Annotated in this window: 105 protein-coding genes (1 of these 105 running past the window's edge); 59 read left to right on the top strand and 46 right to left on the bottom strand. The window is 32.0% G+C overall.

The features are described 5' to 3' along the window. On the bottom strand, positions 1 to 391 hold a 391-nt coding region (locus tag B2217_RS13805), incomplete at its 3' end, for an HAD family hydrolase (RefSeq protein ID WP_291122903.1). Between the two features lie 51 nt (positions 392 to 442). On the opposite strand from B2217_RS13805, the gene B2217_RS13810 reads away from it, so the two are divergent. The 3 genes from B2217_RS13810 to B2217_RS13820 are packed head-to-tail and all read left to right on the top strand — an operon-like array spanning position 443 to position 4075. Next, entirely contained in the window at positions 443 to 1702 is a 1260-nt protein-coding gene (locus B2217_RS13810) for a lipopolysaccharide biosynthesis protein (protein WP_180905344.1), read from the top strand. After that, positions 1695 to 2831, top strand: a complete 1137-nt coding sequence (locus B2217_RS13815) for a glycosyltransferase family 4 protein (protein WP_180905343.1) — start codon at positions 1695 to 1697, stop codon at positions 2829 to 2831. The genes B2217_RS13810 and B2217_RS13815 overlap by 8 nt, the downstream gene beginning before the upstream one ends. Next, complete coding sequence (locus tag B2217_RS13820; protein ID WP_180905342.1) at positions 2828 to 4075, top strand: oligosaccharide flippase family protein; 1248 nt, start codon at positions 2828 to 2830, stop codon at positions 4073 to 4075. The genes B2217_RS13815 and B2217_RS13820 overlap by 4 nt, the downstream gene beginning before the upstream one ends. On the opposite strand, the gene B2217_RS13825 is transcribed toward B2217_RS13820, so the two are convergent. The 3 genes from B2217_RS13825 to B2217_RS13835 form a co-directional block, all read right to left on the bottom strand. After that, on the bottom strand, positions 4070 to 4291 hold the full coding sequence (locus B2217_RS13825; protein ID WP_180905341.1) for a hypothetical protein: 222 nt from the start codon (positions 4289 to 4291) through the stop codon (positions 4070 to 4072). The two genes, B2217_RS13820 and B2217_RS13825, sit on opposite strands and share 6 nt — an antisense overlap. Before the next feature lie 160 nt (positions 4292 to 4451). Next, positions 4452 to 5261, bottom strand: a complete 810-nt coding sequence (locus tag B2217_RS13830) for a protein O-mannosyl-transferase family (protein ID WP_180905340.1) — start codon at positions 5259 to 5261, stop codon at positions 4452 to 4454. Between the two features lie 10 nt (positions 5262 to 5271). Further along, complete coding sequence (locus B2217_RS13835) at positions 5272 to 6147, bottom strand: polysaccharide deacetylase family protein (protein ID WP_291122905.1); 876 nt, start codon at positions 6145 to 6147, stop codon at positions 5272 to 5274. A 106-nt stretch (positions 6148 to 6253) separates the two neighbouring features. Here B2217_RS13835 and B2217_RS13840 point away from each other — a divergent pair, with 106 nt between their 5' ends. Continuing rightward, positions 6254 to 6949 carry a class I SAM-dependent methyltransferase gene (locus B2217_RS13840; RefSeq protein ID WP_291073795.1) on the top strand — a complete coding sequence of 232 codons (696 nt, stop codon included), beginning with the start codon at positions 6254 to 6256 and terminating at the stop codon, positions 6947 to 6949. Here the strand turns inward: B2217_RS13840 and B2217_RS13845 are convergent. The 7 genes from B2217_RS13845 to B2217_RS13875 form a co-directional block, all read right to left on the bottom strand. Next, positions 6923 to 7810 carry a hypothetical protein gene (locus B2217_RS13845; RefSeq protein WP_219033877.1) on the bottom strand — a complete coding sequence of 296 codons (888 nt, stop codon included), beginning with the start codon at positions 7808 to 7810 and terminating at the stop codon, positions 6923 to 6925. The two genes, B2217_RS13840 and B2217_RS13845, sit on opposite strands and share 27 nt — an antisense overlap. Then, complete coding sequence (locus B2217_RS13850; RefSeq protein WP_291122907.1) at positions 7807 to 9048, bottom strand: polysaccharide deacetylase family protein; 1242 nt, start codon at positions 9046 to 9048, stop codon at positions 7807 to 7809. Before B2217_RS13850 ends, B2217_RS13845 begins: the two co-directional genes overlap by 4 nt. Before the next feature lie 15 nt (positions 9049 to 9063). Continuing rightward, positions 9064 to 9765 carry a RadC family protein gene (gene radC / locus B2217_RS13855; RefSeq protein WP_180905335.1) on the bottom strand — a complete coding sequence of 234 codons (702 nt, stop codon included), beginning with the start codon at positions 9763 to 9765 and terminating at the stop codon, positions 9064 to 9066. Then, complete coding sequence (locus tag B2217_RS13860) at positions 9743 to 10216, bottom strand: hypothetical protein (RefSeq protein WP_180905334.1); 474 nt, start codon at positions 10214 to 10216, stop codon at positions 9743 to 9745. Before B2217_RS13860 ends, radC begins: the two co-directional genes overlap by 23 nt. Before the next feature lie 78 nt (positions 10217 to 10294). Next, entirely contained in the window at positions 10295 to 11977 is a 1683-nt protein-coding gene (locus B2217_RS13865; protein ID WP_180905333.1) for a glutamine--tRNA ligase/YqeY domain fusion protein, read from the bottom strand. A gap of 129 nt (positions 11978 to 12106) precedes the next feature. Further along, a complete protein-coding gene (rimM, locus tag B2217_RS13870; RefSeq protein WP_125349534.1) occupies positions 12107 to 12631 on the bottom strand; it encodes a ribosome maturation factor RimM in 525 nt (174 codons plus the stop codon). A 24-nt stretch (positions 12632 to 12655) separates the two neighbouring features. Next, on the bottom strand, positions 12656 to 13183 hold the full coding sequence (locus tag B2217_RS13875; protein ID WP_180905332.1) for a 30S ribosomal protein S16: 528 nt from the start codon (positions 13181 to 13183) through the stop codon (positions 12656 to 12658). Between the two features lie 170 nt (positions 13184 to 13353). Here B2217_RS13875 and B2217_RS13880 point away from each other — a divergent pair, with 170 nt between their 5' ends. Both B2217_RS13880 and B2217_RS13885 read left to right on the top strand, forming a co-directional pair. After that, positions 13354 to 13953 (top strand): HD domain-containing protein, encoded by a 600-nt coding sequence (locus B2217_RS13880; protein WP_180905331.1) that lies wholly within the window; start codon positions 13354 to 13356, stop codon positions 13951 to 13953. 33 nt (positions 13954 to 13986) lie between these two features. Then, positions 13987 to 15579 (top strand): S41 family peptidase, encoded by a 1593-nt coding sequence (locus B2217_RS13885; RefSeq protein WP_180905330.1) that lies wholly within the window; start codon positions 13987 to 13989, stop codon positions 15577 to 15579. 106 nt (positions 15580 to 15685) lie between these two features. On the opposite strand, the gene B2217_RS13890 is transcribed toward B2217_RS13885, so the two are convergent. Both B2217_RS13890 and B2217_RS13895 read right to left on the bottom strand, forming a co-directional pair. Beyond that, positions 15686 to 16297 carry a class I SAM-dependent methyltransferase gene (locus tag B2217_RS13890; protein WP_180905329.1) on the bottom strand — a complete coding sequence of 204 codons (612 nt, stop codon included), beginning with the start codon at positions 16295 to 16297 and terminating at the stop codon, positions 15686 to 15688. Positions 16298 to 16491: 194 nt separating this feature from the next. Next, positions 16492 to 16860 (bottom strand): winged helix-turn-helix transcriptional regulator, encoded by a 369-nt coding sequence (locus B2217_RS13895; RefSeq protein WP_244957978.1) that lies wholly within the window; start codon positions 16858 to 16860, stop codon positions 16492 to 16494. A 114-nt stretch (positions 16861 to 16974) separates the two neighbouring features. On the opposite strand from B2217_RS13895, the gene B2217_RS13900 reads away from it, so the two are divergent. The 8 genes from B2217_RS13900 (at position 16975) to B2217_RS13935 (ending at position 25007) form a co-directional block, all read left to right on the top strand. Next, a complete protein-coding gene (locus B2217_RS13900) occupies positions 16975 to 17418 on the top strand; it encodes a nuclear transport factor 2 family protein (protein ID WP_180905328.1) in 444 nt (147 codons plus the stop codon). Between the two features lie 281 nt (positions 17419 to 17699). Beyond that, on the top strand, positions 17700 to 18044 hold the full coding sequence (locus B2217_RS13905) for a YciI family protein (RefSeq protein WP_180905327.1): 345 nt from the start codon (positions 17700 to 17702) through the stop codon (positions 18042 to 18044). A 193-nt stretch (positions 18045 to 18237) separates the two neighbouring features. Next, positions 18238 to 18426 carry a LapA family protein gene (locus tag B2217_RS13910; RefSeq protein ID WP_180905326.1) on the top strand — a complete coding sequence of 63 codons (189 nt, stop codon included), beginning with the start codon at positions 18238 to 18240 and terminating at the stop codon, positions 18424 to 18426. Positions 18427 to 18699: 273 nt separating this feature from the next. Further along, entirely contained in the window at positions 18700 to 20391 is a 1692-nt protein-coding gene (locus B2217_RS13915; RefSeq protein WP_180905325.1) for a hypothetical protein, read from the top strand. Positions 20392 to 20486: 95 nt separating this feature from the next. Next, positions 20487 to 22214: a hypothetical protein gene (locus B2217_RS13920; RefSeq protein ID WP_280045813.1), complete on the top strand. Its 1728-nt coding sequence runs from the start codon at positions 20487 to 20489 to the stop codon at positions 22212 to 22214. Positions 22215 to 22550: 336 nt separating this feature from the next. Beyond that, on the top strand, positions 22551 to 24143 hold the full coding sequence (locus B2217_RS13925) for a hypothetical protein (RefSeq protein WP_180905323.1): 1593 nt from the start codon (positions 22551 to 22553) through the stop codon (positions 24141 to 24143). Positions 24144 to 24196: 53 nt separating this feature from the next. After that, positions 24197 to 24625, top strand: a complete 429-nt coding sequence (locus B2217_RS13930) for a transposase (RefSeq protein WP_180905322.1) — start codon at positions 24197 to 24199, stop codon at positions 24623 to 24625. A gap of 61 nt (positions 24626 to 24686) precedes the next feature. Continuing rightward, positions 24687 to 25007, top strand: coding sequence for a helix-turn-helix domain-containing protein (locus B2217_RS13935; RefSeq protein ID WP_180905321.1), 321 nt, complete (start codon positions 24687 to 24689; stop codon positions 25005 to 25007). A gap of 46 nt (positions 25008 to 25053) precedes the next feature. Here the strand turns inward: B2217_RS13935 and B2217_RS13940 are convergent, their stop codons facing one another. The 14 genes from B2217_RS13940 to hisG all read right to left on the bottom strand — a co-directional run bounded on the left by B2217_RS13940 (position 25054) and on the right by hisG (position 41762). Further along, on the bottom strand, positions 25054 to 26061 hold the full coding sequence (locus tag B2217_RS13940) for an FAD:protein FMN transferase (protein WP_180905320.1): 1008 nt from the start codon (positions 26059 to 26061) through the stop codon (positions 25054 to 25056). Positions 26062 to 26531: 470 nt separating this feature from the next. Further along, a complete protein-coding gene (locus B2217_RS13945) occupies positions 26532 to 26819 on the bottom strand; it encodes a GIY-YIG nuclease family protein (RefSeq protein WP_180906875.1) in 288 nt (95 codons plus the stop codon). A 186-nt stretch (positions 26820 to 27005) separates the two neighbouring features. After that, positions 27006 to 29195 (bottom strand): PepSY domain-containing protein, encoded by a 2190-nt coding sequence (locus B2217_RS13950; protein ID WP_291122909.1) that lies wholly within the window; start codon positions 29193 to 29195, stop codon positions 27006 to 27008. Position 29196: 1 nt separating this feature from the next. After that, on the bottom strand, positions 29197 to 29688 hold the full coding sequence (locus tag B2217_RS13955) for a DUF2271 domain-containing protein (RefSeq protein WP_125349871.1): 492 nt from the start codon (positions 29686 to 29688) through the stop codon (positions 29197 to 29199). 8 nt (positions 29689 to 29696) lie between these two features. Further along, on the bottom strand, positions 29697 to 31160 hold the full coding sequence (locus tag B2217_RS13960; protein WP_291122911.1) for an ankyrin repeat domain-containing protein: 1464 nt from the start codon (positions 31158 to 31160) through the stop codon (positions 29697 to 29699). A gap of 178 nt (positions 31161 to 31338) precedes the next feature. Then, positions 31339 to 31950 (bottom strand): bifunctional phosphoribosyl-AMP cyclohydrolase/phosphoribosyl-ATP diphosphatase HisIE, encoded by a 612-nt coding sequence (gene hisIE, locus B2217_RS13965; RefSeq protein WP_291122913.1) that lies wholly within the window; start codon positions 31948 to 31950, stop codon positions 31339 to 31341. Further along, on the bottom strand, positions 31947 to 32699 hold the full coding sequence (gene hisF / locus B2217_RS13970; protein WP_291122915.1) for an imidazole glycerol phosphate synthase subunit HisF: 753 nt from the start codon (positions 32697 to 32699) through the stop codon (positions 31947 to 31949). Before hisF ends, hisIE begins: the two co-directional genes overlap by 4 nt. Before the next feature lies 1 nt (position 32700). Next, positions 32701 to 33414: a 1-(5-phosphoribosyl)-5-[(5-phosphoribosylamino)methylideneamino]imidazole-4-carboxamide isomerase gene (gene hisA / locus B2217_RS13975; RefSeq protein WP_291122917.1), complete on the bottom strand. Its 714-nt coding sequence runs from the start codon at positions 33412 to 33414 to the stop codon at positions 32701 to 32703. A 75-nt stretch (positions 33415 to 33489) separates the two neighbouring features. Next, positions 33490 to 36609 carry a S41 family peptidase gene (locus B2217_RS13980; protein WP_291122920.1) on the bottom strand — a complete coding sequence of 1040 codons (3120 nt, stop codon included), beginning with the start codon at positions 36607 to 36609 and terminating at the stop codon, positions 33490 to 33492. A 19-nt stretch (positions 36610 to 36628) separates the two neighbouring features. Next, positions 36629 to 37207 (bottom strand): imidazole glycerol phosphate synthase subunit HisH, encoded by a 579-nt coding sequence (hisH, locus tag B2217_RS13985; protein WP_180905311.1) that lies wholly within the window; start codon positions 37205 to 37207, stop codon positions 36629 to 36631. A gap of 78 nt (positions 37208 to 37285) precedes the next feature. Next, positions 37286 to 38419 (bottom strand): bifunctional histidinol-phosphatase/imidazoleglycerol-phosphate dehydratase HisB, encoded by a 1134-nt coding sequence (gene hisB / locus B2217_RS13990; RefSeq protein ID WP_180905310.1) that lies wholly within the window; start codon positions 38417 to 38419, stop codon positions 37286 to 37288. 2 nt (positions 38420 to 38421) lie between these two features. Then, the gene (gene hisC, locus B2217_RS13995; protein ID WP_180905309.1) at positions 38422 to 39468 is read right to left on the bottom strand and encodes a histidinol-phosphate transaminase; all 1047 of its coding nucleotides are present in this window, start codon (positions 39466 to 39468) and stop codon (positions 38422 to 38424) included. A 72-nt stretch (positions 39469 to 39540) separates the two neighbouring features. Further along, positions 39541 to 40833, bottom strand: coding sequence for a histidinol dehydrogenase (gene hisD / locus B2217_RS14000; protein WP_291122922.1), 1293 nt, complete (start codon positions 40831 to 40833; stop codon positions 39541 to 39543). A gap of 71 nt (positions 40834 to 40904) precedes the next feature. Further along, positions 40905 to 41762: an ATP phosphoribosyltransferase gene (gene hisG / locus B2217_RS14005; protein WP_125349882.1), complete on the bottom strand. Its 858-nt coding sequence runs from the start codon at positions 41760 to 41762 to the stop codon at positions 40905 to 40907. A 406-nt stretch (positions 41763 to 42168) separates the two neighbouring features. Between hisG and hflX the strand changes: the two genes are divergently transcribed. Continuing rightward, positions 42169 to 43392 (top strand): GTPase HflX, encoded by a 1224-nt coding sequence (gene hflX, locus B2217_RS14010; protein WP_221854272.1) that lies wholly within the window; start codon positions 42169 to 42171, stop codon positions 43390 to 43392. Positions 43393 to 43685: 293 nt separating this feature from the next. Further along, positions 43686 to 44393, top strand: coding sequence for a DNA alkylation repair protein (locus tag B2217_RS14015; RefSeq protein WP_291049709.1), 708 nt, complete (start codon positions 43686 to 43688; stop codon positions 44391 to 44393). 57 nt (positions 44394 to 44450) lie between these two features. Here B2217_RS14015 and B2217_RS14020 read toward each other — a convergent pair whose 3' ends face one another. Continuing rightward, positions 44451 to 45158, bottom strand: a complete 708-nt coding sequence (locus B2217_RS14020) for a Crp/Fnr family transcriptional regulator (protein ID WP_125349884.1) — start codon at positions 45156 to 45158, stop codon at positions 44451 to 44453. Between the two features lie 75 nt (positions 45159 to 45233). Here B2217_RS14020 and B2217_RS14025 point away from each other — a divergent pair, with 75 nt between their 5' ends. From B2217_RS14025 to B2217_RS14105, 17 genes are all read left to right on the top strand, one after another. Beyond that, complete coding sequence (locus B2217_RS14025) at positions 45234 to 47630, top strand: heavy metal translocating P-type ATPase (protein ID WP_180905303.1); 2397 nt, start codon at positions 45234 to 45236, stop codon at positions 47628 to 47630. A 79-nt stretch (positions 47631 to 47709) separates the two neighbouring features. Further along, positions 47710 to 47874, top strand: a complete 165-nt coding sequence (gene ccoS / locus B2217_RS14030; RefSeq protein WP_019974626.1) for a cbb3-type cytochrome oxidase assembly protein CcoS — start codon at positions 47710 to 47712, stop codon at positions 47872 to 47874. Then, positions 47874 to 50141, top strand: a complete 2268-nt coding sequence (gene ccoO, locus B2217_RS14035; RefSeq protein WP_180905302.1) for a cytochrome-c oxidase, cbb3-type subunit II — start codon at positions 47874 to 47876, stop codon at positions 50139 to 50141. The genes ccoS and ccoO overlap by 1 nt, the downstream gene beginning before the upstream one ends. A 196-nt stretch (positions 50142 to 50337) precedes the next feature. Next, the gene (locus tag B2217_RS14040; protein ID WP_280051210.1) at positions 50338 to 51285 is read left to right on the top strand and encodes a cbb3-type cytochrome c oxidase N-terminal domain-containing protein; all 948 of its coding nucleotides are present in this window, start codon (positions 50338 to 50340) and stop codon (positions 51283 to 51285) included. Between the two features lie 103 nt (positions 51286 to 51388). After that, positions 51389 to 52870, top strand: coding sequence for a cytochrome c oxidase accessory protein CcoG (gene ccoG / locus B2217_RS14045; RefSeq protein WP_114997966.1), 1482 nt, complete (start codon positions 51389 to 51391; stop codon positions 52868 to 52870). A 4-nt stretch (positions 52871 to 52874) separates the two neighbouring features. Further along, positions 52875 to 53318 carry a FixH family protein gene (locus B2217_RS14050; protein WP_114997963.1) on the top strand — a complete coding sequence of 148 codons (444 nt, stop codon included), beginning with the start codon at positions 52875 to 52877 and terminating at the stop codon, positions 53316 to 53318. After that, positions 53303 to 54019, top strand: coding sequence for a sulfite exporter TauE/SafE family protein (locus B2217_RS14055; RefSeq protein WP_291122924.1), 717 nt, complete (start codon positions 53303 to 53305; stop codon positions 54017 to 54019). Before B2217_RS14050 ends, B2217_RS14055 begins: the two co-directional genes overlap by 16 nt. A 72-nt stretch (positions 54020 to 54091) precedes the next feature. Continuing rightward, positions 54092 to 55228 (top strand): helix-turn-helix domain-containing protein, encoded by a 1137-nt coding sequence (locus tag B2217_RS14060; protein WP_180905297.1) that lies wholly within the window; start codon positions 54092 to 54094, stop codon positions 55226 to 55228. Positions 55229 to 55353: 125 nt separating this feature from the next. Beyond that, positions 55354 to 56859, top strand: coding sequence for a serine hydrolase domain-containing protein (locus B2217_RS14065; protein WP_180905296.1), 1506 nt, complete (start codon positions 55354 to 55356; stop codon positions 56857 to 56859). A 111-nt stretch (positions 56860 to 56970) separates the two neighbouring features. Continuing rightward, positions 56971 to 58263 (top strand): serine hydrolase, encoded by a 1293-nt coding sequence (locus B2217_RS14070; protein WP_280045804.1) that lies wholly within the window; start codon positions 56971 to 56973, stop codon positions 58261 to 58263. A gap of 143 nt (positions 58264 to 58406) precedes the next feature. After that, a complete protein-coding gene (locus B2217_RS14075; protein ID WP_280045803.1) occupies positions 58407 to 59324 on the top strand; it encodes a hypothetical protein in 918 nt (305 codons plus the stop codon). A gap of 92 nt (positions 59325 to 59416) precedes the next feature. Beyond that, positions 59417 to 59998: a Holliday junction branch migration protein RuvA gene (gene ruvA / locus B2217_RS14080; RefSeq protein WP_280045802.1), complete on the top strand. Its 582-nt coding sequence runs from the start codon at positions 59417 to 59419 to the stop codon at positions 59996 to 59998. Positions 59999 to 60090: 92 nt separating this feature from the next. Beyond that, complete coding sequence (sprA, locus tag B2217_RS14085; protein WP_422653378.1) at positions 60091 to 65274, top strand: cell surface protein SprA; 5184 nt, start codon at positions 60091 to 60093, stop codon at positions 65272 to 65274. Then, positions 65223 to 67178 carry a cell surface protein SprA gene (sprA, locus tag B2217_RS14090; protein ID WP_291122954.1) on the top strand — a complete coding sequence of 652 codons (1956 nt, stop codon included), beginning with the start codon at positions 65223 to 65225 and terminating at the stop codon, positions 67176 to 67178. The genes sprA (B2217_RS14085) and sprA (B2217_RS14090) overlap by 52 nt, the downstream gene beginning before the upstream one ends. Positions 67179 to 67199: 21 nt before the next feature. Further along, positions 67200 to 67580, top strand: coding sequence for a glycine cleavage system protein GcvH (gene gcvH / locus B2217_RS14095; RefSeq protein WP_219033849.1), 381 nt, complete (start codon positions 67200 to 67202; stop codon positions 67578 to 67580). Next, positions 67573 to 67953 carry a VanZ family protein gene (locus B2217_RS14100; RefSeq protein ID WP_291094136.1) on the top strand — a complete coding sequence of 127 codons (381 nt, stop codon included), beginning with the start codon at positions 67573 to 67575 and terminating at the stop codon, positions 67951 to 67953. The genes gcvH and B2217_RS14100 overlap by 8 nt, the downstream gene beginning before the upstream one ends. A 51-nt stretch (positions 67954 to 68004) precedes the next feature. Then, positions 68005 to 68415 (top strand): hypothetical protein, encoded by a 411-nt coding sequence (locus B2217_RS14105; RefSeq protein WP_180905292.1) that lies wholly within the window; start codon positions 68005 to 68007, stop codon positions 68413 to 68415. A 255-nt stretch (positions 68416 to 68670) separates the two neighbouring features. On the opposite strand, the gene nadE is transcribed toward B2217_RS14105, so the two are convergent. Further along, on the bottom strand, positions 68671 to 69465 hold the full coding sequence (gene nadE / locus B2217_RS14110) for an NAD(+) synthase (RefSeq protein WP_180905291.1): 795 nt from the start codon (positions 69463 to 69465) through the stop codon (positions 68671 to 68673). A gap of 100 nt (positions 69466 to 69565) precedes the next feature. Between nadE and B2217_RS14115 the strand changes: the two genes are divergently transcribed. The 7 genes from B2217_RS14115 (at position 69566) to B2217_RS14145 (ending at position 74761) form a co-directional block, all read left to right on the top strand. Then, positions 69566 to 70615, top strand: coding sequence for a gliding motility protein, GldB (locus B2217_RS14115; protein ID WP_180905290.1), 1050 nt, complete (start codon positions 69566 to 69568; stop codon positions 70613 to 70615). 17 nt (positions 70616 to 70632) lie between these two features. Next, positions 70633 to 70959, top strand: a complete 327-nt coding sequence (gene gldC, locus B2217_RS14120; protein WP_038335027.1) for a gliding motility protein GldC — start codon at positions 70633 to 70635, stop codon at positions 70957 to 70959. 96 nt (positions 70960 to 71055) lie between these two features. Then, complete coding sequence (locus tag B2217_RS14125) at positions 71056 to 72378, top strand: TolC family protein (RefSeq protein ID WP_114997947.1); 1323 nt, start codon at positions 71056 to 71058, stop codon at positions 72376 to 72378. A gap of 64 nt (positions 72379 to 72442) precedes the next feature. Beyond that, positions 72443 to 73048, top strand: a complete 606-nt coding sequence (locus B2217_RS14130; RefSeq protein WP_114997944.1) for a DapH/DapD/GlmU-related protein — start codon at positions 72443 to 72445, stop codon at positions 73046 to 73048. An 82-nt stretch (positions 73049 to 73130) separates the two neighbouring features. Next, the gene (gene tsaB, locus B2217_RS14135; protein ID WP_038335034.1) at positions 73131 to 73802 is read left to right on the top strand and encodes a tRNA (adenosine(37)-N6)-threonylcarbamoyltransferase complex dimerization subunit type 1 TsaB; all 672 of its coding nucleotides are present in this window, start codon (positions 73131 to 73133) and stop codon (positions 73800 to 73802) included. 18 nt (positions 73803 to 73820) lie between these two features. Continuing rightward, positions 73821 to 74204: a DUF423 domain-containing protein gene (locus B2217_RS14140; RefSeq protein WP_114997942.1), complete on the top strand. Its 384-nt coding sequence runs from the start codon at positions 73821 to 73823 to the stop codon at positions 74202 to 74204. Between the two features lie 35 nt (positions 74205 to 74239). Continuing rightward, positions 74240 to 74761 carry a hypothetical protein gene (locus tag B2217_RS14145; protein ID WP_180905289.1) on the top strand — a complete coding sequence of 174 codons (522 nt, stop codon included), beginning with the start codon at positions 74240 to 74242 and terminating at the stop codon, positions 74759 to 74761. A gap of 34 nt (positions 74762 to 74795) precedes the next feature. Here B2217_RS14145 and B2217_RS14150 read toward each other — a convergent pair whose 3' ends face one another. The 3 genes from B2217_RS14150 to B2217_RS14160 all read right to left on the bottom strand — a co-directional run bounded on the left by B2217_RS14150 (position 74796) and on the right by B2217_RS14160 (position 76760). Beyond that, entirely contained in the window at positions 74796 to 75356 is a 561-nt protein-coding gene (locus B2217_RS14150; protein WP_280045798.1) for a cytochrome b/b6 domain-containing protein, read from the bottom strand. A 55-nt stretch (positions 75357 to 75411) separates the two neighbouring features. Continuing rightward, positions 75412 to 75912 (bottom strand): hypothetical protein, encoded by a 501-nt coding sequence (locus tag B2217_RS14155; RefSeq protein WP_038335039.1) that lies wholly within the window; start codon positions 75910 to 75912, stop codon positions 75412 to 75414. A 161-nt stretch (positions 75913 to 76073) separates the two neighbouring features. Next, a complete protein-coding gene (locus B2217_RS14160; protein ID WP_280045797.1) occupies positions 76074 to 76760 on the bottom strand; it encodes a YceI family protein in 687 nt (228 codons plus the stop codon). A 100-nt stretch (positions 76761 to 76860) separates the two neighbouring features. On the opposite strand from B2217_RS14160, the gene B2217_RS14165 reads away from it, so the two are divergent. Together B2217_RS14165 and B2217_RS14170 are read left to right on the top strand one after the other, a co-directional pair. Next, the gene (locus B2217_RS14165; RefSeq protein ID WP_280045796.1) at positions 76861 to 77874 is read left to right on the top strand and encodes an ABC transporter ATP-binding protein; all 1014 of its coding nucleotides are present in this window, start codon (positions 76861 to 76863) and stop codon (positions 77872 to 77874) included. Beyond that, the gene (locus B2217_RS14170) at positions 77865 to 78404 is read left to right on the top strand and encodes a GNAT family N-acetyltransferase (protein WP_280045795.1); all 540 of its coding nucleotides are present in this window, start codon (positions 77865 to 77867) and stop codon (positions 78402 to 78404) included. The genes B2217_RS14165 and B2217_RS14170 overlap by 10 nt, the downstream gene beginning before the upstream one ends. Before the next feature lie 83 nt (positions 78405 to 78487). Here B2217_RS14170 and B2217_RS14175 read toward each other — a convergent pair whose 3' ends face one another. The 3 genes from B2217_RS14175 to B2217_RS14185 are packed head-to-tail and all read right to left on the bottom strand — an operon-like array spanning position 78488 to position 81262. After that, the gene (locus B2217_RS14175; RefSeq protein WP_280045794.1) at positions 78488 to 79264 is read right to left on the bottom strand and encodes an alpha/beta fold hydrolase; all 777 of its coding nucleotides are present in this window, start codon (positions 79262 to 79264) and stop codon (positions 78488 to 78490) included. Between the two features lie 3 nt (positions 79265 to 79267). Next, positions 79268 to 79993 (bottom strand): pyridoxine 5'-phosphate synthase, encoded by a 726-nt coding sequence (locus B2217_RS14180; protein WP_291122930.1) that lies wholly within the window; start codon positions 79991 to 79993, stop codon positions 79268 to 79270. Between the two features lie 9 nt (positions 79994 to 80002). Next, the gene (locus B2217_RS14185) at positions 80003 to 81262 is read right to left on the bottom strand and encodes a mechanosensitive ion channel family protein (protein ID WP_280051226.1); all 1260 of its coding nucleotides are present in this window, start codon (positions 81260 to 81262) and stop codon (positions 80003 to 80005) included. A 65-nt stretch (positions 81263 to 81327) separates the two neighbouring features. Between B2217_RS14185 and B2217_RS14190 the strand changes: the two genes are divergently transcribed. The 6 genes from B2217_RS14190 (at position 81328) to ggt (ending at position 91544) form a co-directional block, all read left to right on the top strand. Beyond that, entirely contained in the window at positions 81328 to 81813 is a 486-nt protein-coding gene (locus tag B2217_RS14190; RefSeq protein WP_125350498.1) for a DUF456 domain-containing protein, read from the top strand. A 110-nt stretch (positions 81814 to 81923) separates the two neighbouring features. Then, positions 81924 to 82385 (top strand): ribosome assembly cofactor RimP, encoded by a 462-nt coding sequence (gene rimP, locus B2217_RS14195; RefSeq protein ID WP_125350497.1) that lies wholly within the window; start codon positions 81924 to 81926, stop codon positions 82383 to 82385. A 15-nt stretch (positions 82386 to 82400) separates the two neighbouring features. After that, positions 82401 to 83636: a transcription termination factor NusA gene (nusA, locus tag B2217_RS14200; protein ID WP_280037281.1), complete on the top strand. Its 1236-nt coding sequence runs from the start codon at positions 82401 to 82403 to the stop codon at positions 83634 to 83636. A 63-nt stretch (positions 83637 to 83699) separates the two neighbouring features. Further along, on the top strand, positions 83700 to 86759 hold the full coding sequence (infB, locus tag B2217_RS14205) for a translation initiation factor IF-2 (protein WP_291122932.1): 3060 nt from the start codon (positions 83700 to 83702) through the stop codon (positions 86757 to 86759). A gap of 239 nt (positions 86760 to 86998) precedes the next feature. Beyond that, positions 86999 to 89800 (top strand): TonB-dependent receptor, encoded by a 2802-nt coding sequence (locus B2217_RS14210; protein WP_291099431.1) that lies wholly within the window; start codon positions 86999 to 87001, stop codon positions 89798 to 89800. A 76-nt stretch (positions 89801 to 89876) separates the two neighbouring features. Beyond that, entirely contained in the window at positions 89877 to 91544 is a 1668-nt protein-coding gene (gene ggt / locus B2217_RS14215; protein ID WP_291069170.1) for a gamma-glutamyltransferase, read from the top strand. Positions 91545 to 91608: 64 nt separating this feature from the next. Here the strand turns inward: ggt and metQ are convergent, their stop codons facing one another. The 5 genes from metQ to B2217_RS14240 all read right to left on the bottom strand — a co-directional run bounded on the left by metQ (position 91609) and on the right by B2217_RS14240 (position 95535). Continuing rightward, positions 91609 to 92418, bottom strand: coding sequence for a methionine ABC transporter substrate-binding lipoprotein MetQ (metQ, locus tag B2217_RS14220; RefSeq protein WP_280037274.1), 810 nt, complete (start codon positions 92416 to 92418; stop codon positions 91609 to 91611). A gap of 8 nt (positions 92419 to 92426) precedes the next feature. Next, positions 92427 to 93080 carry a methionine ABC transporter permease MetI gene (gene metI, locus B2217_RS14225; protein ID WP_280037273.1) on the bottom strand — a complete coding sequence of 218 codons (654 nt, stop codon included), beginning with the start codon at positions 93078 to 93080 and terminating at the stop codon, positions 92427 to 92429. Further along, a complete protein-coding gene (locus B2217_RS14230; RefSeq protein WP_280049069.1) occupies positions 93061 to 94098 on the bottom strand; it encodes a methionine ABC transporter ATP-binding protein in 1038 nt (345 codons plus the stop codon). The genes metI and B2217_RS14230 overlap by 20 nt, the downstream gene beginning before the upstream one ends. Before the next feature lie 258 nt (positions 94099 to 94356). After that, entirely contained in the window at positions 94357 to 94638 is a 282-nt protein-coding gene (locus B2217_RS14235; protein WP_280037269.1) for a GNAT family N-acetyltransferase, read from the bottom strand. Between the two features lie 24 nt (positions 94639 to 94662). Next, a complete protein-coding gene (locus B2217_RS14240; protein WP_280037268.1) occupies positions 94663 to 95535 on the bottom strand; it encodes a pirin family protein in 873 nt (290 codons plus the stop codon). A 223-nt stretch (positions 95536 to 95758) separates the two neighbouring features. Here B2217_RS14240 and B2217_RS14245 point away from each other — a divergent pair, with 223 nt between their 5' ends. Both B2217_RS14245 and B2217_RS14250 read left to right on the top strand, forming a co-directional pair. Beyond that, positions 95759 to 95917: a hypothetical protein gene (locus B2217_RS14245; RefSeq protein ID WP_185144212.1), complete on the top strand. Its 159-nt coding sequence runs from the start codon at positions 95759 to 95761 to the stop codon at positions 95915 to 95917. Between the two features lie 71 nt (positions 95918 to 95988). Continuing rightward, the gene (locus B2217_RS14250; protein WP_125350491.1) at positions 95989 to 96240 is read left to right on the top strand and encodes a hypothetical protein; all 252 of its coding nucleotides are present in this window, start codon (positions 95989 to 95991) and stop codon (positions 96238 to 96240) included. A gap of 251 nt (positions 96241 to 96491) precedes the next feature. Here the strand turns inward: B2217_RS14250 and B2217_RS14255 are convergent, their stop codons facing one another. The 4 genes from B2217_RS14255 to hutH all read right to left on the bottom strand — a co-directional run bounded on the left by B2217_RS14255 (position 96492) and on the right by hutH (position 102259). Continuing rightward, positions 96492 to 98156, bottom strand: coding sequence for a hypothetical protein (locus tag B2217_RS14255; RefSeq protein WP_125350490.1), 1665 nt, complete (start codon positions 98154 to 98156; stop codon positions 96492 to 96494). 6 nt (positions 98157 to 98162) lie between these two features. Next, entirely contained in the window at positions 98163 to 100142 is a 1980-nt protein-coding gene (locus B2217_RS14260) for a urocanate hydratase (protein WP_291122935.1), read from the bottom strand. Positions 100143 to 100213: 71 nt separating this feature from the next. After that, complete coding sequence (locus B2217_RS14265) at positions 100214 to 100591, bottom strand: DUF2809 domain-containing protein (RefSeq protein ID WP_291122937.1); 378 nt, start codon at positions 100589 to 100591, stop codon at positions 100214 to 100216. A gap of 159 nt (positions 100592 to 100750) precedes the next feature. Continuing rightward, the gene (gene hutH, locus B2217_RS14270; RefSeq protein ID WP_291122939.1) at positions 100751 to 102259 is read right to left on the bottom strand and encodes a histidine ammonia-lyase; all 1509 of its coding nucleotides are present in this window, start codon (positions 102257 to 102259) and stop codon (positions 100751 to 100753) included. Between the two features lie 139 nt (positions 102260 to 102398). On the opposite strand from hutH, the gene folE reads away from it, so the two are divergent. The 8 genes from folE to B2217_RS14310 all read left to right on the top strand — a co-directional run bounded on the left by folE (position 102399) and on the right by B2217_RS14310 (position 113859). Beyond that, complete coding sequence (folE, locus tag B2217_RS14275) at positions 102399 to 103076, top strand: GTP cyclohydrolase I FolE (RefSeq protein ID WP_114997904.1); 678 nt, start codon at positions 102399 to 102401, stop codon at positions 103074 to 103076. Between the two features lie 17 nt (positions 103077 to 103093). Then, positions 103094 to 104566, top strand: coding sequence for a cysteine--tRNA ligase (gene cysS / locus B2217_RS14280; protein ID WP_180905274.1), 1473 nt, complete (start codon positions 103094 to 103096; stop codon positions 104564 to 104566). Between the two features lie 149 nt (positions 104567 to 104715). Next, positions 104716 to 107778 carry a SusC/RagA family TonB-linked outer membrane protein gene (locus tag B2217_RS14285; RefSeq protein WP_052217781.1) on the top strand — a complete coding sequence of 1021 codons (3063 nt, stop codon included), beginning with the start codon at positions 104716 to 104718 and terminating at the stop codon, positions 107776 to 107778. 18 nt (positions 107779 to 107796) lie between these two features. Continuing rightward, the gene (locus B2217_RS14290) at positions 107797 to 109218 is read left to right on the top strand and encodes a RagB/SusD family nutrient uptake outer membrane protein (protein WP_038335072.1); all 1422 of its coding nucleotides are present in this window, start codon (positions 107797 to 107799) and stop codon (positions 109216 to 109218) included. 104 nt (positions 109219 to 109322) lie between these two features. Beyond that, a complete protein-coding gene (locus tag B2217_RS14295; protein WP_291122941.1) occupies positions 109323 to 111251 on the top strand; it encodes a putative porin in 1929 nt (642 codons plus the stop codon). Between the two features lie 109 nt (positions 111252 to 111360). After that, positions 111361 to 112395, top strand: a complete 1035-nt coding sequence (locus B2217_RS14300) for an alpha/beta hydrolase (protein WP_291122943.1) — start codon at positions 111361 to 111363, stop codon at positions 112393 to 112395. Positions 112396 to 112416: 21 nt separating this feature from the next. Continuing rightward, positions 112417 to 113478 carry a DUF2891 domain-containing protein gene (locus B2217_RS14305; RefSeq protein WP_291122945.1) on the top strand — a complete coding sequence of 354 codons (1062 nt, stop codon included), beginning with the start codon at positions 112417 to 112419 and terminating at the stop codon, positions 113476 to 113478. Between the two features lie 84 nt (positions 113479 to 113562). After that, entirely contained in the window at positions 113563 to 113859 is a 297-nt protein-coding gene (locus B2217_RS14310) for a hypothetical protein (protein ID WP_114997882.1), read from the top strand. A 58-nt stretch (positions 113860 to 113917) separates the two neighbouring features. Here the strand turns inward: B2217_RS14310 and B2217_RS14315 are convergent, their stop codons facing one another. Together B2217_RS14315 and B2217_RS14320 are read right to left on the bottom strand one after the other, a co-directional pair. Further along, positions 113918 to 114181, bottom strand: coding sequence for a hypothetical protein (locus tag B2217_RS14315; RefSeq protein ID WP_291122947.1), 264 nt, complete (start codon positions 114179 to 114181; stop codon positions 113918 to 113920). Then, positions 114181 to 114882: a hypothetical protein gene (locus B2217_RS14320; RefSeq protein ID WP_291122949.1), complete on the bottom strand. Its 702-nt coding sequence runs from the start codon at positions 114880 to 114882 to the stop codon at positions 114181 to 114183. Before B2217_RS14320 ends, B2217_RS14315 begins: the two co-directional genes overlap by 1 nt. 138 nt (positions 114883 to 115020) lie before the next feature. On the opposite strand from B2217_RS14320, the gene B2217_RS14325 reads away from it, so the two are divergent. Continuing rightward, positions 115021 to 115343: the 5' portion of a helix-turn-helix domain-containing protein gene (locus tag B2217_RS14325; protein WP_260541915.1), read on the top strand. 31 nt of this gene lie beyond the right edge of the window; 323 of the gene's 354 nt are visible here — the first part of the coding sequence; it begins with the start codon at positions 115021 to 115023; the stop codon falls past the right edge of the window.

Genomic DNA, 115343 nt, shown 5'->3' on the forward strand with positions numbered 1-115343 from the left:
AATTTGTGATAATGTGTAATTGATATTTTGGTTTCAAATAATCCAACAATTCCATCGCACCATCTACCACTTCATTATAATTGGTAATCGTTTCCATGTATTCTTCTTCAAAAATCTTTGCCAAAGCATCATTATCAATTCCAAGATTATCAAAAGCTTCTTTGAAACGACGTGCACGTAATTCTTCTTTTGTAATTTTTTTGTCACGAATCAAAGCCCAAAGACCTTCGTTGCTATCGTGATAAAATGGATGAAATTCCTCGAATGTAAAACCATATCTATTTTCTACATCATACTTTTTGTAAAGCTCATCTAGCGCGAATTTTGCATTTTTTCTGAAATCCCAAAGTGTGTTATCAAGATCGAAAAAAACGTGTTTTATTGTGTTCATAAATGCAAAGCTAAGGATTTTATGTAGATTTGCTGATGAAGAAAATATCAATTGAAAGCGAAGTTAGAAAAATTTAAAACGAAGAATGCCAAAGGTGTTTTGTCTTTGTTGGCAGGGAACACGATTGCGCAAGTGATTATGTTTATTGGCGGAATTATTTTGGCTCGAATTTATGGTCCAGAAGCGTCGGGAACTTACAATGCTTTTTCAGCTTTTGTGGCGATTCTAGCTATTTTGACAACGTTTCGTTTAGAGAATATTTTCGTGATTTCGAAATCATCAAAAGCGATTCGAAATTTGTTCACAACTTTATTATTAGTGAGTAGCATTGTAACGATTTTATTCTTTTTGGGCTATGCAGTTTTAGAAGGAATTTTCACATTCAAAACGTCTTTATTTATTGTTTTCTTAAGTTGTATTGCAGGATTATTTACAGCTTGGAATAATGTTCAAAATACATTGTTTACGAAGTATAAATTATTCAAAAGTATTTCGACTGGATTTGTGATTAATGCACTGTTTTCGGTTTTTTTTCAATTCATTTTTTATTGGATGGGCTACAAAGAAACAGGATTGATTTATGGAACAATTTTCGGAACAGTTTTGTCTTGTGCATATTATTTTTCAATTACAAAAGGACGATTTTCTTCTATTGATTTTGGTTTGGCTAAACGAACAATTTCTAAGAACAAAGAAATCATAAAATATACATTACCCTCAGAATCGTTGAATGCGATTGCAAACAATTTGCTCCCCATTATGATTGCGATTTATTTTATGAAAGAAGATGTAGCTTTTGTAGGAAATTCTGCTAAAGTTTTGGTTGTTCCTTTGACATTACTTTCCAATTCGATGTCGAAAGTTTTCTTTCAGAAATCTGCTGCAATGATTGATCATCGTTCGCATCAATTATATGATTTATCGAAAAAAGTGGTGCTGTATAACGTTGGAGCAATTGCTGTTTTTCTTTTGTTGATGAATTGTATCGGAATTTTTATTCTCGAGTGGATGCTTGGACCAGAATGGCGAGGTTTACATATTATGACGTGGATTCTTTCTTTCTGGATTTTGTGTCGTTCTGCAATGAATCCTATTCAGCAAATTGTCGTGGTTATCAAGAAAAATCATTACGCACTATACTTCAATATTTATTTAGTTTTCGTTACATTGATTACTTGTGTGATTGGCGGACTAAATAAAAATATACTTTTGACGTTATCCCTATATTCTTTCTTTGCGGGAATGGGCTATTTAGTTCAACTTTACTTTGTAATGAAAGAGCTGAAACGTTATAAAAAGTCAGGTGAATAATTCGAGAAAAAATATTTTAGCTTTAGCATCTTGGTATCCGAGTAGAATTTTTTTAGATAATGGAGATTTTATTCAGCGCCATTTACGTTCTATCTCTACTTTAAATAATGTGACGCTTGTTCATGCAGTAAAAGATGAAAATTTAAAATCTAATTTTGAAATAGATGATTCTATCAATCAAAATGTAAGAGAAATAATTGTTTATTTTAAACCATCTTTTTTTCGCCCGTTTAATTTAATCAAACAATTTATAGCTTTTCTAAAAGGAGTTTCTTTGGTTAATAATTTTGATATAATTCATCTCAATGTTATTTATCCAGCTGGTTTAGTTGCTTTATTTTTGAAAAGTAAATACAAAAAACCAATAGTTTTAACAGAGCATTGGACAGGGTTTTCTCCAGAACGTTTTATTTCATTTTCATTTTACAAGAAGTTCTTAATTAAGAAAATACTTAGAAAAGTAGATTTTTTAACGCCTGTTTCGAATGATTTAGCACAAAAAATACTTGAAATTTATCCTATAACAAATGTAAAAATTATTCCAAATGTTGTGGATGTAGAATTGTTTTCAGTAAAAGAAGAATGTAAAGTTGAAAAAATAATATTTTTACATCTTTCGCATTTAGGAAACGAGCATAAAAATGTTTTGGGAATGTTGAATGTTGCTAAAAAGTTAGTTGATAATGGTTATAATTTTGAATTTCAGATTGGAGGAAATGGAGATTTAACTTTGATTAATAATTTTATTGTAGAAAATAATTTACATGATTTTGTAAAATCTTTTGGGCGATTACAACATTTTGAAGTGAATCAAAAGATGAAGAACGCAAATTGTTTTGTACTTTTTAGTCACTACGAAAATCAACCTTGTGTTCAAATAGAAGCTTTTGCTTCAGGAATTCCTGTTATCGCAAGCGATGTAGGCGGAATTAAAGAATTTATGCCAAATAATTTTGGATTTATTGTGAATAAAAATGATGAATTAGCACTTTATAAAGCAATGGTTGAGGTGATAGAAGGTTATGAATTTGCAACGTCAAATGAATTAAATACGTATGCTTTGAATAATTTTTCTAAGGAAGAAATTGCTTACCAATTTGATGAAGTTTATGTGAAAATTTTACAATGAAAGATTTAATCAAATTCATACAATCTTTTTTACAAAACAATGGTTTTTACGTTTTTTTATCTTTTGTGGTAGAAAAATTAGTGATGCTGATTAATACCATTTTCATTGTAAAAATGATTCCGCAAGATGAATTTGGTCGTATAACACTTATCGCATCTATTATTGGGTTTGTTGCGCCATGGAATGGATTAGGTTCATTACAGGTTTTGATGAAGTTTGGTGCTGGCGAAGAAAATGAACAAACACGTAAAGACCTAAGTCGAAAATTATTTAGAAATGGCGTTATTAATCAGCTTATTTTATGTAGTATTTTTATTGTAATTGCTAATTTTTATGCCATAAAGTTTGATCATTTATTATGGATTATTCTCTTGTTTTCTGTTCGTCTTTTCGGGATGTTTTTTCAGTCTCATCTTACAATCGATTATCGAATAAATGGTTTCAATAAGAAGTTTGCTTCATTAAATATGTTGATTAATTGTTTGGGATTGATTTTTACATTTTTCTTAACCATCAATTTTGGAGCAATTGGTTATATGACTTCGTTGGCGATTACACCTTTTATTAGTTTATTTTTCTATTCTAAAACAATTTTACAACAATCAATAAATGATTTAAGTGAAATGAATTGGAAAATGATGTGGAAATATGGAAGAATGGAATCTTTGGCTTATTTCGCTTCAGAGTTATTGTTTTCGATTGATATTGCAATGATTGCGATTTTTATGACAGATAAAGATATTGCTTTGTATAAAGTTGCGATTCTTCTGCCTATGAATTTATTATTTATTCCGACTATATTATTTCAAACCGATTTTCCTCGAATTATTAAAAATAGTCAGAACAAGGATTTTCTAAAATTTTATATAAAAAATTATTATAAGCTATTCATTCTTATAGGAATTAGTATTCTTTTAGGAAGTTATTTTCTTAGAGATTTTATAATCGAGTTATTTTTCAATAAAAGTTATTTAGCTGGTGATACAGTTTTTTTTATTGCAACAATAGCAGTTGTTTTAGCAATGTTGTTTAGAGTTCTTTTTCTTAATTTATTTAGTGCAGTTGGTTTGTTTACATATAGTGTACGAGTTTCAATTGTTTCAATTATCACACTTATTATTGCAGATTCTATACTTATTCCTTTTTATCAACTAAATGGAGCAGCTTTCGGTTTTTTAATTATGTATATAGTTTCTGGATTATATGCTACTTTTATATTTAGAAATTATTTAAAAAAATTATAATTTTTTTATTTCTTCTTTTGTCATTGTTTTAGATTTAAGATCAATTAATTTTTGACCTGTTTCTTTCATCCATTCAATATCTTCATTTGTTTCTTCATTATTTAGAATAACTTCCAAAATACCTTTGTTGTTATTCATCCAAGGAAGCAAATAATAATTTAGTCCGTCTTTGTATGCTTTTTGTTGATGAAATTCTTTCCCTTTTGTTGTTTGCATAGCAAGTTGTTTGGCCGAATAATAATAAAGCGGTGTTGAGAAAATAAGGATAGAAATTAATGAAGTGTACTTCGGAAATTTTGTAATGAAATTGTTTAAACCAATACTTAAAATAATCAAATAAGCTAAATTAAAATTTAAGAAAAAGACATAATTATCGCTAACAGCATAAATAGTAGCAAAACAAAAAACAGGTAAACCAAAAATTATAAATAATATAACCTAATGCTTTCATTAAATCTTTTGAATAGCTTACTAAATCTTTCTTCAAAGAATCAGACACCCATGATTTTTCTGAAGATGATAAAACATTTTTCAGAGATTCGTTATTAATAATTGGATAAATATAGAGCAATGCCAAAAATAGAAAAGGAATGAAAAAATAGCTAAAAATCAATCTATTTTTAATATTATTTCTAAAAGCCAAGTAGCATAAATAAAAATAAGAAGGAATTAATAGAACGCCTTGTACATGAGAAAATAAGCTAATTCCAAGCATTATTCCTGCAAATAAAAGCGTTTTAGATTGTTTATTTTGAACAAATTTTATCGCAAATAAAACGTAAAGTGAAATCCAAATTAAACAAAAAGTGTAAACTTCTATATTTTCGGTATTTTTCCAAAAAGTAAAACTAAATCCAAACGCAACTGTACCTAAAAGAGAAATCCAAAGTTTTTTATTTAAGAGTTGAAGAATAGAAAATAAAATATTCAAAACTATTACAGCAGAAATAATATTTACCCAACGTCCAATCTCAATGGTATCTATAAAAGGAAATAATTTGTGAATTAGAATATTGAAGTTGAAATACAAAAAATGAGTTAATGAGTAGGTTTCAAACGTAAATTGATTTGCTTCAATATCCAAAATTTTTCCAGCAGAATCACCAAAAGTTATTTTACTAAAACTTCCTAAACGATAAATGATTAAGAAAAATAAGGTAATAAATAAATGATAAAATTTTTTCACTCTTTTTGTATTAATGAGATACAATATGCTTTTGTAGTAACTTTTGAATATAAAATTTATAACGATTTTTTTTGATAAAAATTGCAGGATCAGTAATACAATTATCCATCGGAAGTCGCTGAATATTTGTTGAAATCTCATCGTTTTTTATTCCTGCCGTACCAAATGTAAAATCGGATTTTATAGTATTAAAAAAGTTTATAGAAACTCCATCATCTGTAAAAGGAAAAGAAAAAACTCGATAATCCAAATTAAACTTTTGTTGGATAAAATCTAAACTTTCATTTGTCTCTATAAGTTGTTGTTCAAAAGAAATATCGCGATAATAAGGATGATTCATTGAATGTGCGCCAATTGTAAAGCCTTGATGAATTAATGCTTTAATTTCATTTTCATTCAAATAAATTTCAACATCATTTAGTTTTATTTCTTGTTTTAAAATTAATGAATTAATTTTTTTAAGATCATGAATAGAATAATTTAAAAGTTCTTTTTTAAGGTTATTGTCTGTAATGTTTTCTAAAATGAAAGCAACTTTATACCGATAAAAAACTTCTTGATTGTCAATAAAATTTGGATTGATAAAAAAAGTTGCATCTAAATTTCGTTCTTTTAATATTGGAGCAATTATAGAGTAACATTGTTTCAAACCATCATCAAAACTAAGATGAAAGTAATTTTCTTGAGGAATAGAACCATTTTTTTCGTATAAATCAATTAATTCAATCATAGAAATATTGACATAATTTTTCTGAAAAAAATCTAATTCACGTTGAAATTGATCAATAGATTTTAATGGATATAATTGATCGATATGAATTAATCTTTTATCTGAAACTGTATGGTAAAAAGGAAATATATTTTTTTTGAATAAATTTAATATCATAAAATAGCAGTCTTAACGTTTGTAAGTAATGAATGCAATTAAAACATTTTATAAAAAAATATTTTCCGAAAAGATAAGAATTAATAATAGAAAAAATTTAAAGAAATTGAATGGATTATTTCTGAAAGGAAATAATTTTTATTGTAATTGTTGCGAACAATCTTTTTCTAAGTTTTTGGATAAATCAAACGGTATAGATAACCGAGAAAATGCTGAATGTCCAAATTGTGGTTCATTAGAAAGGACAAGAGTTTTGTTAGAGTTTATAAAAAATGAAACAGATTTATTGGTTAAACCGAATAAATTATTGCATATTGCTCCAGAAGACGCATTGAAAAATATTTTTAAACAGACCGATAATTTACGTTATATCAATGCTGATATTAACATTAATCTTGCTGATGAAGAAATGGATATTACTTCAATAAATTATCCTGATAAAACATTTGATTATATAATTTGTTGTCATGTTTTAGGGCATATTCCAAACGAAAAAAAGGCAATTGATGAATTGTTTCGCGTTCTAAAAAAAGGAGGAAAAGCTTTGATTCAAACTCCTATTCATCCAATAAATAATACGTTTGAAAATGCTGAATTTAAGACAGAAGAAGAACGATTAAAAAATTATGGCGAAAAAGATTTATTGAGATTGCATGGACAGGACTTTCAAGAAAGATTAAAACGTGAAAATATAATTGTCGAAAAAATAGATTATCGAAATAAAATTGATCATAATTTAGCAAAGAAACTTTCTGTTGGAAATGGCTATCGTGAATTAATTTTTCTTTGTCAAAAAGTCTAAATTAGAATAGTTTGTATAATGATTTTTTATAGCACCAAAACCTTGCATAAATTTAGCTATAGAAGGAATCATAGAACCTTCGAAATCAAGTGTTAATTCTGAATTAGAAAAGTTTTTGATAATGTAATCTATTATGTAAGCTGATCCAAAATTACTTTTTGAATTCTTATTTCTTGCAAAAGCAAAATTATAAACTCGATTTTTAGAAATCATGATTAGTTGACAACCAATTAAATTTTCTTCTTGATCAAAAATTTCATAAATATTAATAATTTTTTGATTAAATAAACTTTGAATTTTTTCTTGCGAATAGTTTATTAAATTATTTGCGATCAAATATTCATAAGATGAATTTATTTTGAAAAATCGATTTAATTGAGTAACTTTTTCAATGTTATAATTGGATTTTTCTACTTTACGAATTTCATTTTTTCTATTTCTACTGTAATTTGAAAATAAAATTTCATAATCTTGATTCAAATCTAAAATATAATTAACCTTTTTCTGTCCCTTCGGTTCAAACATCTCTGTATTTTCCTCATTAAAAGCATAAGCTCTCACTAAATTTCGATGTAGTTTTTTCTCAAAAAGTTGAAAAGTTTCTTTTGAGAAATTTTCTTGATGAAAAACTCCTAATTGTTGACAATAAATTGGTTGTGTAATAAATTTTATACCAATTTTTTTTGTATATGGCAAAGGCATTATGGCTTCATAATCGTTCAAAACATAACAATCCCAATTGTTTTCAACTAAAGCATCCAAATAAAAAACTTCGGCATAAATGCGGTAATTCACCGATTTGTTGAGACATTCGGTATATTTATTAACATCTAATTTTTTTCGAGAAACTCTTTTTATCATTTAAAAATACTTTCGTAAACTTTTCGCCATTCAGTCCAATCTTCGTTCAAGTTTGATTGGTGGAATAATGTTATAAACGTTCCGTTTGTGGCTTTAATTGTTTGTTTCAATCGTTTTATTTCCTCTAAAGCTTGTTGCGGTGTTAATTTTAAATAATTTTTCAATGTAACATCCATTGCGACAAAAGGATATATTTTTAACAATGTTTGTTGATTTCTTGATAAGTCAAACCATTTGAATGGAGTAGATGTTCCAGCTCTAAAGCCTAATTGATGTGGGAATCCCATGGTGTAATCTTCCAAAATTTCATTTATTAACAATTGTTGATAAGTGTAAGGGAAATTCAATTTAATGAAATGTTGACGTGATTTTTTTATCGGTTGATTGCTAATTTTTTCTAATCGATTAATTTCAATTGTTAATTTATTTTCATCAAAATTAGATTGATAAGAAGGGTGAATTCCAATTTTTGCCCAAGTTGAAATGTTATTTATTAAATTTTTTTGAGCATTATTTTTCCAATGATGATTTTTATCGAAAGTAGAATAATCGCCCAATAACCAAAAGAAAACTGTTTCGATTTGATGTTTTTCAGCTAAAACTTTCAAATAATCAAATGTATCGTAAGGATCTTTTTTTTGCTGATTTAAAATTTTGATTTGATTCTGAAATTCTTTGAAATCACCTTTTAAAATTTTCTTTGAAAGTGAACCAAATTTTATTTTAGGAGAATGATGAAGATATTTCCATGCATAATCTACGTCATGAGTATTAATCTGTTTGAAAACTCTCTGTTTAAAATAAATTTCAGGAAATTTAGACTTTATCTTTTTTTGAATTTCAATACAAATTTCATCTACAATTGGTTTCGAATAATCTAAATCCGAACCTAAAAAACGATTGTGTTTATCAAATTTTTCTGGTTTTGCAATGTATTCTTCATAACGAGAAAGCCAATAAAAACATTTCCCAAATTCGTTTAAAATTGAATAATCAACATTTTCTTGAATGGTAGTTTCCAATAAAATATCATCAACTTTATAATTGATTTCATTTTCTAAAAATTGATTTGAAAAGTTGATTTTTGGTAAAATTGATTGTGAAAACTCATCAAAATCTGTAGTCGTTTTGTAGTCAATTCCAGAAAAATTATGAAAAATAAAATCGAAAATATATTCAATTCGATTCGTAATTTTTTCTGTAAATATGATGATTTCTTGACTCAAAATAATTTTCAATAAAGTTTAAAGATATCAAATTAGGCCATCATCCGCAAATGAATAAAAGTCTTTTTGAGAAACAATAATGTGATCTAAAACTTGAATATCCAAAAGCGTGGCACCTTCTTTAATTTTTCGAGTAATATTTATGTCAGATTGACTTGGAGTGAGGTTTCCAGAGGGATGGTTGTGCGAAAGTATCATTCCAGTTGCCATCAATTCTAAGGCTCGTTTAAAAATTACTCGAATATCGACGGCGGTTTGATTAATTCCCCCTCGCGAAATTTGCTCGGTTTTTATAATTCGATTTCCTTGATTGAGAAACATCACCCAAAATTCTTCGTTTGGTAAATCGCCAATTTGTTGTTGTAAAATGATCGCAGCATCCTTGCTCGAAGTAATTTTGTCACGTTCCAGAACCTCTTGCGAATTTCTTCTTCTTCCAATTTCCATTGCAGTGATTATCGAAATTGCTTTTGCTTCTCCAACTCCTTTGAATTTGCATAAATCTACAATTGAATATTTAGCTAATTCATTCCAATTATTATTAGCAGAGTTTAAGATTCGTTTTGCCAACTCTACAGCGGATTCTTCGCGATTTCCGCTTCCCATAATAATCGCTAACAATTCGGCATCAGAAAGCGACGAACGTCCTTTTAAAGCTAATTTTTCGCGAGGACGATCATCCTCATTCCAGTTTTTTATCGAATTTTTATTCTCTAAGTAATCCGTCATCGTCGCTCGCAATTTTTATATAAGTATAATAAAAACCATCGTGAAATTCGTCGCTAATTCCAAGTGTATTTTGTTTAACCTCAAAACTCTTTCCCATCGATGTATTTCCATTGGTGTAAATCATTGGAACAAGCTCTGTTTTGTGAATACTTTTCCCTTTTGCTATATTATAAGTTACTCGATTTGTTTCCTTACCATTGATAATTGTAATCATCTCAGTAGATGTAAATTCTACAACTGTAACACGATCTGCAGGAGGTAGTTGTTCACGTCCTACGATTCCGCCTGAAAGTTTTACCAATTTCCATCTTCCTATAAGTGTTGGTTCTTGCGTTCTTTCAATTTTATCAATAGAATCATTTGACTTTTTTTCTGTTGTAGCTTTTGTGGATTGACAACTTGATAAAGCAATAAAAATGGTAAATATGATATAAGTGATTTTATTTTTCATGTTAAAAATTTAGATTAAATATAATAAAAAAAGCTCGAACAAATTTGTTCGAGCTTGATATTTAATAAAATAGATTTTTTATTTATTGACTTTTGCCCAAGTATCTTTAAGCGTAACAGTTCTATTGAAAATTAATTTTTCTGTAGAAGAATCACGGTCTAAAGCAAAATATCCAATGCGTTGAAATTGGAATTTATCCTCGACTTTAGCTTCTTTCAAAGCAGGCTCAGCAAAACCTTCTTTTACAGTTAAAGAATTTGGATTGACAAATTGTAAAAAGTCAACATCTTTCTCTGCATCTGGCGATTCAACTGTAAATAAACGATCATATTCGCGCACTTCGATTGGAATATTCTCTGTTGCAGAAACCCAATGTAATGTACCTTTTACTTTACGTTTAGAAGCTTCAGTTCCGCTTCCAGACTTTGTTTCAGGATCGTAAGTTGCATAAATTGTTGTGATATTCCCTTCAGCATCTTTTTCTACTCTTTCAGCTTTAATGAAATATGCACCTTTCAAACGAACTTCATTTCCTAAAGATAAACGGAAGAATTTTTTAGGCGCTTCTTCCATAAAATCTTCACGTTCAATATAGATTTCACGAGTAAAAGGAACGATACGAGTTCCAGCAGTTTCATCTTCTGGGTTATTCTCAATTTCTAATTCCTCCACTTGCCCTTCAGGATAATTTTCGATGATAACTTTTACTGGATCAATGACAGCAAAAACACGAGGAGCAATTTTATTTAAATGATCACGAACAGAAAATTCTAATAACGAAATATCTAAAACATTATCACGTTTTGCAACGCCGGCTGTATTCCAGAAATTTTTAATCGATTCTGGCGTATAACCGCGACGACGCAAACCTGAAATTGTAGGCATACGTGGATCATCCCAACCTGTTACAACCCCTTCTTGAACCAATTTCATCAACTTACGTTTACTTGTAATCATGTATGAAACATTACCACGTGCAAATTCGCGTTGTTTTGGTTTTTGAGGTTGATTTGGCAACTCAACATTATTCGCATACCATTCATATAAATCGCGGTGATTTTTGAATTCTAACGAACACAATGAGTGAGAAATTCCTTCGATATAATCAGATTCTCCGTGCGTCCAATCGTACATTGGGTACATTTTCCATGTATCTCCAGTACGGTGATGAGGACGTTTCAAAATACGATACATAACAGGGTCGCGCATGTTCATATTAGGAGAAGTCATGTCAATTTTTGCACGTAAAACATGTGTTCCTTCTTCAAATTCTCCCGATTTCATTCGTTCGAAAAGATCTAAATTTTCTTCAACAGAACGATTTCTATAAGGAGATTCAATTCCAGGTTCAAAAGGTGTTTTACGTTGTTCATTAATTACTTCCGAAGATTGGTCGTCGATGTACGCTTTTCCTTCTTTAATTAATTGAACAGCCCAATCGTAAAGCTGCTGGAAATAATCAGAAGCATAGCGTTCTTCTGCCCACTCGAAACCTAACCATTTCACATCTTCGCGGATAGAATCTACGAATTCTTGCTCTTCTTTGTCAGGATTAGTGTCATCAAAACGTAAGTTTACAGGCGCATTGTAACGCTGTCCTAAACCGAAGTTTAAGCAGATTGCTTTTGCATGCCCGATATGCAAATAACCATTTGGTTCTGGTGGGAAACGAAAACGTAAATTTTCTTTTGGCATCCCGTTGGCTAAATCATCTTCAATGATTTGCTCAATAAAATTCAATGATTTTTTTTCTTCTTCCATTTTTTAATTACGATTGAGTTTGCAAAGGTACGAAATTGACAATAAATATAATGTCGAAAATTTCGGATTTTACAATTAGAAAAATTCAATCAAAAAATAGAAGTAAATAAGTGATTTATAATGGATAAGTTATCCCAAATAAATTTCTAATAATCCGTCAGGAATTTGGATAAGCATTGCTTTTTCTTCGCGATTAACTTCAAGAATCCATTCGTCAATCATCGGAATTAAGATTTCTTTTCCATTCGCATCTACTTCGAAATAAGCTTGCGCTGCAGAATCATTTACAGATTTTATTGTACCAACTTCTGTATTTGTTTGATCATAAATAGTGAAACCAACTATTTCGTGGTAATAAAAATCTGTTCCAGAAAGTTCTGGTAATGATTTTAGAGGTAAATAAAGTTCGCGATTGATTAATTTGTCGACATCTTCGTCTTCAACATCTTCAAACTTTACTAATAATTTTGTGCCTTGATAAGGCTGAGAAGTTTCGAAAAAAAATGGAACCAGTGTACCATCTTGCTCGATGAACACTGCTTCCAAAGTATCGTATAATTCTGGTTCGTCTGTATCCAAGTGAATGATTAAATTACCTTTGAAACCATGTCTCTTTGTAACTTTACCTAAATAGTAGCAATCATTTTTTGTCATTTGGAACGTCTCTGAACTTAAAAATTATTCTTCTGTAGCAACTTCTTCAGTTGTACCTTCTGCTTCTTCAGCAGGAGTTTCTTCAACTTGTGCAGCAGCTTCAGCTTCTTGAGCAGCTTTTACACGAGCTTCATTAACAGCTTTTTCAGCTTCTAATGCAGCAGCTTTAGCAGCAGCAGCACCTGAAGTTAAACCGTCTTTTTTAGCTTGAACTTTTTCACCTTTAGCTTCTAACCAAGCGTCGAAACGTTTGTCAGCTTCTTCTTGAGAAAACGCACCTTTAGCAACACCACCTAATAAGTGTTTTTTCATAAAAGCACCTTTGTAAGATAATAAAGCTTTAGCAGTATTTGTAGGCTCAGCACCAGTTTGTAACCATTTTACAGCAGAATCAACATTTAATTCTACAGTTGCAGGGTTAGTAATTGGGTTGTAAGTACCTAATTTTTCGATGAAACGACCATCACGTTTTGCTCTTGAGTCAGCAACTACGATGTGAAAGAATGGTTTTCCTTTACGACCATGTCTTTGTAATCTAATTCTTGTAGCCATAGTATAACTAATTATTTTGGGAACTCGTCCCGTTTTACAAATTTGAGGTGCAAATATACAATATTTTTGATAAATAATTATTTTAAAAGTGATTATTAAATTAATTCCGAAAAATCAAGTTTTTTGAATCATGATTCTGACGTATTTTTAAACTCAGAAATAAATAAAAAATGAATAAACAAGAAATACTTACTCAGACACAAGCATATATCAAAAAAACGTTTTTAGATGAAGGAACTGGACACGATTATTTTCATATAGAACGTGTGGTAACAAATGCAAAGAAGATTTTAGAGACTGAAAATGCAGATTCTTTTTTGGTTGAATTAGCTGCTTGGACACACGATATTGGTGATTATAAATTACATAATGGAGTTGATAAATCGGAGGAATTAATTAGAGAATTTTTAGAATCAATTTATGTAGGGGAAGAATCAATTCAGAAAGTATTGGAAATAGTTTCGCAAGTTTCATTTAGTAAAGGAAATAAACCAACAACTATCGAGGCGGAGATTGTGCAAGATGCTGATCGTTTAGATGCGATTGGAGCGGTTGGTATTGCACGTTGTTTTGCATATGGCGGAAGTGTTGGTAATATTTTGTATAATCCTTATGATAATTCGAAAGACGCATCGAGTGTGCAACATTTTTATGATAAATTATTTAAATTAAAAGAGTTGATGAATACCAAAACAGCAAAAGAAATCGCTTTAAAACGTCATCAATATATGAAAAATTTTATCGAAGAATTTTATCAAGAAGTAAAATAATATTGTAACTTATTATTCATTTAATTATCCTCAATGCAATTAAAATCTACTCTAATTTATTTGTCATTTTTGTTGATATGCAGCTGTGTTTCTGTAGAGAAATACAATGCACATATTGATAAAGAGATTCCTGCAAATAAATTGAAAAAAGATGTAGATTTTGTTTATAAAAAACTAAAAAGATATCATCCAAAATTAGATTTATACACTTCTCAAGAACAAATTGATTATAAATTTGATAGCCTAAAAAAAACAATTCATCAACCATTGAAACCAAATGATTTTTATGTCAAGTTTTTTCCGATTTTCGAAAGTTTAAAACATGGTCATACAGATATCTATCCGTTATTCAAACGATTAGATAAAAAACGGACAAAGAAGTACAAAGAGTCAAAATCAGCGTTTAGTGATTATAGTTTTTTTTGGCAAAATGATTCAATTTTTTTAGTGGCAGATTACAGTAAAATCAATCCAATTAATCAAGGTTCGGCTTTGTTTTATATAGATAGTGTTTCTACAAAGTATTTATACGATAAATATAAGAAAAGTATATATGGTGATGGTGAAAATCAAACTTTTTCGGATAATGTGTTTAACCGAACTTTTCTTAATTATTTTACTTTAGAAAATGGAATTAAAGATTCGGTTGAGTTAACTTTTAAAATGGGGAATTCAATCATCCGAAAAAAAACATTTCGTACCTATCCTAAGCCCAAAAATGATAAGGCTACAGAAACCCCAAAAATTACAAAAGAGCAAAAAGAAGTTGAGCGAAAAGTTAGGATAAAACAAAAGAAATATGGTTATTCTAAAAGTTCCAAAACTTATTCCAAAGATTTGACTTTTCCTACGAACGACAGCACGATTGCGGTGTTAAAAGTAACTGATTTCAGAAAAGGAAAAATACGTGAACTTTATAAAGAAGTTTTTACGGATATCAAGAATCATAAAGTTCAAAATTTAGTTCTCGATCTTCGCAACAATGGTGGTGGTTATCTAAAAGATTCGCACTATTTATACGCTTATTTGGTCGATGATTCCAAGGCATTTTTAGGTGAAAAAATCGTCGCGAACAAAACCTCTTTTGGTAAGTCGCTGTACAATCTTTTTCCCGCTTATTCCTATCCGTTGCTTTGGTTAGGTTCGGGGTATACTTATTTTTCGACGTCCAGAAATGCGAAAAATGAATACGAATTGCACATGCCTTTTTCGCATGTCAAAATAGATAAAGATCTTGTGTATCATCACAATTTGTATGTCATTATAAATGGTGGTTCTTACTCTGCTTCGGCACTGATTTCGGCTAATCTTCAACTAAAACATCGAGCGTATTTTGTAGGAGAAGAAACAGGTGGAGATTTTAATGGAACGGTTGCTGGGTTGATGCCAAAATTTACGTTGCCCAATTCCAAACTCAAAATGTCAGTTGGTACGGTTTATCTTTCTCCTATCGAAAAACGAAATGAACAAGCACATGGCGTTTATCCAAACCAAGTTATTCAATCTAATTTGCAAGATAAAATTAAGCGTACGGATGCTGAACTGAAATGGATTATAAATGATATCAAAAAAGGAAATATCGAATACAATAAAGTTTTAAAAAAAGAAAATCATCTCCCTAATTAAGGAGATGATTTTTATATTTTTAGCGTTCGAGCGGGCTATTCGTTACAATCTTTTTTGTTGACACAGCGTTTAAAAAAAGGATTTTCACTGCTATCCCTAACGTATTTTATTTTTTGTTAAAACTACAAAAAATAAAATTTTGTATTGTTTCAAACGGCGTTTTATGATCAATTGTAAAACATTCTATTTTTTCAAAATTAGTTTCAAAAGTAGAAGTTAAAGAAGTCTCATCATTTTGTTTAATTTCCAAACCACTACATTTTAATGGTCCGTTTGTGGAAAAAGTTCCAATAACCATTTTTTCTTTTACAGCTTTCGCGACCAAATCTTGGTATTTTTTGATATCATTTTCTTCGGTCAAGAAATGAAAAACTGCTCTATCGTGCCAAATATCGTATTGTTCTGTAGGTTCAAATTCGGTGATGTCAGCAACAATCCAAGTTACTTTTTCTGCCTTATTTCCTAAACGATTTTTTGCTCTTTCCAACGCATTTGCAGAAATATCCAAAACCGAAATATTTTCGTATCCCTCTTCCAATAAGAAATCAACCAATTTACTATCTCCACCTCCAATATCGATAATTTTAGCTGTTTTATCAGTTTCAAAAGAATGAATAAAATTTAAAGAAGTTTCAGGCTTTTCTTGTGTCCAACTCACTTCTTCTGGAGTTTTTACATCGTATATGTGTTCCCAATGAGTTTTTTTATTGTCGTTCATTGTATTTTTTTGGTGCAATTTCGCCTTTTAATTTAAAATGAAGTGTAACAAAAAATACAAAAGGATTGTTTTATGTAAATTTTCTAAGTTGAGAGAGAAATTAACATAATTGTGTATAAAACAAAAAGTTATTAGATATTAAGTGTAGTAAAGAAAAATAAAAAAAAGGTTAGTAGAAAGTTTACAGCTCTTACTTAAGAGTTAGGGTCTACTTTATTTCCAAATAGTATTTCCCTGTAATCTATTCCCCATTGTGCTATTGCATCAATAGTAGGTTCTAATGTTCTTCCTAACTCAGTTAAATTATACTCAACTGTAATAGGTTTTGTATTTAGAACAGTACGAGTAACTAACTGATTAAGTTCTAAATCCTGTAATTCTTTAGATAACATTTTTGATCCTATTCCTGTTATTTCATTTTGTAAATCTGTATAACATAACTTTCCACCATATAGCAATGTTCCAATAATATGTATTTTCCATTTACCAGTTAATAGCGTCATACTGTCTTTAACTGCGTTTGTTCTGTACCTACAAAATTTAGGCGCGTCATATTTTACCATATTTTAAATTTTAATTCAAATATAATGATATTTTGATATCAAAATACCTTTTTGTATATCAACTTCCCTATTGGGGAGTAGTAATAGTTATTAAATCTTTAATATATATTTTTGATGCAAATATTTATTGATAATTATATAAATAGTTATATGCCAACTCAAACCAGACAAATTGTTGATCAAATGCTAGAAGCATTCAACGCAAAAGATGTAGATGCAGTAGTAAGTACTTTTTCTGATGATGCTATTCTTATTTATCATGGAACTCAAGTGATGCCTGCAGCCAAATTTCAAGGAAAAGAAGGAGCACGTATGTTCTTCGAATTTAATATAAATGCTTTAGATGTTGTGTTTTTTAAAGCTAATCAATTCGTAGAACAAGATAATACAGTTGTCATTCTAGGAAATGAACATTTTATTTCTAAAGAGGACGGAACTCATCTCAAGAATTCTTGGGTACAAGTTTATACAATTTCTAATGGTTTAATTTCTAAGATGGAAGAATTTGCAACTTCTGCACAACCAAATCAATATGGAGGTAACGCAGGCGGTGTTTAAATTTTACAGATATAAGATTTGCAAAAAAAGTGGATTAACCTACACTAACTTAGAGGATACAATGTATTTGGACATAACAAATCTTATTGAGTTCACAGCTTAAATTAAAACAAAACTATGTAGGTAATTGATAATTTATTCTTCTAGAATTTTTTGTCAACCTACATAGGAAATTGTTTAATCAAACAAACAATTAAGAAATAATAAAAACAAAATTTTAAAGAAACGAAAAGATTAGTAACTCTATCTAAAAGTTTTAACCATAAACCAACCAAATAACTATGAAAAACTTTGTCCTATTATTAAGAGTAAACACAAATATGGATCCAGGAGCTTTCTCAGATCCAAAAGAAGTCGCTGATCGTAAAAAATGGTTAGATGATATTCAAGAAAAAGGAATAGTAAAATATTTAGGAGGAACTATGCCTCCCATAGAACCAATGGCATGTACAATATTTGCTGATGGTTCTATAAAAGAAGGACCTTTTAAGGAAGTAGATCATTTCTTAACTGGATTTTTAGTTATAGAAGTCGAAGACTTAGAATCTGCTAAGAAAATAGCAAAAACAAATCCTATACTAATTGCAGGAGGAAGTGTTGAGGTAAGAGAAGTTTTGTTACGATAATCGAGATATCACCTATTAAAAATTTGAGATTAATTTTAATCAAAAAGGACCATAAAACTAGTTAAAGTCTTTTTTGACAGAAGGATGTTTTTATTTTATTTAAAAAATAATTTTAACATAATTAACTGATTGTTAAATATTTATTGATTGAATGTATCTAATATCATTTTATTAATTCTAAAAATAATAAAATATGAAATCTATCTCCATCAGTCAAATTATTGACATTATTTTATTAATTCTGTTACTTCTATTTATAGGACAGAATTTAGAAAATATAAAGGTCAAATTATTCATGTTTGGATTTGATATGCCTATTGTAGTTTTAATAGCTATAGGTTTTTTTATAGGATTTTTTACAGCAAAGGTTTTTAAAAAATAATAATTCAAAATACATCACCTATGTCACTGAGAGCGCTTATGAAGGCTTAACATAAAGAATAATATATGTTGCTTTTATCCAGATATTTTAATGGATAAATTAAACTAAAAATTATTTCAAAAAAAACTAAACGTTTTAATTCAAGAGAAGAAATATATAATTTTTAAAATACTAACTAGCTAACCTATGTACCTATTTTCTCTACTACCTTTTATGATTAACCAACAAAGTCTTTTAGAATCATGAATAATTTGAATTATAAAATCTGAATTTATGAAAAAAAAATTAACAAGTTTAACGATATTATTGTTTAATACCGCTGTTTTTTCTCAGGTTGGTATTAATACAGATAATCCAAAATCAACATTAGATATTTCTGTAAAAAATACAGGAGGGGTTATTGATAATACACAATCATATGGTTTACAAGCGCCAAGGTTATCACGCGCCGACCTATCAGCAATCCCAGAAACCAATTATGGTATAGACCAAAAAGGTGCAATGATTTACATTACTGATATATCTGGAGGGGTAACTACTGGACAAAAAATTAATGTAAATGCAATTGGTTATTACTATTTCGACGGATCTGTTTGGGTTAAAGTTACAGATGGTAATACAACTAACACAGGTGCATCAACAGAACCTTGGTATCAAAGTGGTACTACTAACCAGGCTACTGCTAACAATCAAAACATCTACCAATCGGGAAATATCGGTATTAGAACTGTAAATCCAGCGTCAGCATTAGATATAACAGGTGCTAGTGGGACTACTGATGGTGTTATATCAATACGCTCATTCGGGGGTGCGGCAATTTCTAACCCAGCAGGTACTATAAGTTTTGAAAAAAGTGGGGGTACACCTACAGCTCCCACTGCAGTTGCTACTGGAGACTTTTTAGGATCACTAACCTTTTCTGGAAATGATGGAGTTGGTCAAAGGACAGGACCCTCTATAAATGCGGTTGCTGCTGGTCCTGTTTCTGCAGGATCTCTCCCTATAGATTTGGCATTTTCGATGGGATATCCTCGTTTATGGGGATCTGAAAAAATGAGAATAACATCCAATGGTAATGTGGGTATTGGTGTGTCAACTCCTCGTCGGTTATTAGAAGTTAATGATATAATAGGTGCAGCTGGTATTATTACTGCACCACCACAACCAGGTATGCTTTCAACTTTTGATACATATTTAGTTAATCAAATTTATAATCATTCAATTATTGTTACAACAGCACTAGGTGGTTCGTTTAATCTCTTTACTGATGGAGATGCAAGTAACAAATTTATGGGAGGTTTTCAAACCTTAACAGCTTATAATAATAAAGTTGGTATTGGTATTGGAAAAATATATCAAATGGAGCCAGGTAATACACTGGAGGTTCTTAGTGATGCACCTGACACATCAGGTGTTAGGTTAAGCAATTTACCAAATGCTAGTTTCCTTGGTACTAATGAATATGGAGATATTATTAGTGTAACTTCTCCTACTCCTACTCCTGTTCGTGCCACCGTCTATGGAAATATAAATACTGGTTCAAAATCTGTAGCTTCTCTTATTTCAACAGGTTCATCCATCACTTTACCTGCAGGAATTTGGTTGGTAAAAGTAGGACAAATGATAAAAAGTACTTTACCCGGAAGTAGTGTAGATAATATGTGGATGAATCTTACATTATCTTCTGAAAATGTAGATGGTGCTAATCCTTCTTTCACTCTTGGAATGGGTTTCAATGGTAGTAATAATACGGTCTCAGGTTGGTTGGCTCCAGCAGCAACAGCATCGGGAGCAAATTCATTTTTAGAAGGCTCTTTTTCTGTAAATATTCCAAGTAATATTTCTTCTGCAACGATTTACCCAAAATTTAGTACAGTAGAAAAAACTACAAGCTACAGCGCTAGCCAAAGTGTTACAACGCAGAATAGTACAAGTAATTACCTTTATGCAGTGCCATTAAATTAATGTAAAAACAATTAAAACCTCATAAATGCTATCAAGTAATAGATGTTATATGCTCTGTTTATAACATCTAACATACACTAACCAAATCTAAAATTATGAAAAGAAAATTAACTTTTTTTATTTCAGTACTGTCTACCTCTTATGCCTTTTCTCAGGTGGGAGTAAATACTGATAATCCAATGTCAACATTGGATGTCTCTGTGAAAATGAATGGATCAACTATTGATAATTCGCAAATCTATGGTTTACAAGCACCTAGGTTAACGAGAGCTGAATTAATATCAACTTCAGGAACAACATCTAAATATGGTGCAAACCAAAAAGGTGCTATTGTATATATTACAGATGTTTCTGGTACAGATACAGGAGGAAGTTCTACGCAACGTCTTAACATAACAACTGCAGGGTATTATTATTTTGACGGAAGTGTTTGGGTGAAAATTACAGATTCTAGTACTCCAACAGCATCAACAGAACCTTGGTATGATAATCAAACAAAATTACCTGCGACAACTAATGTTCAGAATATTTACCAAAAAGGATACGTTGGTATAGGATATTTTGATGCTACAAAAGGTACTAGTAACGAAACTATAAATAGAGGCTCTCTTACGAATGCCTTTACAATTGCTGGTACAGGTGCAAATAATGATGATATGCTTATAGAATCAGTTTCTACTGATGCGAGCTCGGGTCAATTAAATTTTAAAAAATCTAGAGGAACATATGCTGCTAAAATTGACGTTGTCGCAGAGGATAAAATAGGTGAAATTCTTTTTAATGGTCCTAGTAATTCCTTTGGAAATCTAACCGTGAGATCAGAAACTCCCACGACAGGTTATCTTTCAATGGGCACAAATGGTACTGAGAGAATGAGAATTACAGGTACTGGTAATGTCGGGATTGGGACCAACGCCCCAGCTCAAAAATTAGATGTTTCTGGTAATATACGAGCGAATAGCATAACAAATGGCGGGAACCCAATTTCTGGCGATTTTGGTATTTACAACCAAAATAGTAGTTGGCTAAGAATTGCTACTCAAGGTTCTGATAATGGTGCATCTGGTGCTTCAAAAATTGCATTTTATACAAATGCTACATCTGCTTCACCTATAGGAGTTGGTACTAATCCTGCAATGGTTGTAGACGGAGGAAAGGTAGGTATCGGTACTGCTTCACCTTCTAACAAATTACAAATTACTTCCGGTACGACAGACACGTCAGGTCTAACCCTTACCAATGTACAAAATGCCAAGTTTTTAGCTACTGATGGATCGGGTGTAGTCGTTAAGAAACAGATTACCCAAAATGGTGGCGGATATCCTCTATCATATGACGAATCTACAGGCAACATGTATTACAACAAGTTATGGCAATATACAGGTGAATTTGCTCTTGGTCCGAATAGCGCAATATCTCCAAGCTCTATTTACCCTCTTCCAAACCAATATGATGGCGTATATGACATAACTATTAAAAGAACGAACTATTGTGGTTTCACGGGTTATGGAAAAGTGAGACTTGTAGGAGGTCAGGAGAATAATACTTGGAGAGTATATGGCTTGGAAGGTAGTTTGGCTACTAACAATACTACTACTTATCAAATGAGTAGTGGAGAGGAGGTTCTAAATAATACTGGTACTGTAAGATTAATTTATTTTAAGGCTAATGTCACTGGTTGTGCTAGTGGCGAGGGTTCTGATGGCATGAATATGGCAGTTGGAGTTGATATTTCTAATGGATACGTTTATATATATAACACTTCGGGGGCAGCTGGTCCTGCAACCAAAACTTATTACTATAATATAAAACAAGTACTATAATATAAAACAAGTACTATAATAAATATTTTTTATCACTTGTTATTTACTGAAAAAAATAATGTAACCACTGTAAAATAACAGATGTGTTATAAAAACTTATTCAAATTGTTGAAGCAAAAATATAATTGAACTAGCCCTTTTACTTATAAATTTTAAAAAATATGATTTTTCTGGTTGAGTTTTCAATATCTCATTTTATATACTTCTGTAGGGTGTATTAAATTATGATGAAAATACCCAAAGTAACTAATTAGTATTATCTAGTTTTTGCAAAAATATACATTCAGGAAAATTTCAAAAACAGCTTATTTATTTTAACAATAAAAATTAAAAATTATGAAAAAAAAATTAACCTTTTTAATTATAGTACTTTCTACAACATATACCTTTTCCCAGGTAGGAGTTAACACAACTACACCTTCGTCAACGTTGGATGTCTCTGTGAAAATGAATGGATCAGCTATTGATAATTCTCAAGTATATGGATTACAGGCGCCTAGGTTAACACGAGCTGAATTAGTAGCAACGTCAGGAACAACATCTAAATATGGCACAAACCAAAAAGGTGCTATTGTATATATTACAGATGTTTCTGGTACAGATACAGGCGGAAGTTCTACACAACGTCTTAACATAACAACTGTAGGGTATTATTATTTTGATGGTAATATATGGCAGGCTATAAGTATTAATAGTCAGGAACCTTGGAATGTGGGTGGGTCAACAACCCCAGCAACTCGAAATTCAGAAGCTATTTATCAAACTGGTTATGTTGGGGTAGGAAATTTTTCAGGAGATACCAATAGTAGAGGTTCTCTTACGAATGCCTTTACAATTGCAGGTACAGGTGCAGCTAATGATGATATGCTTATAGAATCAGTTTCTACTAATGCGAGCTCAGGTCAATTAAATTTTAAAAAATCTAGAGGAACATATGCTGCTAAAACTGATGTTGTTGCAGGGGATAAGATAGGTGAAATTATTTTTAATGGTCCTAGTAATTCGTTTGGAAGTCTATCTGTATTAGCAGAAACTCCTACAACAGGTTATCTTATGTTAGGGACAAGCGGAACTGAACGAATGAGAATTACAGGGAGTGGTGATGTCGGTATTGGAACAGCTACACCTTCACAAAAGCTTGATGTTATTGGAAATATACGTGCAAATAGTTTAACTAATGGCAGCAGTCTAATTTCAGGTGATTTTGGTGTTTACAACCAAAGCAACAATTGGTTAAGAATTGCTACACAAGGAAGTGATAATGGAGCATCTGGGACTTCCAAAATTGCATTTTTTACAAATGCAACATCTTCTTCACCTACAGGGACTAATAATACTCCTGCAATGGTAGTAGACGGAGGAAAAGTGGGTGTTGGTACAGTTTCTCCTACAGAAAGCTTACATGTTGCTGGAAATGTATTAGGAACTGGAACTGCCACATTCCAGAGTTTAAAAACAACTAGTATACCTAGTACTGCCTCAATAAAATCTGTGGTTACAGATGCTAATACAGGTACATTATACAGTAGAGATATTATAGAATATAAAGCTTCGAATCAAAATCTAGCTAATAATGCAAGTATACAAGTAACTGTTCCAAATGGTTTTTATAAAGTAACTGTTCTTGGAGTTAATAGCTGTGGACACAGAGCTATGTCTACCTTTAACATTGGTGGTTATAGTACAATATGGGCAATGTTGGGAAGTACACAAGGAACTGCATTGATTGCCGATCAAATTCTACCATATTCTTTCACTTCAACATCCTCTCAGATTACAGCTACTCATGATGATGGTCCAATATGTGCCGCTACAGGAACTTCTTCTGGATTTCAATATCAGGCCACTTTAGATAGTACTGGAACATTAACAATAACTAACAAATCTGGAGCTACTAAATTATTTTCTTTGACGGAGACACCTATTTAATTTACAAGCAAAATATAATAGAACTAGGTCTTTTACTAATAAATTTTTAAAATATGAATTACAAAACGATTTATATAGGAGAGCTTATAAAAGAACTTACTCTTGAGAAAGAAATTACGATATCACGTATATGTAATTTTATGGATTGTACAGAAAAAGAAGTAATTCAAATGTATACAATGAAAAGTATGGATACTGATATTCTTTTGAAATGGAGTAAGTTATTAGAGTATGATTTTTTTAGATTGTATTCTCAACATCTCATTTTATACGCTCCTGTAGGAAACATTAATTATAATAAAAATACCAAAAGTAATCAATCGGTATTACCTAGTTTTCGCAAAAATATATATACAAAAGAAGTGATAGATTATATTTTGAATAAAATAGAAAAAGGGAATATGACAAAAAAAGAAGTTATAGAACGATATCGTATTCCGAAAACAACTCTATACAAATGGCTTCATAAATATAACAAATAACATTTTAATTTTTCTACTAATCATTTTTCAAAATGATTAGTAGATTTTAAATTCCAAAAAAATGAATAATAGCATAAATTATAAGGCACTCTATACGGATATAATTAATGATCTTTATCCAGATGAGTTATCGTTATATCAAGATATTTTAAATAAAGAACAATTATCTTTTTTTGATATATCGAAGCTTAATAGATTAATTTTTCTTGACAAGAATCGTAATAATAGTAAGGTTAATCAAAAATTTAAATCATATCAAGAAAAGGATATTTTATTTATTTTAGATTATCAGAAGATAAATAAATTAAACAATACGCAACTAGCTATACATTTCAAATTAAGTAGAAATACTGTAGCAAAATGGAAAAAGAATTATATCTAGTTAGCAAAGAATATGCACTTTATATAATCATTTTTTAGTTAAAAACTTAGTTGTTTTTCAATGTTTGCTTTAATTTTTTATAGTTTTTTGAGCGAGTAATTTTTCCTTTATCTGTAATCAAAAGAGCTGCGTAATCTTTTTGTTGATTGATCAAATTCAATCCTTTTTCTTTTCCTAAAACCATGATAGAAGTGCTAAAACCATTACACATTTCAGCATTTTCTCCGATTACCGTAACGCCAGTTAAGCCCGTTGCAGGAATCCCCGTTTTGGGATTAATAATGTGTGAATAACGGACTCCATCAATCAAAATAAATTTTTCGTAATCACCAGAAGTCGTAACAGCAGCATTTTTCATTGAGAGAATATCCAACATTTTATGTCGATTAAATGGATTTGTAATTCCAATTTTCCAAAGTTCTCCATTCGGTTGATTTCCCCAAGTTGTCATATCACCAGAAGCATCTATTATACCAGCATTAATTCCTAAATTTTGCATAAAAGTTCGTGCTTTTTGTGCTGCATAACCTTTTCCTGTTGATCCAAAACCGATTTTCATTCCAACTTTTTTTAAGAATATTGTTGAATTTTCTTCATCCAAAATAATGTTTTGATAACCAATTTTTTCAATAGCTTTTGAAATTTCTTCCTGAGTTGGAATTTTGTCCATAGAACCATCAAATTTCCATATTTTTTCCATTGCTGCAAAGCTAATGTCAAAAGCACCATCGGTTAGTTCCGAAAAATAAATCGCACGTTTTGTTAAGTCAAAAACTTCTCGATCTACTTTTATGGGTTTTATTCCAGCATTTTGATTGACAAGAGAAACTTGTGAAGTAGGTTTCCAATCAGAAATCAAACTCTCGATTCTGATCATTTCATCAATTGCTTTATTGATGTTTTTTTCAACGGAAATAGAATCGGTGTCAACCAATGTGATTTTGAATTTACTTCCCATTAAAATTGTATCTCTAACTCCAACCGTTTGAGCATTCATCGGAGTTAGAACATACAATAGTATAAAAGTGAATATATTTTTTAGAATGAATTGCATGATGTTTTATTCATTTGTTATTGTGAGTAAATTTTCGTCTAAGTTCTCGATACAATTTTCTTATTCTGTTGAAACGAAAATCATTCGAACTGACGAAAAATTTCGTTTAATCCGTCACTTCGATTGTTTGAGAAATTTCGTTCAATTTTTCATTACTTATTTATGATTTCAGATTATTTTCGTCTAAGTTCTCAATACAATTTTCTTATTCTATCGAAACGAAAACCACTCGAACTGATGAAAAATTTAGTTTAATCCGTTACTTCGAGAGTTTTAAATATTCGTTAAAATTTTTCACTACTTATTTATGATTTCAGATTATTTTCGTCTAAGTTCTCGATACGATTTTCTTATTCTGTCGAAACGAAAATCACTCGAACTGACGAAAAATTTCGTTTAATCCGTCACTTCGAGTGTTTGAAATATTCGTTAGAATTTTTCAAAATTATCGAGAAGTAAGACGGATTTGTTTAAAACTTCTTTTTAGATAAATTAGGTAAATCTTCGAACTGTCCATTTATTAAAGCTTCTTTTTTTGCTTTTGACCATTTTTTTATTTGTTTTTCTTTTTCTATAGCAATTTCAACATTACTAAATGAAGTGTAAAAAATTAATTTCAAAGGTCTTCGATTAAATGTATATGATTTGTAATCATATCCAGCTTGATGTTCTTCGAATCTTTTGAATACGTCATTTGTAATCCCAACATAATATGAATTATCTGAACAAAGTAATATGTAAACAAAAGAAATTTGCATTCTACAATTTACAATAAAAACCGTCATTTTTTAATATTTTCATCTAAGTTCTCGATACAATTTTCTTATTCTGTTGAAACGAAAACCACTCGAACTGATGAAAATTTCGTTTAATCCGTCACTTCGAGTGTTTGAAATATTCGTTAGAATCTTTCAAAATTATCGAAAAATTAGACGGAATAAATTTTAATAACAATCCGTCAAAAATTGTCCGTTTGTTTTGAATTCTTCGAATGATTTCTTCAAATGTTGTTGACAAATTTGTTCCAAAACTTTCTCTACATCATGTTGCATTGTGAGAGCACCACAAATCATAAGAATTCCACCATTTTGTAATGTTTCAGCAAAGAATTTAGCATCACGATTGACTAAATCCATCACATACTGTTTATTTTCTTCACGAGAAAATGCAATGTGAAATTGACTCAAATGATTCGTAAAAATTTGTTTCGTAGCAAATTCTTGATAAGATTTTGTTGTTTCATTATCATGTCTGAAACCACAGTATAAATGCGTTTCAATATTTTTTGAATTCTCATCAATCATCCCAAGAAAAGGTGCAATTCCTGTTCCGTTTGCAATCATCACAACTTTTGAAGCTTTTGGAAATCTAAAGGCTTTATTTTTTACAATTCGAGCTTTAATCGTAGAATTTTGAACCAAATTATATAAATATTGAGAACCTAATCCAAACTCATGCAATTTTACAATTAACTGTAATTTATTATCTACTTTTCCAACTGAATATAAGCGTTCTTTGTGATCACTTTCGGGATAAATTGCTAATAAATCTCCAGATTTGAATTTCTCTTTTACATCTAAAATAACTTTAAATGTAGCATCTTCTTGTGTGATTTTAGTGGTAGAAATAACCTTAACATTTTTCAGTTCTGGTGCTTTTCCAACATACATCGCAGGCGTTGTTGCTAACGGAATATCTGTCGTTTCTTTGTATGCAATGACCCAATTTGTGAATTCTTCTGGCGATTTATCATTTACCGTTTTCAAATTCAATAATCGCGTTGCCCATTTTTGATCATTCAACCATTTGTCAACTTTAATTGCATATCCACAATAATCTGAATATGCTCTTGAGCCAAATCCTACAACCGAAAATTCGATGGATTGGTTTTGTGGAAATTGTGTGATTAATTGTTCAAATTTCTTAGCATTCGCAGGCGCATCACCAATTCCATAAGTTGAGGTAAAAATGATGAGTTGTTTTGCTTTTGGATAAATTTCATATTGATTCATCTGAGCGATGAATGATTTTTTTCCGTTTGCTAAAAATTGTTCTTGAATTTTTGAAGCAAAACCAACAGTTGCACCATTTTCAGAACCAACTAAAAGGATAATTTCAGCTTCGTTAGCTTTATATTTATTTTTGCCAATTTTCGTTTTTGTACGTTTGAACGTAATTACAAATCCTGACCAAATAAAGAATAAAATGTTAAGCGAAGCAATTCCTAAAATCGCAGCCCAAATAACATTAGTGCGACCTGTATGTAAATCGATATTGAATTTTTCTACAATTGCTGAATAAGGATTCAACGATTCTGAAATAATCGCTCCATTTACTTGATTCACCGAAACCGATTTTTTTCTTAAATGAACGATAAATGGTTCTGCTTCATCATCTGGAATAAAAGGAAATTCAATCTTTTCAACACTACTTAATTTCGTGTTTTTGAAGAATTCAATGTCTTTTAAATCTTTTGGTTGTAAATTTTCTTTAGCTTGATGCTCAATTTCTTTTGGTTGACCAACTAAAGGTTCTAATCGCGCTAAGAAAATCAATGTTCCTGTTAATGCAATGATTAAAACTGGAATTAATAACCAACGTCCAGTTACAACATGAAAATATTGTGAAAAGGAGTCTTTGTTAACTTTGGTAAAGAAATTTAGAATTCCTTGTTGACGTTTTACGATTAAGATTAATCCACTTATTGAAATTAACATCAATAAAAAAGAGACGACACCAACAATTGCTCGTCCTGTTTCCTTTAGAAATAATGAACGGTGCAAGGCTGTGACCCAATTGATGAAATCACTTTTTGGAACAATCTCACCAATCTTTTTTCCTGTTGTAGGATCAATGTAAGATTTGATCGAATTTCCATCTTCGTCCATTGCATCAATTGTCACAAAATCATTGTGATCAACTTTTACTTCAATTATTTCAAAATAATGCTCGCGCAAAGTTGGTAAAACTTGCGCGAGTGTTATGTTATCGAAATTTTCTACTTTGTATGCGGGCGATTTTTCGTTTATTGCATCAACAGCCAAAATTACTCCTGTGATAGATAGAATAACTAAAAATGCTGAAGATAAAATTGCAAGACTCAAATGCGCATATCTCCAAATAGATAATGTCATTTTATTGAACTTTTATAAAACGTACGGCTTTAATATAAACTGAACCTTTGATACCTGCTTTGTTGTCTAAATCCGAAGAATTTAATGCAACTTCAGCATCTTTTGCGACGTATTTTTGAGTTTCTACAGCAGATTCAAAACGTAATTTGTATCCTTTATTCAATTTTGCAGTATCAAACTCGATGACACGTGTAGCTCTCGCTCCTCCAGCAACTGAAGCACCTGTAATTCCGTTTAATTTTTCTTTCTTTTTACTATTGAATTTGTGCCATTCTTTTAACGTGTTGTACCACTCGTTATCCGTTCCCAAAACACCTAAAGTTTTTTCGTATTGTCCTTTTGGATTGATTAATGAAATCACTACATAGGCTTCTTTTCCTGTGTAATTATTCATCTGAATCATTGTTTTGTATTTTGTTGTTTGCGCAAAAGTGGCAGTTGCCATTAAGATTACAACTAATCCAACTAATTTTTTGATTAAGTTAAATTTCATCTCCTTCATTATTTTAAAAAGTCAATAGACACATTATTTTTCTTTAAGAATTCGTTTTCTCCAGCCAAATCATAAGCTGTTTCATCAAATTCTGTTTTAATATTTTTTTTCGCTCCAGCAGCAACCAAAGTTTTCAAGATTGCATCATCTTTCGCAATTAAAGCTGCTTTGTGTAACGCTGTATTTCCGTCTTCATCTTGTGCATTAATATTCACACCTAATTCAATCGCTTTCTTCACCAAATTTACATTTCCTTTATCAACAGCGATGTGTAACAAAGTTGCACCTTTGCTTTGAGTAGCTTTAAAATCAACTTTTGCATTTGTTAATAAAGCTTGTTTTTCAGCGAATGATTCATCATTTGGTTTGAAAGAATTGAACCAATAATAAGCCAAATTATTTCCATCTTTATCAACAATATTAGCTTTAGCGCCTTTTTCTAATAATAAAGAAACGATTTGAGATGTTCCAGAAGCAACAGCTTTCGTTAAAGCTGACTCACCATTTTTATTAATCGCATTTACATTATTTGCTTTTGATAAAAATGTATTGATTAAATCTGTGTTTTTTCCTCCAGCAGCAACCATTAATGCAGTGTTTCCTTCTTTATCAGCAATTTTAGCATCAACACCTTTTGATAAGATAAAGTTGATTGTTTCAGAATTTCCTCTGCGAGATAAAGCGTGTAACAATGTTTGTCCGTCTGGATTTAACGCTTTCGGATTTAATTTATATTTTGTAATTAATTCTTGGAAAACTTCTACACCATTTTCTTTTGTTCTCGAACCTTGAGTGGCAAAAAATAAAGCTTGATCTGTAGGTTTTACACCTTTCGCGATTAATTTATCTATGATTGATAAGTTTCCTAATTTAGCTGCATAATCTGCTACAGTACGTCCGTTAGCGTCTTTTTCGCTTAATGATAAACCTTTCGAAATAAAATATTCAGTAACTTTTAAATCATCATCATTTGCAATCGCTTCCATAATTAAGTTAGTCCCATTTTCACCTTTCACTTTTGGATTGGCACCAGCTTTAATTAACGCATCGTAAACCGCTATATTTTGATTTCCAGCACTCGCAGCATACGTAATTACATCGTAACCGTGGCTATCTTTGTAGTGAACATCAGAACCTTTGGCTAATAAATAATTTACCAATTCTAAATTCCCCGCAGCCGCAGCCCATTGAAGATAAATTCTTGAGTGATGCGTTTTTTTATCAATAGAATTTCCTTCTTGTTCAATTAAAAATTTAATCACATTAAAATCTGCTTTGTTGTTAATCGCTATTACAACAGGATCAAAGAAACCACCATTTTGAAAAGAAGGACTATTTCCTTTCGAAATTTCAGTTTTTACAGTTTCTATTGTTGGATTATTTTTCCAAAAACCAGCGTCCATCAACGTATTCGTTTGAGCTTGAATAAATGAAGCGACAAGGATAGCAGCAGAAATGAATAATTTTTTCATATGAATAGAATATATTGTAATGATTATTTAGACTAATTTTAATTTGATTTCAAAAGTATTATTTTTATTTATATTAATTCTAATTAAATCAAATAAATTTGGCTAATTCTGCTAAACATCAGTTTTTTGAAAACAAAAAAGATTGCTAATCTGCAATCTTTTATATTTCTAAACAACTTTATTCTGGTCGTCTTGGACCATTTTCTCTCGATTTCAAAACATTTTCTACATCTTCTAATTTGAAACCTTTGGCTTTTAATAAAATTAAATAATGATACATTAAATCCGCGGCTTCGTTAATAAATAAATCATCGTTGTTGTCTTTGGCTTCAATTACCAATTCAACCGCTTCTTCACCTACTTTTTGCGCAACCTTATTGATTCCTCTTTTGAATAATTTGTTGGTATACGAATCTGGATCGTTGTCTAAATCAATTCTATCGTTAATGGTTTGTTCCAATTCATACACAAATCCGTGGTTAGTTTCTTCTTTAAAACAAGTCGTAGAACCCGTATGACAAGTTGGTCCAAAAGGTTTTGCTTTGATTAAAACTGTATCGTTGTCGCAATCAACCGCAATTGATTTAACCTCTAAGAAGTTTCCTGATTCTTCACCTTTTGTCCATAATCTATTTTTTGAACGAGAATAAAAGGTTACTTTTCCAATTTCTTGGGTTTTGTTAAAAGCTTCTTCGTTCATATAACCTAACATCAAAACTTTGTTGTTAAGATAATTTTGAATAATAACGGGAACTAATCCGTCATTACTTTTATTGAAATCGATGTTCATCGTATCGGAATATTTTGTTCTTTTAAATAATTTTTAAGTTTAGGAATCGGAATTTCACCGAAGTGAAAAATACTTGCAGCCAATCCACCACTTGCTTTGGTTTGGGTAAAAACTTCTGTAAAATGTTCCATTTTTCCAGCCCCTCCAGAAGCTATTACTGGAAGATTTACAGTATCAGCAACTGCTTTTGTGATATCAATTTTGAAACCAGCTTTTGTTCCATCGCCATCCATAGATGTTAACAGAATTTCGCCAGCGCCTAATTCTTCTACTTTTTTGACCCAATCTAGTGTTTCCCATTCGGTTTCAATTTTTCCTCCGCTTACGAAAACTTTTTGTGTTCCGTTGACATCGCGCGTATCTACCGCAACAACGACACATTGTGATCCGAAACGAGCTGCTAAGTAAGCAATTAATTGAGGATTTTTAACAGCAGAAGAATTCACTGAAACTTTATCTGCACCAGCTTTGATAACTGCCGAAGCATCTTCCACCGAATTGATTCCGCCACCAACTGTAAACGGAATATTAATCGCCGAAGCAATTTTCTCCACCATTTCGGCTAAGGTTTTGCGTTTTTCAATCGTAGCTGTGATATCCAAAAACACCAATTCATCAGCGCCTTCTTCTACATATTTTTTTGCCAATTCCACTGGATCTCCCGCATCGCGTAAACCCACGAAATTAACGCCTTTTACCGTTCGTCCATCTTTGATGTCGAGACATGGTATGATTCTTTTTTTCAGCATATTAATAGAATTGCTTTAAATCTTTTAACAGAATACGTCCTTCATAAATAGCTTTTCCCAAAATTGCTCCTTCACAACCTAACTCTTTCACTTTAATTAAATCGTCGATCGAAGAAACACCACCCGAAGCAATTAATTTGACATCCGAAGCTGCTAAAATTTCAGCGTACAATTCGTTTGAAGTTCCTTGTAACATCCCATCTTTCGCAATGTCTGTACAAATCACATAATCAATTCCTTTAGTTTTATATTCTTGAATAAAATCAATGACATCCAATTCTGAAGTTTCTAACCAACCGTGTGTTGCAATTTTTCGATCTTTAGCATCTGCGCCTAAAATAATTTTATCACTTCCATATTGTGAAATCCATTCTTGAAATAATGTTGGGTTTTGAACAGCAATACTTCCACCTGTAATTTGATTTGCACCACATTCAAAAGCAATTCTAATATCATCATTAGCCTTAATTCCACCTCCAAAATCAACTTTTAAATTGGTTTTAGAAGCAATAAATTCTAACGTTTTATAATTAATGATTTGTTTTGATTTAGCTCCATCTAAATCCACCAAGTGCAAATATTCGATACCGTAATCCTCGAATTCTTTTGCTACTTCCAACGGATTTTCGTTGTATATTTTTTTTGTATCGTAATCGCCTTGCGATAATCGAACGCATTTTCCGTCGATAATATCTATAGCTGGGATTATTCTCATTATTCTTTAGTTTTAAGGTGTAAGACATAAGATCTAAGGTGTAACTTCTTACGCCTTACAACTTAAGTCTTAAATTTATTTTAATTCTTTCATGACCTCTTGGATTGCACGCTCCAATTGAGGATCTTTATTTTCTAATCGATCTAAGAATGTATTTTTAATATAAATGTCAGGTTTAACACCAGTTTTTTCTAAATTTTGTCCATCCAAAGTATAAGTTCCCCAACTTGGTAAACGATAAAATGAACCATCAACTAATCCTTTTCCAGAAGTAAAAATGATCCATCGATACGTTTCTTGACCGATGATTTTTCCTAATTTTAAGGCTTTGAATCCTGCGGCTGTCATTTCTGCATCGCTTAATGAGTATTCGTTAATTAATAAAACAATTGGTTTTCCTGACGGTGCAAAGTTCGGTTGAACAGTTAATTGTCCTTCACGATATTTCCATTTCAAATAAGGTCTTTGCGATAAAAAGTTCAAGACTTTATCATGTACATTTCCACCTGTATTGAAACGCAAATCTAAAATGACACCATCTTTTCTATTCTCTTGCTCTACCATGTCTAATAAAAACACATCCAATTCAGAAGTAGACATATTTTTCATGTACGAATAAGCGATTCTATCGTTGCTTAATTTTTTTACACGCTGACGATTTTCATAAATCCATTCATCATATAAAAGCGATTTCAATTCGTTATTTGAAATTGGATGAATCTTCGTCGAAATTGTTTTTCCTTTTCGGTCAAATTCAAGCGTTAATTCTTCTAATTTTTTAGGCGTTGTAAAATAAGTTTCACGATTTTGGTTTTGATCGATTTTTTGCCCATTTACACTCACTAAAATATCACCTTCTTGAACATCAACATTTTTAAGGAAAGCAGGAGATTTTCGTAAGATTTTTTCAACTGTAAAAGGTTGATCTTTTCTGAAAATAATTCCTGTTTCGTTGGTGAAATAATTCAATCTTCGACTCTCTTCTTTTCCGAAAGATGAAAAACCTAAATGCGAAGAATTCAATTCACCTAATAGATCATTTAACAAAATTCTCAAATCATTTCGATTGTTGACATAAGGTAAAAACGTTGCATATTGCTCTTTTTTAGCTTTCCAATCGATTCCGTGAAAATTCTCATCATAGAAATTTTCTTCTACTCCAGCCCAAGCTTCCTCGTACATTTGATTGAATTCTGAAGCTAAGTTTTTATTGAAATTATATTTAATACTAACTTTTTCAGGATTTGTAGAACTAATGCCAAATTTGTAAACAGAATTATCGATTAAAGCATAAAGATTTTTCTCATTTTTTACGATAAAATCAGCGCCTTTGTTGAATATTTTATCTGTTTTATCTTCTTCAAAATCAGTGGTTGTTTTTCTGTATAACTGAAATTTTCCATTTTCTTGATTGGTGTTATAGAATAAAAATTGCTTTTTATCATCCGCAAAAACAAAAGGATTTGTCTGATATCCAAAACGATCTGTTACCAATTCAATTCGTTCCAAGAATCCTTCTGGATTAATAGTTAATGCTTTAAAATCGTTCTTTTCTTCTTTTTTCTCTTTCTTCTCAACCTTTTTTTCTTCGACAAATAAATTATCAAATTTCTCTGATTTATAAGCTTGATCAAACCAATCTAAAGAAGCGAGATAAATACTTGATTCTTGCATTCCTAAAGGATAGGACGGATTTTTTCTATCGCTTGAAAAATAAATATATTTTCCGTCTGGAGACCAAGTAGGATCAGCTTCAGAAACACCAGTATTCGTTAAATTAACAGTTGTATTTTTTTTGATGTTGTGAATAAAAATATCCAACTCGAAATTGCGTTTTGCAGAGAATAACACATATTCATCATTTGGAGAAAAAGATGGTTTCGAATTTTGGAAAGCCCAAATTTCATCTTTAACAATTGTTGATGATTTAAGTGATTTCAAATCTAATAATCTGACTTCATCGCGTCCACTTAAATAAACAGCTTGTGATAAATCATTGTTGAATGTAATGTCTCGATTATTTCTTAAATCAGAAGTTAATTGTTCAACTTTTCCTTTTCCGTCAGCCGAAATTTTAAACCAATTTTGATAACCTTTGTAGGTTTGATTGAAGATTAAATTTTTGTTGTCTTTCAACCATTTTACTTCTAAAACACGTTCTTTTCCATCAGAAATTTGATTGACAAACTTTCCTTCATTATCCGAAACAAAAATAATTCCTCTACTTACAAAAGCCATTTTCTTTCCGTCGGGAGAAATATCAAAATAATCAATATTATTTTCAACTTCAAAATTTTGTTCTTTTTCTAAAGATTTATTCGAATTAACATTAATTATAAGTGGTTTCGATGTTTTTGCTTTTACATCGTAAACAAATAATTGATAATCTTTTTCGAAAACAACTTTTGAACCATCAGCCGAAACAAAAGGTTTTTTAATCGAAGTTTCAAATTTTGTTAACGCTTCTTTTTTACCATTTGCTAATTGATATAAGTTGTATTCGCCATTATTTTCGTCCGAAATAAAATAAATAATTCCGTTTTTATCAACTGTTGGATTAAAATCTTTTCCGTTATAATCGGTATATTGTTTATAACTTTTTGTGGTTGGATTATATCCTAATAAATCTGGATTATTTTCTCCTTTATATCTTTTTCGTGTAACTTGACTTGCACTTTCAGACGAGTTGGTGAAAATATATTCGCCTTGAGGAGTTTCTACTAAACCATTTGTTGTGTTGAAATAATTTGTAAAAAGCGCTTCTGGTGTTTTTCCATCTAAATCAATTTTAAAACTTCCAAATCCATTATTTTGGTTTGATGTAAAATAGATCGATTTACTATCCCAGCTCCAACTTTCGACTTCGTCTTTGGCTTGATGAAACGTCAATTGTTTGATTTGTCCACCATTTATAGGCATTATATAAATATCGTAATTCCCATATTGATTAGAACTAAATGCCAACCATTTTCCATCTGGTGAAACACGAGGATTAATTTCTTCGCCTTCTAAAGCTGTGATTCTTGCTGCATTTCCGCCATTAATATCAGTTGACCAAATATCGCCATCGTAACTAAAATAAACCGTTTTAGCATCTGGACTTAAAGAAGGAGTAGAGGTGAAATACACTTTTTCCTGAGCAGAAACCTGTGAAATTGCAAAAGCACTAAGTAAAGTAAAAACTATTTTTTTCATGTGTGTGAATTTATAATTACTATAAACTTAGAAAGTTTTTTAATATTTGTTCTCCTATTCCTGCAGATTTCTCTGGGTGAAATTGAGTTGCGTAAAAATTATCTTTATTTAAAGCAGCTGAATATTCTAAAATATAGTCTGTTTTCGCGATTGTATATTCTGAATTTTCGCAATAAAAACTGTGTACATAATAAATGTCGGAGTTTTCTTTAACATCATTAAACAAAGGTGTTTTTAAATCATAAATCGTATTCCAGCCCATATGAGGAACAATTTCTGTTGAAGGAAATAATTTCACTTGAATAGGGAAAATTCCTAAACAATCGGTATTTCCTTCTTCCGAATAAGCGCACATTAATTGTTGTCCTAAACATATTCCTAAAGTTGGTTGTTTTAAGTTTTTAATAATTTTATCCAAGCCTTTTTCTTTTAAATAGGTCATTGCGGAACTTGCTTCACCAACTCCAGGGAAAATTACTTTGTCTGCATTTTGCAAGGTTTCAAAATCATCTGTAATTATTGCTTCGTATCCCAAACGAGTTACCGCATTGTACACCGATTTTACATTTCCTGCATTGTATTTTACTATTGCTATCATTTTTTTAGTTCTAAGTTCTAAGTCATAAGGTGTATAAGGAAAAGAAAATCCTTAGAATTTATACCTTAAGACTTAAGTCTACAAAAGTCCTTTTGTTGATGGTAAAATCATTTTTTCTGGATCGCGCTTAACCGCCACTTTTATAGCTTTGGCAAAGGCTTTAAAAATCGCTTCGATTTTGTGATGTTCGTTTGTACCTTCTGCTTTGATGTTTAAGTTTGCTTTTGCTCCGTCTGTAAATGATTTGAAAAAGTGATAGAACATTTCTGTTGGCATTTGACCAATCATTTCCCGTTTAAATTCAGCTTCCCAAACCAACCAATTTCTTCCGCCAAAATCAATCGCTGCTTGTGCTAAACAATCGTCCATCGGTAAAGTGAATCCGTAACGTTCGATGCCTAATTTATTTCCTAAAGCTTGAGTAAAAACTTCGCCCAAAGCAATAGCAGTATCTTCAATAGTGTGATGCTCGTCCACTTCTAAATCTCCATTGACTTTAATTACTAAATCCATTTGTCCATGACGCGCAATTTGATCTAGCATATGATCGAAAAAGTGTAAACCAGTCGAAATATCCGATTTTCCAGTTCCGTCTAAATTCAAATCGATTTTGATCTTTGTTTCATTCGTGTTTCGAACAATTGAAGCCGTGCGATTTTGAAGTTTTAAGAACTCGTAAATTTCTTTCCACGACGTTGTTTTTAAAGCAATCGTTTCATTTAAACCTTCGTTATAGTTGATCTCGTCAGCGCCTAAAGCTTCGTCATTCGCGATAAAAATTCCTTTTCCACCAAGATTTTGAGCTAATTTCACATCTGTTATTCGATCACCAATCACAAACGAATTTACTAAATCGTACTCTGTATTATTGATGTATTTTGTTAATAATGCCGTTCCAGGTTTACGCGTTGGAGCATTTTCGTGGGCAAAAGTTTTATCAATGTAAATATCCTCGAATTTCACCCCTTCATTTTCAAAAGCTTTTACCACGAAATTTTGAATCGGCCAGAATAATTCTTCTGGATTAGCGGGCGTTCCCAAACCGTCTTGGTTCGTAACCATTGCTAATTCGTAATCCAATTCTTTCGCAATTTTACCTAAATAAGTAAATGCTTCAGGATAGAATTCTAGTTTCGAAAAGCTGTCAACTTGGTAGTCGGCTGGCTCCAAGATCATTGTTCCATCTCTATCTATAAAAAGTACACGTTTCAAAGTTATATTATTTTAAGTGTTTGTATTAATTTCTGATTTTCAAGTTCCGTTCCAACTGTGATTCTCAAACAATTTTGACATAAATCATCGTTGTTTCGATTACGAATAACAATTCCTTTTTCAACCAATTGATTGTAACGTTCGTTCGCATTATCTACTTTAATTAAAATGAAATTGGCATCGCTTGGATATATTTTCTCTACAAATGAAATCTCAGTTAAAGCATTTTCTAAAACTTCTTTTTGTTGAATAATAGTATTTGTTACAGCTACCACTTTATCGTAATCGCTTAAAATTTCAATCGCTTTTAATTGCGTTAATTGATTAATATTATAAGGCGGTTTAATCTTGTTTAAAACATCAACAATTTCTTGTGAAGCATACAAAATTCCTAAACGGATTCCGGCCAAACCAACTGCTTTTGACAAAGTTTGTGTGACAATTACATTTGGATAATTTTTTGTTTCTTCAATCCAAGACGTTTCTCTAGCGAAATCAACATAAGCTTCGTCGATAATGACTAAACCATTGAAACGATTTACAATTTCTAAAATAGATTCTCTTTTGATGATTTCTCCAGTTGGATTGTTCGGAGAACACAAGAAAATCATTTTCGTTTTATCATCCACTTTCGAGAAAACATCTTTGATATTCGGTTGAAAATCTTCTTCATTTAATAAAGATTTTCGGTATTCAATTGCATTCAGATTAGCTAAAACTCCGTACATCCCATAAGAAGGAGAAATCGCAATAACATTATCTTGATTCGGTTCGCAAAATGCACGGAAAATTAAATCTAAAACTTCATCACTTCCATTTCCTAATAAAATCTGATTTGCAGGAAAGTTTTTGATTTTACTTAAAATCGATTTTACATTGCGTTGCAAAGGATCTGGATAACGATTCAATCCATTATTGAAGGGATTTTCGTTCGCATCTAAGAAAACGAAATTGTCATTTATTTCTTGAAATTCGTCACGAGCAGATGAATATGCTTTCATCGCTTTTACGTTGGGACGAATGAGATTATTTATATTAAATGAATTCATTTTAGTTATAAGGTTTAAGTTCTAAGACTTAAGATTTTGTTTATTTAATACTTTTGAATTATTCTTTGTGACTTACGCCTTAGATCTTAAGTCTAACAAACGTAGCGTTACCGCATTTTTGTGTGCAAATAATTCTTCGGCTTCGGCCATTAATTCAATAGCTGGACCGATATTTTGAATTCCTTCAGCAGTTAATTTCTGAAACGTGATTTTCTTGATAAAACTATCAAAGGAAACTCCAGAATAATTCTTTGCATAACCATTGGTTGGTAAAGTGTGATTAGTTCCTGATGCATAATCTCCAGCGGATTCGCACGAATAATTTCCTAAGAAAACAGAGCCTGCATTAATAATTTTTTCGATATAACTTTCAGCCGTTTTGCAAGCAAAAATTAGATGTTCTGGTGCATAAATATTAGAAAAATTCACACATTCTTCGATAGAATTTAACACGATTCCTCTCGAATTTTCTAAAGCTTTAGCCGCTAATTCTTTTCTTGGTAGAAGTTCTAATTGAGCATTAATTTCAACAATAGTTTCGTTCAACGTTTGCTCGTTAGTTGTTAATAAAATCACTTGTGAATCTATTCCGTGTTCGGCTTGCGATAATAAATCAGCTGCGACATATTTAGGAACTGAGGTTCCATCTGCAATGACTAAAACTTCACTTGGACCAGCAGGCATATCAATAGCAACTCCAAAATTTTGAGCCACTTGTTTGGCAGCGGTTACATATTGATTTCCCGGTCCAAAAATTTTATCAACTTTTTGTATTGTTTCTGTACCAAAAGTTAACGCACCAATAGCTTGGATTCCGCCAACTTTATAAATCTTCTCAATTCCAATTAAATTTGCTGTATATAAAATTGCAGGGTGAATTTTTCCTTCTTTATTTGGAGGTGTACATAAAATAATATTTTGGCAACCAGCTAATTTAGCAGGAATTCCTAACATTAAAGTTGTAGAAAATAACGGAGCTGTTCCACCTGGAATATAAATTCCAACATTTTCGATACCGCGAGATTCTCTCCAACAATTTACTCCTTTTGTGGTTTCAATAACTTTTACTTCTTCACGTTGTTCAGTGTGAAACTTCTCAATATTAGAAGCTGCTAATTGAATTGCTCCTTTTAATTCTTCAGAAATTAAAGTTTTTGCTTCTTCAATTTCTTGAGTAGAAACTTCTAAAGAAGTTAGCTTAACTTGATCAAATTTTTCTGTAAAATCAATTAAAGCTTGATCTTTCTCGGTTTGAATTTTTCCAAAAATATCTAAAACTATTTCTTGTAAATCTTGTGCTTCTTTCGTTGGTCGAGCTGTTAACGTAGACCAATCTGAAAGTTGAGGTTTGATATATGTTTGCATTTTGTTACGAATTACGATTTTAGAATTACGAATTACGATTCAATCGTAAATTGTAAATCGTCAATCAAAAATTATAAAATCATTTTTTCAATTTCTAGTACTAAAATTCCTTCCGCACCCAAAGCTTTCAATTGCTCGATGATGTCCCAAAAAGTATCTTCTTTAATTACAGTGTGGATTGATGACCAACCTTTTTCGGCAAGTGGTAAAACTGTTGGAGATTTCATTCCGGGTAACAAAGCAATGATTTCTTCTAACTTTTCGTTGGGCGCGTTTAATAAAATATATTTGTTCTCAGAAGATTGTTTTACCGCTTCAATTCTAAATAAAAGACGATCTACAATTGCTTGTTTTTCATTGTCGAGATTTTTGTTAGAAATTAAAACTGCTTGTGATTCAACCACTGTTTCCACTTGTTTCAAACCATTTGTTAATAATGTTGAACCTGTAGAAACGATGTCAAAAATAGCATTTGCCAAACCGATACTTGGAGCAATTTCTACGCTTCCACCAATTTCTTCAATCTTAACGTTGATACCTTTTTCTTGGAAAAATTTTTGTAAAATACGTGGATAAGAAGTGGCAATTTTTTTGTCTTGAAAATAACTTAAATCTGTATAAGCTTCATCTTTCGGAATAGCTAAACAAAGTTTACAACCTGCGAATCCTAATTGACGAATTTGAGTGACATTTTTATCTTTTTCCCAAACTTCATTTTCTCCTAAAATACCGATGTCAGCAACGCCTTGTTCTACATATTGTGAAATATCGTCGTCTCGTAAGAATAAAACTTCGATAGGGAAATTTGGAGATTCGGTTCTTAATTTTCGATTACTTGTAGAAATTTTAATTCCGCAATCTTTCAATAATTCGAGTGATTTTTCACTTAATCGACCACTTTTCTGAATGGCTATTTTTAATTTACTCATTTTTAATGTTTTATATTTTTTAAGTTTGAGTAAATCGATGATTAAATCTTGAAGTAACAAAAAATCCCGTTCGATTTACTCAAACGGGATTTAGATATTGTGATAAAATCATTACATACCACTATCTGCTCGCTTGAGTGCAAGTATGATGGTGATGATGATGTAATTTATTTTTGTACATTTTTACTTTTTTGTCGGAACAAATGTAGAAAGGAAATTTTAATTGACAATAGATTTTTTGAAAATTAGTAAATAAACTTGTTATTAATTATGAAAACCTTATTTTTTTCTATTTTTATCCAAAAGAACTCAAATATTTATTGAGTTTTATTGATTTGATTAATTCTCAATATTTTATAGAAAGTTCGGTTACATCCAAAACTTTCTTTTATTTTTGCAGTAATATATGTTAGAAAAACAAGAAGCACAATACGAAAAAGTAGTTTTAGTTGGATTGATTACACGTGAACAATCCGAAGAAAAACTGACGGAATATATGGACGAATTGGAGTTCTTAGCTTATACAGCTGGAGCGACAGTTGGAGAACGTTTTACACAAAGAATGGACAAACCTGATTCTAAATTCTTTGTAGGAAGCGGGAAATTAGATGAAATCACGGCTTTTGTCGAAGAATATGATATTGATACAGTTATTTTTGATGATGAATTAACGCCTTCTCAGTTGAAAAATATTGAGAAAGTTGTCAACAAAAAAATCATCGACCGTACACAATTGATTTTAGATATTTTTGCTCAACGAGCGCAAACTTCATATGCACGTACGCAGGTAGAATTGGCTCAATACCAATATTTATTACCACGATTAACACGAATGTGGACACACTTAGAGCGTCAACGTGGAGGAATTGGTATGCGTGGTCCTGGTGAAACGGAAATTGAAACGGATAGACGTATTATTCGTGATCGAATTACGTTATTGAAAGAGAAATTGAAAGGAATCGATAAGCAAATGGCGACTCAACGTAAAAATCGAGGAGCATTGGTACGCGTTGCGTTGGTTGGGTACACAAATGTTGGGAAATCAACGTTGATGAATGTCTTATCGAAGTCCGAAGTTTTTGCCGAAAATAAATTATTTGCAACATTAGATACAACGGTTCGAAAAGTGGTAATTGGTAATTTACCTTTCTTATTAACGGATACGGTTGGGTTTATTCGCAAGTTGCCAACACAATTGGTAGAATCGTTTAAATCTACATTAGATGAGGTTCGTGAAGCGGATTTGTTGGTCCATGTTGTGGATATTTCGCATGCGAGTTTTGAGGATCATGTGAATTCTGTGAATCAAATTTTAGCTGAAATAGAGTCGAAAGAAAAACCAACGATTATGGTTTTCAATAAAATTGATAATTTTTCTTATATCAAACAAGATGAAGATGATTTGTCTGAAAAGAAATTTGAAAATTATTCGTTAGAAGATTGGAAACGTACGTGGATGGCGAAAACAGATTATCCGACATTGTTTATTTCGGCAACGGAAAAAGATAATTTAGAAGATTTGCGAAAAACGGTTTATGAAGAAGTGAAAGAAATTCACATGAAACGTTTTCCTTATAATAATTTCCTTTTTCAATATTACGATGAGGAAGAAAATGATTCGGAAGAGTAATAGTTTTAATTTTTAGATTTTTTAAGATTAAAAATTAGAATTAATATAACCATAAATAATAATCCAATTTGAATATAAAGACCCATTGAATTTTCAGGAAAATTATTATACAACTTTATAAGACCATTGATTATTATAATCAGGAAGAAGAAGAATATTAGAGGCTTGTGTTTGAAATTCATAAATGTAAGTTTGCATTAAAGTTATTAAATTTATATTTAATATTTTAAAATAAATAAGAGTTCAGTTTTTGGACTCTTTTTTTGTTAACTTCAAAATCTAATTGATAAAATATGATAGAGCAATTAAAATCAACTTTACAAGATTTAGCGGACGATGATAAAGCGAAGATTATGATGCGTTTTTTCAAAACTGGAAAAGGAGAATATGGTGAAGGAGATATTCTTCTTGGGATTTCTGTTCCGAATCAACGTTTGATTGCGAAAGAATTTTATCAACAAGTTTCATTAAATGACATCAAAAATTTATTGAATTCCAATATTCACGAATATAGATTAACAGCTTTATTGATATTGGTCTTGAAGTACGAAAAATCAAAAGATGAACTTGTAAGAAAAGATATCATCGATTTTTATCTTGCTCAAACTTCTCAAATCAACAATTGGGATTTGGTTGACACAAGTTGTTATAAAATTTTGGGACATTATTGTTTTCATCAAAAACGAGAAGAATTGCTTTTTGAATTGGCAGATTCAGATGATTTGTGGGAAAAACGAATCGCAACTGTATCAACTATGTATTTTATCAAACAAAAATCATTTTCAATTGTTCCTGAAATTGTGTTGAAAAATCTTAATCATTCACACGATTTAATGCATAAAGCAAATGGTTGGATGTTGCGTGAAATGGGAAAAATGAATGAAGAAAAGTTGATTGAGTTTTTGGACGAATATACGTTGCAAATGCCAAGAACAACGTTGAGATATGCGCTCGAAAAAATTGATCCAATTCTCAAAGATTATTATATGAAATTGAAATAGTTTGCATAAAAAAGTCGCTCAACGAGCGACTTTTGATTTTATATCAAGAATAAATTCTTACAAAATAACATGACCTAATTTCGTCAACTTTTGATGATCTAAAACTTTTATTTTTCTTCCTTCAACTTCGATTAATTCATCAGTTTTGAATTCAGAAATCAAACGAATTGCAGATTCTGTCGCTGTTCCAATCAAATTTGCCATTTCTTCGCGTGTCAACGAAATGTTGATAAATCCGTCTTTGTCTGTTCCTAATTTTCCTTCTAATAAAATTAAAACTTCAGCCAAACGTTCGCGAACTGTTTTTTGTGCTAAATAAGTGATTGTTCTTGCATATTCTCCCAAATCTTTTGCAATTCTTTGTAAAATATTGAAAGCTAATTTTGGATTAACTTCTAATAATTTTAAGAAGAATTTTTCTGGAATATAATATATTTCAACTGGCGTCATTGCAGTTGCAGATGCACCAAAAACTTCTTGACTTAAGATTGAGCGATAACCGATAATGTCACCTTCGTTGATAAAACGTAGAATTTGCTCTTTTCCATTAAAACCAATTTTGAACAACTTAGCAGTTCCTTTCATGACGCAATATATACCTTTTGGTGTATGACCTTCTTGTATAATTTCGTCTCCTTTTTTTAGGTTGATGATTTTCTTTTCTTGCTCAAACTCCAATAATTCTTCCTTACTAAAAACCCCGAAAGACTCTGGGTTATCAAACATCGCTTTAATCGATACTACATTCTCATTAAACTCTGACATATCTTGTTGTTATGACTTAATTCATACAAAGTTAACGTTAATTCTGATAAAAGGAAAGTAATTTTGTAAAATAGTATGGAAGAGAATTGTTTTCACTGTGGTCAACGAATTGAAGAAGAGGTTATTCAGTTCGATGAAAAGGATTTTTGTTGTCAGGGTTGTAAAACGGTTTACGAGATTTTAAACGTAAATAATCTAAAAGATTATTACGACCTTAATCGTAATGCAGGTTTGCGTCCTGATGGAAAAAGTAATCATCAATTTGATTTCTTAAACACAAAAGAAATCTTTGATAAAGTTGTCGATTTTTCAGATGACGGCGTTACAGTTGTCTCCTTTTACGTGCCTGTAATGCACTGTACTTCGTGTGTTTGGTTGTTAGAAAGTTTGGATACGATTAATCCAAATATTATATCTTCTAATGTCAATTTTACGCAAAAAACTGTTCAGATTACGTATCGTGATGCGGATTTGAAATTAGGTGATTTGGCAAGATTTATTACAAATTTAGGCTATAAACCTTCGATTAATCTAAAAACATTAGACAAAAAGAAAAAAAGTAAAGTCGATCGTTCTTTGGTGAGCAAATTGGTAATTGCAGGATTCTGTTTTGGGAATATTATGCTTTTATCGTTTCCAGAATATGTCGAAGTTTTTGGTAATGTAAAAGAACAATGGTTAGATCAAAACAAAGGATATTTCCGTTGGACAATGTTCGCGTTATCGTTGCCTGTTTTCTTTTATTCATCTACCGATTATTTTGTTTCGGCTTGGCAAGGTCTGAAAAATAAATATATCAATATCGATGTACCTATTGCGTTAGGAATTATTGTGATTATGTTCAAATCGACCTATGATATCATTTTCGATATTTCGCCAGGTTACTTTGATACATTAGCGATGCTTCTATTTTTGATGTTGACAGGGAAATGGTTTCAGCAACAAACAATGCAAGCGTTGGCATTTGATCGAGATTACAAATCGTTTTATCCAATTGCAGTTGCGAAATTAGAAAATGGTTACGAACAACCAATTTTGTTAGCTGATTTGAAAAAAGGTGATCGAATTTTAATTAGAAATGAAGAAATTATTCCAGCCGATGCTATTTTGATGAAAGGTGAAGCGATGATTGATAACTCGTTTGTGACGGGAGAATCTCGCTTGATTCAGAAAAAAGCTGGAGATAAAATATTTGCTGGAGGAAAACAATCTGGTCATGCAATTGAGTTGGAAATTATTTCGGATGTTAATCAAAGTTATTTAACCCAATTATGGAACAATGATGCTTTCCAGAAAGAAGAATCTGAGTTGAATGCTTTGACGAATAAAATCAGTCATTATTTCACATTAATCATCCTTATTATTACAGCAATTTCTGCTGTTTATTGGTATTTCCACGATTCTTCAAAAATATTAGAAGTTGTTACATCAATCTTAATTATCGCTTGCCCTTGTGCGTTAGGTTTGTCTTCTCCGTTTATTTTGGGACACATGATGCGTATTTTCGGTAATAAGAAATTCTATGTAAAAAATACATCTACAGTCGAAAGAATGGAAAAAATTACAGATGTAGTTTTTGATAAAACTGGTACAATTACGGAAAGTGATGAAGCGCAAGTGCAATATGAAGGGAAAGAACTTTCTGAGTATCAAAAGCAATTGGTGAAAGCATTGATTAGAAACTCTAATCACCCGTTAAGTCGTACATTATATAAGAAGTTGACGGTTGATGATCATTTACCGATTTCTAATTACGAAGAGATTGTAGGTAAAGGTCAGCAAGCTGATGTAGATGGATATCAAATAAAAGTTGGTTCGAGAAGTTTTACGAATGCTATTTTTAATGAAAATACTTTAAATCAATCTCAAGTATTTATATCAATTAATGAAGAAGTTTTTGGTAAATTTGTTTACACCAATCGATATAGAAAAGGTTTAGATCGTTTATTGAAAGAATTGGATGCTTATCAGTTACACGTTTTGTCTGGGGATAATGATTCTGAAAAAGAATATTTAGAAACTATTTTTCCAACAAATGCAAAATTGATTTTTAATCAATCGCCAACTGATAAGTTAGAATACATCAAACAATTGGAACAAGATGGGAAGAAAGTGATGATGCTTGGAGATGGATTGAATGATGCTGGAGCTTTGAAACAAAGTACAGTTGGAATCTCTATTTCTGAGGATATTAACAGTTTTTCACCTTCGTGTGATGGAATTTTGGATGCAAAAAGTTTTTCTGCAATTCCAAATTTCTTAAAGTTATCGAAGACTACGATGAAATTTGTAAAAATTGCTTTTTTCATCAGTTTCTTGTATAATATTGTTGGGCTTAGTTTTGCTGTTTCTGGTTATTTACAGCCAGTTGTAGCGGCTATATTAATGCCAATAAGTTCTATTTCAGTGTTAATTTTTGCAACGGCAAGTACCCGAATTGCGGATAAATTAACAAAATGGAATTTAGATTGATTTTAAATTAGAGTTATACATACTGCTCTGACCAAAATCATTGTGATAAGAACTTAGGGCTTTGTAATTTTGTGGAGCTATGGGGATATTATTATTAATGATATTAGTTAGTGTCTCTTTGGGGGCAATTTTCCTTCTTTTATTCTTTTTAGGGTACAAGAAAGGGCAGTTTGACGAAGACGAATCTCCAGCGGTGAGAATGTTAAAAGATGATAAAAAAACACAAGATAAAATCGACTCATAATGCAAATGCAGACTTTTAGTTACGACAATAAGATCGTAAAGTATTTCCTTTATGCCACATTGTTTTGGGCAGTTATGGCATTTTTCTTTGGAGTATTGGTTGCAACTTTGTTGTTTTTTCCTACGTTACCAGAATACATCTTCGGATCGGATGATGGAACAATTGGAGGAAACATTCAAGGATTAATCAATTCGCAAGGAAAACTTGGTTTTGGTAGATTAAGAATGATTCACACAACATTTGCGGTATTCGCCTTTGTTGGGAACTCTTTCTTTACTGGAGCTTATTATTCAATGCAAAGGTTGTTGAAAACCAGAATGTACAGCGATGTTTTAAGCTGGATCGTTTTCTGGGGATGGCAATTATTTATTGTATTATCATTTGTAACATTTATCTTAGGATACAACACTTCTAAAGAGTATGCTGAGCATGAATGGCCAATTGATATTTTAATCGCGTTAGTTTGGGTATTGTTTGGAGCACAAATGTTCTTAACGATTGCTAAGCGTCGTGTACGTCACTTGTACGTTGCAATTTGGTTCTATATCGGAACTTGGGCAGCAATTACAATGTTACATGTGTTTAACAATTTAGAAATCCCAGTAACATTTAGTTTAACAGCTCCAAAATCGTACTCTTTATATTCTGGAGTTCAAGATGCGTTAGTACAATGGTGGTATGGGCACAACGCCGTAGCATTCTTCTTAACGACACCTATCTTAGGATTAATGTATTACTTTGTACCAAAAGCAGCTAATAGACCTGTATTCTCATACAAATTATCTATTATCCACTTCTGGTCATTAATCTTCATTTATATTTGGGCTGGTCCTCACCACTTGCTTTATACAGCATTACCAGGTTGGGCGCAAGCTTTAGGAACAGGTTTCTCTATCATGTTAATCGCTCCATCTTGGGGAGGTATGTTAAATGGTTTATTAACATTACGTGGTGCATGGGATAAAGTAAGAGAAAATCCTATTTTGAAATTCTTCGTAGTTGCCTTAACTTGTTATGGTATGGCTACTTTTGAAGGTCCAATGTTAGCAACAAAAACATTGAATAAAATTGGTCACTTTACAGACTGGGTTCCTGCTCACGTACACGTAGGTACTTTAGGATGGAATGGATTTATCGCATTTGGTATGATCTATTACTTAGCACCAAAATTATTCAATACAAAATTAGCATCTGTTAAGATGGCTAATGCTCACTTCTGGATTGGTACTTTCGGTATCTTATTCTGGGTAATTCCTATGTATGTTGCAGGATGGACACAAGGTTTAATGTGGAAACAATTCGCAGCAGACGGAACATTAGAATATGGTAACTTCTTACAAACGGTTACTATTCTTAAAAAATGGTTATATCCATTACGTGCATTTGGTGGAACATTGTATTTATTAGGATCAATCTTAATGATTATCAATGTTTGGAAAACTGTAAAATCTGGACACTTTGTTGCAAACGAGGAAGCAGAGGCACCAGCTTTAGCACCAAAAGCTTCTACACGTGCACAAGGAGAAGGTGTTCACTCTTGGATTGAGAGAACTCCATTGGTAATGACAATTGGAGCAGTATTAACTTTAGCTGTTGGTGGTTTAGTAGAGATTGTTCCTACAATCGTAGTAAAATCAAACGTACCTACAATCGCAAGTATCAAACCTTATACTCCGTTAGAATTAGAAGGACGTGATTTATATATTCGTGAAGGATGTAATGCTTGTCACACACAAATGGTTCGTCCGTTCCGTGACGAAGTAAAACGTTATGGTGAATACTCTAAAGCAGGAGAATTTGTTTACGATCACCCATTCTTATGGGGTTCTAAAAGAACTGGTCCAGACTTACACCGCGAAGGAGGTAAAAACCCAGACGCTTGGCATTACAAACACATGTGGAATCCACGTTCTACATCAGATGGTTCTATCATGCCACGTTACCCTTGGTTAATTGATAATAAATTAGACCGTGAATTAACGCGTGATAAAATGAAATCAATGGTTGCATTAGGTGTTCCTTATCAACAAGAAGATTTTGACAGTATGCAAGTTTCTATGAACAAACAAGCTTTAGCAATCGAGCAAACTATCTTTAAAGATGCGTCTGATTTGAAAGAGTTATATGCGAAAAAAGAAGCAGAAGCTAAACAACAAGGTAAAGAGTTTGTTCCGTTAAGAGATCGTGAGATTACAGCGTTAATCGCATATTTACAACGTTTAGGAACAGATATCAAAGCTGAACAAGTAGAGACAGCAAGTAACTAATGTTAAAATATTATAAAGAATTCCTTTCTCAGTATGAGTATGCATCTTTATTGCAGACATTAATCCTAATAGGATTTATAGCAGTCTTTGTGACAATTTTTGTTAAGGTTATGAAAAAACCGAAAGAGTATTACAAAGACAGCGAGTCAGCAGCTTTAGATTTAGAACCAGAAGAGAACGAAAAAAATAATACAAAATGAGACAACGTACCCCGGCTTATATATTTATTCCATTAACGCTATTAGCAGTAATCTTAGCGTTTACAATGGTGACGCCAGTAGATGTGGTGCCAGAACCAGGTTTTCAAGGAATGATGCACAATTTATTGGAGCACTTGAAACATGTGTTTGCACAAGGAATTTTCTGGGCAGTATTAGCAGTTGCAATCGTGATGCTTTTAATCATCAATGCTTTAAACAAAGTTGTTGAAGCAGAGAAATTCAAAAGATTATCTGAAGATGAACAAGCTAAATATTTAGAAGAAGCTAAAATAGGTTACTTCAAAAGATTGTTCAGTAGTGCTGGTAAAAAACAATCAGACGAAGAAGAAGAATCTATTATCTTAGATCACGGTTTTGACGGAATCAAAGAGTTAGACAACGCTTTACCACAATGGTGGTTATCATTATTCTACTTTGGTATAGTATTTATGGTAGTTTACGTAATGGCATATAGCTTCACAGACTTTGCTCACATGGACAAAGAATACGAAGAAGAAATGGTTTACAAAGATGCGCAAGATAGTATTTGGGCAGTTGCAAATGATATTGATATCACAGGAGCTGTAAACAAATCTAACGATCCTGCAATCGTAGAACAAGGTAAAAAAATCTTTGAGCAAAACTGTACACAATGTCACATGGAAGGTGGTAAAGGAGGTATTGGACCAAACTTAACGGATGATTACTGGGTGAATCATGTAGAAGATAGTTTGTTCAAAAATATCTATCACATTGTTTATAATGGATCTCCACACAATCCTCAAATGCGTGCATTTGGACAACGTAAAGAGTTATCTGGATTAGCAATTGAGAAAGTAGCTTCTTATGTATATTACATCAACCAAAAAGAACCTACGAAAACAGTTGCAGAAGGTGCAGCTGCTCCTCAAGGTGACTTAATGGAAGCATGGAAACAAAAGTAATTGATTGAATAATTACAACAAATATCATATTGAAAGAGAGCTTATTTATAAGCTCTCTTTTCTTTTTTAGTCGTAAATTTGTATATATTTAAAATTCACTATAATGAGTGTTCAAAATTCTGACCCAAAAGATGAATTTAATTTAGACGATTATTTGGATGAAAACAGCCAAATGAACGAAGATGTACGTACTTCCATTGGAACTATGGAGCGAACAGGAGAGCGTAAATGGGTTTACCCTAAAAAACCAAAAGGTAAGTTTACAAATTATAGGACGTATGTAAGTTATGTATTGTTAGCAATATTAATCTTAACGCCTTTCTTTAAATTACCTAATGGAAATCCATTGTTCAAATTTGATGTATTGCACAGTCAATTCATTTTATTTGGTTTTCCATTTTTTACATCAGACTTCTTCCTTTTAGCTTTAGGAATGATCACGACAATTATTTTCATCGTATTATTCACCATGGCTTATGGTCGTTTATTTTGTGGATGGGTATGTCCACAAACTATTTTCTTGGAAATGGTTTTTCGAAAAATAGAATACGCCATAGAAGGAGATAGAGCAAAACAAATAAGATTAGATAAGCAAGATTGGGACGAAGAAAAAATTCGTAAAAAATTACTGAAATGGACCATCTTCGCAATCATTTCATTTATTATCGCAAATGTATTCCTAGCTTATATTATTGGAGCTGATGCATTGTATGATGTAATAAAAGAAGGTCCTGCAGAAAATGTAGGAACATTAGTTGGATTGGTTTTCTTCTCAGCTACTTTCTATTTCATCTTTGCATGGTTTCGTGAACAAGCATGTACATTGGTTTGTCCTTACGGACGTTTCCAAGGCGTATTAATTGATGCACATACAATCAATGTAACATATGATTTCAAACGTGGTGAAGGAACAGCTGGTCGAGCAAAATTCAAAAAGAACGAAGACCGTAAAGCAGAAGGAAAAGGAGATTGTATAGATTGTGGTCAATGTGTAGTTGTTTGTCCAACTGGAATTGATATTCGTAACGGTATCCAATTAGAATGTGTTAACTGTACAGCTTGTATTGATGCATGTGACGAAGTAATGGAAAAAGTTGGTTTACCAACAGGATTGATTCGTTATGCTTCTGAAGATGATATTAAACGTGGAGAAAAATTCAAATTCACGAAACGTTTAGCAGCTTATACATTTGCCTTATTATTATTAATTGGAGCAATGACAGCATTCTTGTTCTCTCGTTCTGATGTAGAATCTAAATACCTTAAAGTTCCTGGAACAGATTACAAGGTAGAAGGAAAATACTACGTTAATCAATTCGAGTATACATTGTACAACAAAACGAATGCAGATCAAATTGTAACTGTTCAATTGCTATCACACAAAAACTCAAAAGTAGAAATGTATGAAGGCGAAAATAAATTGAACATGGAAAAAGGTCAAATCATTCAAGGAAAATTCTTCTTGAAAATTCCAATGGATGAAGTTAAATCGTACAAAGAAAAAGTAGTGATTGGCTTAGTTAATCAAAAAGGAAAAGTAATCGATAAATACGAAACGAGCTTCTCAGCTCCATTCAAATATTAATCATATGAAGTTAAATTGGGGACATTATGTAGCAATTGCTTTGGGATGTTTTATGATATTCATTCTATCATTGTTATATTTTGCAGGAGATACAGGTGGAATGGTAACCGAGGATTATTACGAAAAAGAAATTCATTTTCAGGATGAAATAAATGCTGAAAAACGTGCAAATACTTTAGCCGAAAAACCAGAAGTTATTGTACAAGCAAATGGATTTTTATTTCAATTTCCAGCAACTACTGCTGCCGATTTTAAAGGAGATATTTTTTTGATGCGAAATGATAACGAAACCAAAGACGTTAAAACAACAATCAAATTATCAGACAGAAAAAATTTCTTAGTACCTTCTGTTAAGTTAATTGACGGAGAATACGAATTAACTTTAAGCTGGAAAGAAAATAATCAAACTTATTTGATTAAAAAGTCCATTCGATGGATTTCACAATAGTTATCATAGCATTATCCATAGGTCTTACATCGTCCCTGCATTGCGTGGGGATGTGCGGGCCTATTGCTTTATCTTTGGGATTAGAATCTCAAAACAAACTAAAATTTACACTTCGTAATTTGACGTATCAATTAGGACGTGTAACCACTTATACAATTTTAGGCGCAATTTTAGGATTGATTGGTGAATCATTTTCATTTGTTGGATTACAAAATTATCTAAGTATTTTGATTGGAGTTTTGATGATTATTATGGTCATGATTCCAAAATTCTATGAAAATGGTGCTACGCAACTTCGCCCTGTAAACGCCTTGATGATAAAAGTAAAACTCTCTCTTGGTAAATTCTTAATCAAGAAAGATTCTTCCTCTCTTTATATAGTTGGTCTATTAAACGGACTTTTACCTTGCGGAATGGTTTATGCTTCACTTACAGCTGCCATTGGTTTAGGATCAGTTTACAAAAGTGCGATGTTTATGTTCTTCTTCGGATTTGGAACTTTGCCTTTGATGTTTGCAACCGTTTTATTTGGTAATTTTTTATCAGTGAAACAGCGTCAAACGATCTTAAAAATCTTACCAATTATCACACTTATTTTGGGTGTATTATTTATCCTTCGCGGATTAGAATTAAACATACCTTTTATCTCACCAGCCAAAGAATCACTTCAGCTAAATGGAATGGATGAGCATTGTATGTAGATTTTATTGAATAAATGTATTTTCTCAAAGATGTGAAAAAATATTACATTTGATTTTGTATTCAAAACAAAAATGGACAACTTCACATTTAAAGAAATAGCTGCTTTTATAGGGATTTTCCTTGTACTTGTCCTTGCCTTATTTTTGGTTACGGTGAAAACCAAGCATAAATTTTCCAACTGTTTACTTGCGTTTTTTCTTTTTACGACTGCTGCAGATGGTTTGAAGTTTTTGATGCGCGATTTCCCCGTCAATTATATGAACCTTGAAGCTTTCCGCTGGAGTTTTAACTATATCTTTCCCGCATCATTTTATTTCTATGTTTTGTCGGTTTGTTACACCAAATTCCGATTAAAACCGAAGCATTTATGGCATTGTATTCCTTTTGTTGCGTTCAATTTGTATATGGCTTATGGAATATATTTTCAAGACAGAGCTGGAAAAATTAGTTTTATCAATGAATTGAGCGAATCACCGATGATGCGATTTTTCTATATTCTTTTTGAAGTTCTGTTTCAAGTTTATTTTATTGCTTCATTTTTGGTCATTAGAAAGTCAAAAAAGGTCTATCTCGAGAATTATACCAATCCCAATATTTCAATACTTAATACTCTTTATAAAATCAACATTTTATTTTATGTTGTTCATTTTTTAGTATTGATAAGATGGCTGGTTACTTTTACCTATGGGAATGGAGAATTGAAGGAGTGGATTGTGATGCTTGATGGTATTTCTTTTTTTGTTTGTACTTGTTGGTATTTGTTTGTCGCATTAAACAATCCTGATTTCTTCCGAGGTGTGAATTCGGATTTAAAACCGATTAAAGAAGTAGTTACCGAAGAAAAACCGAGTCCCGAAATTAATGCGGAGAAAAATGCAGCAATCGAATCTTTAAAAGATTTTATGCTTAAAAATGAGCCTTACTTGGATTCATCCTTAACGATTCAGAATTTGGCGGAGCAAGTCAAGATGCCTGTGAAAGATTTATCGGCTTTGATTAATTTGTATATGGACAAACATTTTTTTGATTTTATTAATGAATATCGAATCGAAAAAGCCAAAGAAATTTTACGAGATCCATCCAAAAAAGATTTGACAATTTTAGAAATTCTTTATGAAGTAGGTTTCAATTCCAAGTCATCATTTAGTACTTCATTCAAAAAATACACAGGTACAACGCCGACAGATTTTAGGAAAAATCCGAATTAATTGGTAGTATTTCTCGGAAAATGAGTTCGACTTTTTTTAGTCGGTCGTGTATTAAAGCATTTTGACGCAGTTTTGCAGAAAAATAATTATTATTGAATATGAATCACAATCAAATGGTTTCGCATATGAAAAATACAATCCTTTTCCTTTTTTTGATTTTTTCAAGTTCCACTTATTCTCAAAATGTCAACGAAAAAATCAAATCTTTAGAGAATAATTTAAATGCTTGGGACAAGACTAAAACCAAAAAAACGACTTTAAAAGAGCGAATGGATTTTTACGAAGTCAATGCAGTAAGTATTGCTGTTGTTAAAAATTACAAGATTGAATGGGTAAAAGCCTATGGTTTTGCGGATGTCTCTGAGAAAAGACCAGCAACCACAGCAACGCTTTTTCAGGCGGCATCAATTAGTAAATCGTTTAACAGTTTGGGCGTTCTAAAGTTGGTCGAAGCCAAAAAATTAAATCTGGATCAGGATATTAACACTTTTTTGAAAACATGGAAATTCCCTTACGATTCGATTTCAAAAGGAAAAAAAATCAACATCGCACAATTGTTAAGTCATACGGCTGGGCTTTCTGTCAGCGGTTTTGGTGGTTATGAAAAGGGACAAGCTTTACCGACGATTACGCAAATTTTGGATGGCACAAAACCTGCAAATTCTAATGCCGTTCGTTCTATTTTTGAGCCTGGTCTCAAGTTTCAATATTCAGGAGGCGGCACGACTGTTTCTCAGTTAATTGTTGAAGATGTAACTGGTGAAAAATATGCAGATTATATGCAAAAGAATGTGTTGCTACCTATCGGAATGACGCAAAGTTCTTTTAATCAACCGCCATCGTCGGACAAGCAAAATCTTTTAGCGACGGGTTATAATGGAAAGGTAGAAGTTGTTGGCAAATACCATATTTATCCCGAACAGGCTGCGGCTGGTTTATGGACCAATCCTACAGATTTGGCGAAATACATCATCGAAACTCAACTGTCTTTACAAGGAAAATCCAATAAAATTCTTTCAAAAGAAATGTCAATTAAAAGGCTTGATAACAATTTAGGCGTATTTATTCAAGATTATAATGGTACAAAATACTTTGGTCACAGCGGAGGAAATGATGGATTTGTTTGTCATTACATTGGAAGTTTGGAAGATGGAAACGGTGTTGTTGTTATGACCAACGGTAGAAATATGCAGCTGATCAATGAAATAGTTTCAAATATTGCTTATCAAAATAAATGGAAAAATTATCCTTTTGAACCCATAAAAGAATCTATTTCGTTAACGATTAAAAAAGTCGCCAATCAAGATATTGATAAAGGCATTGAACTTTACAAAAAATTGAAGCTAACCAATCCAAACGATTACAATTTTTCGGATGCAAGCGAACTGAATACCTTGGGCTACGAATTTTTAAGAAATAACAAAATTGATGAAGCTATCAAGATTTTCAGTTTGAATATTAATCAATTTCCCGATTTAGCAAATGCGTACGACAGCCGTGCTGAAGCTTATTTTGATAAAAAAGATTTCGCAGCATCAAAAGCTGATTATCAAAAAGTATTGCAGTTGGAACCGGCCAATCAAAACGCAAAAGAAATGATTTCAAAAATTGAAAATGACTTGAAGAAATAGACAATTATGATAGTACATAATTTCGTAAAAAATATCAGTTTCCCTTTCCTTTTGATGATTTTTTCATGCTACACTTTCGCTCAAAATGTCACCGAAAAAATAGATTCCTTAATGACAAAATCTTACGAAAGAGGTTTGTTCAATGGAAATGTTTTGGTTGCCAAAAAAGGAAAAATCATCTATCAAAAATCATTTGGTTTTACCGACGAAACAAAGAAAACACCCTTAACCAAAAACTCAATTTTAAATTTTGGCTCTATTGCAAAGGAATTTAATGCAGTTGCAATTATGATGTTGATGGAGCGTGGTAAACTCAATCTTGACGAGCCGATTTCGAAATACAATTTAGATTTACCAAAATGGTCAGAAAAAGTAACGACAAGACATCTGATTAATTACGCCAGCGGAATTCCCAGAATAGAAAATGGGCTAATAGTCCCGAAAAATGATGATGAAGCTTGGAAGATTCTGCGAAAAACGGATACGTTGTTATTTGAACCTGGAAAGGATTACCGATACGATAATGGCAATGTTTTTTTGCAAAGAAGAATTATTGAAAAAATGACAGGAATGACTTTTCAAGATTTTGTGACGAAAAACATTATCAAACCTTTGAAAATGACTAATTCTGTGTTTGATGCAAAAGCAGGCTATAAAAACCGAACATCTTGTTATGATATGGACAATGTTCGATGCCCAGAAATGGAATTTATCAGCGGTTGGCTTTGGATGGACGCCAATGATATGTACAAATGGGTTGAGGCAATGAATCACAATCGTTTGATTTCCAGAAAATCCTTTGAAACATTATTGAATAATCCCTATACAAAAGACCATCAAGGTGGATCATTTGGAGATTATTTTGCAGAAGAAGAATTGCAGCGTCATAATGGTGTCTCCTACAAATTTGAATCTTTGGTGTTAAATGATATGAAGAATGATGTAGTTATCATTTTAGCGTCGAATAACCGCAATAAAGTTTGGGATTTGGGACATATGATTCATAAAATTATGCTAGGAAAAACATTTAAAATTCCTAGAAAATCGATTTATCAAGCTTTAAGAAAAGAAGCGCAAACTGATGTCAATAAAGCGATTGAGAATTATTATCAATTGAAAAATACTTCCGAAAAAGAGTATAGTTTTGAAAATCCAACTGAACTTAACACATTGGGTTACGAATTATTAAGAGCAGGCAAAATTAACGAGTCTATAAAAATATTTCAACTGGTTGTAAAAGAGTTTCCAAATAACGCAAGTGTTGCCGATAGTTTGGGCGAAGCTTATCTTACTAACAAGCAATATGATTTGGCGTTAGAATGGTACAACAAAGCCATCAATCTTGGCGGCACCAACGGTAATGCCGAAAGAATGATTGAGAAAATTATAGCCTTAAAAAACTAAAAATTGATTTCTCAAAATATTTAATTCAAATCACTCGAAGCCTTATCAAAGGTTCTAAATCTTGACAAGGCTTTCATTAAAATCCAACTTTCATCCTTACAAAATAAATTGTACTTTTAATTTAATGAAATACAATTAACGCGATGAAGTTCAAATCAGAATATATAGGAATTATTTTAGGAGCATTATATGGTTTGCTTTTTCGGTTAGTAATTGGTGATAATTCTTACAATATTTTTGATAATGGAGTATTAACATATACCTTCCTTTTCGGGATTCCAATTGTTATTGGAGTAGTTCCGATTTTGTATTCTTCTACAGAAATTTATAAATCAAAATTGAAACAATTTTTTTATCCAATAATTACAGTTGTAATTTATATTATGACGTGCTTAATGACAGGGATTGAAGATTTGGTTTGTGGATTAATATTGGGATTTCCAGCTTTAATAGTTGCAGGAATTGCGGGATTAATTTGTGGGAGTAGAACAGCAGAAAGAGAGAATGATAAAAAACTATACTCAATTTTATTATTGCCGTTGTTTTTATTTCCAATTGAAAATGTTTTTCCTGATAAAAGTGAATTGTTTACCACAGAAAGTTCTATTGTTGTGAATAATCAACCCGAAAATATTTTTCCTAATTTGATTGAAGTCAAAGAAATAAAGCAAGATGAATATAAAGATGGATTTTATCAATTTATAGGTGTTCCGCGTCCAATAAAATCGACATCTTTTATAGAAAATAATCAATTGGTTCGTATCGGAAAATTTACAGATGATTTGGAGTTATTTGAATATGTTACAGAATTGGAAGAAAACAAATATGTAAATTTCAAAATAGATATTTCAAAGTCTAAACTTCGCCAAAAACCAACTGATCAACATGTGTTGAAAGGAAATTATTTTAAGTTTGGAAATATAAATTATCGTTTAGAAAAAATAAATTCAACACAAACAAAAATTACACTTTCCTGCGTATATCAAATAAATTCTAAATTAAATTGGTACGGAAATTTTTGGGCAGAAAGTATTATTCATGATTTCGAAAATTCAAATTAGATTCTCATCAATAAATCCAACTTTCATCCTTACAAAATAAATCGTATTTTTGACGTTATCACTATATGTAGTGTAACTAAATAAACGTCAAAATGATAACACAATTAAGAGGTAAATTAATCGAGATTTATCCAACAAATACTGTAATAGATTGCAATGGGGTCGGATATTGGGTCAATATTTCATTGAATACGTATTCTACTTTGGAACACGAAGAATTGGTTACAATTTTTACACATTTAATTGTTCGCGAAGATGCGCATATACTTTATGGATTTGCAACAAAATTAGAACGAGAAATTTTTCAGAAATTAATTAGTGTTAACGGTGTTGGTCCAGCTTCTGGAATGATGATTATTTCGACACTTTCTTCCAAAGAAATTGCAACTGCAATCGCTCAAGAAGATGCCAAATTATTGCAAAGTGTAAAAGGGATTGGTGCTAAAACTGCGCAAAGAATCATTATCGATTTGAAAGATAAATTGGATCAAAATTTAATATTAGATGTTAATTCTACTTCGGTTAAAAATAAATCTAAGAATGAAGCGTTATCTGCTTTAGAAGTTTTAGGAATTCCTAAAAAATCTGCAGAGAAAATCATGGACAAAATCCTACAAGATCAGCCAGATGCAGACGTGGAATTCTTAGTAAAAGAAACCTTGAAGAAAATTTAATGAAGATTCATAACGAACCAAAAACTATTCGTAAAGGCTCTACTATAGTGGCTTTGTGTTTCCTTTTTGCAATGGGAACTATGAGCGATGTTATGGCTCAGGAAAGTGATACGCTTAAGTTTCCTATCCGAGATCAAAAAGGTGGATTGTTTTTAGATAATCAAATAAAATACGATGTACAATATGATGCGATAAAGCGTCAGTATATTTTATATCCTCAAATTGGAACAAGTTTAGTTTCCGAGCCAATCTATTTGACACGTCAAGAATACCTGACTTTGGTTCAGAATCAAGACATGAAAAATTATTTCCGAGTAAAATCTCAAACCAACGATCAATTTTATCGTGAAGAACGTTTTGGAGATAAGGAAGGAAAAAAAGAAGGAAGTATTTTACCAAGTTTTAAGGTGAAATCTAAAGCTTTCGAAACTATTTTTGGTGGATCAGAAATTTCATTGATTCCGCAAGGTTATGCAAATTTAGAATTGGGTGTTTTCTTGCAAAAGATAGATAACCCAATGTTGTTGCCACAAAACCGTCAAACGCTTACAATGGATCTTAACCAACGTATGCAATTGAGTATTTTGGGGAAAGTCGGAGAAAATCTTCAGATGAAAGTAAATTATGATACGCAAGCTGGTTTTGGCTTCGAAAATCAAATGAAACTTCAGTGGAGAAAGGCTTTGGGAAATAAATTGGATCCATTTGGAGGTGAAGATGATATCCTACAAAATATAGAGGTTGGTAATATTTCGATGCCACTTAGTACTTCGTTGATTACGGGTGCGCAGTCACTTTTTGGAGTTAGAACAGATCTTAAATTTGGTCGTACAAATGTGTCGGCTGTCTTTTCTGAGCAACGTTCGGAATCTAAAAATATCGTGGTTCAAGGTGGTGGTGTGATGACTGATTTTAAGGTCGCTGCCGAAAAATATGAATACAATAGACACTTTTTCTTAGGCCAATTTTTTAGAGATCGTTATGATAAAGCGCTAGAAAATTATCCTGCGATTAATAGTAATATCAACATTAGTAATATTGAGGTTTGGAAAGTCGATAAATCTGGAGGAAATCAACAAAATAGACGTGCTATTATTGCTTTGCGAGATATCGCAGAAGGTGATACAGCTCCTCAAAATGGTAATAATAAGTTGTATGAAGAAATCTTAGATAAAAAATTTACTAAAATTAGTGATGCGAGAAGCTTCTTAAATACTCATGAATTTAATGGAGAGCAATTTCAGGATGGAGAAAACTTTATCGTCAATGAAAATGTTCGAAAACTTGATGCTTCCGAATTCACTTTCTACCCAAAATTAGGATACATTTCCTTGAATACGCCTTTAGTTGATGGTGAAGATTTGTTAGCGGTTTCGTTTCAATATTCGTTAAGCTCTGATCCGACAAAGTTATACAAAGTTGGACAAATGTCGAGCGACACAGATAAACCAATTATTGCGAAATTAATCAAACCAAATTCTGCTGTTAATGTGGCCTCGCCAATGTGGGATTTGATGATGAAAAATATTTATTCGTTAAATGCTTATGGTGTTTCGAGTGAAGATTTCTTGATGAATATTAATTTCAAAGATAATGGTAAAGAATCATCGGGAACATTAAATTATTTACCAAATTCTGCTGTTTCAGAACAATCGCTATTACAAGTTCTGAACATGGATAGATTAAATTCGAACGGACAATTACAACAAAATCCTGACGGAAGTAAAGGTGATGGTTTATTCGATTTTCAATCAGGATTGACAATTGATACAGAAAGAGGAAACATTATCTTTACTTCTGTAGAGCCTTTTGGTAAATATTTGAGCAATAAATTAAAAGGTCAAAATGAAGAATACGTTTTCAATCAAATTTATCGTCAATTACCAAATACTCTTTCTGGCGAAAAATTAGCTAATCGTTATACATTAGAAGGTCGTTACAAAGGAACGGTGACAGATGGTATTCCGTTAGGAGCTTTTAATGTGCCACAAGGTTCTGTTAAGGTGACTTCTGGTGGAGCAACGTTGACGGAAGGCGTAGATTATACGGTAGATTATCAGTTGGGTCGAGTGAAAATTATCAACGAACAATTGAAAAATTCTGGAGCACCAATTAATGTATCTTTAGAAAATCAATCTACATTTAATTTACAGAAAAAACGTTTCATGGGAATTAATGTCGAGCATAAATTTAGTGATAAATTGATGTTAGGAGGAACTTTAATTAATTACCAAGAACGTCCAGTTACGCAAAAAACACAATTTGGTTCAGAACCTGTGAACAACACAATTTTTGGACTTAATACACAATATAACTCAGAAGCTGAGTGGTTAACTCGTTTAACAAATAAAATTCCAGGAATCAAAACTGATCAAATGTCGAACATTAGCGTTCAGGCAGAGGCAGCTTATTTGATGCCTGGAATGAACAAAGTTACGGGAGGTTATTCTTATATAGACGATTTCGAAGATGCGCAATCTCGCATTAGTTTATTAGATGTTGGTTCATGGAAATTTGGATCAACACCAGGAAAACCTGCTGGATATTCTGCTTCTGGTTATCACCCGTTCTTCCCGAATGGAATGAAAAATGACGATTTATCATTTAATAATGGTCGTCGTATGTTATCGTGGTACACGATTGATCCTCGTTTTTATGGAATGGGAGGAAGTTCACCTTTAACGGATCAGCAAATGTCAACGCATATGGCACGCCGCATTAAGTTAAAGGAACTTTTTGATCAACGTGATGTAATGGCTGGTACAAATTCGTACATCAGTACATTAGACATGACATTCTATCCGCAAGAACGTGGACCTTATAACGTTAATCCAAATGCAGTAGACACGAAAAATTGGGGAGCAATTATGCGTCCTATTTCAGTTTCTAACTTCAAAGATTCGAATGTGGAATACATCGAGTTTTGGATGATGGATCCTTATGCAGATGGAAAAGGAGGCGATGGAGAGTTATTGGTACATTTAGGAAATGTTTCGGAAGACGTCTTAAAAGACGGAGAAATGATGTACGAAAATGGATTGCCTCATTCTAATAATGGTGTTCAAGTTGTTGAATCAAAATGGGGGAAAACACCTCAGTTAAATCCAATTTTATATGCTTTTGATACAGATGGAGCTGCCCGAAAACAACAAGATTTAGGGTACAATGGATTAACAGATGAGGAAGAAGCACAACGTTACGGATTTACGAGTAATAATTTAGTGACAGGAGAATTAGATCCTGCGAATGATAATTATTTATTCTTCTTAGATGATCGTTTTAGAGGAGCATCAATTGGGAATACAGTTCAAGATCGTTACCGCTATTTCAGAAATCCGCAAGGAAACAATTCAACCGATAATCCTTTACACGCATCATCTTTAACACCAGATACAGAAGATATCAATGGTGATTTCAATTTAGATCAAACAGAAAACTATAATCAGTATACGTTAAAAATTAACCGTCAAACGTTAGAAGATCCAAACAATAAATTTATTGTTGCAAGAAAAACAGTTCAAGGAGAATTTCCAGACAAAACGAAACATGATGTTAAATGGTATCAAGTTCGTATTCCTGTTGATAACTTTGATTTAGATCTTGACGGAGATGGAGTAGAAGAGTTAAACAATGATGCGTCTATTGCGCAAGCAGAAAGCGTATTAACAGCTGCTCGTTTTATGCGTATGGTGATGCGTGGTTTCGAAGAAGAAACAACAATTCGTTTCGGTACGTTTGATTTAGTTCGTTCTGAGTGGCGTCGTTATACAAAAAATGTTTATCCTTTAATGGCTGCAGGAAATCAAGAAGGAACTGAAGAGGATAAAAATATTGATGATTTAGAAGTTGGTGAGGTTAGTATCGAACGAAATGGTACAGATCGCCCTCGTTATATGATTCCTCCTGGAGTTTATCGTGAACAAACACAAGGAGCAACGGGATATCAGTCTCAAAACGAAGCTTCGATGACTTTGAAAGCGAAGTTTAAATTAGGTAGCACTTCAAAAGCTATTTTTAAGAATACAAATTTAGATTTGCGCCGATACAAAAAATTACAAATGTTTGTATCTGCTCAAAACTTATTAGACAGAGCGTCAAATGCCATTGATAATGGTACAAAATTATTTATTCGTGTAGGTAGTGATTATACAGATAACTACTACGAATATGAAATGCCGTTGAAATATACGCCGCAAAGTTCTGCAACAGAAAGCACAGTTTGGCCTGATGAAAACTTTGTCGATCTGAATACAGATTTGTTTACAGATGCTAAAAAACAAAGGGATGCTGTTGATTTTAATACATTGCAACGTTTCAATTTTGCGTTTGATCAAGAGAATCCAAACAAAACAATTTACGTAAAAGGTCGTCCAACATTGGGTAATGTATCTTCGATCATGATTGGGGTTCGTAATACTTCTGGACCTACTGATAAAGAGGTTTTACTTTGGGTGAACGAACTTCGTTTAAGCGAAATTGATAACGAAGGAGGTTATGCAGCTTCTGCAAATGTACAATTCAATTTAGGTGACTTTGCGAATGTACAGGTTTCTGGAAGTACAAGTTCTGTAGGTTTCGGTGCTATCGATCAAGGTCCTGCGAGCCGTAATCAGGACGAATCATTACAATACGCGTTGAATGCACAAGTAAAATTAGACAAATTCTTACCAAAGAAATGGGGAATGGAAATTCCATTCGATTTTACAATTCAGGAAAGTTTTGTCGATCCAAAATATAATCCATTAGACAACGATATTATTTTTGATGAAGCGCCTAATAAAGCCGAATTAGAAAAAGTTGTTCGTACTTATACGCAGTTCAAAAGTTTTGCCTTTAACAATATTCGAAAAGTTAGATCTACAAATAACAACAACCCTGTTCGTTTTTATGATCCTTCTAACTTCTCAGTTTCGATGATGTATTCGGATAATTATTACCGTGATATTTACACGCAATATAACATCAACCAACAATTAAGAGCGTCGATTAATTATAATTTCGGATTTAGAGGAAAATCTTACGAACCTTTCAAAAAATGGCGTGCGGTTCAACCAAAAGAGGAATCAGGAAAATATTTACAATTTATTCGTGAATTTAATGTGAATCCTTTGCCAACACGTTTCTCTTTCCGTACAGAGATTGCGCGAACGTATAGTGAAAGACAATATCGCGATATCAGTCAATATTTAGGAGGAGGAAGTTCTTCGAAGATCGGAAGAGCGNNATTCGTCCGACATATAGTAACAATTTCTTGTTCAATTGGCAATATAATTTAGGTTTTGATTTGACAAAATCGTTGCGTTTAGATTTAACATCTTCGACAATGACGTTGAATGATGGAACAACTTTCCAGCGTGCAGATCAAGATATGATTTGGCAAAATATGTTCACAATTGGACGTCCAGTTCAATACGATCAACAATTTCAGGTGAATTATAAATTACCTTTAAAATTCTTCCCATATCTCAATTGGATGAATGTTGAAGCAGGATTTACATCGAATTATAACTGGGTTGCAACTTCTACTGCTTACAGAAATTTTGAAGTAGACGGAAGACCTGTTAATTTAGGAAATGGTACAGCTCAAAACTCGAATTCGATCAATTTGATGGGAGATTTGGATTTTGCTAAATTCTATCCAGAGTTTAAAGGTTACAAACGCTATGATTCGATTTTGAAAGGCCGTCGTGCAGAAATAGATTCGTTGAATACAGTTTACACAACTTTATTCTCTAAGAAACGTCGTACAAATAAGAAATCAGCATACAAATTCAAACATAAATTTACAGCAAAAGATTATGGTTGGATGATTTTATCATCACTAAAACGTGCTAATTTTACATTTAATCAAACAAATGGAGCTGTAATTCCAGGATTATTATACGAGCCAGGTTTCTTTGGTGTTGATGGTAAAAATGGTCCAAGTTTAGGCTTCGTTTATGGAACACAATTCGATATTAAACGACAATTAGTTGAAAGAGGATTGATTGTAGGAGATGAATTGATGACAGATGCGTATCAAATTACAAAAGGTTCTGATTTTAATGGAACTGCTTTGATTGAGCCAATTCCAGATTTACGAATTGATTTGAGTGCAAAACGTACAAAAGATCGTCGTATTTATCATTCAGGATTCAATTTAGCAGTCGAAAATCCTTACATTGATGAATTAGCAAATCTTAATATTTCGACCGTAAATATCAAAACAGCTTTCAAAGATGGAGATGCAATTTTTGAGCAATTCCTAACAAATACTAAAACTATTTCTGGACGTTTAGCACAAAAAAGAGGTAGCGGAAATGTAGATGGACTTGGTTATTACGAAGGATTTAATGCAAGAAGTTCTGATGTACTTTTACCAGCATTTTTAGCGGCGGTGCAAGGAAAAGATGCAGGTTCGTCTAAATTAGGATACAATCGTTCTATTCCGGTTCCGAACTGGCGCGTAACGTACACAGGATTGAAATCTGTTCCAATTATCAATAAATATTTTGATAATGTTGAGGTTTCGAGTTCATATAATTCGACATATACAACAACTGGTATTCAGTCCAATCCAAACTTTATGTTAGATACAGGAATTATGGGTGGCGGACAAGTGACTGGTAAAGATGAAAACGGAAACTTCTATACGCAGAATTTATATGGAGCGGTTACGATGATCGAATCATTTTCACCATTATTGGGAGTGGATTTAACATTCCGTAACAGTATGCAATTACGTGCGCAATATAACAGAGATCGTTTATTATCATTAAGTACAACAAATTATACGTATACAGAAGATTATGGATCTGAATATATTATTGGATTTGGGTATATTTTCAAAGATTTCAAAATGAAGATTCGTTACCAAGGAAATCAGAAAACAATCAAAGGTGATTTAAATATTCGTGGAGATTTCTCATTAAGAGATAATCAAACAACAATTCGAAAAGTAATTTATAACTTTGATGACGTACAAAATCCAAACATACCAACAAGTATTTATGGAGATTCGCAAATCACAGGTGGACAGCGAATTATGACGTTTAAGTTAACGGCAGATTATAACGTAAGTAAGAATTTGAACTTGAGATTCTATTGGGATCAGATGATGAGTAAATATAAAATTTCAACAGCTTTTCCAATTTCTCAAATTCGTGCCGGATTTAGTGCTACCTTTACATTCGGAAATTAAAAAAACAATAAAACAAACATTATGAGCATTCCAAACAATTTAAAGTACAGTAAAGATCACGAGTGGATTTCTGTAGAAGGAGACTTTGCAACAATCGGTATTACAGCTTTCGCACAAGGAGAGTTAGGAGATATTGTTTATGTTGACGTAGAAACAGAAGGAGAAACTTTAGGTCAAGAAGAAGTATTTGGAACAGTAGAAGCAGTAAAAACAGTTTCTGATTTATTTATGCCAATTAGCGGTGAAGTTGTAGAATTTAACACTGAATTAGAAGGTGAGCCAGAATTAATCAATACTGATCCTTACGGAAAAGGGTGGATTATCAAAGTTAAAATTGAAGATGCTTCTCAATTAGATACTTTATTAGATGCAGCTGCTTACGGAGAATTAATCGGTGCATAAGACAAAGAAAATAATATTTTTTGCATATGTAGCGTTGGTGTTTTATCTGACGCTACTTCCACAAGAAAATTTCTCGAAATTAAGCACAATCAAAGAATTAGAAATCTTTTTGGAGATTGATAATTTTGATAAAATAGTACATTGTGGAATGTTTGGGATGATGACGATTTTGTTATTTGTCGCATACAAATTAACAAACCTACGCTTGATGATAATTCCGTTTTTGGTAAGTTTCCTCATCGAAATTTTACAAGGCGTTTTAACTTCACTTCATCGTAGTTTTGATTTTGTCGATTTAATGGCAAACTTATCCGGAATCGCCCTCGCATATATCGCAATAACATATTATTTACAATATAAAAAAACTCAGTAGTATTACTGAGTTTTTTGTTTTTAGTATATTTAGAAATAAAATTTATTTACTATGTTTAAAACAAAAAGTATATGGAGTATGATAATTTTCTCTTCTTTATTTTTGATAGTTATTTATGTATTATTGAATAATCATTTTGATAATTCAACTAAGGAAAATTACAGATATACTATTGCTACTTTGACTAGAATTGATTTTATAGGTAAGAATTCTTCAAATAAAATAAAATTTAATTATTTATATAATGATAAATTAAATAATGGTAGTGACTATTTCGATAATGATAGCACATCTTTCTATAATAGTAAAATAGGTAAAAGATTTTTAGTTAAAATCAATAAAAATGAATGGGTTAATAGACTATTTTTTACGACTAAACTATATATAAATAAACCTGTTCTAGATAATATAAAAGAAGCTCCATCACAAGGTTGGAAAGAGTTACCAAGCTGGGCTAAATAATAAAATTTCACTTACGACTTCTTCATTTATATTATCAATTAAGAAAATGTCATTCCGAGTTTGTCGAGGAATCTGAGATTCTTCATTCCGCTAACGCTACATTCAGAATGACATTATACGTAAGTCATGTTGAATTCGTGTCAACATCACATCAAAATAAAAAAGCAAACTTTCGCTTGCTTTTAAATTGTATTCTAATTATATGTTTTATTGAAGTTCGAATTTCGAAACTCGGAATATGTTTTACCTGTTCACTTACTTCATCAATTCCTCTGGAATATCACAAATCGGAATTGGAACCATCTTGTGTTGGTTAATACGATTTAATCTCGAATAAATCTCGAAAACTTCTTTTTCTCTTCCTTCAAATTCATCTGCAGTTTTTCCAGCTTCTTTCGCTTTCATCGCCCATTCCAATTCATCGTAATTTGCTCCTAATTGATCTTCATCCGAACGATCATCGCCAAATAAACCATCGGTTGGTTTTGCTTTTTGAATATCTGTATTAATGCCTAAAAACTCAGCAATTTTATACACTTCCGATTTCATTAAATCAGCAATCGGACTAAGATCTACACCGCCATCACCGTATTTTGTATAAAAACCAACGCCAAAATCTTCGACTTTATTTCCTGTTCCTGCAACCAAATAATTGTGTAAACCAGCAAAATAATAAAGTGTTGTCATACGTAAACGAGAGCGTGTATTGGCCAACGCTAAATTCACTTTGTCTGTCGTTTCCGTTTCTGGTAAAGCCGAAACCATTGCATCAAAAGTTGAGGTTAAATCAACTTCTATCGAATCGATTGGCGACGAAAACTTATTTTTTAACCATTCAATATGACGTTTTGCTCTATCCGCTTGATTTTTTTCTTGATGAATTGGCATTTCCAAATTAAGCAAAGGATAACCTGTCATTGCACAAAGCGTTGAGGTTACAGCCGAATCAATTCCGCCCGAAATTCCAATCACAAAGCCTTTTTGGTGCGCTGTTTCCAAATAATCTTTCAACCAAGAAACAATATATTCTACAACTTTTTCAGTTTGCATAGTTTAATAATTTATTTCAAAGATAGCAGATTATGAAAAAAATTAGGGTTGAAAATACTACAGATTATTTTACTATTTTTGTTAGCTAAATAACCAAGCAATGAAATTTGTATATGGCTTAGCTTTTGCGAGTTTAATTTTATTTACTGCGTGCAAAAAAGAAAAATCGTGGGAAGTGGATGTCAAAGAACAAAATGTTCAGTTGAATATTCATGATATCAGCCAAGATTTTTTTAACGATTCGATTCCTTTAGCGGCTTTACGAAAAGATTATCCTTTCTTTTTTGATGCAAAAACTGCGGATGACGTATGGGAAAGTCAACGTCGTAATAAAGAAGAATTGAGTATTTATGGACAATCTCGAAAGGTTTTTGGAGATTTTAAAAACTTAAATCAATCGTTAACGCCGATGTTTCAACGTTACCAATTTTATTTTCCAGAATATAAAATTCCGACGGTTTATACCTATTCATCAGGTTTACAAAATATAGATTATCCTGTGATGTTTAGTCAGCAATCTGGCTTGATGTTTATTGCGATGGATGCGTATTTGGGGTCAAAGAATAAATTATATGATAGCATTGGCGTAGAACGTTATTTACGCACAAATTTAGATTTTAATCGTTTGCCTTCTCAAGCTGTTGATGCAATTGCGAATGATGTGGTAACATTTAGCCCAAGAAATCAATTATTTATTGATAAAATGATTTATGAAGGGAAGAAATTGATTTTGCAAGATGCATTGTTAACAGTTACACCAGACGAATATAAAGTTGGTTACACGCCAGAACAAATTCAGTGGTGTATTGAGAACGAAGGTCAAATTTGGAACTTTTTTGTGGAGCAAAATTATGTATTCAGTTCAGATGCTTCTTTGGATAAACGCTTTTTAGCAGTTAGTCCATTTTCAAAATTTAATAATGAAATAGAACAAGATTCTCCAGGAAGAATTGCGGCTTGGATTGGTTTGCAAATTATTCGCCAATACATGAAAGAGAATCCGAAGGTAGAATTGAAAGCTTTGTTAGATGATATGGATGGTCAAAAAATCTTCAAAGATTCTAAATATAAGCCAGCTTTAGAAAGTAATAATTCAACAAATTATACAACAAAAACAATTGATGGTAAAGTTTACCATTTTGTGAAATAAACTAATAATTAGAAGTTATGAGAACAACAAATATTACGGTAGAGATTGAATTGGACGAAAATCACGTACCAGAAAAAATGACTTGGAATGCACCAGACGGTGGAATTAGTCACGAAGAAACAAAAGCAATGTTACTTTCTGTTTGGGATGATAAAGCAAAAGAAGCTTTGCGCATCGATTTGTGGACAAAAGAAATGACACAAGATGATATGAAACGTTTCTTTCACCAAATTTTAATTTCGATGTCTAGTTCTTACGAAAGAGCAACAGAGGAAAAAGAAGTTGCAGAAAGAATCGCTGCTTTTGCAGAAGAATTTGCAATTGCTTCAAAAATTAAAGGTTAATTTACTGACCAAATAAAACTTTAAGTCGAATTTCGTAACATTTTGGTTAGAAATTCGACTTATTTTATATCTTTAATTTTCTGACAAGAATAGTCTATGAAACAATTATTTTTTACTTTACTATTTATTACTTCTCTTTCTTCGTTTGCCCAAGAAGAATGGACAATTGAAAAGTGTATTGAGTATGCTTCGAAAAATAATTTGACTGTTCAGCAGAATACCATCAACCAAGAAATTTTCAATAAAAATTTAGAGTTAACCTACAATGCATGGTTGCCAACGGTTTCGGGTTATGTAGATACTAATTTTACAATCGGAACGTATAATCCAACAATAGAAAAGGGATATTATCAATTTGCGCATTCATTTGGTGTACAATCTAGCATTAATATTTATAGTGGTGGAGTTGTTCAATTGAATAAAGACAAAGCTGCTTTGGAATTGGAAGCGTCGAAAGTGCAAACTGCGATGACGATAAATGATATTTCGTTGCAAGTAGCGAATTATTATTTGGCGGTTTTATTGAACAAAGAATTGAAACAAGTTGCAGTTGGAAATCTAACTATTTCGAAACAATTATTGGATCAAAATCAAAAAAAGTTTAAAGCTGGATCTGTAGCTCAATCTGTTGTAGCTCAATCTGAATCTGAAGTCGCGACAAATACACGTGAAGTGGTAAATGCACAAATCGAAATAGAGCGTGCATTGTTCAATTTAGCGATGTTGTTGCAATTAAATGATTACCGAAATTTTGCTGTAACCGATGTGAAGATTCCAGATAATGTTACGTCTCAATTGTATAATTTGGATGATGTGGTGGAAACGGCTTATCAAAATCAGCCTTCTGTCAAACATGCCGAATTGCAAATTGATGTTGCTGCGAAAGAAACTCAAATCGCGCGAACTTCATTATTTCCAAAAGTGACAGGAAGTTTCAATTTCGGAACGAACTATCTGCAATATTTCAACAAGAGATTACGCCAAGATGCGTTATTAGAGCAATTAGGACATAATGTAACAGGTGTTTTTGGAGTTGGTGTGACTATTCCAATTTGGAATCAATATTCCTATAAAATTAATATTCAGAAAGCATTAATCAACGAGGATTTAGCAAAAGTTGGTCTTTTACAATCGAAACAAGAGGTGTTGAAAAATGTTCAGTCTGCTTATTTCGAAGTAAATAGTTCTTATGCGTCATACGATTCGTCGAAAGAAGCGGTAAAATATGCGAAAATTTCATACGATTTTGCGCAAAAATCTTACAATGCCGGTGTAATTAATCAATATGATTTTAACCGTTCGCGTAATGATATGATGGTTGCAGAATCGCAAATGTTGCAAGCGAAATATAACTATATTTTCAAACAAAAAGTATTAGATTTCTATGCTGGCGTTCCTATTACGTTGGAAGAAAAATAGAGGTTTAACTATTTTAATAACCTTTTTTTGATATAATTTATTTCTAGATTTTTTAAATTTAGAAATGATAAATATTCAAGATTATATAAAAAGTTTTTTGTCTCACTTTCCAGAAAATGTAAATCAGCAACCTTGGGAAATCGTAGATAATTTAGAGGAAATTATTACCAATAAAATTCAGCAACTATCTGATGATTATACGATCGAAGGTAGTGTTGCGATTCATAAATCTGCAACTGTAGAGAAAGGAGTTACACTAAAAGGAACAATTATTATTTCAGAAAATTGTTTTATCGGAGCGCATGCGTATTTACGTGGACCAATTTTTCTTGCGAATTCGGTTATTGTTGGCCCGGGATCAGAAGTAAAACAAGCAATTCTTTTTGAAAAATCTGCAATAGCACATTTCAATTTTGTTGGAAATAGTTTAATTGGTGAAAATGTAAATTTTGAGGCTGGTTCTATTTGCGCGAATCATTACAATGAACGTATTGATAAAAATATTTCTGTAAAAGTCAACGATCAAATTATTTCAACTGGTGTAACGAAATTTGGAGCTTTGGTAGGAGACGATTCAAAAATTGGAGCAAATGCAGTTCTTTCTCCAGGAACTATTTTAGAACAAAATTCTATTGTGAACAGATTAGAATTGGTCAAACAAATCGATTAAAGCTAATTATTTTCTCCATTTCTGATAGAAAATCATCTTATCAAACATAAATCATCTAACTTTCGTGATGTATCTTTGCATCATGGCAACAATCTTAAATTTAGAAACTTCAACAAAAAATTGTTCAGTTTCGATTGCTAAAGATGGCGTTCAACTATGTTTGGTTGAAGAAAGTGATGAAAATTATGCACATGGCGAAAAACTGAATCAGTTTGTGGATTGGTGTGTGGAAGGTGCGCAAATAAATTGGAAAGATATCGAGGCGGTTTGTGTTTCAAAAGGTCCTGGGTCTTATACAGGTTTACGTATTGGCGTTTCGTCTGCCAAAGGTTTTGCATATGGTTCTGATATCCCGTTGATGGCGATTAATTCGTTGCAAATTTTGGCGGAATCACAATTAAATCAAGAGGTTGATTATATCATTCCGATGATTGATGCAAGACGAATGGAAGTCTATACAGCTTTGTTCGATAAGCAAGGAAATCAGTTAACAGAAACCGAAGCGAAAGTAATCGACGAAACTTCTTTTGAAGAATTGAAAGGAAAGAAAATTATTTTTGTGGGTGATGGAGCAGAAAAATGTCAAGAAGTTTTAGCGCATTTGGATGCTACGTTTATACAAACTTTTCCATCGGCAAAAGATATGATTCGTGTTGCGGAAGAAAAATTTAACCAAAAGTCATTTGAAGATGTTGCGTATTTCGAGCCATATTATTTGAAGGATTTTGTGGCTGGAAAAAAGAAATCTGAATAAAATAAAAAGAGATAATTTATGAAAAATCTTGTGTTGACAATCGCTTCATTATACGGAATGACGGCGGTTATATTAGGCGCTTTCGGAGCTCATGCGTTCAAGAAAATTTTACCTGCGGAAAAATTAGCAAGTTTTGAAGTAGGGGTACGTTATCAAATGTATCATGCAATAGTTTTATTAGCTGTTGGAATGTATTTTCAATTTAACAACGGATTAGAACGCTCTGCTGCTTGGTGTTTAATTGCCGGAACATTTGTTTTTTCTGTAAGTATCTATTTGTTGTCATTCGCAGAACATTGGAACGTAAACCTTAAATTTTTAGGACCAATTACGCCACTTGGAGGATTATTCATGATTATCGGTTGGGGTTTATTGGCTTGGATTTTTATGAAAGGAAAATAATTTTCTTTAAATTTATATAATTGTTAATCAGTTATATGAATTTGTGGAATAAATTATTGGTTGGATTATTATTTTTGCTTGCAATTAATACAAAAGCGCAAGATAAATTAGTGTTGACGACTCCTTTAATCTTTAAACATAGCAACTTTGAATTGAAATTGTTTAACAACCAACAATTCCAATACAAGTCGGTTTTTTATAACTGTATTGTAGAGTTAGATAAAAACGGTAAAGAAATCAATAATGCTAATTATGGTTTTGCTGAAGGAACTTATCAAGTAAAGGACAATAAATTAATCTTAACTGTAAAATCGTCAAGTAACTATTATTCTTTAGAAAAAGAATATTACTTTTTGATTCTTGATAAAAAGACTTTTTTGATAGCCAACAAGGATCGAAAAAATCTCAAAGAAGCAAGGATGAGAAGACCAAATAAATCTTTTCCGAATTATATTATAGATACAGATAATCGTAAAGAATATACATTTTATAGTACTAATCAAAAAGTAACTATCGAAGGTTACGAAAAAGATAAAATATATCAAATGTTTAAATAAAAAAGACACTTTATAAAGTGTCTTTTTTCTATTTTTAATTTTTTCCATTTATCATTTTAGAAACAATTCCAGAATTTTTATTGACTTCATCGATAATAACTCCTATGAGATGAATGAGAAAGAAGATAGGAAACCAATATATTGCAGTTTTATGCAGTTCTTCCATAGGGTCTTTGTAAGTTCCATTTCCCCACATTAAATAAAATCCTGTCACAATATTAATTAGCATTAACAAATAGAAAATAATATAAATTATTCCCTGAAATTTTTCGGATGTTGAATGACTTTTCAAGGGATTAGGAAATCGGATTCCCTTTACCAGCATATAAACAATTCGGACAGCAAAAAGACCTAAAGCGATATAAGCAAATATTTCGTGCCATTGCCACATTGGTTCTAAAGAACTTCTCCCAATTGTTTTTAAAGTAGCGTCAGAAATGTTTAAACCTTCTTTTGAAACTTCATTAGTAATCAAAGCAGAAAGATTTTTCTTGCTCATCCATTCCATTCTCAAAAAACCAGTTAAGAAAAGCATTATCATCGATATTCCGATTGTCCAATGTAATAATCGATGGGTTAAAGTAAACTTTTTCATAATTTATAGTGATTAAAAAAACCTCTCAAAATTGAGAGGTTTTTGTTGTATTTTTTTATTCAAAATCGTCTTCTGTGAATTCGAATTCTTCAAATGTACATTCTATTTCGAAAGGAATATCTTTTTCAGATTCTTCTACAAAATCTTGCACTTCACCTTTCCAATTCAAGGTCAAAATTCCTTTGTCGTTTACACTAAAAGTTAATTCGTTGTTTACCGTTTCGTAATCTTCTTCCGAAACATTCAACGTTGTGTAATATACTTCCACAGTTTCACCTTCTTCGTCTTCTTCCTCGGCAAAACCATAAGGAATAGAAACTTTTTTACCGTTTAATTCCTCCACAGATTCTACATCCAAAGGAAAATCATCAATAAATAAAGAAAGTTGAGGGAAATCGTTTTGTAACGAATCGCCTTCTACGTGTTCTAAGTCATCAGTCGAATGTATTTCGACCAACAAACATTTTTTATTTCCTTGAAAAACGACTTTGCATAACGATTTTTCAATATTATAATTAAATGTTTCATCCGGATGGAAGAACTTAATTGTTTTCATTGTTTTGTTAATGTATGTTATTAATTATGAGTACGAATATAATTAAGTTCAATTAATTATCACAAAAAAAATGAGAGAAATTATATTTTTTCGCCTCTAAACCAAAAAAGCCATCTATCTAAGATAAATGGCTTCTATTATTTTATGAATATTCAATTCGATTATTTTGCAGCTTCTTCAGTTGCAGCAGCTGGTTTAGCTGATAAATCTACTTGTAATAAAACTTCGTCTTTTACAATAGATCCTCCACCACCTGTGAAAACAATTCCGAAATCTTTACGGTTAATTCCGAATTCTTCAGATTTGATTGTAACACCATTCGCATCAACAGTTACATTAGCTTTGAAAGTAACATTTTTAGGAACTCCGCGGAAATCTAAGTTTCCAGAAATTTCTGAATTGTAATCTCCTCCTTCTAAAGCTTTAACTCCTGTAATTTCGAAAGTTGCAGTTGGGAATTTTTCAACGTCTAAGAAATCAGCAGATTTTAAGTGTCCGTCTAATTTTCCTTTGCTTTCAGCATCAGCATCTAAATCTTTAGATTCGAAAGAAGCAAAATTAGCAACAAATTTCCCTGATTCTAAAACTCCGTCGTGTACTTTTACAGAACCTTCTTTTAATTTTACAACTCCGTAGTGACCTTCTTCTGGTTTGTTGATATCGTCAAAAGTTTTTCCACCTTTCCAATTTACAACAGATGCAGTAGTATCAACAGCATATTCTGCCGCTCCTTCAGTTGATGTTGCTCCTTCTTGAGCTTCAGTTGCAGCTTTAGTTTCAGTTTTTCCTCCACAAGAAGTTAATGCAACAGCAGAAACAACAGCCAATCCTAAGAATAATTTTTTCATATTGCTTTTTTTAATTTTTTCTTTTACAAAACTATAATATAAATTAATAGTTGATATTGATTTATATCAATAAATGAAATAATTAAACAATTATTTCATATTGAATAAATCTAATACCTTAGCCAAACATAAGAAAAATTATTCAATCGTGCTAAACGTAAAACAACTCAGTTATAATTATCCAGATTTCGAAGAAAAAGTACTCGATAACATCAATTTTGCAGTTAACAAAGGCGAAGTGATAAGTATTATCGGAGAAAGTGGAAGTGGAAAATCAACTTTACTGAAATTGATTTATGGTTTGCTAGATTTTAAAGAAGGAGAAATTTACTATCATACTAAGAAATTACGTGGTCCTGCTTATAACTTGATTCCAGGTCATAAAATGATGAAATACGTAGCGCAAGATTATGATTTGTTAGATTTTGTGACGGTTGGCGAAAATGTCGGAAAATTCTTAAGCAATTTTGATTTAGAGCTTAAACAACAACAAATTGACGAAGCGTTAACGGTGGTTGAAATGTTAGACTTTAAACATATTTTTCCAAATAAACTGAGTGGAGGTCAACGACAGCGTGTGTCTATTGCACGAGCTTTGGCACAACAACCCGAAATTTTGTTGTTGGATGAACCTTTTTCTAATTTAGATCAAACATTAAAATTAACCATTCGAGAAAAAATTATGGATTGGTGCAAGGCGCATCAAATTACAGTGATTTTTACAACGCATGATTTGAATGATGCTTTTTATACTTCGGATAAAATTTTAGTTTTGCAAAACGGAAAAATGATTCAGTTTGATGAGGTCGAGAATGTGCGAAATTCTCCTACGACAGATTATGTGGCCAAACTTTTTGGTTATGTAAATGTGTTGGATGATTCGCAAGATTTAGGGATTGATTCTTCTAAAATAGTCATTTATCCAGAAGAAATTACAATTTCTAAAAATGGAAAATTCGAAGGAAAAGTAATTTCATCAAAATTTCAGGGAAGAGATTATTTGGTAAGATTTACATTCAAAAACATTGAATTGCTGACTTATTCTTCTCAAAAATTAACGAAAGATGAGTTGATACATTTTGAAGTTATAAAATATCATCAATTATGCATTTAGAAAGTTTACAAGTAACGGAATTGTGTAGCGAACGATTAATTTTGATGCCATTTACGATTTCCATTTGCGAAAATATATTACAAAATAATTATACCAAATTAGAGCAATTAAATTTGGTTAGAGGAAAAGGTTGGCCAGATGCAGATGTAATCGAAACATTGCCTCGAATTATTGTGAACTTGTCTAAAGTTGACGCACCAACAGGTTTCGAATCGTGGATGATTATCAAGAAATCAACGCGAGAAATAATTGGTGATATCGGTTTTAAAGGTTATAATTTCGTTGGAAGAAGTTGTGATATTGGTTACGGAATTATCGAAGCTGAAAGAAAGCAAGGATTTGCCGTGGAAGCTGCTGCGGAATTGATAAATTGGGCATTTACGAAAGAAACTTTAGAGGAAGTTACCGCTTGTTGTTTGATAGAAAATATTAGTTCAACTAAACTTTTGAAAAAACTAAATTTTTCTGAACTGACAAGAGATTCAACCATGATTTATTGGTCGTTGTTAAGAGAAAATAAATTGAGTTAAAGAATAGATTCCTCGATAAACTTGGAATGATAATCAGATATAAAAAAAGCGAAATTCAAATTTAGAATTTCGCTTTTTTGTTTTTATTTATTCAACAAGAAATCTAAAACTTCTGCTGTAAAATCTTTCGGATTTTCGGCATGTAACCAATGTCCTGCATTTGCAATTTTCTTGATTTCCGAATTTGGAAAACGTTCTTTGATAATCATTTCATCTTCTGGCATAATGTAATTTGAATTTGCGCCACCCAAAAATAAAGTTGGACCATCAAATTCTCCTTTCAATAATTCAGAACCAATCATCTCTTGGTAAAATTTCTCCAAAATAGCTAAATTGAATCGAAAAGCATATTTTCCATTATCGGCGTGATAAACGTTTTTCAACAAAAATTGTCGCACACCAATTTCAGAAATATATTGTTCTAAAGTTGCTTCTACATCTTTTCGAGTTTCAACTTGATCAAAATTAACAGATTTCAACGCTTTGAAAATCGCATTATGATGAGGTTGATAAGCTTTTGGTGCCATATCCGCAACAATCAAATGATCTAATCTATTTTGATGAATCATCGCAAAATCAATCACAATTCTTCCACCAAGAGAATGTCCCAACAAATGTGCTTTTTCGATAGAATTTGCATCCATATAATTCACGATATCTAGCGTCATCGCTGCTAAAGAAGAATCTTCGCTATGAAAACTACGCCCATGATTGCGTAAATCAATCAAATGTGTCGTAAAATATTCGCCAAAATGTTTTCCTAATGTGCTCCAATTATCCAATTGCCCGAATAATCCATGAAAAACCAACAAATGTTTTTCACCAGAACCAACAATTTTACTATGTAAGATTTCTGCCATTTTTTACAAATTTGCTAATTCAATTTTACGTAAATACGCTTGTATTGTATTTTCTAAACCTAAATATAGCGCTTCAGAAATTAATGCATGACCAATAGAAACTTCTGCAATTGTTGGAATTTCACGAATAAAATATTCAATATTATCTAAACTCAAATCGTGTCCGGCATTTACAGCCAAGCCATTTTCGATTGCCAATTTAGCTGTTTCTTTATATGGATTGATTGCTTCAAGATTTCCTAAACCATATTGCGTTGCAAATTCTTCTGTGTACAACTCGATTCGATTAGCACCAGTTTTCGCAGCACTTTCAATTAAAGCAGGATTTGGATCTAAGAAAATAGAAGTTCTGATTCCAGCATCTTTAAACGTTTTAATCACATCTGTTAAATAATCAAAATGTTTGATTGTATCCCAACCAGCGTTTGATGTAATCGCATCTTCTGCATCAGGAACCAAGGTAACTTGTTCTGGTTTTGAGTTTAAAACCAATTCCATAAAACTATCAATCGGTTTTCCTTCAATATTAAATTCAGTTGTTACAACAGGTTTCAAATCGTACACATCTTGGTAACGAATATGGCGTTCGTCTGGACGTGGATGAATCGTAATTCCCTGTCCTCCGAATTCCTGAATTTTGATTGCCGCTTCTACAAGATTTGGCGTATTTCCGCCACGCGCATTACGAATTGTGGCAATTTTATTTATATTAACACTTAATTTAGTCATGATTTTATATTATAATTTTTTTATATCAGAAAGCGAAATGCTTTGCATAATTTCTAAGTCAAATTTACGACAAGCTGTTAACAAATGATCGAAAATATCAGACTGAATTCTTTCAAACTCCAAATTGCTTGCCGAAGTTGTAAAACATCCAATTTCTATGGGCATTCCAAGCGGAGAAACAGGTAATTGTTTTACGATAATTGGATCATTTTGCGAAACTGTTTTCAAACTTTTTAAATAATGTTCAACATAAATTCTAAAAACACCAATATTGGTTAAGTTTTTACCATTAATATCTAAATCAGAATTTTCAATGTTTTGATTATAGATAGAGATTTCGTGACGTTTTTGTTGAATATAATGATGAATTAAAGTAATATTTTCGAAACGATTTAACATTTCTTCGTTACAAAACTGAAACGAATTTACATTAAACGAAACAGAACGTTTTATTTGACGTGTTCCAGTTGCCAACATCGCCATATGATTGGTTACCTGAGACGATACCAAATCTACAGTTGGAACCGTTGCAATAGATTTATCAAACTTCTCAATTTTTACTAAATTGATGTTAATTTCTTTTACTGTTCCTTCAATATCGCCTTTGGAAACGGTAATCCAATCGCCAACTTTTACAATTTTAGAATAGGAGATTTGCAAACCAGAAACAAATCCGAAAATTGCATCACGAAAAATCAATAAAACAGCTGCGGTTAAAGCTCCGAGAACAGTAATAATTGTGTTTTTATCAACCGTAAACAAAATCATTATTCCAGAAATAATCGCAAAAAACGTGATAATAAACTTCAACATTTGCCCAAAAGTTCGCACTCCAACTGTTGTATAACTATTTTCTTCGTTGTACACATCAATAATTGTATTGATAACTCGGAAAATAAGTTGCGTAAAAACGATTAATGAAATAAGTTGTGTAATGCGTTGAACAACATGAAAAATATTTCCTTCATTCTTGAACAAAATAACATTCATGCTTAATGCAAAACTGATTGGAATGAGATGAATAGCTGAAACAAAGACTTTGTTTTTGTACAAAAACTTCAACCAATCGTTTTCGGTGAAATTTTTCAGTTTTTTTAGAAGCGGAAGAATAATAGCTCTTAGCACAAAATCTAACACAAAAAGAATAGCTATCCAAGAGACAATTTCTAAGAAATTAAAAAGATTTTCAGACAAATCAATTTTGAAATATTGATTGAAAAAAAATTTTACACCATCAGAAAATTCTTCATAAAAAGATTTATCTTGCATAAGCTGTTAATTGAGTTTAAATAGATTTGTTTGTGCAAAGTTACAGTTTTAAAAATACTAAAATAATGGATAACGATAGTATACTAAATCTTATTAGTGGAATTTTATTGGTTGTTGGTTTGGTCGGAACTGTTTTGCCAGTTTTACCAGGAGCACCTTTGGCATTGGTCGGATTATTGGTTTTCAAATTCAGTGGTGATTGTAGTTACAATTGGGGAACGATAATTATTGCAGGACTTTTTGTGTTATTAGGTGCGCTTTTAGATTATTTATTACCAGCTTACATGACCAAAAAATTAGGTGGAACCAAATACGGAATTTGGGGATCTATTATCGGATTAATCATCGGATTATTTTTTCCACCAATTGGTTTTATTGTAGGTCCTTTTCTGGGAGCATTATTAGGCGAATTAATTTTTACTGCGGCTTCGCCAAAAGTTGCATTAAAATCTGCTTTCGGATCTTTTGTAGGATTTATTTTAACAACAGGTTACGACATTATTTTAACGTTAATATTTATCGGAATATTTGTATATCAATTGATGAATTAATCAGATTAAATGGTTGAAATTAGGTCAATAAAAAAAAATGACCTATATTTGCAAAGAATTTAAAGGAATAAATGGAGGAGGGCTGGTTATAGCTCTCTTTTTCGTTGTATATGGATTCAAGTAAAGTAAAACAGCTGATAGACGAAGCAATTGCGGAAAATCCGTCATTGTTTCTTATCGATTGGAAAATCACTCCAGATGATAAAATTGTAATTTTAGCAGATGGAGACGAAGGTCTTTCAGTCGAAGAAATTGTAAGAATAAGCCGACATGTAGAGCATAATCTTGATAGAGAAGAATGTGACTTTGCATTAGAGGTTTCCTCTCCTGGTGTAGGAAGTAACCTAACCATGCCACGTCAATTTGCTAAAAATGTAGGAAGAACTTTAGAAGCTACATTAAATGACAAAGTGATGGAAGGCGAAATTGTAGAAGCCGATGAAGAAGGTGTTACAATTTTTTGGGAAGCACGCGAACCAAAACCTGTAGGAAAAGGAAAAATTACAGTAGAACACGAAGAAAAAATAAATTACGCTGACATTAAGAAAGCGATTATAAAAGTCACCTTTTAAAAAAATTAAAGTTTAATGGACAATCTTGCATTAATTGAATCTTTTGGAGATTTTAAAGACGATAAGAACATCGACCGTATTACGCTGATGGCAATCTTAGAAGAAACCCTGAAAAGTGTTTTGAAAAAGAAATATGGTACAGATGATAACTTTGATATTATTGTAAATCCTGATAAAGGAGACTTAGAGATTTGGCACAACCGTATTGTTGTAGAAGACGGTTTCTCAGAAGACGACGCAACAGATATCGAATTATCTGAAGCACGTAAAATTGAGCCAGATTTTGAAGTAGGTGAAGAAGTATCGGAAAAAATTCCGATCGAAGCATTAGGTCGTCGTGCGATTTTAACATTACGCCAAACATTGGTTTCTAAAGTAATGGAGCATGATAACTCTAATTTATACGAGAAATTTAAAGGTTTAATTGGAGAAGTAGTTTCGGGAGAAATCCACTATGTACGTCACAAACAAGTGATTATTATGGATGACGAACAAAACGAAATGATTTTACCAAAAGAAAATCAAATACCATCAGATTTTTTCAGAAAAGGAGATACATTACGTGCAGTTGTAGATGATGTAAAATTAAGAGGAGCAAAACCTCAAATTATTTTATCTAGAACATCACCAAAATTCTTAGAGAAATTATTTGAACAAGAAATTCCAGAAATTTTAGACGGATTAATTACAATCAAAAATGTAGTTCGTATCCCTGGAGACAAAGCAAAAGTTGCAGTAGAATCTTATGATGATCGTATCGATCCAGTAGGAGCTTGTGTCGGAATGAAAGGATCTCGAATCCATTCAATTGTACGCGAATTACGTAACGAGAATATCGACGTAATTAACTACACAAATAACATGAGTTTGTTTATTCAACGTGCTTTAAGCCCAGCTAAAATTTCGAATATCGAAATTAATGAAGAAGAAAACAAAGCCTTAGTTTACGTAAATGCAGACGAAGTTTCGAAAGCAATTGGTAAAGGAGGTTACAATGTTCGTTTAGCTTCTAAATTAGTTGGAATGGAAATTGATATTTTCAGAGAAGGAGCCCAAGACGAAGACGTAGAATTATCAGAATTCTCAGACGAAATCGATGCGTGGGTAATCGATGCATTTAGTGCTATCGGGTTAGATACTGCCAAAAGTATTTTAGAACAAGATGTTGATGATTTAATTAAACGTACGGATCTAGAAGAAGAGACGATCTTAGACGTAATCCGTGTGTTAAAAGAAGAGTTTGAAGATTAATTCATTCTCAAGTCATAAACAATTCATACATTTGCAAACATTAAAATAAGAGATTAGCTTCATATGTCGGAAACAATAAGATTAAGTAAAGTATTAAAAGAATTAAATATATCAATAGATAGAGCTGTTGATTTTTTAGAAGGGAAGGGTACAACAGTAGAAAAAAATCCGAACTCTAAAATCGACGTGCCAACTTACGATATTTTAGTTAATGAGTTCCGATCTGATGCTAAACAAAAGCAAGCTTCCGGTGAAGTAGTCATTAACAAAATTTCAGATATCAAAGCCGCTGAGAAAAAAGAAGCAGAGGCAAAAGCTGCAACTGAAAAACCAGTAGAAAAGAAACCTGAAATCATTGAAACGACGAAAGTTGAATTGGAAGGACCAAAGACTGTTGGAAAAATAGACTTAGATGCTTTGAAACCTAAAGCCAAAGTAGAAAAACCTGCGGCAAAAGAAGAGGTGAAGAAAGAAGAAATCAAGAAAGAGGAGGCACCAAAAGCTGAACCTAAAACTGAATCAAAAGAGGAACCGAAAGGACCGAAAGTGATAAAAGTTATTGATCTTGATAAAATAAATAATACAGGTAAACCTAAAAAGCAAGATTCTCCAGCTCCTAAAAAAGAGCAAGCAGAACCTAAAAAGGCGGAAGCACCGAAGGCGGAAGTTAAAAAAGAGGTGAAGAAAGAAGAACCTAAAAAGGTGGAAGAGGTTAAAAAGCCTGAAATAAAAACGGAAGCGAAGCCTGAAGTGAAGAAAGAAGAAATTGAAGAAGTAGCAGCAGTTGAACCTCAAAAAATTGAAACTGTCTACACAAAATTAGATGGACCTAATTTTACAGGTGCAAAGATTGACTTATCTAAATTTGATAAGAAAAAAACTGACGATAAAAAAGGGAATCAAAAAGGTGCTAATAACGCTGCTGACAAGAAAAAGCGCAAACGTATCCAGAAAAACGTTAAACCAGAAGATGTAACAAAAGCTGGAGAAAACGGAGGAAACAATAATAATCGTCAAGGTGGTAACAACAACCACGGAGGAAATAATAATAACCGCCAAGGTGGTAATAACAACCATGGAGGAGGAAATAATAACAACCGTCAAGGAGGTCAAGGACAAGGAGGAAATCGCCCAGGAGGTCAAGGTGGAAATCGTCAAGGTGGTGGAAACTTTAGAGGTGGAAACAACCGTGGACCAAGAGTTCCTCAAGTAGAACTTTCTGACGAAGATGTTAAAAAACAAATTAAAGACACTTTAGATAAACTTACTAACAAAGGAAAAGGATCTAAAGGGGCTAAACACAGAAGAGACAAACGTAAAGAACGTCGTGAGTTTGCTGAGCAAGAGCAAGAAGCAATGGACATGGACAAAACTTTACATGTAACAGAATTTGTAACGGTTAACGAATTAGCTTCGTTAATGGATGTTTCTGTTACAGAAGTTATCTCTGCATGTATGTCATTGGGAATCATGGTTACCATGAACCAACGTCTTGAAGCGGATACAATTCAATTAGTTGCAGATGATTTCGGATTCGAAGCAGTATTTGCTAATGCTGAAGAAGAAATCTCAACTGAAGAAGAAGAAATCGATAACGAAGAAGATTTAGTAACTCGTGCGCCAATTGTAACTGTAATGGGACACGTTGACCATGGTAAAACATCTTTATTAGATTATATTCGTAAAGCAAACGTAATTGCTGGTGAGTCTGGAGGTATTACACAACACATTGGTGCGTATAACGTAACATTGCCAAGTGGTAAGCGTGTAGCGTTCTTAGATACACCAGGTCACGAGGCCTTTACAGCGATGCGTGCTCGTGGTGCTCAAGTAACGGATATTGCAATTATTGTAATTGCGGCCGATGACCAAATCATGCCACAAACACGTGAAGCAATTTCTCACGCTCAAGCAGCTGGAGTACCAATGGTATTCGCTATCAATAAGGTTGATAAACCAGCAGCTAACCCAGAAAAAGTAAAAGAGCAATTAGCTCAAATGAACTTATTAGTTGAAGACTGGGGTGGTACTTACCAATCTCAAGAAATCTCGGCTAAATCTGGTTTAGGAGTAGAAGATTTATTAGAAAAAGTATTATTAGAAGCTGAGGTATTAGACCTTAAAGCGAATCCAAAACGTAAAGCATCTGGTACAGTTGTAGAAGCTGCATTAGATAAAGGACGTGGATATGTTTCGACAATTATTGTACAAACAGGTACATTACACATCGGAGATTATGTATTAGCAGGATCTCACCATGGTAAAGTTCGTGCAATGTTAGATGAGCGTGGCAACAATATCAAAGTTGCTGGACCATCAACACCAGTTACAATATTAGGATTAGCAGGTGCGCCAACTGCAGGTGATAAGTTCAAAGTTTACGAAGACGAACGCGAAGCGAAACAAATTGCAACTCGTAGAGATCAATTACAACGTGAGCAAACTATTCGTACACAAAAACACATCACACTTGATGAGATTGGACGTCGTATCGCTTTAGGAGATTTCAAAGAGTTGAATATTATCTTGAAAGGGGACGTGGATGGTTCTGTAGAAGCATTAACAGACTCTTTACAAAAACTTTCAACAGAAGAAATTATTGTTAACATCTTACATAAAGGAGTTGGACAAATTACAGAATCTGACGTATTATTAGCTTCTGCTTCAGATGCGATTATTATCGGATTTAATGTTCGTCCTGGTGGATCTGCTCGTGATATTGCAGAAAAAGAAGAAGTTGAAATTAGAACTTACTCAATTATTTATGCTGCGATCGAAGAGATCAAAGAAGCGATGGAAGGAATGTTATCTCCAGAGTTGAAAGAGCAAGTAACAGGTAATATTGAGGTTCGTGAAACATTCAAAGTAACGAAAGTTGGTACTATTGCTGGATGTATGGTCTTAGACGGTAAAGTTTACAGAAACTCTAGTATTCGTATCATTCGTGACGGAGTTGTAATCCACGATGGTGAATTAGCTTCATTGAAACGTTTCAAAGATGACGTGAAAGAAGTTAGTAAAGGTTACGAATGTGGTCTTAACATCAAAAACTTCAACGATATTCAAGTAGGTGACATTATCGAAGCTTACGAAACTGTAGAGGTTAAAAAGAAATTGAAATAATCAATTCTCAACAAATATTTTAAAAGGAGCTCAATTTGAGCTCCTTTTTTTATGAAATTTTATTTAATAAAAATCAATACTCTACTTGTTATATAGAATTATATTCTGTTATTAATCTTATTTTTAGAATAGAATCTCTGTTTAACGTTAATTTAAAGTTTTCTTTTATTTTATTTAAAAACGACTTGTTTTATATTCTATAAAGTCTATAAATTTGCTAGACTTTTAAAATTGTAAATATGAACAAGAAATTATACTCACTCAAAAAAATATTTTTTCTAACTGCTCTTTTCGGCGGAACATTTTTATTCGCCCAAACTAAAGTCACAGGTACGGTTGAAGATATAAATGGACCAATCGATCAAGCAACGGTTAATGTAAAAGGAACAAATATTACGACGACAACAGATGCAGATGGTTTATATCAATTAACGTTAGAGCCTGGGAAGTATGAAATTATTGTTTCAAAAATAGGTGAGCCAACAACGACGCAAACGATTAATGTGCTTGATGAAAATGAAGTTTCTTTAGATTTCTTTTTACAATCAATCAATTCGGATACTGATCTTAGCGAAGTCGTTTTGATTGGTTCACGTGCAGTTGGACGTACACAATTAGATTCTTCAACACCAGTTGATGTGATAGATATTAAAGAGGTGACAAAAGAAGTAGGACAAGTTTCGTTGAATCAAATCTTAAATTATGTTGCGCCATCTTTTAGCTCGAATACGCAAGTTATTTCTGACGGAACAGATCATATAGATCCTGCTTCTTTGCGTGGTTTAGGACCAGATCAAGTACTGGTTTTGATTAACGGAAAGCGTCGTCATACAACATCATTGGTTAATATTAATGGTTCGTTTGGTAAAGGTTCTGTTGGTACAGATTTGAATGCGATTCCAACTTCTGCGATCAAAAGAATTGAAATTCTTCGAGATGGAGCTGCTGCCCAATATGGTTCTGATGCGATTGCAGGTGTGATTAATATTGTCTTAGAAGATTCGACAGATAAACTACGTGCGTCAATTTCGTATGGAGGAAATCTTTCGAAAAATGCAGAAGATAATTTTGATGGTGAAACTTTTCAAGCGAATGTAAATTATGGTGTAAAAGTGGGTGAAAAAGGAGGATTTGTAAATGTTGCAGGTTCTTACGACAAGCGTCAACCATTCAATCGCCAAAAAGAATTTACAGGAACAATTTTCTCAGATTATAATCGACCAGATTTATACCCAAATCCAACTGGAAAAGATATTACAGAGGAAGAATTAGCGCGTCGTGGAGAAACGCGTGCTGATTATGTTTCGCGCATTGGACAATCAAAAAATGAAGGAGGAGCGATTTTTATTAATTCACTTTTTCCAGTTTCAGATAAAACCGAAATTTATGCATTTGGAGGATTAAATTATCGTTTGGGTGAATCGGCGGCTTTTCGTCGTCAGCCTGCTCAGTTACATCAAACAGTAGCGTCAATTTATCCAAATGGATTTTTACCATTAATTCAAACTAATAATTACGATCGCTCTTTAGCAGCGGGAATTCGTAGTGAAATTAACGGTTGGAAAGTTGATTTTTCGAACACATACGGAAATAATACCATCGATTTTGGAGTAAAAAATACAGTTAACGCATCGATGAAAGAATCTTCACCAACATCTTTTGAAGCTGGTGGATATCGTTTTACGCAGAATACAACCAACCTGGATTTTACGCGTTTTTTTGATGATGTTTTAGCTGGAATTAATGTCGCTTTTGGTGCAGAATTTCGTTATGAAAATTATCAAATTGTAGGAGGTGAAGAGTCATCTTATGCGAATTATGGTAAAGTTCGTCAAATTGGTGTAGACGGAAATGGAAAGCCAATTTATGTACAAGATTTTAATGGAAATATCAATACATTATTCGCTGTAAATGGTACTGCTTTAGCAGGTGGAGCGCAAGCTTTTCCAGGATTTTTACCAGCGAATGAAGTCAATGCAAATCGTCATTCTGTTGCGGCGTATTTAGATACTGAATTTAATTTTACGAAAGATTTCTTAGTGGCTGCTGCGTTACGTTATGAAGATTATTCAGATTTTGGTTCAACATTAAATGGAAAAATTTCGACTCGATACAAATTAGGAAACTATGTGTTGAGAGCCGCAGCAAGTACAGGATTTAGAGCGCCATCTTTACATCAATTATATTTTAGTGCAACATCAAGTTTATTCTTAGATGGAGCAATTTCTAATTCAGGAACTTTTACAAATGATAGTCGTGCTGCAAAATTATTAGGAATTCCACAATTGAACGAAGAAAAATCGAAATCAGTTTCGGCTGGAGCTACGGCAAATTGGGGAAAATTCAAATTGAGTGTTGACGGATATTTCATTAGAATTGATGACCGAATCATTTACACAGGATCTTTCACAGGAAGTAATGCAGCAAATGCATCAGCACAAGATAAAGAGATTTACGAATTATTGCAACAAGCAAATGCAACTTCAGCTCGTTTCTTCGCAAATGCAATTGATACCGAAACGAAAGGAATAGATGTTGTTTTGACGTATCAAGATCGTTTGGGAGCAGGAAAATTACGTGGAGATTTATCGGCGACTTTTAGCAAGACAAATGTTGTGGGTGATGTACATGCTTCCGATTTATTGAAAGGAAAAGAGTCTACTTATTTTGATCGTTCAAGTCGTATTTATTTAGAATCGGCTATACCTCGTACAAAAATTAATTTATCCATGAATTATTCATTGGATAAATGGAATGTTTACTTAAGAAACGTGTATTTTGGAGAAGTTGATGCAGCGACAAATACGGTGGCCGATTCGCAAACATTTAGCGGAAAAGTTGTAACAGATTTGAGTTTTGGTTATGCTTTCAACAAAAATATTTCGTTAACAATAGGAGCAAATAATTTGTTTGATATCTATCCTGATGAAACGAAAATTGGAGGAAATAGAGGAGCAGGATATTTTGTGTATTCACGTACTGGACAACAATTCGGAACAGGAGGACGCTTTGCTTTCGCTCGTTTATCATTAAGTTTATAATTTAAATAGTTTATATGTTTTACCAAATCTTTGTCGTAATTGATGAAGGTTTGGTATTTTTGTTTAAATCGATTTTATGAAAAAAATATCATTTATTATAGTTTCATTCTTCGCGATTATTCAGTTGAATGCGCAAGAATCTTACAAAAATGGAGCTGTTGTAACAGCTCATCCCGAAGCTTCAAAAGTTGGAGTTGAAATTCTAAAAAAAGGTGGAAATGCGATTGACGCTTCTATTGCAGTTCAGTTTGCGTTGGCGGTTGTTTATCCAAATGCAGGAAATATTGGTGGCGGTGGATTTTTGGTTTATCGTGATTCAAAAGGAAAGACCGATGCGTTAGATTATCGTGAAAAAGCACCTTTGAAAGCGAGTGAAGATATGTATTGGGACAAAAATGGAAATGCAATTACTGATCTTAGTTTGTATGGACAATTTGCTGCAGGAGTACCCGGAACAGTCGATGGAATGGTGAAAGCGCATGAAAAATATGGGAAATTAAATTGGAAAGAATTAGTTCAGCCAGCTATTAATTTAGCTCAAAAAGGATTTAAAATAACAAAACAACAAGCGAGCGAACTGACAAATAAGCATAATGATTTTGTAAAATATAATTCAAAAACGAATGCTTTAACGTCTAAATCATCTTGGAAAGAAGGAGATTTGTTGGTTCAAAAAGATTTAGCAAATACATTAAAATTAATTCAACAAAAAGGTCGTGCTGGTTTTTATGAAGGAAAAACGGCTGATTTAATAGTGAAAGAAATGAAACGCGGAAACGGAATTATTTCTCATGAAGATTTAAAAGAATATCAGTCAGTTTGGAGAACGCCAGTTTCTGGAAATTATAAAGGTTTTAAAGTGATTTCGATGCCGCCGCCTTCAAGTGGAGGAATTGCATTGGTTTCGTTATTTCAATCAATCGAAGATTATCCAATTAATAAATGGGGATTTCAGGCAGATTCTACAATTCAAGTGATGGTAGAAGCAGAGCGTCGCGTTTATGCAGATCGAGCAGAACATTTAGGTGATCCAGATTTTATAAAAGTTCCGCAAAAACAATTATTGGATAAAAGTTATAATGTGAATCGAATGAAAGATTTTTCGTTTGATAGAGCAACACCTAGTTCAGTAATCAAAGCGGGTGAAATAATCGGTAAAGAATCAATGGAAACGACGCATTATGTAATTGTTGATAAAGATGGAAATGCAGCTTCTGTAACGACTACTTTGAATAATTCGTACGGATCTTTGGTTGTTGTAGAAGGTGCAGGATTTTTGTTGAATGATGAAATGGATGATTTTTCTGTAAAACCAGGTACACCGAATTTGTATGGTTTGGTTGGAGGAAAAGCAAATGCGATTGAACCTTCGAAAAGAATGCTAAGTTCGATGACGCCTTCGATTTTAGAGAAAGATGGTAAATTGTTTATGGTTGTGGGAACACCAGGTGGTTCTACAATTATTACGTCTGTTTTTCAAGCAATTTTGAATGTTGTTGATTTCGGAATGACGATGCAAGAAGCTGTTGCAGCACCAAGATTTCATCATCAATGGTTGCCAGACCAGATCGATTATGAACCAAATGCGATATCAGAAAATGTTCGCGAAACGTTAAAACAAAAAGGTTATAAGTTGAAAGAACGTAAACCTTATGGACGTGTAGAAGGAATTTTGGTAAACAAGGATGGAACGTATCAAGCTGGAGCAGATCCGCGAGGAGATGATAAGGCAGTAGGGTATTAAAAAAGTTAGATAAACAAAAAGGCTATTCAATTGAATAGCCTTTTTAATATTATAAATAATTATTTTACCAACCTTTTATAGCTCCACCTTTGAATACTTCGTCTGCTTTTTTAACAACTTGTTCAGATTGGTATGCTTGTACAAATTTCTTCACTTTTTCATCGTTTTTGTTGTCTTCACGACTCACAATGATATTGACATAAGGCGATTCTTTATCCTCTGTAAAAATTCCTTGTTTTTTAGCATCTAAACCAGCTTGTCCTGCAAAATTATTATTAATAACAGAAATCGCTACTTTTTCATCATCTAAAACACGAGGTAATTGGGGAGCTTCTAATTCTAAAATCTCTAATTTTTTAGGATTAGAAACAATATCAGTTAATTTAGGAAATAAACCCACACCATCTTTCAATTTAATTAAACCTATTTTTTGTAACAACAATAAAGATCGACCTCCATTAGCTGGATCATTCGGAATAGCAATTGTATTACCTTCTTTTAATTCATTTATAGATTTTATTTTTTTAGAATATCCAACGATTGGGTATAAAAATGTATTTCCAATAGGTTCTAATTTGTAACCACGTTGTTTTTCTTGTTCTTCTAAAAATGGAACTGTTTGGTAAGCATTAACATCTAAATCACCTTGATTCAACGCTTCATTCGGAATAATATAATCATTGAAAGTAATCAATTCTACTTCCAAATTGTATTTTTCTTTTGCAACTTGTTTTGCAATTTGAGCAACCTCAAATTCAGGTCCAGTCATTACACCAACATTTATTGTATTTGCATCAGTTTTAGATTCTCCACATGATGTTAAAGCAAGTGCTGATAGTGTTGTAAGAAGTATATTTTTAATTAACTTTTTCATTGTTTAAATTATTTATGATTGAATTTTTTTGATAAGAAATCACCAGTAAATTGGATGATAAAAACGATAATTATTAATAGAATTAAAACGGTATTCATTATAAAAGTATCATATCCAACATACCCATATTGATAACCGATTTGTCCTAATCCGCCAGCTCCTACAGCGCCACCCATTGCCGAATAGCCGACTAAAGTAATTAACGTAATTGTTGCGGCATTTATTAACGATGGTAATGCTTCTGGTAACAAAACTTTGAAAATGATTTGCGAAGGTTTTGCACCCATAGAACGTGCTGCTTCTATCAAACCTTCAGGAATCTCTAATAAACTATTTTCTACTAAACGCGCTATAAATGGTGCGGCTCCAATACTAAGAGGTACCAAGGCAGCAGAAACGCCGATTGATGTTCCAACTAAACTTCGTGTAAAAGGAATCATCCAAACGATTAGAATAATGAATGGAATTGATCTGAAAATATTGACAAAAAAGGCTAAAATTTGATTAACCAATTTGTTTTCTAATAATTGTCCTTTTCTCGTTAAAAACAAGAATATTCCGATTGGAAGACCAAGTACAAAACCAAAAAATCCGGAAACAAATGTCATTAAAACTGTTTCCCAAGTTCCCTTAAGTAATAGATTAATAACTGCTTCTGACATAACCGATTTTTTCTAAATTAAATTTATTTTGCTGTAAATATGTTTCGATTGCTGAGTTTTCTTTTGAATTAATTTTCAAGAAAAATGTTCCGTAATTGATTTCTCCAGCATATTCGATTCTTGAATTTACGATTTCTGCTTCAATATTATGCAACGAATTTATTTCTGCAATAAGTTGATTGAATTTTGGTTGATTCGTGAAATTGATTTTATAAATTATTGAGTTATTATCTGAATAAGTATCAACCAAATTTTTCTGAAAACTTAGAGGTAAAGCTATGTCCAATGAATTTTTGATAAATTCTTGCGTGATATTCTCTTTCGGATTTGTGAAAATTTCTTCTACTGTACCATGTTCTACTAATTTTCCACTTTCAATCACTCCAACTTCATCACAAATAGAATTGATTACTTCCATTTCATGGGTGATTAAGAGAATCGTTAGATTTAATCGTTGATTGATTTCTTTCAACAATTTCAAAATAGATTTTGTAGTCGCAGGATCTAACGCACTTGTCGCTTCGTCACATAACAAAACTGTTGGATTATTAGCCAAAGCACGCGCTATTGCAACACGTTGTTTTTGTCCGCCTGATAAATTTGTAGGATATTCTTTTGCTTTTTCGTGAATATCAACAAGGTGTAAAAGTTCGTCAACCTTTGTTTTTATTTGGCTTTTTGAGATACCTTCCAATTCCATCGGAAAAGCAATATTTTCTTCTACAGTTCGCGAAGAAAGTAAATTGAAATGTTGAAAAATCATACCGATTTTTCTTCTTTCTAAAGTTAATTTTGAATTATTTAAGTTCAATAAATTTGTTCCATTTATCAAAACTTCTCCTGTATCAGGTCGTTCTAATAAATTAACACAGCGAATCAAGGTGCTTTTTCCGGCACCAGATTTACCAATGATTCCAAAAATTTTTCCTTCTTCTATCTGCAAAGAAACATCGCGCAAAGCATGAATTTCTCTTTTAGAAGTTCTGAAAGTTTTGGATATATTTTTTAGTTCAATCATTCTAAAAATCTTAATAAAAAAACCTCTCAATTATTATAAATAAATGCAGAGAGGTTGTGTTTTTTTTTGCTTTTATAAAGTCTATTAAAATTATGGACTTATAAAAAGTTATGCAAAAATAATTAGTTTTTTTTGAATGATTTTTTATTAAAAATGAAATTTATTCTACAAAATAACCATCTTGCAGGATAAATTTTCTAATTAATATTTAAGATTACGATTTATTATTGTATAATCGAAATTCATAGTAATTATTTCTTAAGATAAGATATCTCTAATTTCTGGATTTTTTTCAAACTGCGCTTTAGCAAAAGGACACAAAGGAATTACTTTGATATTATCTTTTCTCACCCAATCTACTAAGGCTAATAAAGCTTTTTTACCAACACCTTGTCCACCATATGCTTCGTCAACCTCTGTATGATCGATAATAATTTTATCATTACCAGCCCAAACGTAATCCATTTCTCCAGCTTTTTTATCACCATCTAAAACGACAAAAGCACCATTTTTCTTATCATCAATTTGTTTAATTTCCATGAGTTTTATTTTTTAAGTTGTTTATTAATCTTCTAAAGTACCAAACTTTCCGTTATTAAAATCCTCAAAAGCTTCGCGAATTTGCTCTTGTGTATTCATCACAAAAGGACCATAGGAAGCGATTGGCTCATTCAAAGGTTCTCCACTCAAAATTAATACCACACTATTTTTTGTTGCTTCAATTGAGAAATCTTCGCCTTCGTTTGTAAACAATAATAAGTGATCCGTTGGAACAATTTCTTGGTTGTTCACTTTTACTTCTCCATCAATAACTAATAAAACGGTATTGTAATTTGCAGGAAAATTAAAATTAGCTTTTCCATCTTCATTCAGTTTTGCATTCAGCATATTAACAGGAGAAAATGTTGATGCAGCACCTTTTGTTTGGTTATATTCACCAGAAATAACTTCGATAAAACCATTTTCAACTTCTACAGTTGGAATATCTTTATGTTCAATCGCTTGATATTTTGGAGTGCTCATTTTATCCTTTGCAGGAAGATTTACCCACAATTGAACCATTTGAAAAATTCCACCTTGTTTATAAAATTCTTCGGCATGATATTCTTTGTGTAGAACACCCGAAGCTGCTGTCATCCATTGTACATCGCCTTGATGAATTGTTCCTCCTCCACCAGAACTATCGTGATGAGAAACGCTTCCTTCATAAGAAATAGTTACAGTTTCGAAACCACGATGTGGATGCACGCCAACACCTTTTGGTTTGTCTGTTGCTGGAAAATTGAATTTAGAATTGTAATCTAACATAATAAATGGATCCATTCTTTTCATATCTAAATGATAACCACTTGGAATAAAATTGTGAACTCTAAACCCATCTCCAACGAAGTGAGGTTCTCTTGGAGCGATAACTATTTCTATATTTTTTGTATTCATAATGATTTTTTTATATGTTTTTATTTTTGTTATACAAATTTACGAAGCTAAATAGTTGATTATATTGATGTAGGTTAAGAAGTTTTAATTGAATAAGTTAACATATATCAATGGTTTGTATGATCTGTTAAATTTAAATAGTTCTAAAATATAGATGAACGATGTTTGTCTAATTATTGTTTTTTTTATATTTGGTTGTATCTATCTAACAAAATAAATAAAAATGAAAAAAAATTCAATAGTTTTAGGTGTATTTGCATTAGTTACATTAGGATCTTGTAAAAATGAAACACCTCAAGAAAAAGCGCAAAAAGAGTCACAGAAAGCTTTAGACAAAGCGTATGATGCAAACGAAGCAAATCAAGTTGCGACAAAGCTGTAGTAAAATCAGATATTGCAACAGTTATTTATACAGATATTGCTGCCGCAAATGCTGCTGTTGCTAAAATTCCGATGCCTGCATTGTTAAATGATAAAGCTAAAAAATTAGCAAGTGATTTGGGTAAAGCGTTGATTGATAGTATTAATGTAAAAGACGCAAAAGAAATAGAGAAATCTGAAAAGAAAATTACTGATTTGAAAAATGATGTTGAAAAAGCTTATCAAGACAGTAAAATAAATGTTGAGGATCGTGATGCAATCAAAACATATATCGAAGATTGTGTAAGAGCTGCAGTAGCTACTGTTGTAGCTATACATTCTTAATATTCTTTTTATAGAAGTATAAAGCCCACCTCAATTGAGGTGGGTTTAGTTATATATAATAAATTCTCATCAACCATATTAGGAAGTGTAACCTTTAGCAAAGGCTCTTCTTCCATGGCACGTTTTGTCGAAAAGATAGCTTCATCGTTTCATTCACATCCCAATGTATATTGATTTTAAACTGTTTTCAGCATCAGAATTTTATTCAACTGTTTATTTCAGGTCTATGAGATCACAATTAAACAAATAAATTAGTCAAGTAGTTTTTCTATAAATTCATTATTCTGAATTCTAATTTTTATAAAATTATCGCTATTAATTAAAAAATCTAAATATTTTTTAATAAGTATATCGCCGTATGATTTTTTAATTTTATTGATTAAATCAAGTTCCATATCTTTTTGAGAAGAATAACTGTAGAGATAAGCTAAACGTTTAAGTAAATTTATTAAGAAGGTATTTTTGTTAAATAAAAAGAGTTGATCAAAATAACATAAAATTATTTCAGCTGGAACATAATTACTTATTACATCGATCATTTTTTTATACTCCTTTTCAGCATCTAATATCTTAAAATATAAATCAATACAATCATCTGATTCGTAAAAATTTATTTTAAGATTAGTAAGTGTTTTCGTTCTGAATTTTTTAAACTTTTCTTCTTCATTTAAATGATTTTTTATAAAAAGAAAATCTTCTAATGATGGATTGTAAGGGAATTTTAAAAGTTTTATTTCTGTATATTTAGGCAAATCATTTGTCTGTTTATAAAGTTTTTCTAGAATATTGTAATAAGGGTAGTTGTATTTTTCTTTAGAATTGTTTGAAATAATATCTTTACAATAAGCTTCTACAGCAATATGGTCAGTTTTCATTAGTTCTTCTAAAATCATTAAATTATAGTCATTTTGATAAATTGATGGTTTGAAATAATCTTTTATTTCTGTAAACAACTCTGTCTCTATCATGATTTGTAGAAAGAATGTCTGAATCTCTATGTTATAATTTATATTTTCTTTATGCCATTTTTTTAGGTAATTTAGAAGGTGTTGTCCGATAATTTTTTTTCTCTCTGTAGTCGCTTGATAATATATTTCTTTATTTATTTCAAAATCATTTACAGTTATATTATCCATATTAAGGAAGTTGCTCCAATGATCAAGTACAACGTTTTTCCATTGTTCTTCTACTGCTATTTTATTGATCCTAAAAGCATATTTTTCTATAATAGCGTAAACATATTTTTCTAATCTTTTACTTGTTGTACCCGAGTTAAAATGAAAAGAAAGTAATAAATCACATATTCTTATAATTAGTGGTTTTACGATTTCTGTCGTCTTAATAATGCAATCTATATAAGCAAATACAGGTTCAAGAGCAATTTGTAGTAAATCGATTATCTTTTTTACTTCGGATATTTCTACTTTCCTTTTTTTACCTATTATTGAGGTTATTGTATCTTTTATTAATTGTTCTACTTCATCAAGAGAATACTCTTTTTGTTTTTGAGAAAATGATAACATGAAATATTGTTCAGCTTCTCTATTTGTATTAAAAAAATCAAGTAACCATTTTCTTAAATCTTCTTCTTCAATTAGTTTAAGTAAAGTTTCGCTCTCTTTTTCTTTTTTTATGCGAGTTTTTTTAACAGGTTTTAAAGAGGTAAGTTTTACGATTTCTTCTAGCATTTTTTTTTGATGAATACACCAAGATTCGTTACTTCCACAATCACAAGAATGGGAAGTAACTTCTTTATTTTTGATTACTATATTTACATCGTAACTATTCGACTGGTCATCTACAAAAGCAATAAAGTTCCCTTTTTTTTCTTCTTCTAATTCTCTAATTTCGAGTTTTTTAATATCTCTTTTGTTTTGAGAAGAAATTAATTTGAGTAAATTTTCAATAGTATTCATAAGCTTTTATAATAAATCTTCATCAACGATATTTGGTAAAGTAACTTTTAATAATGGTTCTTCTTCCATTGCGCGTTTGATCGCAAAAATAGCTTCTTCGTTTCTTGCCCAAGAACGTCGAGCAATTCCATTGTTCACATCCCAATGCAACATTGATTTTAAACGTTGTTCAGCATCTGAAGATCCGTCCAATAACATTCCGAAACCACCATTGATTACTTCTCCCCAACCAACGCCGCCGCCGTTGTGAATAGAAACCCAAGTTGCACCTCGGAAACTGTCGCCAATGACATTGTGAATCGCCATATCAGCTGTGAATTTTGAGCCATCATAAATATTAGATGTTTCACGGAAAGGAGAATCTGTTCCAGAAACATCATGGTGATCACGACCTAAAACAACTGCTCCGATTTCACCTTTTGCAATCGCACCGTTAAAGGCTTTCGCAATTTTAATTCGTCCTTCTGCATCTGCATATAAAATACGGGCTTGCGAACCTACAACCAATTTGTTTTCTTGTGCACCTTTTATCCACGTGATATTATCTTGCATTTGTTGCTGAATTTCTATCGGAGAATGTTGCATGATTTCCTCTAAAACTTGGCAAGCAATTTCATCTGTTTTTTGTAAATCTTCTGCTTTTCCAGATGTACAAACCCAACGGAAAGGTCCGAATCCAAAATCGAAACACATTGGTCCCATAATATCTTGTACATAACTTGGATATTTAAAATCGATATTATTTTCTGCCATTACATCTGCACCAGCTCGAGAAGCTTCTAATAAAAAGGCATTTCCATAATCGAAGAAATACGTTCCTTTTGCGGTATGTTTGTTAACAGAATCCGCATGACGACGCAACGATTCTTGTACTTTTTCTTTGAATAATTCAGGATTGCTTGCCATCATTTCATTGGCTTCATCAAACGATAATCCAACAGGATAATAACCGCCAGCCCAAGGATTATGCAAAGATGTTTGATCCGAACCTAAGTCGATGTATAGATTTTCTTGGTCAAATTTTTCCCAAACATCAACCACATTTCCATCATAAGCAATCGAAACAACTTCTTTATTTTCTTTGGCTTCGCGAACACGAGCAACCAATTCATCCAAATTAGTAATCACTTCGTCCACCCAACCTTGTTCATGACGTTTGTATGTCGCAGCAGGGTTTACTTCGGCAGTTACAGACACAACTCCTGCAATATTTCCTGCTTTTGGTTGAGCACCAGACATTCCACCAAGTCCTGCCGTTACAAATAATTTACCAGCCGTACCTTCATTATCGATTTTGCGACAACCATTCAAAACGGTAATAGTTGTTCCATGAACAATTCCTTGCGGACCAATGTACATATAACTTCCTGCGGTCATTTGCCCGTATTGAGAAACACCTAACGCATTCATTTTTTCCCAATCATCCGGTTTCGAATAATTAGGAATCACCATTCCATTTGTAACGACAACTCGCGGTGCATTTTTGTGTGAAGGAAATAATCCCATCGGATGTCCAGAATACATCACCAAGGTTTGCTCTTCTGTCATTTCAGACAAATATTTCATCGTTAAAAGATATTGCGCCCAGTTCTGGAAAACCGCGCCATTTCCTCCATAAGTAATCAATTCTTCAGGATGTTGTGCAACTGCGTGATCCAAGTTATTTTGAATCATTAATTGGATTGCTTTTGCTTGTTCTGAATTTCCTGGATAATCTGTAATTGGACGAGCAAAAATTTTGTAATCAGGCATCAAACGATACATATAAATACGTCCGAAATCTTCCAATTCTTGCTTAAATTCTGGAATTAATTCTGCATGATCTTTTGGTTCAAAATAACGTAACGCATTTTTAAGCGCTAATTTTTTTTCGTCTTCCGATAATATTTCTTTACGCTTAGGTGCGTGACTTATGTTAGGATTTCTGTCTTTTTTTTGAGGTAAAACAGAAGGAATACCTTGTTTTATTTGTTCTTGAAAAGTCATTTTTTTGTGTTTTATGTTTTATGCTGAACGTTTTTTAATGTCATTCTGAGCCTGTCGAAGAATTTACAGGATTATAGTTTATTTTTCTTCAAATCTTTATCTATCAAAAATAATAGTATAAATCCGATGAAATAACAAAGTAAATCGATCCACGAAAAAGATGTTCCGATGATAATTCTTGCTGCTTTGTTATGTCCTAAGCCAATCATTTCTACAAAATTGAAATATTGTAAAATCTCTACAATAAAAGAAAAAAACAATGTAAAAATTGCAATGTTAATCGCTTTTGTGTTGATAAATGCTTTGATAAAATAGTAAATGAAAATCACGACTAAAATATCGCCAACAAAAGGACGAATGATTTTGTCTTTGATGTATAACGCAATAATTACTTCAATCAAAAAGATAATAATTGCTATGCTGAATGATTTTTTATCGAATTTGAACATATTACATTTTTATTTTATGCGAAGTTGAAATGAATTCAACTTGACTAATCGTTAAGTCATCCTGAACTTGTTTCAGGAACACATTATATTTTTATTATCATCATTAAGCTTATAAAATAACCAATCCTTGTCAAGGTTCAAAACCTTGACAAGGATAATTTAAAAACTTAAAATTAATTTCTTGAAATCCTCTGTTTGTAATAAATCAATAATATTGTTGATATCATCTCCAATCAAACGATCATCTTCTAATTTTGGACAAACTGAACGAACTTCTGCGAAAACGTCTTCTAAGAAAGCACTTGTTTTTCGAGGTCTTCTAAATTCTAAACCTTGACAAGCGTACATTAATTCGATTGCTAAAATACGTTCTACGTTGTCTAAGACTTGGTTGAATTTTCGTCCAGAAATACTTCCCATCGAAACATGATCTTCTTGTCCCAAAGAAGTCGGAATACTATCTGCCGATGCAGGGAAACACAAAGTTTTGTTTTCTGTACAAAGTGCGGCTGAGGTATATTGAGGAATCATGAAACCAGAATTTAAACCAGAGCTTTCTGTTAATAATTTTGGTAAACCATATTTTCCTTCTATTAATAAATATTGACGACGATCCGAAATATTTCCTAATTCAGAAGCAGCAATTGTAGCGTAATCTAATACCATTGCTAATGGTTGTCCGTGGAAATTCCCACCTGAAATGGCTTCTTCGTCCGAAACAACAATTGGATTATCTGTTACAGAATTTAATTCGATTTCAGCTAATTCTTGTAAATGAAAAAATGCATTTCGTGATGCACCATGAACTTGAGGCATACAACGCAATGAATATGGATCTTGTACACGACCACATTCTGCATGAGAGAAAGCAATTTCAGAACCTTTCAATAAATTTCGCATACGTTCTGCAACCAATAAAGTTCCTTTGAATGGACGAACTTGATGTAATTCTTCTTCGAATGGACGGGGAGAACCTTCGTAAGCTTCTAATGATAAAGCACCCGCAACGTCAGCTAAATTCAATAAATATTCGAATTTTTCTAAGCCATTTAACGCATGAGATAAAATGAATTGTGTTCCGTTGATTAACCCTAAACCTTCTTTTGCAGAAAGATGTAAAGGTTGTAAATTATGTTTAGCCAAAGCTTCTTTTGTCGAAACAATTGTATCGCCATCCCAAACTTTTCCTTCACCAATTAATGGTAAAAATAAATGTGATAATGGCGCTAAATCTCCAGATGCTCCAACAGATCCTTTTTCAGGAACGACCGGAATAATATCTTTTTCGACCATTAATAAAATTCGTTCCACAACATCTAAAGTCACACCAGAATATCCTTTTGATAAAGCATGTGCTTTTGCAATTAACATGGTTTTAGAAATTTCTTTCTTGATTGGATTTCCAACACCAACCGCATGACTGATTAATAAATTATGTTGAAGTTGACGCGTTTCTTCTTCCGAAATTTTAGTGTCGCAAAGTGGTCCAAAACCAGTGTTAATTCCATAAACTGTTTGACCAGAAGCAACTATTTTAGCAACGTTTTGTTGCGATTTTAAGATTTGTTGTTTACTCGCTTCATTAAGTTCAATTTCGATGTTTCCTTCTTTGATTCCTTTGTAATCCTCGAACGAAAGAAAATCGATACCGTAAGTTTTCTTGATCATTTTTTCGAATTTGTGATACTTCAAAGATAATCTTTTCATTGATTTGATAAAAGATAGAAATCATTTCAGATGTAATAAATTGAGATTTGATAAGGTTTTATAACACTATCTTTTATAAATTTGCTAAAATTTTTATGTAATGTGTGATAAACATCTTCATGACGAAATGGGGGACGACCATATTTCAGCAAACTTAGAAACGCCTTTGAGAGCTGATGCCTTTGAGTTGTCTGCTGAAGAAAAAGTGGAAAAGATAGAAGCGGATTTCCGTAACATCATGGAAACTTTAGGCTTAGATTTAACAGATGATAGTTTGAAAGGAACGCCAAAACGTGTTGCGAAAATGTTCGTAAAAGAGATTTTTGGTGGTTTATTGCCAGAGCGTAAGCCTGGAATGTCAACTTTCGAAAATAAATATAACTACAATCAAATGTTGGTTGAAAAAGATATCGTGGTTTATTCAACTTGCGAGCATCACTTTTTACCAATCGTTGGACGTGCACATGTTGGTTACATCTCGAAAGGGAAAGTAATCGGATTGTCTAAAATGAATCGTATTGTAGAATATTATGCAAAACGTCCGCAAGTACAAGAGCGTTTGACAATGCAAATTGTGAAAGCAATGCAAGAAGCGTTAGGTACAGACGATGTAGCATGTATTATCGATGCGAAACATTTGTGTGTAAATTCGCGCGGAATCAAAGATATCGAATCAAGTACAGTAACTGCCGAATATGGTGGAGCATTTAAAGATAATGAGCAATTAAGAAAAGAGTTTATTTCGTACATCGGAATGAAAACTACTTTTAATGTTTAAAATATAAATCCTATAAAATGGTAAAAGAAAATCAATTAAAATTACATAATTCCTTAACGGGACAGAAAGAAACGTTCGAACCAATTAATCAAGATAATGTTGGAATGTATGTTTGTGGACCTACCGTTTACAGTAATGTGCATCTTGGGAATGTGCGTACGTTTATGTCATTTGATATGATTTATCGTTACCTAAAATTTTTGGGTTACAAAGTTCGTTATGTTCGTAATATTACTGATGCAGGGCATTTAACAGATGACGGAAATGTAGAAAATGATCGTTTTGTAAAACAATCTAAATTAGAGAAATTAGAACCAATGGAAATCGTACAGAAATATACGGTTGATTTTCATAAAGTTTTAGAGAAATTTAATTTATTACCTCCAACAATCGAGCCTACAGCAACGGGTCATATTTTAGAACAAATTGCTTTAGCGGAGAAATTAATTGATTTAGGATTTGCTTACGAAGTAAATGGATCAGTTTATTTTGATGTCGAAGCATACAACAAAAAAGGACTTGATTATGGTGAATTGAGTAACCGTAACATCGAAGAATTAATCAATAATACAAGAGATTTAGACGGACAAGGAGAGAAGAAAAATCCTGTGGATTTTGCACTTTGGAAAAATGCTTCGCCTGCTCACATTATGCGTTGGGCTTCACCTTGGGGAGATGGTTTCCCTGGTTGGCACTTAGAATGTACAGTGATGAGCACAAAATATCTTGGCGATTATTTCGATATTCACGGGGGTGGAATGGATCTTAAATTTCCTCACCACGAATGTGAAATTGCCCAAGCAAAAGGTTCTAACGGTCACGAACCAGTAAAATATTGGATGCATGCCAATATGTTGACGATGAATGGTCAGCGTATGAGTAAATCGACAGGAAATTACATTTTGCCAATGCAATTAGTGAATGGTGAAAATGATTTCTTCGAAAAACCATTTCATCCTGCTGTTGTACGTTTTTGTTTCTTACAAGCGCATTATCGCAGTGTTTTAGATATTTCGAATGATGCAATGTTAGCTTCAGAAAAAGGATATAATCGTTTGGTTGAAGCATTAAAAACATTAGAAACAATTACACCAAAGAAAATTTCTACCGTTAATATTGATGAGTTAGAAACGAAATTATACACAGCAATGGATGATGATTTCAATACGCCAATATTGATTGCACATTTGTTTGATGCAGTGAAAATGATTAATTCAATCAAAGATAGTTTCGAGAATATTACAGCAGAAGATTTAGAGCGCTTAAAGGCGATTATGAATGGTTTTGTTCATGATGTTTTAGGTTTAGATACAGAGGCTGCAAACGAAAGTTCTGATAAATTAGATGGTGTTGTAAAAATGCTAATCGAAATGCGTAATCAAGCACGTGTGGATAAAAATTGGGCTTTATCAGATCAGATTCGTGATCAATTAAGTGCATTAGGTATCCAACTAAAAGACGGCGCTGATGGTACTACTTTTAGTTTTTAAAATAAGTTAAAATTAATATAGTATTATAATTAAGCCACTTAGAAATAAGTGGTTTTTTTGTTTTGTTTAAATAAAATTTAACAAAATATTTGCATTATAAGTATTTATTTATCATATTTGTTATAATTAGCACTAAAAATTAACATAATATGAGGAGAAGGTTTACTTCTTTGGGTATTCTATCAATGTTTTTGATGGGAGGTTTAGCTTATGCCCAAGTAAAAGGAGTTTTAAAAGACTCAAATGGTTTTCCAATGGAAGAAGCTGAGGTTATTGTTACAAGAACAGGAACTTCGGTTTTTACTGATGGAAACGGAAACTTCAATGTAGATGCAAAAGTTGGTGATACATTAAAAATTATTGATTCTAGTGGAGAAGAAAAAATTGTTAAAGTTACTTCTACAACCCTAGGTGATATTAAATTTATTTCCAAAGCATCAGAGAATATTGAGTTAGGTACGGTAACTCTAGTAGGGGGTATTAAAATGGATGCTGCTCAAAAGATTGGAGCCTATGATATTGTTAAAAAAGAAGATTTTGAATTAGCTCCTACTTCTTCTATTGATGAGGTATTAAATGGCCGTGTAGCTGGATTAGTGTTTTCTACAAATTCAGGAGATCCAGGGTCTGCCAATCTTATTACGATTCGTGGTGTAGGTTCCTTGGTAGGGACTCCAAACCCATTGTATGTAATTGATGGAGTTGTTGTAGGTAAAGGATCAGATAATGCAGGTTTAATGGAGTCGTGGAATCCTTTAGCTTCTATCGATCCAAATTCTATTGAATCGGTATCTGTTTTGAAAGACGCTTCTGCTACAGCTTTGTATGGGGCTCGAGGAGCAAATGGAGTAATTGTAATTACAACAAAGAAAGGTCGCTATAATCAGAAAACTAGATTTAATTTTGCAACTGATATGGCAATCCAGAATATTGCTTACGATAAGCAACGTTGGATGAATGCTAGTGAATATATAGAATGGGGAGCTCTTGCCAATTTTAACACAGGTAACTATTCTTCATTAGCTGAAGCCAAAAATTATTTTACTAATAATTTTTTAAATTATGACGGAGTAACAGATACTGACTGGACAGATGTTATAACAAGAAGTCAATCTACTGTCAGAACTTATAATTTCGCAGCAGCAGGAGGAGGTGAAAATACTTCATTTAGAATAGGTGGATCTTATTACAATAATAAACCGCTAATTTTAAATACAAATTTTGATAGAATATCTATTAATGCTGCTATTGATCATAAGATAGAAGATAAATTAACATTAGGACTTAATGTTAATTATACACATGTTGATAGAGTAACATATTATGATGGTGGATCTTTTAGAAATCCATGGAATGCACGTTGGAATCTTGTTCCTACAGCTCCTGTATATAACTCAGACGGTTCTTTAAATCAATCAATTCCTGGAAATGAAAATTTTAATCCGTTGGGGATTTTAGAAAAAGATTTTACAACAGGAGATATCTCCACTTATTTAGCTTCTTTAAATGCTGAATATCAATTTGCAAAAAATTTCTATTTCTTTTCATTGTTTGGAACTCAGTATCAAACTTTGAATGAGAGAGCGTGGTGGGATCCTTCTGTAGGTGATGGTCTTGCAAATGAAGGTGCATTGCAAGCAACAAAAACTTTTGCATGGGACTGGAACTGGCAAAACTCTGTGTCTTATCGAAATAAATTTGCAGACAAACATGATTTGCAAGTTTATGTTGGGATGGAATATCAAGAGCATAAATATGATCAATTATATACATCTGGAACTCAATTCTCAGAGCCTCGCCCATATTTTAATTATGCAAATCAGGAAACGGTTGGAACAGAGGAGTTTGTTTATCAGTGGAAACAGATTTCATACTTTTCTAGGGTAAATTATATTTTTGATGGTAAATATACATTGTCAGGACAACTACGTAGAGATTCTAATTCTACTTTGGGATTGAATGATAAATCTGGAACATTTTGGTCTGTTGGAGGATCTTGGAATGCAACAAAAGAAAGCTTTTTAAGAGATAGCTTTTTATCAAATTTTACTTTAAGAGCTAATTATGGTGAAATTGGTAATATTCCGTATGCAGATTCATGGGGTCCTCAATATAATGCATATTCTGTGATGTCAGTAGGTCAATATGGAGCAGATCCAACTAACCAGATAGGAACAGTTGGAGATCCTGATTTACAGTGGGAAATATCAAAACAATGGAATGTTGGGCTAGATTTCGGTATTTTGAAAAATGCTTTAAACTTTACAGTTGATGTTTATCAGAGAAATTCCGTAGAAGCAATATATTCTGCTGGATTGATTCCTTCTTCTAATCCAGAGCCATCAGGAAGATTCACAAATGTTGGTAAAATATCTAATAAAGGAGTTGAACTTACGGTTAACGCAAATCCAATAAATAAAGATTTTAAATGGAATATTTATGGAAACTTCTCTTATAATAAGAATAGATTAGAAAAGTTATTTGAAGACTCAGATTACTACGAGTTAGATGGAACTTCTAACAGTATGCGTGTACTAAAAGAAGGACATGAAGTAGGTGAGTATTATACATTTTTATGGGCTGGAGTTGATCCTGAAACTGGTAGAGGTGGATGGTGGAAAGACGGAACAAAATCTGAAATTGTATATAAAAGAACAGAGGCAGAAAGGGTATTTATGGGAAAATCAGCATTCCCTAAATATTTAGCAGGTTTGAAAAATGAGTTTTCTTTTAAAGGACTTTCACTTTCTTTATTCTTTACAGGACAATTTGAGTACGCAGTACACAATCGTTGGCAAAACTATACATTATCAGATGGTTCTAGTATGAGTACAACTCAAATATCAGACGCATTATATAATAGCTGGACAGAAGACAATAGAAATGCATCTAATCCTAAACAGGTCGCAAATCAAGCAAACGGAACGGAAGCTCCTTCTTCTCGATGGATGTTTGATGGTGATCACATAAGACTTAAAGAAGCTAAGTTAGCTTATTCTTTTGGTGATAAATTTAAACAACAGACAGGATTAGATAACTTAACAGTTTATGTGAAAGGTGTTAACCTATGGACTTATGTATTTGATAAAGATTTGACATTTGATCCAGAATCAAACTCAAATGCTGCTGCCGGTTGGAGAGGTAAAGGATTGTATGATAATACAGCACCTATATTTAAAAGTATTTCTTTAGGTATAGTATTAGATTTCTAATCATTTAAATGAAAAAAAATGAAAAATAAAAATATATTAAAAATAGCAATGCTTTCTTTCGGTTTTCTTTTTCTACAAAGTTGTGATAAAGATGATTTAGAATTAGAACCTGTTATAGGGGATGTTTTTAATGGTAATATAGAAAGTGAGAATAAACTAGAATATACAACTAATTCTATATATAAATATTATGGAGGAGGTAGTATGTATGGTAGTGGTGTATTAGTCTTTAACGATATTGTATCTGATAATGTTTTTGTAAGTAATACCAATAATGGATATTTTTTAACTCAACAAGGATTAAATTGGTTTCCTGACACAGGTTTTGGTATTTGGAATGAAGCTTATGATGCAATCATTATGGCAAATATTGTTATAAATGAAGAAAATTTACCAAAAACGGATAGAGTAAAAAGTTTAAAAGGAGAGGCTAAATTATTAAGAGCAGCATCATATTTTACACTTTTACAATATTATTCTTCTTCTGATACACAATATGAAGCCTATGGAGTTCCATTAAATATAGGCCCTTTTGATCCAAATTTGGCTTCTCCAAGATCATCAGTTGGTCAGGTGTATGATCAAATTATTAAAGATTTTACAGAAGGAATCAATGAAATGGATCCTAATTATAGACAAGGTAAAAAGACATTCTTTTCTCCTATAGTTGGAAAGTTTCTTTTATCTAAGGTTTATTTAACAAGAGGAGCTTCGGGAGATTATGACAAAGCTATAGCTTTAGCAAATGAAGTATTAGCTGTTCAAGCTCCTATTGCTGGAAATAAGCTATTAGCATATTTTTCTACACCTGATATCGCAGTATCTGAACAACAACCAGAAACAATATTTGAGGTAGAGCAAACAAATCAATATAATTTAGGTGTTAATACTCATTTAGGTTCTTTTTATTCAAATTCAGGGAATCAGAGAAGTTTACTTGCGAGGAAATGGGTTTTTGATTTATATGATGATGGAGATGTAAGAAAGACGTTGTTTAATACAGCTGGAACTCCTGCGTCGGACGAACCTAACAAAGGAGTTTGGCTAAGAAAATGGCCAAGAAACTCATCTGAAGGAAACTATATGATGAATGTAAAAGTATTCAGATATACAGAAGCAAAATATATAGTTATGGAAGCTTTAGCTAAGAAAGGGGAGTCAATAGCTGCTTTAACTTTATTAAATGAACATGCTGCAGAACGTGGTGCTTCAGCATATTCAGGAGATGCCTTAACAGCTATTTTATTGGATAAACAAAAAGAATTTATTGGTGAAGGTCATCGTTTCTTTGATCTAAAAAGAAATAAATTAGGATTTAATCGTAAAACAAATTGTTTAAATTGTACTTTAGAACCGTCTAACAAGTTATGGGTATTACCTGTAGCATTGGATGAGAGAACAAGAAATCCAAATATGTCTCAACATCCTTTATGGAAATAAACTAACGAATTAAACATTTTTATAACATTTGCCCACTTAGAAATAAGTGGGTTTTTTTGTATCTCTCAATTTTAGATTACTTTTGTAAGGATTTATTCAACAGGATGAAAAAAACAATCATTGGTTTATTTTTATTAGGAGCTGTTGTAGCGCAAGCTCAGGAGGATTCAATAAAAGTTTTAAAACCATTAAAAGGATCATCAACAAATGATTCGGTTACATATTATAAAACCAAAATCGACGATTATAAGTTTTGGACAAATGGCAGAAAACCAGAGGTTTTGGATACGACATTAAGTATCAAAAACTATTATAATCAAAATTTTATTCGCAAAGATGCGTTCGGAAAATTATTTTTCCCGAATGTTGGAGGTGTAGTGGTGGATTTGGAGTATCAAAATACACCATTCAATCCGTCGATGTTGCCAACTGGTAAAAAATACAATTATTATTACGCAAATGATATCAAATATTATGATGTTAAAACGCCATATACCGAGTTTATTTACGAGAATGGGGTAAAAGAAGGTAACTTTCTGTCTTCGACATTTTCGCATAATATCAACAAGCAATTCAATTATACGTTTCATTATCGTGGATTAATTTCCGAAGGTCGCTATAAACATGAAAAAGCGCAGAATAATACCTTTGTTTTTTCGTCAAACTATAAAACAAAATCAGAGCGTTTCAAATTGTGGTGGAATTATGCAGCACAAAATCTGAAAAATAATGAGAACGGAGGAATAGAAGATATCAACGATTTTATTTTGCAAGATGAGCGAAGAATGACAAATGTTCGTAATATTCCAGTGAATTCTCAAACAGCAAAATCTGAATTTGATGCACGTCGAATAGAATTGAATGCTTCGTACGGAATCTTAAAAAAAATGAATGAAAAAGATTCGACTTTTTATAATCCAATTGAATTGAAGAATAAATTTTCGTATGAAAAACAAAAGTATCGCTACGAGGATACGTCACCAAACGGAACTTTATATTCTACACCGATTATTACTGGAATGGATTATAGAAGTAAAAAGAGTTTTACAGATTTATCCAATACGACAACTGCTGGTTTTCAGTGGACAGATCGTGTGAAGATAGAGGCTGGTGTTAAATTCCAGAATTTGCGCGTTTTTGCTGATCAAGCCATGACGATTGTTGCAGTTCCAAAGCAAATAGAGGAAAATCTTTTTGGAGTTGTTGGAAAAGTGGATTTTGATTGGAATGAAAAATTAAAACTTTACGGAAATGTTGAATATCTGCAATCTGATAATTACAAAAGTGTTTACAATGTAGATGCGGTTTTAGATGTGACGCCGATAGAAGGTTATACATTGAGCGCAGGAGCGGTTATTCAGTCAAAACTTCCTTCGTTGAATGCGGTTTATAATCAAAGTTTCTTTAATAATTTTAATTACATTAATCAATTTGAAACTGAAAATGTTCAAAACCTTTTTGCAAAACTAAAGTTAGATAAAGTCAATACAACCTTAGAAGCTTCAATTTATAACATTGATAATAAAGTATATTTGAATGAAAATTTGAATTATGAGCAATTGGCGGATAACATCAATTATTACAAGATAAAAGGTGAAAATCATATACGTTTCGGAAAGATTAATTTAGTTTCGACCGTGCAATATCAAAAAGTAACGAAAAACGAAGAATATATGCCTTTGCCAGATTTCTTGATTCGTGAAACATTGTATTGGCAAGGAGAATTATTCAACAAGAATGCTCAACTGCAAGCTGGTATTAATGCAACATATTTTACGAAATACAATGGTCTGCGTTATATCCCGATTCTGAACGAATTTGCGTTGCAAGATCCAGCAAGTATACAAGAGATTGGAGGTTATCCTATTTTGGATGTTTTTATCAATTTCAAGGTTCGTAATATGCGTTTTTACATTCGTGGCGAGCATATCAATGCGTCGTTTACAAAACAACCTGATTATTTTGCAGCGCCAAATGTTCCGTATCGAGATTTCAAATTTCAACTTGGCTTGAAATGGAATATTTTTAGTTAAAAAAATACAAATTATGTAGAAAAACGACTTCTTGATGAGGTCGTTTTTTCTGTCCAAAATCATTTGTGTAGAATAATTCTAAATAACTATTTTTAGGAAAATTTTATACATGAAAAAATTCCTACTTTTATTTTGTTTGATTTTCTCTCAAATCGGTTTTTCTCAAGAAAAATTATCAATTGCTGAAATCCAAAAAATAAGTTCTAAAATCTTAAATACTGAAAGAGAAATTTGGGTGAATCTTCCTGAATCGTATTTTAATGATAAACTTCAAAAAGTAAATTATCCTGTGATTTATGTGTTAGATGCCGAATCTAATTTTTCGTTTTTAACAGGCGTAGTTTCTAAATTTCAATCTGGTTTTTATCCAGAAATGCCCGAATCGATTATTGTCGGAATTACAAATAAAAATGGTGATCGGACAAAAGATTTTACACATGTAAATGATGTTAATTTCCTCAATTTTATTCAAACCGAATTGTTTCCTTTTATGCAGAAAAATTATCGTGTGAATGATTTTCGTTTGTTAATTGGACATTCTTTGGGCGGATATTTTGCGTTGAAAACCTTGTACAATCATCCCAAAACTTTCAATGGATATGTTGCGCATGATCCAAGTATTTGGTTTAATGACAAAGAATTATTGAATCTTTATCAGAATTTAGAAAATCATTCTTTCGAGAATCGATTTTTGATGATAACACAAGTTGATGAAAGTCAAAATGCAGATCATTTACGTGATCATTATCAAAGTATAAAAAAGGTGGACGAACGTTTGAAATCTTCGAAGAATAAATCGTTGAATTATCATTACAAACAATATGTTGACGAAGAACATGGTTCGGTTCCGATGATTGGCTCGATTGATTATTTACGTTGGCAGTTTGATGGTTATCGTGTGAATATTAAAGAGATTCCGAATCAACCAAATTTGGTAAAAGATTCGTTTGAAGCGATTTCTAGAAAATTGAATTATTCTTTTCAACCTACGGAAACGTATATCAACAATGTTGCAAATTATCTGGTAAAACAGAAGAAAAATGATTTAGCAAAACAGTTTTTTGAACAAAATCTGAAAAATTTTCCTGAAAGTTTACAAACAAAAGAAGAATTGAAAAAATTCCTGGACTCGAATAAAAATTAGTAATTTGGTAAAAACATTTTGATGAAAAAATTACTCTATTTAACAACTTTACTAACGACAACTGCTTTTTCCCAAGAATTACACTTAGATCAAGCCAAAAAAATATTTGAATTACCAACGCATTGTATCAAGACTGAGTATCCGAATAAACTAGGAAATGTTTTGGGAAGTGATCAGGATTTGAAAACGCCAAAGCAATTGCGTCCAATTTTTTATGGTTGTTTTGATTGGCATTCTTCTGTTCATGGATTTTGGTCGATTGTGAAATTGATGAAAGATTTTCCTGAATTGGATCAAAATAATCAGGTTAGAAATGAGTTAAATCAATTGATTACAGCAGAAAATGTTGCGGTCGAAATGACCTTTTTCAATGATAAAAATAACAAGAATTTCGAGCGTACTTATGGTTGGGCTTGGTTGTTACAATTGCAAATGGAATTGAATAATTGGCAAGATAAAGATGCGCAAGTTTGGGCAAAAAATCTGAAACCTTTGAGTGATTTGATTATTGTTCGATACAAAGAATATTTGCCGAAATTAGTTTATCCAATTCGTACAGGAACGCATGATAATACGGCGTTTGGTTTGAGTTTAGCGATAGATTATGCACGTTCTGTGAATGATAAAACATTCGAAAAAGTGATTACTGATAATGGAAATCGTCTTTATTTAAAAGATAAAAGTTGCAATATTGCTTTCGAACCAAGTGGATCAGATTTTCTTTCGGCTTGTTTGGAAGAGGCTTTGTTGATGTCTAAAATTCATCCTCATGATGAATATAAAAAATGGTTGAGATCATTTTTACCACAATTGTTTGATAAAAAACATGAGCTAAAACCTGGAATTGTTTCGGATCGTACGGATGGGCAATTGGTTCATTTGGATGGTTTGAATTTTAGTCGTGCAACGGCTTTGTATCAAATTTCTGCAAAATTACCAGAGTTAAATTATATGAATGATTGGGCAAATCATCATTTCAATTACTCGTTCAATAATATTTCGAACGATGATTATATGGGGAGTCATTGGTTGGGAACTTTTGCACTTTATGCACTGAAAACCAAACACGAAACTAAAAATTAGCTAATAATAGGGATTTTATAACGATAGAATTGAATCTAAATTTGTTTCAAACAAAACTAATACGAAACATTAAATTTTAATTCTATGAAAAAATATTTTTATATCGTCATTGCAGTTTTAGGTCTTGCAGCATTCGGATTTAGTCAATATTCGAAAAGTCAATTAGAAGATCAATTAGCTAAAACAGGGAAATGTGTAGAAGGTGTTGTTGTGGAAACTAGCGGAACATTTAAACGTCCGAAAGCAACTATACAATATCCTGTGAATGATGAAGTTTACGAAGTTACTTTACGATCTAGAGCAGACGTGGACGAAGTTGTATTGATGAAATATGATATGCTGAATCCAGAAGAAGTGTTGCTTGTAGATAATTGTAATTAATTATAGTCTCAAGTTTAAATGAAAAATCCACCAAGTAATTGGTGGATTTTTTTGATTATTATTTTTCGTATGCATAGTCACCGTCAGGTTTTTTAAAGGCAAATGCTACGTTGTCAGCTTCTTTTTGTAACCCTTGATCTTTTAGCCAATAATACGTATGATGAATCAGAGTATAAGTTCCTCTTTCGCCTTTGTATTCTGTTCCATAAGTAGTATTGTAATTATTCCAATTTAATAAATCAGCCAAAGCTTTAACATTCATTGTAGAATTAGTTGAAATTAAAAAATCAGCAAGTTTGCTTATATATTCTTTATTTGTCATTATTTTAAAAAATCAATTAAACTTACTAAAGTTTCTCCATCATCTGTTTTTTCAATAGTATAAACAATTGTTCCATCATTCCATTCGTTGTATTCTCTTGAAGTTGCTCTCACTGCAACACCAGGTAATGTCGCTTTGCATGTACAATTATTCATTTCAGTATTATTTTCAATGGTTACAATATTTGTTAAGGTTCTACCATCGTCAATGAAGGAAACTTTCTCCTTTAATAACTCTTGAACAGTTAAAACAACTTCTTTATCAGAGCATTTAGGTGTGCTATTGTTTTTGATTAATAAACTAACAGGTAAATAACATCCTATACACAACCCAATAAATAAACAAATATTAAGCGGCGAAAAAATTGTTTTATTGTTTTTTAGAGTATTTTTTGGTTTATTTCTATCTTCTTCTATTAGTAATTTTTTGTACTTTGTACTATATTCAGTATAGTTGTCAATATCTTCATTTTCAAGATATTCTTTTGAGAGTGCATCAATTGTTTTTTTATGAAATTCCTCAAATTGATGTAGTTTTTTTAAATCTCCTCTGTCAGAAAGTTGATAATCCCTTTTTGTTAATTCTAAATATGAAAGTATAACACTTTCTTGGTCGTATTCTCTCCAATGGTATATAATGGCTGTTAGAGCTGGTGAATCATAAGAAATAATTTCTTGAAGAGATAAATTTTTAGTTTTCAAATTATAGTTAATTAATTATTATTCAAAAATATTAAGCAATAACTTATATTTGATAATAGAATTTTACTAATTCAAGAAAAATATTACTAAAAGAATAAATATACCTATCTTTGAATTTATTAAAAATAAATAATTACTATGATACTTGGAGAAAAATTAAAAAAAGCAAGATTACAGAAGAATTTCTCACAGGATTATATGGCTGAAATGTTAGAAGTTTCACAAAAAACATACTCAAATTTTGAAAATAATAAAACAACTCCTAATTTTTCTCAAATTGAAGAAATTTCAAAAATATTAGGAGTAAGTGTTTTAGAATTTTTAACTGGAGATAACAATTTATCCTTTTATCAAAAAAATAAAGGAACAAATAATGGTTATGTAGTTAACCAATTACCTGAAAAACTTATAGAGCAATATGAACTTCGAATAAAAAAAATAGAAGAAGAAAATACTTATCT

The organism is Empedobacter sp. UBA7620 (assembly GCF_002484185.1).
GTDB classification, from domain to species: Bacteria; Bacteroidota; Bacteroidia; order Flavobacteriales; family Weeksellaceae; genus Empedobacter; species Empedobacter falsenii_C.

Excerpts from the sequence above, each read along its gene's own strand:
- B2217_RS13820 (WP_180905342.1), top strand. The coding sequence starts at position 2,828 with ATGAAAGATTTAATCAAATTCATACAATCTTTTTTACAAAACAATGGT.
- B2217_RS13825 (WP_180905341.1), bottom strand. The coding sequence starts at position 4,291 with ATGCAAACAACAAAAGGGAAAGAATTTCATCAACAAAAAGCATACAAA.
- B2217_RS13835 (WP_291122905.1), bottom strand. The coding sequence starts at position 6,147 with ATGATATTAAATTTATTCAAAAAAAATATATTTCCTTTTTACCATACA.
- B2217_RS13845 (WP_219033877.1), bottom strand. The coding sequence starts at position 7,810 with ATGATAAAAAGAGTTTCTCGAAAAAAATTAGATGTTAATAAATATACC.
- radC (WP_180905335.1), bottom strand. The coding sequence starts at position 9,765 with ATGACGGATTACTTAGAGAATAAAAATTCGATAAAAAACTGGAATGAG.
- B2217_RS13860 (WP_180905334.1), bottom strand. The coding sequence starts at position 10,216 with ATGAAAAATAAAATCACTTATATCATATTTACCATTTTTATTGCTTTA.
- B2217_RS13865 (WP_180905333.1), bottom strand. The coding sequence starts at position 11,977 with ATGGAAGAAGAAAAAAAATCATTGAATTTTATTGAGCAAATCATTGAA.
- rimM (WP_125349534.1), bottom strand. The coding sequence starts at position 12,631 with ATGACAAAAAATGATTGCTACTATTTAGGTAAAGTTACAAAGAGACAT.
- B2217_RS13875 (WP_180905332.1), bottom strand. The coding sequence starts at position 13,183 with ATGGCTACAAGAATTAGATTACAAAGACATGGTCGTAAAGGAAAACCA.
- B2217_RS13880 (WP_180905331.1), top strand. The coding sequence starts at position 13,354 with ATGAATAAACAAGAAATACTTACTCAGACACAAGCATATATCAAAAAA.
- B2217_RS13885 (WP_180905330.1), top strand. The coding sequence starts at position 13,987 with ATGCAATTAAAATCTACTCTAATTTATTTGTCATTTTTGTTGATATGC.
- B2217_RS13890 (WP_180905329.1), bottom strand. The coding sequence starts at position 16,297 with ATGAACGACAATAAAAAAACTCATTGGGAACACATATACGATGTAAAA.
- B2217_RS13895 (WP_244957978.1), bottom strand. The coding sequence starts at position 16,860 with ATGGTAAAATATGACGCGCCTAAATTTTGTAGGTACAGAACAAACGCA.
- B2217_RS13900 (WP_180905328.1), top strand. The coding sequence starts at position 16,975 with ATGCAAATATTTATTGATAATTATATAAATAGTTATATGCCAACTCAA.
- B2217_RS13905 (WP_180905327.1), top strand. The coding sequence starts at position 17,700 with ATGAAAAACTTTGTCCTATTATTAAGAGTAAACACAAATATGGATCCA.
- B2217_RS13910 (WP_180905326.1), top strand. The coding sequence starts at position 18,238 with ATGAAATCTATCTCCATCAGTCAAATTATTGACATTATTTTATTAATT.
- B2217_RS13915 (WP_180905325.1), top strand. The coding sequence starts at position 18,700 with ATGAAAAAAAAATTAACAAGTTTAACGATATTATTGTTTAATACCGCT.
- B2217_RS13920 (WP_280045813.1), top strand. The coding sequence starts at position 20,487 with ATGAAAAGAAAATTAACTTTTTTTATTTCAGTACTGTCTACCTCTTAT.
- B2217_RS13925 (WP_180905323.1), top strand. The coding sequence starts at position 22,551 with ATGAAAAAAAAATTAACCTTTTTAATTATAGTACTTTCTACAACATAT.
- B2217_RS13930 (WP_180905322.1), top strand. The coding sequence starts at position 24,197 with ATGAATTACAAAACGATTTATATAGGAGAGCTTATAAAAGAACTTACT.
- B2217_RS13935 (WP_180905321.1), top strand. The coding sequence starts at position 24,687 with ATGAATAATAGCATAAATTATAAGGCACTCTATACGGATATAATTAAT.
- B2217_RS13940 (WP_180905320.1), bottom strand. The coding sequence starts at position 26,061 with ATGCAATTCATTCTAAAAAATATATTCACTTTTATACTATTGTATGTT.
- B2217_RS13945 (WP_180906875.1), bottom strand. The coding sequence starts at position 26,819 with ATGCAAATTTCTTTTGTTTACATATTACTTTGTTCAGATAATTCATAT.
- B2217_RS13950 (WP_291122909.1), bottom strand. The coding sequence starts at position 29,195 with ATGACATTATCTATTTGGAGATATGCGCATTTGAGTCTTGCAATTTTA.
- B2217_RS13955 (WP_125349871.1), bottom strand. The coding sequence starts at position 29,688 with ATGAAATTTAACTTAATCAAAAAATTAGTTGGATTAGTTGTAATCTTA.
- B2217_RS13960 (WP_291122911.1), bottom strand. The coding sequence starts at position 31,160 with ATGAAAAAATTATTCATTTCTGCTGCTATCCTTGTCGCTTCATTTATT.
- hisIE (WP_291122913.1), bottom strand. The coding sequence starts at position 31,950 with ATGAACATCGATTTCAATAAAAGTAATGACGGATTAGTTCCCGTTATT.
- hisF (WP_291122915.1), bottom strand. The coding sequence starts at position 32,699 with ATGCTGAAAAAAAGAATCATACCATGTCTCGACATCAAAGATGGACGA.
- hisA (WP_291122917.1), bottom strand. The coding sequence starts at position 33,414 with ATGAGAATAATCCCAGCTATAGATATTATCGACGGAAAATGCGTTCGA.
- B2217_RS13980 (WP_291122920.1), bottom strand. The coding sequence starts at position 36,609 with ATGAAAAAAATAGTTTTTACTTTACTTAGTGCTTTTGCAATTTCACAG.
- hisH (WP_180905311.1), bottom strand. The coding sequence starts at position 37,207 with ATGATAGCAATAGTAAAATACAATGCAGGAAATGTAAAATCGGTGTAC.
- hisC (WP_180905309.1), bottom strand. The coding sequence starts at position 39,468 with ATGAATTCATTTAATATAAATAATCTCATTCGTCCCAACGTAAAAGCG.
- hisD (WP_291122922.1), bottom strand. The coding sequence starts at position 40,833 with ATGCAAACATATATCAAACCTCAACTTTCAGATTGGTCTACGTTAACA.
- hisG (WP_125349882.1), bottom strand. The coding sequence starts at position 41,762 with ATGAGTAAATTAAAAATAGCCATTCAGAAAAGTGGTCGATTAAGTGAA.
- hflX (WP_221854272.1), top strand. The coding sequence starts at position 42,169 with ATGTTAGAAAAACAAGAAGCACAATACGAAAAAGTAGTTTTAGTTGGA.
- B2217_RS14015 (WP_291049709.1), top strand. The coding sequence starts at position 43,686 with ATGATAGAGCAATTAAAATCAACTTTACAAGATTTAGCGGACGATGAT.
- B2217_RS14020 (WP_125349884.1), bottom strand. The coding sequence starts at position 45,158 with ATGTCAGAGTTTAATGAGAATGTAGTATCGATTAAAGCGATGTTTGAT.
- B2217_RS14025 (WP_180905303.1), top strand. The coding sequence starts at position 45,234 with ATGGAAGAGAATTGTTTTCACTGTGGTCAACGAATTGAAGAAGAGGTT.
- ccoS (WP_019974626.1), top strand. The coding sequence starts at position 47,710 with ATGGGGATATTATTATTAATGATATTAGTTAGTGTCTCTTTGGGGGCA.
- ccoO (WP_180905302.1), top strand. The coding sequence starts at position 47,874 with ATGCAAATGCAGACTTTTAGTTACGACAATAAGATCGTAAAGTATTTC.
- B2217_RS14040 (WP_280051210.1), top strand. The coding sequence starts at position 50,338 with ATGAGACAACGTACCCCGGCTTATATATTTATTCCATTAACGCTATTA.
- ccoG (WP_114997966.1), top strand. The coding sequence starts at position 51,389 with ATGAGTGTTCAAAATTCTGACCCAAAAGATGAATTTAATTTAGACGAT.
- B2217_RS14050 (WP_114997963.1), top strand. The coding sequence starts at position 52,875 with ATGAAGTTAAATTGGGGACATTATGTAGCAATTGCTTTGGGATGTTTT.
- B2217_RS14055 (WP_291122924.1), top strand. The coding sequence starts at position 53,303 with ATGGATTTCACAATAGTTATCATAGCATTATCCATAGGTCTTACATCG.
- B2217_RS14060 (WP_180905297.1), top strand. The coding sequence starts at position 54,092 with ATGGACAACTTCACATTTAAAGAAATAGCTGCTTTTATAGGGATTTTC.
- B2217_RS14065 (WP_180905296.1), top strand. The coding sequence starts at position 55,354 with ATGAAAAATACAATCCTTTTCCTTTTTTTGATTTTTTCAAGTTCCACT.
- B2217_RS14070 (WP_280045804.1), top strand. The coding sequence starts at position 56,971 with ATGACAAAATCTTACGAAAGAGGTTTGTTCAATGGAAATGTTTTGGTT.
- B2217_RS14075 (WP_280045803.1), top strand. The coding sequence starts at position 58,407 with ATGAAGTTCAAATCAGAATATATAGGAATTATTTTAGGAGCATTATAT.
- ruvA (WP_280045802.1), top strand. The coding sequence starts at position 59,417 with ATGATAACACAATTAAGAGGTAAATTAATCGAGATTTATCCAACAAAT.
- gcvH (WP_219033849.1), top strand. The coding sequence starts at position 67,200 with ATGAGCATTCCAAACAATTTAAAGTACAGTAAAGATCACGAGTGGATT.
- B2217_RS14105 (WP_180905292.1), top strand. The coding sequence starts at position 68,005 with ATGTTTAAAACAAAAAGTATATGGAGTATGATAATTTTCTCTTCTTTA.
- nadE (WP_180905291.1), bottom strand. The coding sequence starts at position 69,465 with ATGCAAACTGAAAAAGTTGTAGAATATATTGTTTCTTGGTTGAAAGAT.
- B2217_RS14115 (WP_180905290.1), top strand. The coding sequence starts at position 69,566 with ATGAAATTTGTATATGGCTTAGCTTTTGCGAGTTTAATTTTATTTACT.
- gldC (WP_038335027.1), top strand. The coding sequence starts at position 70,633 with ATGAGAACAACAAATATTACGGTAGAGATTGAATTGGACGAAAATCAC.
- B2217_RS14125 (WP_114997947.1), top strand. The coding sequence starts at position 71,056 with ATGAAACAATTATTTTTTACTTTACTATTTATTACTTCTCTTTCTTCG.
- B2217_RS14130 (WP_114997944.1), top strand. The coding sequence starts at position 72,443 with ATGATAAATATTCAAGATTATATAAAAAGTTTTTTGTCTCACTTTCCA.
- tsaB (WP_038335034.1), top strand. The coding sequence starts at position 73,131 with ATGGCAACAATCTTAAATTTAGAAACTTCAACAAAAAATTGTTCAGTT.
- B2217_RS14140 (WP_114997942.1), top strand. The coding sequence starts at position 73,821 with ATGAAAAATCTTGTGTTGACAATCGCTTCATTATACGGAATGACGGCG.
- B2217_RS14145 (WP_180905289.1), top strand. The coding sequence starts at position 74,240 with ATGAATTTGTGGAATAAATTATTGGTTGGATTATTATTTTTGCTTGCA.
- B2217_RS14150 (WP_280045798.1), bottom strand. The coding sequence starts at position 75,356 with ATGAAAAAGTTTACTTTAACCCATCGATTATTACATTGGACAATCGGA.
- B2217_RS14155 (WP_038335039.1), bottom strand. The coding sequence starts at position 75,912 with ATGAAAACAATTAAGTTCTTCCATCCGGATGAAACATTTAATTATAAT.
- B2217_RS14160 (WP_280045797.1), bottom strand. The coding sequence starts at position 76,760 with ATGAAAAAATTATTCTTAGGATTGGCTGTTGTTTCTGCTGTTGCATTA.
- B2217_RS14170 (WP_280045795.1), top strand. The coding sequence starts at position 77,865 with ATGCATTTAGAAAGTTTACAAGTAACGGAATTGTGTAGCGAACGATTA.
- B2217_RS14175 (WP_280045794.1), bottom strand. The coding sequence starts at position 79,264 with ATGGCAGAAATCTTACATAGTAAAATTGTTGGTTCTGGTGAAAAACAT.
- B2217_RS14180 (WP_291122930.1), bottom strand. The coding sequence starts at position 79,993 with ATGACTAAATTAAGTGTTAATATAAATAAAATTGCCACAATTCGTAAT.
- B2217_RS14185 (WP_280051226.1), bottom strand. The coding sequence starts at position 81,262 with ATGCAAGATAAATCTTTTTATGAAGAATTTTCTGATGGTGTAAAATTT.
- B2217_RS14190 (WP_125350498.1), top strand. The coding sequence starts at position 81,328 with ATGGATAACGATAGTATACTAAATCTTATTAGTGGAATTTTATTGGTT.
- rimP (WP_125350497.1), top strand. The coding sequence starts at position 81,924 with ATGGATTCAAGTAAAGTAAAACAGCTGATAGACGAAGCAATTGCGGAA.
- nusA (WP_280037281.1), top strand. The coding sequence starts at position 82,401 with ATGGACAATCTTGCATTAATTGAATCTTTTGGAGATTTTAAAGACGAT.
- infB (WP_291122932.1), top strand. The coding sequence starts at position 83,700 with ATGTCGGAAACAATAAGATTAAGTAAAGTATTAAAAGAATTAAATATA.
- B2217_RS14210 (WP_291099431.1), top strand. The coding sequence starts at position 86,999 with ATGAACAAGAAATTATACTCACTCAAAAAAATATTTTTTCTAACTGCT.
- ggt (WP_291069170.1), top strand. The coding sequence starts at position 89,877 with ATGAAAAAAATATCATTTATTATAGTTTCATTCTTCGCGATTATTCAG.
- metQ (WP_280037274.1), bottom strand. The coding sequence starts at position 92,418 with ATGAAAAAGTTAATTAAAAATATACTTCTTACAACACTATCAGCACTT.
- metI (WP_280037273.1), bottom strand. The coding sequence starts at position 93,080 with ATGTCAGAAGCAGTTATTAATCTATTACTTAAGGGAACTTGGGAAACA.
- B2217_RS14230 (WP_280049069.1), bottom strand. The coding sequence starts at position 94,098 with ATGATTGAACTAAAAAATATATCCAAAACTTTCAGAACTTCTAAAAGA.
- B2217_RS14235 (WP_280037269.1), bottom strand. The coding sequence starts at position 94,638 with ATGGAAATTAAACAAATTGATGATAAGAAAAATGGTGCTTTTGTCGTT.
- B2217_RS14240 (WP_280037268.1), bottom strand. The coding sequence starts at position 95,535 with ATGAATACAAAAAATATAGAAATAGTTATCGCTCCAAGAGAACCTCAC.
- B2217_RS14245 (WP_185144212.1), top strand. The coding sequence starts at position 95,759 with ATGAAAAAAAATTCAATAGTTTTAGGTGTATTTGCATTAGTTACATTA.
- B2217_RS14250 (WP_125350491.1), top strand. The coding sequence starts at position 95,989 with ATGCCTGCATTGTTAAATGATAAAGCTAAAAAATTAGCAAGTGATTTG.
- B2217_RS14255 (WP_125350490.1), bottom strand. The coding sequence starts at position 98,156 with ATGAATACTATTGAAAATTTACTCAAATTAATTTCTTCTCAAAACAAA.
- B2217_RS14260 (WP_291122935.1), bottom strand. The coding sequence starts at position 100,142 with ATGACTTTTCAAGAACAAATAAAACAAGGTATTCCTTCTGTTTTACCT.
- B2217_RS14265 (WP_291122937.1), bottom strand. The coding sequence starts at position 100,591 with ATGTTCAAATTCGATAAAAAATCATTCAGCATAGCAATTATTATCTTT.
- hutH (WP_291122939.1), bottom strand. The coding sequence starts at position 102,259 with ATGATCAAGAAAACTTACGGTATCGATTTTCTTTCGTTCGAGGATTAC.
- folE (WP_114997904.1), top strand. The coding sequence starts at position 102,399 with ATGTGTGATAAACATCTTCATGACGAAATGGGGGACGACCATATTTCA.
- cysS (WP_180905274.1), top strand. The coding sequence starts at position 103,094 with ATGGTAAAAGAAAATCAATTAAAATTACATAATTCCTTAACGGGACAG.
- B2217_RS14285 (WP_052217781.1), top strand. The coding sequence starts at position 104,716 with ATGAGGAGAAGGTTTACTTCTTTGGGTATTCTATCAATGTTTTTGATG.
- B2217_RS14290 (WP_038335072.1), top strand. The coding sequence starts at position 107,797 with ATGAAAAATAAAAATATATTAAAAATAGCAATGCTTTCTTTCGGTTTT.
- B2217_RS14295 (WP_291122941.1), top strand. The coding sequence starts at position 109,323 with ATGAAAAAAACAATCATTGGTTTATTTTTATTAGGAGCTGTTGTAGCG.
- B2217_RS14300 (WP_291122943.1), top strand. The coding sequence starts at position 111,361 with ATGAAAAAATTCCTACTTTTATTTTGTTTGATTTTCTCTCAAATCGGT.
- B2217_RS14305 (WP_291122945.1), top strand. The coding sequence starts at position 112,417 with ATGAAAAAATTACTCTATTTAACAACTTTACTAACGACAACTGCTTTT.
- B2217_RS14310 (WP_114997882.1), top strand. The coding sequence starts at position 113,563 with ATGAAAAAATATTTTTATATCGTCATTGCAGTTTTAGGTCTTGCAGCA.
- B2217_RS14315 (WP_291122947.1), bottom strand. The coding sequence starts at position 114,181 with ATGACAAATAAAGAATATATAAGCAAACTTGCTGATTTTTTAATTTCA.